The following is a 115,343-nucleotide window of genomic DNA, read 5'->3' as shown; positions in this document are numbered from 1 at the left end:
CTGAGAACCCTCTCATTCTGTCTATGGATGCAGAAGTGTTTCGACTGGCTCAAGGGACCCGGCGACATGCGCCGAGCTCCAGGATTCATTGCAATGCGGTTGGTATCATAGGGGAATAAGAGCTAGAATCGGAAGCCGACGCCGCCACCCCAGCCGTATTCGCTATGCCACTGGCCGATCAGCGAAAACCGCTTGTCCACCACGTATTCGAGGCCGGCGACGGTCTCCCAATCGGTGAGCGTGTCGTACTCGGCCCCACCGTAAATAGAGAGTCTGGCGGTGAGGGCGATGCTTTGGGAAAGGCCGACGCGGAACTCACCATCGGTATCCACCCAGGCCTGCGAGCGAATCAGGAAAGGCAGCAGATAGCGGACGCCGAGTACGCCCCGGTCTTGGGATTCACCGTCCGTCAAATTTGCTCCCGCGAAGACACTGGTGAAGCTGTTGAGATAACGGTCGTAGGCGAGATTGATCTCGTATCCGGTCTCGTCCACCTCGCCCCAACCCGCTTCCCAAGCGGCGCTCAGACCGTTCCGGTTGTTTTCGAATGCGACAAAGCCCTCGGTCATGTTGGAGAGTGCGGCGACTTCACCGAAGAAAAAAAGAGGGTCGTGCATCTTCGTCATATCCCATGCCCCGTGCCCGACCATCAGGTTTGGATTAGGCGGTGCGTCTTCGTAGTGGACGATCCGGCCCATGCCGACCTCTGCGTGATAGAGTACGTGGCAGTGCATCAGCCAGTCCCCCGGCTCGTCGGCCGCGAATTCGATGGTTCTGCTCGACATCGGGGGGACATCGACCGTGTGCTTGAGCGGAGAAAAAATACCTGCCGCGGTGAGCAGCCGGAAAAAGTGGCCGTGAAGATGCATGGGATGGTGCATCATGGTTTCGTTGATGAAGTTGAAGCGAACGCGCTCGCCTTTGCGGATATTTACCATGTCCGCTTCGGTGAAGGTCCTGCCATTAATGGTCCAGACGTAGCGGATCATGTCACCCTGGAGTCGGAATGTGTAGGAGCGCAGGGGGCGTCCAGGTGACAATGCGGTGGAGCTGATAGCTTTGAGGCTTTCATAAGGGCTACCCGGGCGTCCGTCCGAATCCATGGAGTGGCCCGGCATGGCATGCCCGATTTGTGAGTGGTCGGTGGAGGCAGCGGGCTTCATTTTGGAATGATCCATTCCTTCCATCGCCGGCGCAGCCTCGCCGCCGTGCATGGAATGGTCCATGGACTCCATCGCGTCACCATCCATCTTGCCACTCATCGGCATTTTCATGGTGCTGTGGTCCATGCCGGACATCCCTTCCATGCCGCCCATCATGGCGTGTCCTTTGTAAGGATTGGCGCGAGGCACGTCGGGCGCTTTGACCTGTTCGCCGGTGCCGATGAATATGCTGCTGGAGCCGGTGCCGTCTTGGGAGGTTGCTCGAAGTTCGTAGGCTCCGCCTTTTGGCACTTTCACCTGGAGGTCGTAGGTTTCGGCGATGGCCATCAAGAACCGTCCTTGGTTGACCGGCCGGACATCCATACCGTCCGCACCGATGATTCGTACTGGGCCGCCCGCGAATTCAATGAAGTAGTAGGTCATGGCCGAAGCATTGATGAGCCGAAGGCGGACCGTCTCCCCAGGCTGTGCCGATACGGCTGCGGACGGGCTGCCATTGATGAGGAAGCGGTCGTAAGCAATGTCCGAGAGATCCATGGGAGGCATCCGCGTCATGGAGCGTTTGAAATATTCGCCTAAGGAACCGTCCTTGATCGCTCCACTGACGCTTTGGGCTGTACCTTTTTTGATCTGCTGCCATTCGCGTCCCGCCCGAAGCTGGGTCAGTGCATCGAACGGCGTTTCATCGGTCCAGTCGGAGAGAACGGCGACGAAATCACGATTGGATGAAACCCTTTCACCGCCTTCCGGCGAAATCACGATGCCGCCGTAGATGCCGAGCTGCTCCTGAAGAACGCTGTGAGAGTGATACCAGTAGGTGCCGGACTGGCGGAGCGGAAAGCGGTATTCACGCGTCTCCCCTGGCTCGATCGGGGCCATGTTTACGTGTGGAACTCCGTCCTGGTCGTTTGGAACAAGAAGACCGTGCCAATGGATGGAGGTTTCCTCGCGGAGATCGTTTCGGACATTGATGATCGCGTAGTCACCTTCCACGAAGCGGAGGACGGGGCCGGGAATGCTGCCGTTGATCGCCATGGCCGGCTTGGTTTTTTTACCCAGATTCACCTCGATTTTCGAAAGGTTCAGATCGTATCGGACCGTTTTTGCGAGTGCTGGGAGACCGGCCAGCAGGAGGATAGAGTAAAGCAGGGTTTTCATGAGCGATGTGGGATGCGTGGCATTAGGAAGCCGCGGCGATCAGGGGTGATCATCGCCTGGCAGTTAGAAATTCCGTTGGAATGCAGGAAAAGATCACATCTTCATGTTGGCGTGATCCTCCTTACTCATGCCGGGCATGGTGCTGTCCTGTTGGTCGGCATTTGAGTTTCCGGTGGCACAGCTGTTTAAAAGGAGTGCGGTGGCGGCGAGTGTGAGAAGGAGGATGGTTTTCATTTTAATGGGGTGTTGGCGGTTATAGAGAAGTTTTGGCCTATCAGGTATATCACAGTTTGGCGAGATGTTTCGAAGGATCTACCTCGGGCTTAGCGACGCAGGGGCGGCAGCAGAATTTCACTTCATGCCCGTTTGCCGGGGGAATTACCCACTGTTGCTGGTTAATGTTCAAAGCTGGTGCAAACCCTTGAAAATTTCCCAAGAATTTTCCGAGTCACTGATAAATTGCTGTGCTGTTCATTTTCCTCACCCGTCGGGCCGGTCACGCCACCCAGCGCGTTGTATCGGATTTCTTCTCCCGCATCAGCGATCAATCCGGAAAGACTCAAAGTCGATAGATAGAGTGGCGCCGCAGCTATCGCCGGCGGAATGGCAAGCCGGTGTTGCTTCCAGTCCAGCACCCAAGCCCTTTCGCCTCTTGCTGGGGAAATGACCGCAGCAGGCGAATGGCACTCCATTCGATCCAATGAATCTGCGGTAACATCATGGGCATATTTCCTTGAGTTGTTCTTTCAGGATTTGTCGCGCCCGATAGATACGCGTTTCCACCGCCTTGCCGGTGCATCCCATTAGCACTCCGATCTCGGCGTAGCCCATACCTTCATAGATGAAAAGCGACATGGCTTCGCGCAGGTCCGGAGGAAGAGCTTGGAAAGCTTTAGACACCGCCGTCATTGTCTCCATTTTTTGCGCCGTCTCCCCGGGGCCAGCCCGGGGATCGACCAAATGGAGGGCGGGACCGTTGACTTCATCCGAAGACGCATCGAGCGAGACAGTGGGATGTCGCTTTCTCCATCTTGCGTGGTTCTTGGCGAGGTTTGAGGCGATCGCGAAAAGATAGGTGGAGAAATTTCCGTCCGCCCGATAGCGGTCTCTTGCCTGATAAAGCTTCACGAAGGTTTCCTGAGCAAGGTCCGCAGCGATTTCGCGTTGCCCGGTCATACGGTAAAGAAAGGCTGCAACGCGGCTGGCCCAACGCTCCATCAGCCGGTCCAGCGCCAGATCATCGCCCCCGGCAAGGCTTGCCATCAAATCGCAGTCAGGAATTTCCATCGGGGATCATTTCTACCTCTCGTGAAGATTCCCGGTCTCGCTGTGGGTGAAGTCGAGAGCGTAAGGCAGCACCTTTTCGAGATACCTTTCGGATTGGCGAGGATCCATCAACGCGGCCGTCCGATAGATGTGACCCAGCATCGTCTGCTGGCACTCAAGGTGAATCGCGGCATGCTCCCGGAGGGCGGCATCCAGTTCGGGGGTCATGCCACGCCCGGTCTTTGCGAGTTCTTCGATTTGCTCATGTGCTTGCGAGATCCGGTGGCACATTTCAACGCATTCCGGGCGGTAATCGACATGCAACTGGGCCACTTTTTTGAACTGTTCGTCCGTGAGCTTCAGCTCGCTGCGGACCCACCCGAGTTCGGGCATTTTATCGAGCAGTGCATCCCCACGGCTGGGCATCCGGTGATTCCTCATTAGGCAAAATGCCAGGACTCCGGCAGCCAGAATCGCCATGAGAACATATAGAGCCTTGGTTTTCATCGATGGGATTGAGCGAACGGACTGATGGAACGAGCGTAAGCCGTTTCCGTGCGGAAGTTATCGGGAATGCTCAGCGCGCCGAGCCATAATCCCAAGGCCACCATCGCGGCGAAGCCGGAAGCGGCTGCCCATGGTCTTGCGATCATGCTGATGATATTGTGATGCCACGGAGTTTCGAGTTTTGAGCGAATCGCTTCCGCGGATTCGATCCGGTTCCACACATCCGCATGGAATGATGGCGGCAAGGGAAAGTCTTCCCCAGCCGAGCGTAACAGGTCATCGAAATCGATATTTTTCATGGTCCGTTAGTTAAAATGCCGGAATCCCGGCCATAATATCAGGCCCGTTTTCCTTTGCCACAGGCGGCCCGCTGATCATTGCTGGCGATTTGGCAGGCGGTGTTGCAAGCCTTTACTTTCGTGGAGGTGATCCTGGTTGAGCGACCTTCCGCAGTTTGAACTTGGGACTTGGTGATGCAGCAGGCCTGGCTGACGCACGTCTTAGGAAGTGCCCGGGTTGCCGATTCCGCCACTTGGGTGGATGCGCCCTTGTCGATCCGCTGCGGAGCCAAATTCCCGTTTGCGCGCTGTGCGGAAGCGACGGGGATCATTGATGCCAAGGTCAGGACGGCGAGGAGAATGCTGAATGCTTTGGTTTTCACGACTTTGTTTGGTTGTCTTTTAAATGAGCGCTTTTCACCGCGCTCTACTTCGTATCACACCAACTTGGGCGAAAACCCTTGAAGAAATGGATTATTTTCGGCCGTCGTGAATTTCCTTAAAAAAATCGATTGACCCTGTATCTTGCTACAAGGTGTATGGGTATCCCATGAAAAGAGAAGTTGCTTCGACCTGGACTCGCGCCGCACTCGCCAAAAAGGCAGGGGTAGGACCGGAGACGTTGCGATTCTATGAGCAGAAAGGTCTTTTGCAGACTCCCCGTCGCAACGACTCGGGATACCGGATTTATAAGGACGAGGATCTTACGAGATTGCAGTTCATCCGGCGGTCCCAAGAGCTGGGATTCAGCTTGAACGACATTAAACAGCTCCTGCAACTCACCGGAAGCATCAAGACCTCGCGGCAGAAGGTGAGGACCTTCGCCGAGGCAAGACTCACCCTGATCCGTCAAAAAATCCGTGACTTGCGGTCGATGGAACGTGCCCTCGGAAGTCTTGTGACGCAGTGCGACGGGAAGGGCGCGCTGCAAGGATGCCCCATCGTGGAATTCCTCGATGGAGAAAATTTTGAAACCAAAGATAACACACACTGCCATGAATGATTGTTGCCATGACCCCAAGCCTGATCCAGAGAAGAAGAAAAGCTGCTGTACCGAACCACCCGCTGCCGAAAAGCCAGCTTCCTCTTGCTGTCACGATCATCATCACGGCGATGTGAAGCCGCCTGTGGGGGCGAAGTATTTCTGCCCAATGTGTCCGGGCGTGGAGTCAGACAGCCCCGGCGACTGCCCGAAATGCGGCATGGCGCTGGAGCGGAATCCGACTTGGAAGGCCCCTGCATCCCAGACGATCTACACGTGTCCGATGCACCCGGAAATCGAACAGGACCACCCGGGGAATTGCCCGAAGTGTGGGATGGCGCTCGAACCGAAGACGGTGTCGCCGGCCGATGAGAATCATGAGGTGGTCTCCTTGCAGCGAAAGCTCTGGCTGAGCGCGGCTCTTGCCTTTCCAGTTTTCCTTATGGCGATGGGTGAAATGCTGCCAGCGGTGCAAATGAGCCGATGGATGCCGGAACCGGTTTTCGGGTGGGTTCAACTCGTGTTGGCAACGCTCGTAGTCTTCGGCCCCGGCGGCTTTATTTTCGCCAAGGCATGGCGTTCGCTCCAGCACCAGAGCCTCAACATGTTCACTCTGATCGCACTCGGGGTCGGTACCGCATGGCTTTACAGCTCCGTCGCTGTTTTTGTGCCCGGACTCTTTCCGCATTCGCTGCGCCATGGCGGGCGTGTGCCGCTCTATTTCGAGGCTGCCGCCGTGATCACCGCACTGGTTATCCTAGGCCAATGGTTGGAGGCCAAGGCACGCAGCAAGACCGGCCAAGCGGTGCAAGCCCTGCTAGGCCTGGCCGCCAAGACGGCCCGCCGGGTGACAGACGGAAATGAGGAAGATGTCCCGCTGGATGACGTCCGGATCGGCGACGTGCTCCGCGTCCGTCCTGGCGAGAAAATCCCGGTCGATGGAGTGCTCACGGAAGGCGAGAGCATGGTGGATGAGTCGATGATTACCGGCGAACCGTTGCCCGTTTTCAAAAAGATGGAAGACCGCGTGGTGGGAGCGACGATCAATCAGACCGGTGCGTTCCTAATGCGTGCTGAGAAAGTGGGTTCGGAAACCTTGCTGTCCCAGATCGTCCAAATGGTCGCGGACGCCCAGCGCAGCCGTGCGCCCATTCAAAGGCTGGCCGATCAGGTTGCGGGATGGTTCGTGCCCGCCGTGGTTATGATTACGATCCTCACATTCGCGGGCTGGATGTTTTTGGGCCCCGAGCCGCGGCTTGCCTTCGCCATCGCTAACAGTGTGGCGGTTTTGATCATTGCCTGCCCTTGTGCTTTGGGGCTGGCGACGCCGATGTCTATCATGGTCGGCGTGGGCAAAGGCGCGCTAATGGGCGTTCTTGTTCGCGACGCCGCCGCACTGGAGTGCGCCGAGAAGGTGACGCATCTCATCACCGACAAGACCGGAACGCTCACCGAAGGAAGGCCGGTGGCGAAGCAGATTGTCCCCGTGGAGGCGGACAAGGAGGATCATATCTTGATACTTGCCGCTTCGCTGGAGCACCTCAGCGAGCACCCTCTCGCGCAAGCGGTGGTCAACCGGGCCAAAGAAAAAGGGCTTCCGCTTTCGCGCGTTGAATTCTTCGAGTCAGTCACCGGCGCGGGCATCATGGGACGAATCGAAGGCAAAGTCGTCCGGGTCGGAAAACGTGCGTGGTTGGAGACGGAAGGCATCGGCATCCCGCAGGACCTCGTTTCCTCCGCCGAGGCACTTCAAAAAAAAGCCCACACCGTCATCTGGATCGCGGAAGACCAGGTGATTGGCGGCTTTATTGCGGTGGCGGATCCGATCAAGGCCTCGACCCCCGAAGCCGTGGCGGCCCTGCATGCGATGGGCCTGCGCCTGGTGATGCTGACCGGCGACAATCGTCAGACCGCCGAAGCCGTCGGCCGCGAGCTGGGGATCGATGACATCCGCGCGGAACTCACGCCAGCGGACAAACAGCGCATTGCTCGCGAGCTGCGTGCCGGAGGAGCTGTGGTGGCGATGGCGGGCGACGGTATCAATGATGCCCCCGCTCTCGCTGAGGCGGATGTGGGTATCGCCATGGGCACCGGGACCGATGTCGCCATTCGCAGTGCCGGATTAACCTTGGTCAAAGGCGATCTCCGTGGAATCGGTCGTGCCTTGGAGCTCAGTCGCGAGGTGATGCGCAACATCCGGCAGAATCTCTTCTTTGCGTTCGTCTATAACGCGCTCGGGATACCGATTGCCGCCGGACTGCTCTACCCGCTGACGGGCTGGCTGCTCAATCCGATGGTAGCAGGAGCGGCGATGGCCCTTAGCAGCGTTTCGGTAATCGCGAACGCACTTCGTCTGAGGCATATCCGGGAGTGATGCGGGCGATTGTGGAGACTGAGATATAATTTTCAAGGGTTTCCGAGCAGGGCGGGTTATTACGGGAAACCGCCCATCCAAAGAGGCGGGAAAAACCAACAACCATTATCAAAATGAAACCGACATTAGCACTTGCATTCAGTCTGCTTGGATTCGTTCTCGCGAACCCGACGCTATCAGCAGCGGAACCCCAACACGAAGGAACCACCAAGGAAGGTCACGCGGATCACATGCTGGAAGGCTATGCGGCCGTATCGACCGCGCTTTATAAAGATGATCTGGCAGCGGCGAAGAAGGCGGCTGACGGCATGGTGAAGCACGACAAGGACAGCGCGATGGCCAAACATTGCCAATCCATCGTCGACAGCAAGAACATCGAGGAAGCTCGCACTCATTTCAAAGCGCTGAGCGATGCCGCCATCCCTGTTGCGAAGGAGAAAAAGATGATGCACGAAATGAACTGCCCGATGGCCTTCGGCGACAAAGGAGCCAACTGGCTTCAGAAGTCGGCTGATGAAGTCCAGAATCCCTACCTTGGTGCCAAGATGCCTCATTGTGGAAAAATGGTGATGTCGAAATAGCCACATCACCGAAAGACAATCCGCAAGGTATGATCAGCGGTCGGGGTAAACCCGACCACCTTTCAGGAGTAGTCCGTCCAAGCAAAACTCCGGTTCATTCGGCGGGCGCGACTCCAACGTGAAATCCGCCCTTGTTCATTCGGCCCTATCCCCGGTTTCCATGATTTCCACCCATCATTTTCCCACTCGTCTGTTGGCATTGAGTCTGATGTTTCTGATAGCGCTGATATTTGCATTCCGAGCACCTGCTGGCCAAGGGGGGGAGGTGGAGGTTGCGCAGCGCCACTCCGCATTCGGTGCAGGGGAATCGCTTGCAACGGATAAGTTGGAGGAGGAGCCTTCGGCAGTGACCGCTGAACCAGTGCTCCATCGGAGCATCAAATACGTCGGGAAATACCATCTAATGGTGCTTCATTTCCCGATAGCCTTCCTCCTCGCGGCGATGGTGGTGCACTGGTATGCACTCGTCACCGGCCGTGGCAGTGCCACTGTCGCCGTCCTTCTTTGGTTCGGAACCTTCGGTGCCATTGCCGCCGCGGCGTTGGGCTGGATGTACGCTTACGATTCCGTGTATTTCGGAGACGACGAACAAATCCTTCTTTGGCACCGATGGCTGGGAACTGGCACGGCAGTTGTATCTGTCGTGGTAGCCCTCGCGAGAAAGCGGCTGGGTCCGAAGGCGTTGGCTTTTGCGTTGACGATTTGCGCCGGGCTCGTTGCCGCCGCTGCGCACTTCGGTGCCAGCCTCGTTTATGGAGCCGACTTCCTCAAAAAATTCTAGCCAGCTGTCCGGAGTCTGGTTTCCGGCAGTTGAAATTTTTCGAATTATTCCAAGGGTTTTTGCCGGTGCCGGAGTATTACCACTGTTGTCGGTTGTTTGCCCGACCTCTCACAAAATCATTTTTGCCGTAGCAATGGCCATCAAGTCAATCATCGCGTTGTTCCTGGGACTGGTTATCCAGCTTTCCCAAGTCCAGCTTGGCCCGGCTGCGGAACCAGTGAAATCCTGCGACAACGGGCAGTTCATGAGTTGCTGTGACGGTCTCCAATCTTGCCCTTGTGCGAAGGAAAGCGACCCGGATCAAAAGCCAAGTCCGCTGATTCCTGCGGGAGTTGATCTGAAATGGCTCGTTTCAAAAGTATCGGAGCCGGCGAGCTTGGACTCGCCAACTAATCCTCAGTCGGAAACATTGGTCGTATTCGCTGCTTCTCAAACCGACACCCGTTGTGCGTTTGAAGGAGTGCCGCTTTCCGTGGCCTTCTGCCGATTTGTCATCTGAGTCCGCGTCCTGACAGGCGTACTACGCCCGTCCATCTGCGCCGCCCCAATTCGCGGTCGAGGACGGGCATTTGGAAATTCCTCCAATGACTCACATGACTTATGAAATCAATGATTCCCATTTTAACTGGTCTCTACCTGGCCGGGAGCCTGCTGCAAGCGCAGGAATCCAAACTCGTTAACGAGGTATTCCTCTCGTCGCTGCGCAAAGAGGCCGCGCAAAACCATCCTGCGGCAAATTCCGCAAAACTCCGCGCCACCGCTGCAGCCCGCGACATCCGGGGTGTCCGCCTATGGGAGGATCCGATGGTGGGGCTTTCCTTAATGGCCGCCGAAAAGATGATGCGTCAGGATGATGGCGACATCCGCATTGGTTTCGAACAGCCGTTGCCGAAGCCCGGAATGTTTGCCGCCAACCTCGCAAAAGCTGAAGCCATGCGGAGGGCTGAGCTGGAAAATTCCCGCTCTTCGTCGCTCGAAGTCGGCGCGGCTGCTGCGAGGGATGCCATCGAGTTGGCCCTCGCGGATGAATCCATCTCGCTTCAGACCACCCAGATCCAATGGCTCAATTCGATGACTCAGAACGCGCGTCAGATGGCTCAAAATCCCGACGCTACCAGTATCGACGCGCTACGCCTGGAAAGCGAACTCGCCCGTGAAAAACAGATTTTGGAAGCTGCCCGCCGCACCCGTGAGAGCGTTGCCCGGAGCCTCAACCTGAGACTCGGTCGGCCACTGGAATCGCCATGGCCCGCCCTGCGGCTCTCCGCCACGCCCCCACCGGTGCCGGTCGCCAGCGCGGAGATAGCACGCATTCCTTATGTCAATCCCAAAGTCCTTTCGATGAAGGAAATGGCGTCTGCGGCAAACGCCGAAACACGGATCGCAGACCGTGAACGTCTCCCTCAATTCTCCGTGGCAGTCGATACCGATCTCTACTCCGGTGGCGATTTCCGCAGCGCCTCGGTGGGCTTGAAAATGAGTCTGCCGTATTTCAACCGTGGTTCTTACACCGCCAAGATCGAAGCCTCGCAGCTTCGCGAGAAGGCCGCAGTCAGGGACATCGAGGCGACTCGGCTGGAAGTGGCGTCCGGTGTGCTCGCCGCCGCCACCGATGCCGCCAACGCCGCCGCCCAGGCACGCGCCTACTCAGGCGAGATCTACCAACGCGCCCTCTCTGCCACGCAGGCGGTCGAAGGTTCCTGGATCAGCTCCAAGTCCCCACTCACCGATCTGCTCGACTCCAACCGCATGCTCTTTTCCATCCGTCTCGAACAACGCCGCTTCGTCGCTATGCAACTTGCGGCGATCGAAGAACTCAACTTGCTCGTTCCCAACCGCCGCTAACACGATCATGAAAACATTCATCACTATTCTAATCACCGCGACGCTGGCGATCGGCGGGACTTGGCTGCTCAGGGGGCGCATGTCACCGAATCCAGCCACATCGTCCGGCACCGCCGAGCGCGAGCCGATCTTCTATCAAAGTGCCATGCACCCGTGGATCAAGAGCGACAAACCCGGGCGCTGCACCATTTGCGGCATGGAACTCACGCCGGTATATGCCGGTGAGAAGGGCTTCGATGCCACAGGCGGGGGGAACACCGTGGCTCTCACGCAGACACAAATCCAGGTTCTCCACGTCCAAACGGATGAGGCGAAGGTCCAGCCCTTGGTCCACACGCTTCAAGTCGCAGGGATGGTTGACGACGACGCAACGCGGCATCGCATCATTTCCGCCTATGTCGATGGCCGCGTGGACAAGTTGCATGTGAATTACATGGGAGCCGAAGTGGAGGGCGGCCAACCGCTTGTCGATTACTACAGCCCAAATCTACTTCAAGCCGAGCGGGAATACCGGCAGCTCACCGGTGATTTGAAGAAAAACACCGCACTTCGTCTCCGCCAGATGGGCCTCACTCGCGAACAGATCGAGGCCGTTGCTGACAAATCCGCCGACTCCCTGAATTCTCAGATTCTCTCCCCCATCGGTGGCACCGTCGTCGGTCAGAGTGTCTATGAAGGACAGTACGTGACCGCCGGTGAAAAGCTGTTTGAACTCGCTGATTTTTCAACCATGTGGTTTATGTTCCGCGCCTACGAACAGGATTTGCCGTGGATCAAGATCGGCCAAACCGTCACCGTCACGACTCCGTCGCTTCCGGGAAAATCTTTCGAGGGAAAGATCACTTTCATCGACCCGAACTTCGAGGAATCCACCCGGTCCACGAAAGTCCGCGTGGAGCTGCCCAATCCCAAGGTCGATGGCCGTCGCGAACTTTTGCACAAGCTCTACGCCGACGGAGCGGTGAAGGTGGATGCGCCTCCGGTGCTAACCGTTCCGCGTTCGTCGATCATCCAGACGGGTCCGGAAGCGGTGGTTTACATCGACCAGAATGGAGGTGCCTACGCCCAGACGCCCGTAAAACTCGGCCGCCGCGGCGACAAGCTCGTCGAAATTCTATCAGGATTGAAGGCTGGAGACAAGGTCGTCACCAACGGCAACCTCCTCATCGACGGCCAGGCGGAAATGAACCGCGCCTTCATGTCACCCGCCACCGAGCAGATGCCGGTAGTGATGACCGAAGCCCTGACCACCCCTCAACGAGAGGCTATTCAAAATTTCATCAAGGTTGCCGATGCCATGGCGGCGGCCCTTTCCGCCGACGATCTTGCCGCTTTCAACAAGGCCAGCGAACCCGCGATGAGCACGACCGCCAGTCTCACGGAATCTCTCGCCAATATATCCGGCACGAAAGAAAGCCTCGCAGCTTTAAGCAACGCGAGGCACTTCCACGGCTTTGTGGACCTGAAGCCGGCACGCGCGGCGTTCCACAAATTCATCATGGCCGCAACGTCCGTCCTGGAACCAATGCGCCATGCGACAGGTTTCCCGGAACTGCAAGTTTGGGAATGTCCGATGGTTGATCGGGCAGTCCCCGGAGCACCTAAAAAGGGGCGTTGGATTCAAACCAACGGCAGACCGGGAAACAACCCGTTCTTCGGCGCCGCGATGTCTGAATGCGGAAAGGAGATCAAGCCATGATTGAACGAATCATCGAATGGAGCCTGAAAAACAGGTTCCTCGTCGCCTGCGGGACCTTGCTGCTCATCGCGATGGGAGTCCGGGCGGTTTACCTGACACCCGTGGATGCCATTCCAGACCTTACGGAGAACCAGGTTTTGGTCTATGCTGACTGGGCAGGGCGCGGTCCGCAGGAAGTGGAGGACCAGGTGACCTATCCGCTTACCACCGGCTTGCAAGGTCTCAGCGGAGTGAAGGAAGTCCGCGCCACGTCCATGTTCGGGTTCTCGCTGAGCACGATCATTTTCGAAGAGGGAGTGGACACCTACTTCGCGCGAACCCGCGTGCTGGAGCGGTTGAACTTCCTCCAGAGCGCGATGCCGCAAGGCGTGACGCCACAACTCGGCCCCGACGCCTCGGGTCTCGGCTGGGTCTATCAGTATTATCTCCACGTCGATCCCGGGAAGGCGGAAAACGGCGGCTACGATCTTGCGAAGCTCCGCTCAGTGCAGGATTGGTACGTCCGCTATCAGCTCGCCAGCGTGCAGGGCGTGGCGGAAGTCGCCAGCATCGGCGGCTTTGTGAAGCAGTATCAGATCGAGCTTTCATCAACCAAGATGCGAGCCGCCAACGTCACGATGATGGAGGTCATGACCGCCGTCCAGAACGCCAACCTCAACGTCGGCGGAAAGGTTGTCGAGGAAAACGGCGCGGAATTCGTGTTGCGTGGCATCGGCCTCATCACCAGTCCCGAAGACCTGGAGCTAGTAACGGTCAAAGCCATGGAAGGCACCCCGATCTATCTGAAGGACATCGCGACCGTCCAGATCGGCGGTGACTTCCGGCGTGGCGCACTCGACATCAACGGCCACGAAGCGGTCGGCGGTACGGTGGTCATGCGCACCGGTGAGAACGCCAAGGCAGTCATCGAGCGGGTGAAGGAAAAGATCGCGCAGATCGCTCCGAGCCTGCCGCCCGGTATCACCATCAGGTCGTTCTATGATCGCAGTGAACTCATCGACAACACCATCGGCACCCTGAAGCACGCGTTGTTGGAGGAAATCATTTTGGTGACCCTGGCCCACATCATTTTCCTGTGGCACTTCCGGAGCATCCTCATCGTCACGCTGCCATTGCCGATCTCCATTCTGATCTCGTTCCTATTGATGAAGGAATTCGACATCACCAGCAACATCATGTCACTCACCGGCATCGCGATCGCCATTGGCGTGCTGGTGGACGCGGCCATCGTCGTGACCGAAAACGTTTTGCGCCATTGCGAAAAGGCGGAGGACGAAAAAGGCAGCGTCCTCACCCGTAGGGAAACGTGGGAAACCACGTTGGTTGCCTGCAAGCAAGTGGGTAGGCCCATTTTCTTTGCTATGGCGATCATCATCCTCGCATTTGTTCCAGTGTTCGCACTCACCGGACAGGAAGGAAAACTCTTCCATCCGTTGGCCTTCACCAAGACCTTCGCGATGATCGGTTCCACGCTGTTAGCCGTTACCCTGGTGCCGGTGCTCTGTTCGCTGCTCGTGCGCGGACCCTTCCATTCCGAGGACAAGAACATCGTGATGAAGTTCCTTCTCCGTCTCTATGAACCCACGCTGAACTGGGCGCTCAAGCACCGGGTAACAGTCGTTACCACTGCATTGCTGATTCTGACCGTTTCTCTGATTACCGCCTTCGGTCTTCCTAGGTCATGGGTGAAACGAATCCACGACAGGGGTTATGAGCGCACCGCCGATCTGGTCACTGGCTTCGGCAAGGAATTCATGCCGCCGCTCAACGAGGGCAGCCTGCTCTACATGCCGGTGATGATGCCCAAGACCGGTCTCAAGGAAATCCAGCGTGTCATGTCGTGGCAGGACAAGGTCATCAGCGAAGTTCCCGAAGTGGCCTCGGTAGCGGGTAAGCTCGGTCGTTTCGAAACCGCCACCGATCCAGCTCCCACCGAAATGTTGGAAACCACCATCATGCTCAAACCGGAATACATCCCGAACGGCAAATTCCGGGTGAAGCGCAACCCTGACTGGCGCGACGGCATGACCGTCGAGAAGCTCAAGGCGGAGCTAACTGAAAAAATGAAGGAGGTCCCGGGTTACGTTCCAGCTTTTCTCCAGCCCATCGAGAACCGCATCCTCATGCTCTATACGGGAATTCGCGCCCAAGTCGGTGTGAAAATCTACGGCGACAATCTCGACAAGATCCAACGCAAGGCCTTCGAGATCGAGAAACTTGTGAATGGCATCGACGGGGCCACCGGAGTTTCCGCCTCACGCGTGCAGGGAAAGCCCTACCTCAACATCAAGGTGGATCGCCAGGCAATGGCACGCTATGGCCTCAGCGCGAAGGACGTGCTGGACGCCGTCGAGATTTCCATCGGTGGGAAAAACGTCAGCACCACCATCGAAGGTCGGGAACGTTTCCCCATCCAGATCCGGGTCCAGCGCAGCGAGCGCGATGACATCGAGAAACTCAGCCGGATACTTGTCGCGGCGAAGCCCGGCATGAGCGCCGCGCCATCCGCACCTGCCGGTGGTATGGGAGGCATGGGCGGTGGCGGTGGGGCTGCGGCAGCCCCGGCCATGGCTACCGGCGGAGGGAGCGAGACGGTTCCCTACATACCGCTCGGGATGGTCGCCAAGATCACCCGCGAGATCGGGGCAAATGAGATCGCCTCTGAGAACGGCCTGCTTCGCTCCTATGTCCAAGCCAACGTGCAAGACCGCGATCTTGGCGGCTTCGTCGAGGAAATCGAGCGGAAGCTCAAGACCATCGACTTGGAAGGCATGACTTACAAAATGACCGGCGAGTTCGAGAACCAGCGTCGTTTCACCAAGACCATGGTGCTCGTCTTCCCGCTGGTGCTGATTGTGATATTCGTCCTTCTCTACTTCGTCTACCACAGTGCCTTGGAAGCGGCTCACGTGATGCTCGCCGTGCCCTTCGCCCTGAGCGGTGGCGTGCTCTTGCAGAAACTGCTAGGCTACAATTTCAATGGCGCGGTTTGGGTCGGCTACATCGCATTGTTCGGAACCGCCGTGCAAACGGGCGTCGTGATGGTCGTCTATCTGGAGGAAACAGTGAAAGCCCGCCTCGCGGAGAAGGGCGCGGCTTTCACCTACGAGGACCTCGTGCAAGCAGTGAAAGACGGTGCCCGGCTGCGCCTTCGGCCGAAGGTCATGACCGTCGCCACCATCGTTGCGAGCCTGATGCCGATCATGTGGAGCCATCGCCAGGGTGCGGAAATCATGAAGCCATTAGCCACGCCGGTCATCGGTGGTATGATTTCCAGCTTGCTCCATATCCTCATCGTTACCCCGGTGATTTTCCTCTGGTTGCGCGGACGTGAGTTAAAAAAAGGCACTCTCCACGCGTCACTCAATACCACAATCCATGAAAAGCCGTGACTTATTCCACATTGCATCCCTGGAGGGAAAGTAGTTCGCGCAATATTTTTTGACTTTCCTCCAGATTGGCTGCGTGGACGGACGAAAGGGCTCAATGTGGGTCACAAAGTCATTCACCTGAGGCATCATCAATGCCACCAGCCAAAGTCGGAAAAAGGCTGCGATCAAGGCGCGTGACGAAGCCGTGCATTGGCTGATGGACCAGAACGATGAGGGAAGTGATCTCGAAATGGTCTGCGACTTAGCCGGGATCGATTCTGCGACGCTGAGAAAGAAATTCTTACAGGCTCTTCGCAATCCTTCAGATTCGATTGACTTCCGCTGTCTGAAGAAATGCGGAATCAACAATGGGGGAACAGAATTTCGGAAGCGCTATTTCGCGAGGGCGCGCAAAAACGATCGACTCCGAAAAGAAAGAGCTAGCGAGGCGAAGACTTGCCATAGCCCGACTCGGGCAAGAAACATGAGCACGACTTTTAAGAGCAAAGTGACGGAGGGAATCCCGGCGCAAGTCGCCCGCCCGTTTAAATTTGCGAGGATCTCGCAGGCTGTAACCGGCGGCAGTTATCCGCTGAATATTTTCGGAATATCCTCTTGACCTCCGCCTCCTAGAGGCATGAAAAGGGTCTCAGTGCAACGGCTACTGGCAACGCTGCTTTTGGTATGTTTCGGGATCATGATTCCCGCAGCAGCCGGGCCCATTCGTGTCTGTTTCCTTGAGCACGGGGTTCACGAAGGCTTCACGTCTTACGGCGAAACCTCTAACCACAAGCTGAAATGTTGCCCGGATTGCGGCAAGGATGGTGAATCGTGCTGCATGGATGTCGAGGGGCTGCCCCACACCCCCGAAGCCTCGCAGCCGCGTCCTTTTCCACCCACCTTGTTCTTTGAACTTCCTTCTTTGATTGTGGCCCCAGTTTGCCCTATCGCGGAGATCGAGCCGGCATTTGTTCCGGGTGCACCAATTCGTGGCCCTGATAAGCCGGGGCTGCGACGAGCGTTGCTTGAAATCTGGAATATCTGAAAAAGGCCTGGAGCATCCTCATCGTTGAGGCATGCTCTTTTTTACGTCAAATTTTTGACGTATCGTGTCCGCAATTTTGCCGGATGTCCTTCTTTTTCAATTATTCCTGATCTTATTTCGTTCGTTGATGAACCTTCATAATCTCTCCGCGTCCCGATGCCTACGATTGCCGCTCTGGCATGGCATCCTCTCTATTTTTTCGCTGGCATCCGTTGCCTTTGCCGACCCGCAACCAGTCCCGATGACAATCGACGGACTCGTGAGCATCACCTTGGCTCGTAATCCCGAAATTCAGTTTTACCGCGCCGAAATCGATGTCGCGAAATCGTCTCAAAAGACAGCGGGACGCCTTGGCAATCCGGAACTGGACCTCAGCCTTGGCAGGAAGAGCGTTTCAGGAGGCGATGCCCGATCAGAGGGCCTTGCCTACTCCGTCGCTCTGATGCAACCCGTTGAATGGCCAGGCAGGCTGGGACTTCGCAAGGCGATTGCCAACCGCGACACCGCGCTTGCCGAACTGGGCCTTGATAGGTTCAGGGCATTTCTTGCCGCAAGAGTGAAATTCCTCGCTTACGCTTTGGCCACTCAGCAGGAAAATGCCTCGGCGGCGGCAGAGGTTTCGGATCGTTTCACCGCAGTTAAGGAGGTGATTGTCCAACGCGAACCAGGCGGCGTGGCTCCGATGCTGGAGGCGAAAATCATCGAAGCCTCCGAGGTATCCATCCAACGCCGGGCCGGTGAAGCGGCGGTTGAAATGCAAAAGGCTCTTCTGGAACTCAACCAACTGATGGGACGTCGTGCTGACTCGCCATTGCAGGTGAAACGCACCGAGTTTCCAGCGCCGAAGCAACAAGAACTGGTTTCTCTTCTCAACCAGGCGGCCCGGAACAACTTCGATCTCCGTGTGAGGCGTGCCGAACTAGAACAACAGGGTTTGAAAGTAGCCCTTTCGAAAAACGAGCAATATCCCACCTTCACCGTCGGGCCTAATTTTTCACAAGAGAAGGCGGGCGACCGGGAAACCGTGGTCGGCCTTTCCTTGTCGATGCCGCTTCCCGTTTGGGACAACGGCAAAGCGGCGGTCTCCTCAAGCGAGGCCCGGAAAATGCAAGCGGAAGCGTCATTGCAAACGACCTTCCGCGAGGTCGAGCGTGAATTGACCGAAGCCTGGATGCTGCTGGGCGCACAGCAAAAGAGGCTCGATGGTTGGAAACCTGGCGCTCTCCAATCATTTGCCGAAGCTGCCACACTCGCAGACCGCCATTATCGTTTGGGCGCGGTTCCGCTTACGACCTACCTCGAAATGCAGGAGAAATACCTGGAGGCGACCGAAGCGATCAACACCACACGGCTTGAAGTCCTTCGTGCCTCCATTGATCTCGAACAACTCGTTGGAGCGCCTGCTCTTGTTGCCAAATCAAAATAATCATACCATGAAAAATTACTCACTGATCCTCACCGTAGCCGCGATTGTTTCCACCGCGGCCCTCAATTCCTCATGCCAGAAGTCCGAAGCGGCAGCGACCGAGAAACCCGTCGAAAACGGAGCACAGTTCAAGGCGGGCGAAGGCCTGTCGCTGACCGATCAAATGCAAAGATCCATCGGCCTGAAGGTTGAGGATGTTGCGGAGGATAAAGTTGATTCGTCCACCTCCATCAAATTGACGGCAAATTCAAAAAATTCAGCGTCGGGCTGGATCACACCGGCACAGGCTGCGATTGCCGCCGAGGGAATGGAAATAGAGCTAAACACTTCGTCCGGTGAAATCCGGAAAGGAAAAATCTCCCGTGTACAGTCAATGCCACTCGCCTCACTGTCGGACCATGAAATCACCATTTCGACCGAAAGTGATTTGACGACGGGTGAAGCACTTGGCGCGCAGCTTCACAAGATTGGTGAATCTGAGGTCCCGGTGATTCCACCCAGCGCCCTTCTCAAAACAGCGGAAGGCACTTTCGTTTACACGGTCAACGGCAAGTTCTTCATTCGCACCCCCGTCAAAATCGGAGCAAGCAATGACCGTTCCATCGAGATCGTTGACGGTCTCTACGCGGGCGATCAAGTCGTCACCACACCGGTCAAATCGCTTTGGATGGCGGAGCTGCAAGTGCTCCGCGGTGGCAAGGCCTGCACCTGCGGACATTAAACGCACATGCTGAACCATTTGTTAGATTTTGTCATGCGCCAGCGCGTGGCAGTGCTCCTTGGCACCGTTGTCCTGCTGGCTGTGGGTGTATGGGCGATGATCCGGCTGCCGATTGACGCGGTGCCGGACATCACCAACCCGCAGGTGCAGATCAATACCGCTGTTCCCGCTCTCGCTCCGGAAGAGGTTGAGAAGCTGGTAAGCTTCCCGATTGAAAGTGAAATGGCCGGACTACCCGAAATGGTCGAACTCAGGTCATTGTCGAAATTCGGCCTCTCACAGGTGACGATGACTTTCAAGGATGGGGTGGATCTTTACCGGACACGGCAACTGGTGACCGAACGTCTGCAAGGTGTTTTGGACGATCTGCCCAAAGGCCTTTCGCCAAAGCTGGCTCCCATCGCAACCGGACTTGGGGAAATCTTCTACTACACTCTGGACTACAAACCGGACGCCCAGGACAAACCCGCCAGCCGGGATGAACAGCTGATGGCGCTTCGTCAGATCCAAGAATACACGGTGAAACCACTTTTGCGCGGCACGGTGGGTGTGGCGGAAGTGAACACCAGCGGTGGTTACGAACGGCAACTGGTGATCCAACCCGATCCCGCCAAGTTGGCGGCGTCCGGCCTTTCACTCAGCAACCTTGCCGAGATCGTAGAACAGAATACCAACAATGCCGGTGGCGGATATGTGGAAATCGGCGGAGAACAGTTGATCGTGCGTGCCCCCACACGGGTGACGTCCGCCGAGGAAATCGCCAAGCTCCCTCTTAAATTCGGAGCAGGTATCAAACCCATCCTTTTGAGTGACGTCGCCACCGTGGGAATCGGATCTTCATTCAGAACGGGAGCCAGCACCCACGAGGGCGATGAAGCACTCATTGGCGCGGCAATCATGCTCGCCGGAGAAAACACCCGCTTGGTTGCAGGATCGGTAAGGGCCAAACTCGAAGAAATTCAGGAGAAACTACCGCTGGGCGTGATGATCAAGCCTGTCTATGACCGCAGCGAACTCGTCAACCGCACGATCCACACCGTTGAGAGAAATCTCACGGAAGGTGCGATTCTCGTAATTGTCGTTCTATTCCTGTTGCTCGGTAACTTCCGTGCCGCGTTTATCGTCGCACTGGTCATCCCGCTATCAATGCTCTTTGCAATGACCGGCATGGTCCGCATGGGTGTCTCCGGCAACCTGATGAGCTTGGGAGCGGTCGATTTCGGCCTCATCATCGATGGCGCGGTCGTGATGGTGGAGAACATCGTCAGGCACTTGGGAGAGAAACAACACAGCCTCGGCAGGAAACTGACACCAGCGGAACGGACGCGTGAAGTTCTACGTTCGGCCAAAGAGGTGGCAAACCCGATGTTTTTCGGGGTATTGATCATCACGGTTGTCTACCTGCCGATTCTCGCTCTCCAAGGGATTGAAGGGAAAATGTTCAAACCGATGGCGATTGTTGTGATGCTGGCCCTTGCCGGTTCACTGGTTCTAGCCGTGACCCTGATGCCGGTGCTCTGTTCCTTTCTGCTCGGCGGCAATATCAAGGAAAAGGACAACTGGCTGGTGACGCTGGTGAAGCGAATCTACACACCACTTCTGAATTTCGGCCTGCGTTTCCGTTGGCTCGTGGTCCTGCCAATGGTGGCGCTATTCGGCTTTTCACTTTTCATCTTTTCAAAACTCGGATCGGAGTTCATTCCCCAACTCGATGAGGGTGACTTCACATTCCAACTGATCCGAAGCAGCAGTGCGGGGCTTACTTCGTCGGTTGATTTGCAGAAGCAATCGGAGGCCATTATCCGACGCGAGTTTCCGGAAGTCAGGGACGTTTTCTCACGAATCGGAACAGCCGAGGTCGCATCAGATCCGATGGGACCGAACGTCTCGGACACTTACGTGATGCTGCATCCGAAGGAAAAGTGGCCGCTCATTGATGGCAAAACCATCACGAAGGAGGAACTGGGGGAAATGATGCGTCGCCGGCTTCTCCAGCAAGTGCCGGGACAGAACATTCTCGTTTCGCAGCCCATTCAAATGCGCTTCAACGAAATCATGGCCGGATCGCGGGCGGATCTTCTCTGTAAAATTTATGGCCCCAGCTATGATGAGTTGGAGCGTCTCGCAGGTGAAGTAAGGCAGGTTCTCAATAGCATGCCCGGCGGTGCTGAAACCGAATTTGATGCGATCGGCAAAGTCCCGATGATCGAGATCCAGCCTGACCGCGAGGCGATGCAAAAATTCAACGTCCACGCAGACGATCTCAACAGGTTGATTGAAACCGCGCTGGCTGGTGGTGAAGTCGGAACGATGATCGAAGGCAATCAACGGACTCCTATTGTTGTGCGTCTCGCAGAAGATCGCCGCGAGGACATGGCAGCGATGGAAAGATTGCCGCTCCGCACCGAAGATGGATCGATGCTCGCCCTGGGGCAGGTTGCGAAGGTCAAGCTGGTGGAACAGGTAAATCAAATCGCTCGCGAAGATACCCAGCGACGGGTCTCGGTGCTGATCAATGTGCGCGGGCGTGATACGGCGGGCTTCGTCGCGGAAGCCTCCAAGCTGATTCACGAAAGGGTCAGATTCCCCGATGGCTACTACTTCGAATTCGGCGGCCAATTCAAGAACCTGATGGAGGCCAAGCAGCGGTTGATGATCGTCGTGCCCCTCGCCCTCGTTTTGATCTTCGTGCTGATCTTCCTGAGCTTCGGATCGCTGCGGCAGGCGGTTCTGATCTTCTTCTGCGTGCCGCTGGCAGTGACAGGCGGGATCTTCGCCCTCTGGCTGCGCGGGATGCCATTTACAATATCGGCGGCGGTCGGCTTCATCGCACTCAGCGGAATCGCCGTGCTCAATGGCATCATGCTGATTTCATTCATCAACCAGTTGCGCGAGGAAGGCAAAGGCCTTCGTGAGGCGGTGGTTGAAGGCACCCTGACACGCCTGCGACCCAAATTGATGACCGCGCTCGTTGCCTCGCTCGGATTCCTGCCGATGGCGATAGCCACTGGCGCGGGTGCCGAGGTCCAGCGGCCTATCGCAACCGTCGTCATCGGCGGAATCGTAACCTCCACTTTCCTCACCCTGCTTGTGGTGCCCTTGCTCTACGAGTGGCTGGAGAGAAAAACCAAACCTAGAAACCAAATACCAATCGAAGCATGAAAACACTGAAAACAATCCTCTCCGCCGCGTTGTTCCTCGCCTGTGCGGGCAGCGCTCTTGCGGACGCAGCAGTCAAGGCCGGTCCGCGCAAAGGCCGGGTCTTGGAACTCGAAAAACAGAATGCCGAATTCTTCGTTGAGAAGGACCGCACCGTCAGCATCGCGTTTTATGACGCCGACCTGAAGCCCCAGTCTCTTTCGGCACAAACGGTGACTGCCACCGCGGAAGCCCCGTCAGGCAAGGTGAAGGTGGAATTCGAGAAAAAAGGAGAATTGTTCGTATCAAGAACACCTCTTCCTGAAGGCGAGCATTACACGGTCGTCGTTCAGGTCAAAACCGCAGCCGATGCGAAGTCGAAGAATTTCCGCATCCCGCTTGATCTTTCGGTTTGTAAGAAATGCAGCAATGCTGAATACGCATGCATCTGTGACGAATGAACGTCCCAGTTTGACTTCCGATCACCTTCGCCGATTCTTTGATAGTGTCTTACGTTCTGGCATTCCTGTTGGCTTTTTCGATGTTTGTGACATCGATGCCAACTCGTGTGCCCGTGACTTCGGAGCCGGTCGGGAATTGTTGTCGGTTCGGAGATCGATCCTCGGAAAAGCAAGGATGCCCGCATTGCGACTGCAAAAAATCTCTTCCTTGTTGCCTGGCTCCTCCGCATCAGATGGCTTGTTTGTGGCTCAACGTCGCAAACGCGCTGCGAGGAAAACTTCCCCCTGAACGAATGGAGGAGTCGAAGGATTTTACCAGCTGGCGTCCGCGGCCATTGCTTCCCCCACCAAAGCCGTTTGAGATTTCTTTCGGCCGGGCCTTTCAATGCCCGGAAAACACCATCTTAATCTCATAGAATAAAAACAATGAAAACATTACTTCTCATCGCCTCCAGCATCATGGTTGCCGCAGCTTCGCCCATTACCACGGTAACGTCGAGTGCCGCGTGCTGCGGTTGCTGCACCACAGGCGTGTGCGGCTGTGACAATTGCAACTGCTGCGATTGCTCGGCCTGCCCATCCTGCAAATAGAGGGAATAACCCGCGCCCGTCGGCCTTGTGGTCGGCGGGCGTCTATAATCGGCAAGTTGGACGTATTTGACGGGGCTACGGTTGTTGGACGTCCGATCCAGCGTTGACCTTACTCAAAGTTGCCCGAAGACTCTCATTCAGATGAGAGTCCTTTCGAAATGCCAGCAGTCGTTTCACACTCATTAACGACAAAGCTATTTCAGTTCCAGTTGTATACATTGTTCCGCTGGAGGATCGATTTTAATGAGTTTCGAAAAATCGATGTCGAGACCCTTTCGTTCGATCAAATCGCATGTTTGAGGCCCTGTTCATTCGAAATTGCCAGCGCGTATCAATCCGGCCAATTTGCCTTGCCATGAGGCTGGCCGCCCCTTAAAAGCCGTCCGTGTTCGGTCTGCAAAGCCATTGGCTACGGTTGTCATTCGCCATTTTCGTGGCGATGGGAATCCTTGCGACCCAACGCTCGGCCGCGTCGGAGTTTCCATGCGGAGACGGGCCGGAGGAGGTTTGTATTGTTGATTTTGGAAGTCCCCTGCACGAGGGCACGAAAGAAACCCAGCAAGAAAACAGTCACAAGGCCCCTGAGAAACACTGCCCTTGTCCATGCCATCATGCGACCAGCCCGGCAGTGCTCTGCGCTTCGTTGGAAATACTGATTCCCTTGTCCACCTCCCATCATTGGGAGATGCCTCCTAGCACCGTCCTGACTGGTTTGACGTTAGGCTGTTTGGAGCGCCCGCCACGGAACTGAGTGGAATTTTGATCCGGTCTCTTTGACCGGCTGATGTCGTTGGGCGTTCCAACGATGATTTCGGATCGTAGATCCGTGCATTCAATTCAATCAAATCACTCATTATCATGTACTATCGTCGTCTTTTTTTCCTATCTCCTTTGCTGTCACTGGCAGCCTGCCAATCGGGAGTTCCCCTGTCCGGGAACCAGCCTTTACCTAAAATTGTTCGCCTTGAGGTTTCCTCGAAGGCACCCATGCCCAAACCGGGTGAGACACTCAGCTTCGGCCAGGCCGCGTGGCTCGCTCTCGAAAACAACCCGGGTCTCCAGCCTTTCAACCCCGCTCTCCGCGCCGCTGACGGTAAGATTCTTCAAGCCTCCTTACGGCCGAATCCCACTTTGGAAGGGCGAATGGAGAATATTCTCGGGAGCAATGGCGCCACCAGAGGCTTCGACGCAGCCGAGTCCACCGTCGCGATCAGCCAGTTGATCGAAAACGGCGGCAAGCTCGAAGCCCGGCGTGAGGTTGAAATCGCCGAGAAGGCTCTCGTTCGCTCGGATTACCAGATCGCCCGCAGGGAACTTTTCGCCGAAGTCAGCAAAGCATTCGCCCAGACTTTAGCCGCACAGGAAAAGGTGGCCCTTTACATGCAGTTGGTGGAACTCAACGAGTCCTTCATTCCGGAGATCGATAAGCGGATCGAAGCTGGCAAAGTCACGGCCGTTGAAAAGGTTCGGGCAAAAACCGCCGTGACCACTGCTCGGCTCGCGACCCAGCAAGCACAGCGTGAATTCCGCACGGCGGCGCTTCGGCTCGCTGCTACATGGGGTTCCACAACTGCCGGTTTCTCAAAAGTTTCCGGCACTCTCGGCGAGTTGCCGAGCCTCTCCGATCAGGCGTCGCTGGAACAGCGCCTCTATTCCCATCCCGCCTATCAGAAGGAATCCCGGGAGGTTTCAAAGTCCGTGGCGGAAAACCGTCTGGCCATCGCAAATGGCAAATCCGATGTGACAGTCCAAGGCGGCGTGAAGCATTTCTGGGAAGGCAATGACGAAGTCGCGCTTGTCGTCGGACTCTCCATCCCGATCCCGTTTAACAACTGGAACCAGGGCGAAATCGCCTCCACCAAAGCTGAAATCGAAGTCGCTCAGAAACAGCGTGATGCGAAAATGAATTCGTTGAGGGCCGAGCTGAACGCATCGGTGCAAACGTTGGCATCCGTTCGCCGTGAGGTGGAGACAATCAAATCCGAGCTGCTTCCCGGAGCACAGGAGGCCTTTGATGGCGTTCAGGACGGTTACTCGAAAGGCCGCTTCGGCTACTTGGATCTGATCGAGGCCCGTCGCAACCTCACCGAAGCTCGTGTCCAACTGCTGACAGCAAACGCCGCCTACCATGAATCGGCTGCGGAAATCGCCGGACTCACCGCTCCAATGCCCGGAGAAAGCGCATCCAAGTAATTCCCAATATTTTCACATCATGAACAAACTTCTCAAAATTCTCAACATCATCGCGCTTGTCGCAGTCGCCTTCTTCTTGGGCAGAATGATTCTCAACACGGAAAAACATGAAGCCGCCGCAGAAGAGCCCGCCGCCGAGGCTGGTGGCGAAGGCGCTGCTACGGATTTCGTTAAAATTACCGACGAAAAACTCGAACAGGCTAAAATCGAAACCGCCATTACCGGCCCCAGCGTTCTGGAACGCCAACGCACCTTGTTCGGGCAGTTCCGCGCGAACGAGGAAGGGCTCGCCCACCTCGCCCCACGGTTTCCCGGCGTGATCCATTCCGTGAGCAAGCGGCTGGGTGAAAAGGTCGAAAAGGGAGAGACTGTCGTGGTCATCGAGTCCAACGAGAGCCTTGAAACCTACGAGGTGAAATCCCTCATCAGCGGGACCGTGATCTTCCGTGACGCGCAACCTGGCGAAGCGGTCACTGAAGGACAACGTCTGCTGACGGTCGCCGACCTTTCCACCATGTGGGTGGATCTCAGCGCCTATCCGGAGGACTACCATATCCTGAAACTCGGCCAACCGGTCAAGATCACGGCCACCGCGCTGCACAAGCCGCTGGATGCGAAAATCGATTACATCTCACCGTTCGGCACCGAAGGAACCCAGACCATGCTCGCGAGGGCGACCGTGTCGAATGCTGACCAACATCTTCGTCCCGGTTTGTTCGCGGAAGGCAACATCCAGGTGGGCAAGGAAGATGTTCCGCTCGCTGTCAGCAATGCCGCACTCCAGACGTGGGATGGGCACGATGTCGTGTTCGTGAAGGAAGATGATGGCTTCAAGGCCATAACGGTGGAACTCGGACGTACTGACGGAACCTTCACGGAAATCCTGTCCGGCTTGAAGGCCGGGCAGACCTACGCGACCGCCAACAGCTTCCTGCTCAAGGCGGAGCTGGGCAAGTCCATGGCGGAGGAGGAGTGAGCGAATATCGGCTCTGTCATCCTCACTAACACTCAACTGCATTCCAAATGTTGACCAAACTTCTTGAAGCCTCACTGCGCCACCGCTGGCTGGTAATACTCGCCACCTTGGCGATTGCCGCGCTCGGTGTTTATAATTTCAACCGCCTGCCGATTGACGCGGTGCCTGACATCACCAATGTCCAGGTCCAGATCAATACGAGCGCACCGGGCTATTCCCCTTTCGAGACGGAACAGCGCATCACCTACCCTGTGGAAACCGCAATGGCGGGTATCCCCTTTCTGGAACAAACCCGCTCGCTCTCCCGTTACGGCCTCTCGCAGATCACCGTCTCCTTTGAAGAGGGAACCGACATCTACTGGGCTCGCCAACAGATCGCCGAACGCCTCACCCAGGTTTCCGGTCAGATGCCAGAAGGCATCGAGCCGGAAATGGGCCCTATTTCCACCGGTCTTGGTGAGATCTACATGTATTCCGTCGAGGCTGATCCCGATGCGAAGAAGCCCGACGGTACTCCTTACACACCGACGGACCTTCGGACCATCCATGACTGGGTCGTCAAGTTCCAGTTGCGGAACGTCAAGGGCGTCAACGAGGTCAATGCCATCGGTGGATTTGTGAAACAGTTCCATGTCCAGCCCGATCCGGCGAAGCTTCACGCTTACGATCTATCACTCAATGATTTGGTGGGATCGCTCTCGCGCAACAACCAGAACACCGGCGCGGGCTTCATCGAGAAGAACGGCGAGCAGTTCATCGTCCGTTCACCCGGACAAGTGAGAACCCTGGATGATATTTCCAGCATCGTGGTGACCACTCGCGACGGCATCCCCGTCCGCATTGGCGACGTGGCGGAAGTTTCCCTCGGCAAGGAACTGCGCTCCGGCGCAGGCACGCTTGATGGCGAGGAAGTGGTTCTGGGTACCACCATGATGCTGATCGGCGAAAACAGCCGTACGGTTTCCCAACGCGTGGAATCCAAAATTGACGAAATCAACCGCAGCCTTCCCGACGGCGTCCATCTGAAGACCGTTTATACCCGGACCACGCTTGTGGATGCCACCATTGAAACCATCAAGAAGAACCTGGTTGAAGGAGCGCTCCTCGTGATCGTCATCCTTTGTCTGGCCCTCGGAAACATCCGCGCGGCACTGATCGCAGCGGCCGTTATTCCACTGGCCATGCTCTTCACGATCACCGGCATGGTGGAGAACAAGGTGAGCGGAAACCTCATGAGCCTTGGCGCGCTCGACTTCGGCATCATTGTCGATGGAGCCGTTATCATCGTGGAAAACTGCATCCGTTGTCTGGCGGAAGAGCAACACCGTCGCGGACGTCTGGCAACACTGATGGAGCGATTGCGGACCGTTCGTGATGCGACCAAAGAAGTCGTCGTTCCCAGCCTCTTCGGCAGCTTCATCATCATGGTCGTCTATCTGCCCATCGCCGCGCTGACAGGCGTGGAAGGAAAGATGTTCCACCCGATGGCGTTCACCGTGGTCGTCGCATTGCTCGGAGCGATGATTTTCTCCGTCACCTTCATTCCTGCGGCGGTCGCCATTTTCCTCGGCGGAAAGATTTCCGAAAAGGAAAACTTCGTCGTCCGAGGAGTGAAGAGACTTTATGAACCGTTGCTGAAGGCCGCGCTGGATCACCGGGTGTTCGTTCTCACCGCCGCCATGGCGATCCTCATCCTGTCCGGCTTGCTCGCCAGCCGCATGGGTTCGGAGTTCATTCCAAGCCTCGACGAAGGCGACGTTGCATTGCAGGCGTTGCGAATGCCTTCCACGGGGATCACCCAGTCGGTGGAAATGCAGAAACAGCTTGAAAAGGCACTCATCAAGATCCCTGAGGTCGCGCATGCGTTTGCTCGCACGGGTTCGGCTGAAATCGCCACCGACCCGATGCCACCGAGCATCTCGGACGGATACGTGATGCTCAAGCCCCAGTCCCAATGGCCCGACCCAACCATCGGCAAGGCTCAGGTGCTGGATAAAATCAACGAAGTCGCGACGTCCCAACTCGGAGCCAACTATGAAATCAGCCAGCCCATCGAGTTGCGTTTCAATGAATTGATCTCGGGTGTGCGCAGCGATCTGGGCGTTCTCATCTACGGCGACGACATGGATGTTCTGCTGGGCACCGGCAACAAGATCGCTGCGGTCGTCAATGGCGTCACCGGAGCCGCCGATGTCAAAGTGGAGCAAGTTACCGGATTGCCGATGCTCACTGTGAACATCGACCGTCAGGCGATCAGCCGTTACGGGTTGGACATCGCAGAGGTGCAGGAAGCCGTCGAAATCGCCATCGGCGGCAAGGAAGCGGGCACTGTTTACGAAGGAGACGTGCGCTCGCCTCTCATCGTGCGGCTCCCGGAAACGCTGCGAAAGGATCTTGATGCCATCCGACGTCTGCCGATTCCGATCAAGAAAACCGAACCCGATGAAGATAGCAAATCCCTGAACCCCGTCGGATCAGGTCCAGGATTCGTTACTCTCGGTTCCGTGGCAAAGCTGGAACTTGCCAACGGACCCAACCAGATCAGCCGTGAAAACGGCAAGCGCCGCATCGTGGTAACCTCAAACGTCCGGGGTCGTGACCTCGGCTCTTTCGTGACCGAGGTTCAACAGAAGATCGAGTCATCCAAAGTGGTTCCAGCCGGCTACTGGGTGGAGTATGGCGGGCAGTTCCAACAACTGCTCTCGGCCACCAAGAGGCTTCAGTTGGTGATTCCGATCACACTGTTCCTGATCCTGCTGTTGCTGTTCATGACCTTCGGCAGCGTGAAGGATGCCTTGCTTGTCTTCTCGGGGGTGCCGCTCGCCCTCACCGGAGGCATCGCCGCCCTGTGGATACGGGACATTCCGCTATCGATCTCGGCCGCGGTCGGATTCATCGCACTGTCCGGCGTGGCCGTGCTCAACGGACTCGTAATGATCAGCTTCATCAAGAGCCTCCGCAAGCAAGGCAAGGAGCTGTTGGATGCTGTCATCGAAGGCAGCGTCCTGCGTCTCCGACCGGTGCTGATGACTGCCGCCGTTGCTGCCTTAGGCTTCGTGCCCATGGCATTGGCTCACGGCCGTGGAGCGGAGGTTCAGAAGCCGCTGGCCTCCGTCGTCATCGGCGGGATCATCACCTCGACGATTCTAACGCTGTTCGTTCTGCCCGTGCTTTATGCGATCTTCCATCGCAAGAGCGTGGAGGAACGTGATCGCGAAATCGACTTCAACGCGCCTGTCGAAGACTGAAAATCGTTTGAACCGGCTCGCCTCGAACAAGGCGGGCCGGTTTACATCTAATACAATATATAATATGCTGAATGATTATATATAATGGAATAGAGTGCCGAAACCAAACCTCCAAATTTTATGAGCGAACACGACCATCAGGATCATAAGCAAGAGCCCGTCAAAAAGACCGGTTGCTCCAGTTGCGAACACAGCCACGATGAAAGCCCTTTGCCACAGGGCGCGCTGGTTGTGGCATCGGGGGTATTGACAGGCATCGGCCTCCTTTTGAACTGGCTCCATGTCGCTCCCGGGTGGCTCGCCACCGTAGCTTTTGCGGCCGCCACACTGGCTGGTGGCCTGCTCGTCTTTCCCGCTGCGTGGGGAGCATTGAAAAAATTCAAACTGGACATCAACGTCCTCATGGCCGTCGCGGTGACAGGTGCATGGATCATTGGCGAGGGAGCGGAGGCAGCCAGCGTCGTCTTCCTTTTTTCGCTTTCGGAACTGCTGGAATCCTGGGCATCCGGTCGGGCGCGCAAGGCGGTGGATTCCCTGCTCAAACTCTCGCCTCCCACCGCGTTGGTGAAAAACGCGGATGGCACCGAACAGGAAATTCCGGTTGCAGATGTTGCGGTGGATCGGGAGATCCTGATCCGCAGCGGCAGTCGCATCCCGCTGGATGGAGAGGTGGTTTCAGGAAACTCCAGTGTCAACCAAGCCCCTATCACCGGCGAGTCCCTGCCAGTGGAAAAGAAAGCCGGCGATCCTGTTTACGCGGGCACGGTGAATGCCGAAGGCTCTCTGACAGTCCGGGTCACCAAGCCCGCTGCGGAATCCACCCTCGCCCGGATCATCCAACTCGTCGGTGAGGCCGAGGAAAACAAACCTCCGACGCAACGTTTCGTCGATCGCTTCGCGGCGATTTACACTCCTGCCGTCTTCGTTGTCGCGATCCTGGTGGCTCTTATTCCGCCTCTTTTCTTCCAGCAGCCGTGGCAATTCTGGATCTATCGCTCGCTCGTTCTCCTCGTGATTTCCTGCCCCTGCGCTCTCGTCATCGCAACTCCGGTGAGCATCGTCTCAGGTCTCACCGCTCTGGCCCGCCGTGGAGTGTTGGTGAAGGGCGGCGTGCATCTGGAGTCTGTCGGGAAACTCCGAGCACTCGCCGTCGATAAGACCGGCACCATCACGCAAGGGAAGCCACAGGTCGTCGAAATCATACCCATTGGCGAGCTTTCCGAAGAAGAGGTTCTCCGCTCTTCCGCCGCGATCAATACCCACTCGGAGCATCCTCTTGCGTTCGCGATCGTCGAAACCGCCCGCTCACGGAACATCGAGTTCGCTCCTGCGGCAGACTATGTCTCCGTCACCGGGCAAGGTGCGCAAGCCACCGTTGACGGCCATCCTTACTTCATTGGAAACCATCGAATGGCCCACGAAGCGGGTGTCTGCACCCCCGAGGTTGAAAAAATACTCGCCACCATCGAGGCCAAGGGCCAGTCCCTCGCCGTCCTGGGACATTTGCCCCATGGGGAATGCAGGGGAAGAATTTTAGGCATCATCGCCATTGCCGATACCCTCCGCCCGGAAGTCGTGGAAGCACTCCGCCAAATCCACAAGGCGGGGATTCAAAAGGTCATCATGCTCAGCGGGGACAACCAACGCACCGCGTCCGCCATCGCCAAGCAGGCGGGTATCGATGAAGCCATCGGCGATCTCATGCCGGACCAAAAAGTGGATCACGTCCGCAAGCTGGTCAGCCAGTACACCCATGTCGGCATGATCGGCGATGGAGTGAATGATGCTCCGGCGCTCGCGGTCGCTACGGTCGGCTTCGCCATGGGAGCCATCGGCAGCGACACGGCCATCGAAACAGCGGACATCGCGCTGATGAAAGACGATCTGACGCGGGTGGCCGAAACGGTGATTCTCGGGCGACGCACTCTCGGCATCATCCGCTTCAACGTCATCTTTGCGCTAGCCATCAAGGCCGTGGTTCTGACCCTGGCCTTCGTGGGCATCGCCGGACTTTGGCTCGCCATTCTCGCCGACACAGGCGCAACCCTGTTGGTCATCTTGAACTCATTGCGTCTGTTGGCAGCCCCCAAGAAACCGTGAGCAGCCGTTGGAGAGATCCCCGTAGAAACGCCCCCCGGTTTCCAGAGGCGGGCGGCAGGAGTTGGCAGCGCCGCCGTCGGATACCTCTCTCCGCATGGACGCGGCGCGACAAGATGAGTCTGGCTGCGGGAGTATTGGTCTCCCTGCTCGCATTTTTCTCTCCGATCATGATCGCGGCTGTTGGCCAACGACAGCGGATCTCCCGACGGCTGGAATCATGGAGAACCGAATTAGGCTTGCGCGATTTTCAGATAAGAAAATTGCGGGAAATCGAATATGGCTTTCATGGATCAGGAAATCCCTTCTCGGAAAACGAGCCCAGCGCCGAGGAAATCGATATTCATGAGAAACAAATCGCCTCCGTGATGGGACCTGAATCAGGAAAGCGCTACCTCGACAAGGTCTCCCGGACAAGGCATTGAGTAAGCAACCGCGCAAACATCTAAATAAGTATCATTCACAATGCGATTCGACTTGCACATACGCTCTCATATGGTTGGCTGCGCCGTGTTGAAGAGCTATGTTACATGGGCGATGATTGTCGGCGTTTTCGTCGCGCTGTCGCTGCGTGCCATCGGCTTCGATCATTTGCACGACATCCGCTCGAACAGCTGCAGCACCATTGAAATGAGTGCCGACAGCCAGTTGGATGCGGATCTCCCCGATGACGATCAACAGGATGACAAGGGTTGTCCGCCTGATCACGAACATCATAACTGCTGTTCGTCAGGCCTGCCATTGAGCCTGGATAGCAGCTATATCTGCCGACTCGGAGTTCCCGGGTCATCCCTGTTGGGCGTCCGCCATGAAGGCGAAGTGCCGCCCGAAGGACCGTTTCTGGCGTCCGAAAAGCCGCCGTTAATTTGAGCGTACGTTAGTCACGCTCCGGTGTGTCCTTGAGTCACGCCGTAATCCCCCGCTTGGCACCACTTTGCCATTTCGGATCCCCTCGTTAGTCTGCTTTTCACGTACTGTGCCCATTTTTCAGCACGTACATTTATCTAAAACAACCATGTCCAAATTATCTATATTGGCCGTGCTGGCGCTTGCCTCCATGGTCCATCCACTCGGTGCGGAACCCGCCGTCGTCGTCACTCTCACGAGTATCGGTGACCGCATCCGCGCCCAAAATCCCGATCTTGCAGCCGCCCGCCTCCGCATCCAGGAGGCACTCGGCCGCATGAGCCAGTCCGGTCGCCTCGCGAATCCGGAAATCGAAACCGCAATCGACCACAACCCACGCTTCCGCGAGGGAAAAATCGAAATCGGAGTCTCCCAACGTTTTCCGATCACCGACCGGTTGCGCTTGGAAAAAAATGTGACCTTCACCGAGGTCAAAGCATCCGAAGCGGAGGTTCGTGAAGTCGAACGCCAACTCACCGGCCAGGCCCGTGAAGCGGTGGTCAAGATCCTCGCAAGCCGCCAACGCCGCACCTTGTTGCGCGAGCAATCGGATGTTTCCAAGCAGTTCGCCGATTTCCTTTCGGAGGCTGCGGGAAAAGGCGAAGGCTCGGCACTGGACGCAGGTCAGGCGAAACTCGAAGCCACCAGCTTGTCCACCGAAATCCGCCAGCTTGACGCCACTGAAATGGCGCTCGTAGGCGAGCTGAAACCGTTGCTGGGCATGCGCCCCGGCGAGGGCCTCAGCGTCGGAGGAACACTGCCTGATGCCAAGCTGCCGGGTACGGCCGCTGATCCGTCCCAGAGGCCGGATTTCCAAGCCGCCAAACTGGGTGCTCTTGCCGCCGCCCAAGGTGTCGAGCTTGAGCAGGCCAAGCGCTATGACGATGTCGAAGGCGGAATTTTCGCCGGAGTCGAACGTTCGGAGGACGCCCCGGCCGGCTACGAAAACGAAGCCATGGTCGGATTGCGTTTCAAGATCGCACTGCCGTTCTGGAATAAGAATGAAGGTGCGATCCAGGAAGCCCAAGCGAAAAAGGTTCGGAAGGAAAAGGAAGCCATCGCCCTCGGACGTGGCATCCGTCTGGAAGCCGAAGCCGCCCGGGCGGAGATGCAGGAATGGGCGAAGATGATCGCTGAGATCAACGATACCCTGCTCCCTCTCGCGGACGAGCAGAGCAAACTTGCGGAAGATGCCTACCGCAACGCTCAAGGCGAAATCCAGTCCGTCCTCCGTTCCCGCGAAAAGCGCCTGCAACTCTCCGCCTCGCGCCTTGATGCATTGCGGGAATTCCACCTTGCCCGCGTGCGTCATGAGACAGCACTCGCCAAACCATAACATTTCCCCATTTCATGAAACTTCATATATCTCTAATCAGTTCGCTTCTATTCTCCATCTGTAATATCCACGCCGCCGAGAGCTCGGATACCATCGTCCTTGATGAAACCGGAGTGAAGAACCTCCGTATCGAAACCGTCGAAGTCGAGGAAACCAACTTCGAGGAAACCGTCTTCGCCCTCGGTCGGATCGCGGAAATCCCCGAGCGACATGGCGTCCTCAGCAGCCGGATTTCTGGTCGGGTCATCGGCCTCGAAGCGCAGGAAGGCGACACCGTGGAAAAGGATCAGGTTCTCGTCCGCGTGGAAAGCCGTCAGCCGGGAAGTCCGCCACCGGTTATCGAACTGAGGTCACCCATCGGTGGCCTGGTCGTTGAGTCTCACATTCGCATCGGCGAGCCAGTTGAACCCGACAAGGAACTGCTGGATATTTCCGACCTGACCGAGGTGCTGGCCATCGCCCGTGTCCCGGAAAACCAGGCGGCCAAGCTCAAACCCGGCAGCAAGGCGCACATTCGCGTCTCCGCTCTCGGCGAACAGTCGCTGGAAGGTGAGATGATCCGTTTCGGAACCTCCGCCGACCGTGAGAGTGGAACCATCGATGCCATCTTCAAGGTGGCCAATCCAGGCCTGAAGATGCGTTCCGACATGCGCGCCGAGTTCTCCATTGTATTGAGCGAGCGCAAGAACGTCCTCGCCGCTCCACGGGCTGCCCTGCAGGGAGATACCAGCAAGCGTTTCGTTTACGTCAAACATTTTGGCCTGGCCAACGCCTTCATCAAAACCCCGGTCCAGATCGGTGAAATGAATGATCGCTTCGTTGAAATCGTCAGCGGGCTGCTTCCTGCGGATGAAGTCGTCACCCGTGGTGCCTATTCGCTCTCCTTCGCCGGTGGCGGTAGTGTCTCGCTCAAGGAAGCGCTCGACGCAGCCCACGGGCACGAACACGCGGCGGACGGCGGTGAACTCACACCCGAGAAGAAGGCTGAAATGGCTGCGGCGAAAAGCGGCGGCGGAGATGCGTCGGTCGCCGGTGGTGTCAGCAAGGTATGGATGTATGTCAGCGGAGGCCTGTTCCTCCTGCTGCTCGCGTCCTTGCTCACCAAAGCCCGCGCTTCTTCAAACCTCGAACCCAAGGCTCTCTGACCCATGCTGAACAAAATGATTCACTGGTCGCTCGCCAATCGAGCGATCATTATCGGCCTGTCCCTGATCCTGATGGTCATGGGACTGCGCACCGCCACCGAACTCCCGGTCGAGGTGCTGCCGGACCTCTCAAAACCCACCGTCATCATCCTCACCGAGTCCGGTGGTCTTTCGCCGGAAGAAGTGGAAATGCGTGTCACCCAGCCGATCGAAAGCGCGTTGATGGGAGTGGCCGGACTCACCCGGCTGCGGACCAACAGCGACGTCTCCCTTTCGCTCGTCTACGCCGAGTTCGGTTGGGATACGGATATCTACAAGGCCCGGATGCTGGTGCAGGAACGCCTGCAAGGGGCGCGCGAGCAACTGCCGGAAGGAGTGCAACCCTTCATGACACCTGTTGCCTCGCTGATGGGTGAAATCCTGTTGGTCGGCGTTCGCTCCACCATCAAGGAGGGTGAACCCGGCTACATGGCACCCAGCGATGTTCGCTCCATGGCGGACTGGACGATCAAGCGTCGCCTGCAAAGTATTTCGGGCATCGCCGAAATCCTCAACATGGGCGGCGGCGTCAAGCAGATCGAAATCCAGCCGGATCCTTATAAAATGCAGGCGAATGGCGTCAGCTTCGACGAGCTCGAAAAAGCCGCTGAAGAATCCGCCAGCACCACCACCGGCGGCTTCATCAATACCGGCACCACCGAGATCATGGTGCGAAACCTCGCCATGACAGTGCAACTCGGCGACATCGCCAGCACCATCGTCAAACATGTCAACGACAGGCCTATTTCCATCGGGGACGTCGCGAATGTGGTCTGGGGAATTGAACCGATGCGCGGTGATGCGACGGTCAGTCAAAGTCCGGAAAAGACACCAACTTACGGCGTGATCATGTCGATCACGAAAGCTCCGGGATTTGATACCCGCGCCTTGACCGGTGAAATCACCAAGGCCCTCGCTGAGTTACAGCCCTCCTTCCCGAAAGGCATGGAGACCACGCTGCTGTTCCAGCAGAAGGACTTCATCGACCATGCCATTGGCAACCTGACCGAAGCAATCCGCGACGGTGCGATCATGGTTACCATCGTTATCTTTGTGTTCCTTCTTAATTTCCGCACGACCTTCATCACCCTCATGGCGATGCCGCTTTCGTTCGGCATCACGATGCTGATCTTCAAATGGTCCGGCATCAGTGTGAACTCGATGACGCTCGGTGGCCTCGCCGTCGCCATCGGCATGGTGGTGGATGATGCCATCGTCGATGTGGAGAATGTCTATCGAAGACTCCGGGAAAACGCCGCACTGGAAAAACCTCACGCACGGCTCTCCGTGATCGCCCGTGCTTCCGGCGAGGTGAGAAACTCCATCCTCTACGCGACCATCCTCATCATTCTGGTCTTCCTGCCGCTGCTCGGTCTGACAGGAGTCGAGGGCAAATTGTTTGCGCCCATCGCGATTGCGACGATCATTTCCATGATCGCCTCGTTCATCGTCTCGCTCACGGCGATCCCGGTGCTCTGCTCGTTCCTGCTCAATCCCAAGGCGGGTCACGAACACAAGGACGGCATGGTCACCCGCGCCATGAAGTGGTTGTTGGAACATGTATGGCTCCGTTTTGGCCTCAGCCAGCCGTATCTGTTGCTTGCGGTGGCCTTGATCATCGTCGTAGCCGCGTTCTCGCTCTATCCTCAAATGGGCAAGGACTTCCTGCCCAAGTTCAAGGAAGAAACGGCACTCGTCGCCGTGACTTCCGCTCCCGGCACGTCGCTTGAGGAAATGAACAAAATTTCCGATGTCGTTGAGCAGCAGATCCTGTCCGTGCCGGAGGTCCGCAAAGTCGGACGCCGTCTCGGGCGGGCGGAACGGGGTGACCACGTGGTTCCTGTCTCCACCGCCGAATTCGACGTGGATTTCCGCGAGGCCGAAGGCGAAACGAAAGGCAAGGCACGTGACCGCACCGAAATCCTCGCGGACATCACCAAGCGTCTCAAAACGGTGCCGGGTGTGTTCGCTGTCGTCGGTGGTCCCCTGGCGGACCGCATCGGCCACATGCTCAGCGGCGTTTCCGCACCGGTCGCGGTGAAGATCTTCGGACCGGACCTGGAGGAACTGAAAAAAATCGGCGTCGAGATCCAGACGATTTGCAAAACCATTCCCGGTTTCGAAGATGCCAAGCTCGATGTCCAGTCCTCGATTCCCCAGCTCCGTATCGAAGCGGATCGTGATCGGGCCCGTGCCTACGGTATCGCACCGGGTCATCTTAATGAGCAGCTTTCCGCCCTCGTCGGAGGGAAGGAAGTTGGGGAATTGAGAGAGGGTCAGCGCTCGGTCAATCTCGTCACCCGCCTTCCCTTGGAATGGCGGAATTCGCCGGAGAAGATCTCGCAGATTCCCATTGAGATGGGCAACGGCCAGCGAGTGCCCCTGTCACTTGTCGCCGACGTGCGGGAAGCCAAAGGGCCGAACGTCATCTTCCGGGAAGACAGCCAGCGTCGATATGCGCTGGCGATCAAGCCGACAGTGCGTGACGTATCCACTCTGGTCGAGCGACTGAGGAAGGAAGTGACCGAAAAAGTGAAACTCCCGGAGGGCTACTTCATCAAGTTCGAAGGCGAGTTCCAGGCTCAGCAGGACGCCACCCAGCGCATCGCGCTGTTTACAGGCGTGATTCTTCTGGTTATCGGGTTCTTGTTATACGGCTACTTCAAGACGCCGTTCTTCGCGTTCCAAGTACTCTGCGACATTCCCCTGGCGATGGTCGGCGGACTGGTGTTCACGTATTTCAAGCTGAACAACATCAGCATCGCCACCCTCGTCGGCTTCATCGCCGTGGCGGGGGTCGCCGCACGGAACAGCATCATGCTCATTTCCCACTACCTGCACCTCATGCAGCACGAGGGAGAGAGCTTCACCAAGGAGATGGTCATCCGCGGCACCAAGGAACGCCTCGTTCCCGTCCTGATGACCGCGCTCGCCGCCGGCATCGGACTGATCCCGCTGGTGCTCGCCGCCGATCAACCGGGCAAGGAAATCCTCCATCCCGTCGCCGTCGTCATTGTCGGCGGTTTGATCACCAGCACCCTGCTGGGACTGGGCGTCACCCCCACGGTCTTCTTCACTTTCGGTCGCAAGGCCGCTGCGAAGTCGATCGAACTGGAGTCGGCCGCTTCCCATTGAATTTCCATTGCGGCGGAGCGTCGTACCAGCGCTCCGCCGCAACGGCATCTGTAAACACAAACCAAACATCGTCAGAAAAACAAATCGCATGAAAACCAAACTAGTAACTATCGCCGCCCTCGTCGTCAGCCTCGCCTTCGCCTCCGGGGCGGAAAAAATCAAAGCTCCCAATGGTGGTCGTATCATCGACAGCGTGGAGCCACATGTTGAGTTCCTTGTCACAAAGGAAAAAAAAGTGGAAGTTCGCTTCGTGGATGACTCCGGCAAGGTCGTGGCACCTGCCGCGCAAACCGTCACCGTCACCATGGGTGATCGCTCGGCTCCGACGAAACTCGCCTTCACGAAAGATGGCGACAAGCTCGTCTCCGACAAGACCATCCCTGACGGTGACGAACTGCCGGTCGTCGTTCAGATCAAGGTTACTCCGGATGCCAAGTCCACTACCGAGAAGTTCAACCTGAACCTTGCGAAGTGCCCTACCTGCTCGAATGCCGAGTATGCCTGTACCTGCGCCCATGGCGGAGAGGAAAAGGGTCACGACCATAAGGAAGGCGACGACCACAAGCATTGATGCCAACCCTATGCGCCGCCTCCCGTCATTCGGGGGGCGGCGTATTCCCCCGGATTTGCCATTCGATATTATGCATGTTGAAAATCACATTCCCCTTCACACGACGGCTGACAATACCGGCACGCTCCATAGCAAGGTCAGCCGCTGGACGCTCGCCGCAACCGTGATAGGCATGGCGATCTATTCGCTTGTGGAATACTTCATCGAGCCGCCATCAGCCTTGGGAGCATTTTTACTCCATCATGTTCTCCACGTGGCGGTCATCGGATTCGCCGTTTGGGTGGTTTCATTCCTGTTGATCCGTCGCTTGCTCATCGAGCCGACGGATCACATCTTCCTCCACCTTCGCCGTGTGGCTGCCGGGCGGTTGGAGTTCCTTGACTGCACCGTGAGCGTGAAGGAAGTCGGCCATGTCGTCGCGAGTGTGAACCATCTGGTGACCCGCCTGCGCCGCACACCCGAGCCAGATTCCGTTTCCCGCTCCTTGGATCATTTGCGGGGACTTCGTGAGGCCCTTAAAACTGTCTCCGCAACCGCGCAGGATGACTTGGTTCCGGTGATGCGTCTTGTCACGGCGCTGGAGGGTGATCTGCTCGATCTCCTTCAAGTCAACGAGGATGAGGTGCTCAGGAAGGCTAAGAAATAGGCCACGTGTTAAGAAAAAGAGCGCTCCTCCCTCTTGTCAGCCTGCTTCCGCTCACGATGTTACACCAAGGTTCCCCCGCTGAGATTAAGGTGCTCCGGTTCAAACGGAGTGACTCGCGAAGCTCGGTTTTCCAAAGCCGGCCCTCAGAGAAGGGTCGCGGCTAGGTTGATGCTGAATGCCAGGATGATGGTGTTGAAGGCGAAGGATAGAAGGCCATGAAGCAAGACAATGCGCCTCATGCCACGGGAGGTGACCTGCACGTCTGAAACCTGGAATGTCATGCCTATTACAAAAGAGAAATAAGCGAAATCCAGATAGTCCGGATATTCCTCTTCTGGGAATTGAAGTCCCACACCGGCATCGTCCGGCGATGAACCCTCGCATGGGCAATAAAAAACATGGGTGTAGTGGAGTGCCAACATGGTATGCACCAGACACCACGAGGAGACAATCGTTAGCGAGGCCAGTGCCACATGCCTGAGCACTTCGCCGCCTTGCAAATCTTTGGCGGCTCCGAGGAGCACACCCGCCCCCAGCAGACCCGCCAGGGATGCTAAAACCACACAAAAACAGATGGCTGTGCGGCTGGAATCCTGCAAATGGGCCTCACGGACACGAGCTTGAGGGTCTGTGAGCAACATCCCCAACCAAGCCAGAACCAAGCTGGAAATGGCGAAAGCGTCCCAAGTAACAATCAAACTCACAGACAATTTCAGAAAAGGAAGACTGAGGCCCAGCGCTGCCAAGCCAACGGCCAACGCTATCGCCAGTCGGTGATGGGCTTCCGCCTCGGCAAGGCGTTTGAGTCTGTTGGCACGGATGAAGGGTGGTGTGTGCATGTTCCAAACTTGGGTCGCTGACACTGAACACTGCGTTCACTCCGTCTAGGAATGGCGTAAGGTCGCGAGATAATACGCTAGCCGCCGCCCGATAATATAGACAAATAATCTGGTTTCATCGCTCGCCATTCGGGCAATGCCACGAGCGTCGAACACGGAACTACGAATTTTAAGGTTACGGAAGGCCGAAATTCGATGATGTCCTTAGAGGCCGTGCCAACCTCGGCACGCCATGTCGGCGGCAAGTGTTAGCAGCAAGGCACACGATATGTATGGAGCCTTGCGCATCAAATTGAGAAAGCTGTTGAATTTTTCTCCACATGCCGAACCCTCCACGCTGAGACCGATCCAACATTCATCATCCTCACTCAGAGGGTGGGAAATCCGATCAAATGATACACGCGATTCATGATTTGCGCGGGAACAAAGGTATCGACCAGCAATTTCAAGTTCAGAACGATGATGATGATGGTGGTGCTCCAGCCAAGGATTTTGATCCAAAGCGGATTGACGAACGTACCCATTTTTTCCTTTTCGCCCGTGAAGCGCATGAGCGGCCATACCGCGAATCCGAGCTGCATGCTGAGCACCACCTGACTGCCGATGAGCAGTTCGGTCGTTTTTCCTTCGCCAAAAATCGCGATGATAACCACCGCCGGAATCACCGCCAGACCGCGGGTGATGATGCGCCGCAACCAGGGACGGACGCGGATATTGATGAAACCCTCCATCACGATCTGCCCCGCCAACGTGCCGGTGAGCGTGGAGTTCTGGCCGGAGGCAAGCAGGGCTATGGCAAACAACGCGCTGGCACCGGCGACGCCAAGCACCGGAGTGAGAAGTTTGTAGGCGTCCTGGATGGCGGCCACGTCCTGGTGACCGGACCAGTGGAATGCCGAAGCGGCGAGGATGAGGATGCCGCCATTGATGAAGAGTGCGAACATCAGGGCGACCGTGGAATCGATGGTGCCGAACTTGATGGCCTCGCGTTTTCCGGCTGGAGTCCGATCAAATCTACGGGTCTGCACGATGGACGAATGCAGGTAGAGATTGTGCGGCATCACCGTCGCGCCGAGGATGCCGATGGAGATGTAGAGCATCTCGGGATTTTTCAGAATCTGCGCGCTCGGGAGAAACCATGCGCAATCCCTCCAAGATTCGACTTTGAAAAAATCAACTCCGCCGCGAAACAGCCTCCGATGGTGAGGATCAGGGTGATCACCAACGCCTGGACATGGCGGAAACCCTTTTGTTGCAAAAACAACACCGCCAGGACAACGGCGCAGGTAATGATGCAGCCCCACGCTAGCGGGATGCCGAACAAGAGCTGCAAGCCGATTGCCGAGCCCACCACTTCCGCCAGATCGCACGCGGCGATGGCCACTTCGCACAGGATCCAGAGAAACCACACGGTGGGCCTCGAATCGTGATCGTGGCAGCCCTTGAATACCTTGCCTACTTCCGCGTGGAGGGTGTCGTCTGCCGCCACAAGTGAAGCGACGGAACCGTTTTTCTCGAACGATGGGTTGAACTGAATAAGCGGCTCCGGCCAGAGCTAACGGGTCTTGAGCGTTTTCCTCGACCTTATCGCGGATGTCGAGGTCGTGGATGTCGATGAAGCTCGGATGTAATCCTCATAGCTGGCGAGAATTTTCGAGTGAAGAGAAAGGGCATCCATGAGCTGACCTTGGGTTAGAGAGCGTGGAGGGATGGCGCAAGACAGTTCTTCCAGCGTGGCAGAAATTATGATTCAGATCCGTTTATAATCAGATATTTCGATAAATTGAGAGCTGGCACGGTTGGAACTTCTGGTGAGTGCAAGTGGTGGCACTTGCTCCTTCGGTGCACCTGCGAAACAGACGGTGAGCATTCGGCGAACGCGGATTTCTCCAGAGGCGATGTTCACACCGACCTCGACAAAGTGTGAGCCGAAGGGGGACTACTGCTTTTCTTTGGTGAACTCGCCGTATTCCATGAGTTCCTCTGCGACCAGCCCGGAATTTCCGACAGCTTCGCCGAGCGGAACGTTTCGTTTGTTAGAGCGGAAATGACCGTCACTGAAAACTGCATCGGCAGCCGGGATGCACAACTTGGTGGCGAGGAACTCGCGCAGTTTGGTGCAGGCCGGCATACACGCCTGCGGTTGAGCTGTTGCCGCACAATTGACCACCGGAACCGGCGGATGCGGGGAAGCTGGAATCTCCGAGACGGACCAATACTTTTTCAATCGGCACTCCCATCCTTTCGGCGGCGGTCTGGGCGATGACCGTATAGAAGCCGGTGCCGATCTGGGTCATGTCGGTCTCCCCAGTAACGACGCTTTGTTTGTCTAGATGCACGCGGGCAACCGACTTTTGTGAGTAGGCTGTTGCGGAATGCCGAGACCACTTCGCCGATGAGCTAGTCCCCCTTGCGGGTTTCCCCGACTGGGCGATGCGCTTGTTCCAGCCGAACCGCTCGGCACCAAGACGCAGTCAGTCGATGACCCGTCATCTCAGAAAAATCATGACTAAGGTTTATAACATACGTATTATTAGATGTTTATTAGTTGGAAGGTCAAATTGAAAAGCTAACAGGGTTTTCTCGGCTCATTGTAACAGGTTAACGATTAGATATTTACGTTTCTTGGTAAGGCGATTTTGACGTGTTCCAACACTCATGTTAGACACAATCGCCCGTTTTGCTACTCTTGATCAGCATAACAAAATATATATAAGTTAGTTAGGTAAATTCGTTTATGCACAATTGCCCCAAAATCGACGCTCTGCAATCAAGCAAATACGTTGATTCGGAGCTGTTAGAGTGCGGGACTATCATTCGGCTATATACACGACAGTTTGATTATCAGTATGATCCAGACACCTAGAACACCCCCCCTATTTGGAATTTTCGCCACACGTGTTCCATTGGCTACACTTTCGTGTACCAATGGTACATCTGAGTGTTCCATCAAGAGGGGGGGGTACTGGCGTGGATTCGCGGAGAATAGGATTTCACCAACTGTTCCATTGAACAATCTGAATTTCCAGCCTAGCTTCCCACCATGGGCTCGTCGGCGGTCGAAACAATCAGACAACAACTTCGCGAAAAGTTCCCGCAGGCTCACGGCTTGCGGGCCGAGCCGCAGGTATCCTTATCCGGGACACAGCCCTTCCATGCGGCGGCTTTCCCGCTCGGAGCGATTTCGGAAGTGATCCCTGCCGGACCCGTCGCGGGAATCTTGTTGATGGTTGCCGGTCTTCTGGGGGAAGACGATGGGGCCGGTCTCCAGCCCGAGATGGTGTTGGTGGACGGAGCGGATGGTTTTGACCCGGATTCATTCGTGGATGCCGCCTGCTCGAAGTTGCTATGGGTGCGCTGTCGTTCCGCGCTGGAAATGATCAAGGCGGCCGATCTGCTGATTCACGACGGCAACCTGCCTTTCATCTTGCTGGATGCGACGGGGCTTGATCGTCGCGAGCTTGGTGACATCCCCGCGTCGGCATGGTGGCGCATGAAACAAACCGCCGAGAGGAATGGCAGCCGTGTGGTGATCATGGCTGCCGCGCCGCTGGTGCCGTGTGCGGGTTTGCGGCTGATGCTTTCCGCTGACTTGTCCCTCCGGCACTTCGATGCGGATCGGTCGGAGCTTCTGGATCGGCTGCGTCCGGTTTCCCAATCCCTCCGGCGTGCCACCTGACCGTGATGTTTGTTTCCCTCCATCTGCCGGATTTCACAGTGGTCGCCGCATTGCGGACGAACCCGGCGGCACGGGCTTTACCCTGCGTCGTGCTTGCCGGTCGGGGGGGCGGGTGAATCACTGGAAAAACTTCCCCTGCTCGCGATGAACCTGCTGGCGCGCGACACCGGGATCCAAGTCGGCTGGCCGCTCAACCGCGCTTTGATCCGTTGTCCTGATCTGGTGGTGATTCCCCGCGACCCGGCAGCGGAATGCGCGTTGCGGGATGAGCTCATCGAACTGGGCGAATCGCTGGGACCGGATCTTGAAGCCACGGCAAACGACACGGTGACCATCGACCTGTCCACGCGCCGCGCACCCCTTGGCGACGGACTTGCATGCCTTGAAGTGGCTGGCGCGGGAATCTGGCACGCCTGCGCCGCCACCGCGGATCTCGCCCATCTTGCTGCCAGGCACGAGGCGACACAGGGGCGGACCATCGGACCTGCCGATCTCGCAGCGCTGCCATTGGAAATACTCGGTTCGTTGACCGGCGATAAGAAAGCCATGGCGGTTCTTGAACTGTGGGGCATCCGGCGGCTAGGCGACTTGATGGCATTTCCACGTCAGGCATTGGCGGAGCGATTGGGGACTGAGACCGGACAGTGGCATGACATGCTTCATGGGAAATCCTCTCGGCTGCTGCGTATTCATCGTCCGCCGGAATCCTTCGCTCAGGAGTTTGATTGCGATGATTCCATCACTTCGTTGGAACCCTTGGTTTTCGCGTTGAAGCGGATGCTGCACACGCTGGCGGGGCGTCTGGCATCGCGGCACTTGGCGGCCAGCTTGTTGCGGCTGCGGCTGAATTTGGAAACCGGTGAGGCCCTCGAAAGACAGGTGCGCCTGCCTGAGCCGCAATCCCAGGTGGAGGGCATGCTTTCGCCGCTTCAGATGTGGTTGGAGTCACTGCGGCTTACCGCACCAGTCGGCAGCATGCATCTGGATGTGGAAGCGACTTTCGGTGCCTCCGCCCAGCGCGAATGGTTCGGAAGACAGATGCCTCAGCCGGAGCGGTTCACAGAGACGCTGGCGAAGTTGGATGCATTGTTGGGAGCAGGTCGGGTCGGCATCCCGGATCGCGGGAAATCCTTCGCGGCGGATTGTTTCAGGATGTTGCCGGCACTGGACTCTGGCCGGACCGTTTCCCGCGAAACCACCCGCACCGAATGCCCGGTGCCGTTGCATCGGTTCAGACCGCCTCGCAAGATCGCGGTGGCACACGAGATGCGGGACCGCAAGCCTTGGCCACTGGCCGTCCTCAATGGTCCGCATCCAGGGGAAATCATCGACCGACGCGGGCCATTCCCGGTCTCCGGTGAGTGGTGGCGTCCTGACGAGTCGTGGCAACGGCTGGAGTGGGACATCCAACTGGCGAGCCGACATCTCTTGCGGCTGGTCTTTCAATCTCCGGACGAGTGGGAATTGCACGGGATTTATCGATGAGCGCGGTCTTTACAGAACTGCATGCGTGCTCGGCTTTTTCGTTCCTGCTCGGCGCGAGTCAACCGGAGGCGATGGTCCGCAGGGCTGCTGAGCTAGGCTACGACTCGCTCGCCATCACGGATCATGCGGGGTTCTATGCCTCGGCGCGGGCACACCATGCGGCGAAGGAATGCGGCATCCGGGCCATCGTGGGATGCGTGCTGGATCTGCCGGATGGCTCCCGCTTCCCGGTGCTGTGCGCGACCCGTGACGGATACCGGATGATGAGCCGGCATCTGACGGATCGGAATCTAGCGCCGGAGGTGGCCCAATCCTTGCGCCCCACGGACGGGCACTTGATCGCACTGACAGGGGATCGCAGCGGTCCGGTCTGCCAGCGTTTGCTGAAAAACGACAAACCGGGAGCGTTGTCGGCGGCTCAGCTCATGGTGGAGATGTTCGGACGGCAGAATCTCTACGTGGAACTCATCCGCCAGGGACTGCGTGACGACGGTCGTCTGAACCGCCATCTCGTGGATCTGGCCCGACACCTGAAACTCCCGGTCCTCGCCAGCAACGCGCCCCTGCACGCGCGGCGTGGTGACCGGTGTCTGGCGGATGCGTTTACCTGTCTGCGCCACCACGTGCCGCTGGATGAGGCGGGCAAGCTGCTGGCGCGGAACTCCGAGCGACATCTGAAGTCTCCGCGCCAGATGGCGGCGTTGTTTGCGGATTTGCCGGAAGCGATTGTCAACTCCCGCCGGTTGGCGGAGCGCATCGGATTTACCCTTGAGAACCTCGACTATCGGTTCCCGGATTTCCCGGACGGCAGAGGCAATCCGCTTTCAATGACAGAGCAGACGACCTTGCTGCGGCGGCAAGCGTACGCCGGGGCGTCGCGGCGCTATGGGGTTTGCAATGAAGACGTCCGCAAGCAACTAGAGCACGAACTGGCCATGATCCACCGGCTGGGGTTTTCCGGATATTTCCTCATCGTAAATGATCTCGTCGAGTTTGCCCGCGGCAGGGGGATCTTGTGCCAAGGACGGGGATCGGCCGCGAACTCCGTGGTATGTTACGCGCTGGGAATCACCGCTGTGGACCCCGTCGGCGGAAAACTCTTGTTCGAGCGGTTCCTCTCGGAAAACCGGAAAAGCTGGCCGGACATCGACATCGATTTCCCATCGGGCGAGCGACGGGAGGAGGTCATCCAGCACGTCTTTAAAAAATACGGCCAGCGTGGAGCGGCGATGACGGCCAACGTGATCACCTATCGGGGCAAGCTGGCGTTCCGTGAAATGAGCAAGGTGTTGGGATTTCCTCCATCCGTGGCGGAAAGATTTTCCGGCACCCCTTCCGCATTCAAAGGGGAAGGCTCGAAGAGCCGCAGCAAGGAGGAGCGCGAGGATGAATTCGAGGAACGCATCTCCAGCATTCTGCCGCCGTCGCATCCCCGGCTGGCGGCACTTGCGCATCTCTACCATGCGGCGCTCGGAATGCCTCGTCACCTGGGGCAACATCCCGGTGGCATCATCGTTTGCGACCACGGGCTGGATTCAAGCGTGCCGCTGCAACCCGCCACCATGGTCGGGCGGAACATCGTGCAGTGGGACAAGGACGACTGTGAGGATATGGGCATCGTGAAGATCGACCTGCTCGGATTGGGCATGCTCGCGGCCATCGAGCACGCATTGGAGATCCGCACCCGCCGTGGCAAGCCGGTGGACCTGGCACAGATTCCAAAAGATGATCCCGCCGTGTTCGACCTGCTCTGCCGCGCGGACACCATCGGCACCTTCCAAGTCGAGAGCCGGGCACAGATGGCGACACTACCGATCATGCGACCCGCGACATTCTATGACCTCGCCATCGAAGTGGCGATCATCCGCCCGGGCCCGATCGTCGGCGATCTGGTGCATCCCTATCTCAACCGTCGCAACGGGCGGGAAGCAATCGACTACATCCAACCCGCTTGTAAGGAGACGCTGGAGCGCACACTGGGCGTCCCGCTGTTTCAAGAGCAGGTGCTGCGCATCGCGATGGATGTGGCGGGATTCACAGGAGGCGAGGCCGACGAACTGCGGAAGGCGATGGCCTTCAAACGGGACGACAGCCGCATGGAGCAGGTGACCGCCAAGCTCAGGCTGCGGATGGGTGAACGAGGGATCGATCCTTACGTTCAGGAAAAGGTGGTCGACTCCATCGGCTCATTCGCTCTTTACGGATTTCCCGAGAGCCACGCCATTTCCTTCGCCCTGATTGCCTACTCTTCATGTTGGCTGAAAGTGCATCACCCGGCGGAGTTCTACACGGGTCTCATCAACAACCAGCCCATGGGGTTCTACTCGGTGAACACCCTGATCCAGGATGCGAAACGGCACGGTATCCGCCTGCTGCCCGTATCGTGCGTGTGGAGCGAAGAGGTCACCGAGGTGTTGGATGACTCGACGCTGCGGCTCGGGCTTCTGCGATTAAAAGGACTCGGCTCCACCACCGCAGCGAGAATCGTCGCGGAACGGGAAGTGCGGCCTTTTGCGTCGCTGGAGGACTTCCTGTCGCGTGCCCGCCCTACGGCGAAGGAGAAGCGGTTGCTGGCGCAAGGGGGCGCGCTGAATGACCTTCCCTTGGTGGAGCATCGGAGGGAGGCCTTGTGGCAGGTCGAACTGCCCCTGTTCGATGATCTTCTTTCCACCGGAAATCAAACCCATCTCGGCATCATGCCACCCATGGAAATGGGCGAGCGCCTTTCCGCTGACTATGCGACACAGGGTGCTTCAATTGGACCTCATCCGATGCGTCTGTGGCGCGAACGCTCAGGCACCCGGCAATTTCAGCGGGCCAAGGATTTGCAGAACCTCCCATCGGGTTTTCCCGTCAAGGTGGCTGGCATGGCCATTTGCCGGCAACGGCCCGGGACAGCGAAGGGGCACTGCTTCATTTCCCTTGAGGATGAAACCGGAATCGCAAACCTTTTCATCAAGAAGGAGACGTTCCACACCTTCCGGCTCGTAATCACGAGCGAACCCTTCCTTTGCGCGGTAGGCCGGCTCCAGCGCTCCGAGGGGGACCTGCCCACCGTTTACGTCACCAGCATTTCCCCGTTAGCTGACGTGGACCGGGAGCACGCAACTAAGTCGCATGATTTTCACTGAGAGGCGCGAAGCGACGGCTCATCAAGACTCTGATTATTAAATTACTAGCGCAAGAATAGGGTCACTCGGCGTCAGCTCTTGTGACAGGGTATTTCAACAGAATCTTGGTAATCTCGTCCATGAGCCCGGTATCTCCGCGGTTTAATCCTTCAAGGACTGCTTCCTCAACCAGTTTTAACCAGCTGGCTGCTATTCGATTTTGTATAGGGTATGAGGCCACCTTGCTGAAATTTTCAGCCGCCTCTTGATGATTCCGGGTGATCTCAGCTTCGATCTTGGACATCACATCAGCATGGCTCAAAGGCATCCCGGACTCTGCAAGAATTGTCGCGCCCGTTTCGTGGCTAGCCGAGAGCCACTTTTCTGAGACGCCCGTCATCTTAACAATATCATTTTTAAGATTTTGCGTCATTTCAAGCGTCCCAATTTCGACACGGCAGACCAAACTCTCCGAACGTCCCAGCAGCTCCGCTAACCCACGCTGGGTGGCAAACTCTTTTAAGGATGGATGCCCTTTCATGAATCGCCTGAGAAGTTTCAGAGGGTGTTGGAGTTGCATGCCGAATCTTCGGAAATTCTCATCAGCTGATCAACCAAATAGTTCAACAATATCTAAAATTAAAGTAGTAAAGTTATAAAATGCGCTTGCTGTGCGGAAATGGAGAGCTTACCCATCTGGCAGCCCATGCACAAGCTCGCCACAAGCCGTCAGACGGAAGTTCGAAAGACGAACTTGCGACCCCTTGAGCACATGCGGCAAGAGCCCGCAGAAACAGAGGAAGTGCACCCAACCCAAACAGAGGATGGAGTGCTCCAAGCGAACATCATCGGCGCAGATAATCCGATGGGTTGGGGATTCAATCGGTTCCCAGCCAGCAAAGGCAACAAGGCATAAGTAACAAACGACACATGCCTCCACTCTCATTACTCCAAACCTTATTGGTAAGCTCCGCAAGATGCGAGAGTTGGAGACGCACGACCAGTGCGGAGAAGCTCGAACAAGCAATGCTGACACACCCTGAGCTTATGCTGGATGTGCAACAGAGAATATACGAACGCCGGGGGATCCGGACCGCGTGTTGCTACGACGCCGCGCACATCCCCGGAGTCATGCGAAAGCGCACCATCAAAAGCGGCAGCAGAAAGTCGCGGGATGTTTACAGTCCCATGGACGAGGACTACTGTCAGGCGCAGTATTACCAGATGGGGATCATCACTCCGATCGCAGAATCGGTGGCCCACCAGGACACACATGGGTTCAGGCTGGGCAGAGGGGTCGAGACGGCCATCCAAGCAGTCTGCGCGGCCCAAGGAAAACACGCGGACGCCGTCATCATCCAAGTGGACGTGAAAGACTGCTTCAACACCATACCGCTTGGCGTGGCAGAGGAGTTTTTCACACCGGCAACGTGGGCCTATGTGAAAGCGGTCCACAGCCGCTATCAAGAATACACGCGGAGTGGCGCAGTGGGAATACCTCAGGGGCATCCCATCGCAGCAGGGACGACAAACATCGTCATCAGCAAGCTCCTGCACGGGGTGCGGGCGCGATACGAAGGTGTCGTCGACATCATAGTATACGGTGACGACATCACACTGACGGGACCTCGCGCATCCACGCGGGGGGCCCGGGAGGAAATAAGGAGAACCCTCCAGCAGCAAGGGATGGCGCTGAACCCAGCAAAGTCCCGCGAGACACGCACGTTGCGCAACGAACCGATCCAACTGCTCGGATATGAGCTGCAGTGGCTCAGCTACGACGGAGCACCCGTCATCCGACCAAAACAGTCCGCATACGACCGACTGACCGAGGGAATCGCAACCGCGATCGACTTGGAACACGCCCAGCAAATCCACCAAGGGTGGATAAACGCATATCGCCTGAGCAATGATCCTCGCCACGGCGAGCGCGTCGAGTGGGCGACAAACGAAGGCGAGCACCTCAGGGCAGCACGCCAGAACACGACTTACGGCCCCGGCAACGGGGGAACGCTTCGGACCGCCGAAGACAGAACAAAATTACGCAGATAGTAAGGCGCGACGGAGCGCCACCCCGGGCCAGCAGAGTGCAGAAACTCTGCTGACAGGGCCCACTTTACTCAAATTTTTAAAGGGTGCCGAGGATTCGGCACCCTAAGCCTTTCGCTTCTCCATCTGGAGGGGCGTGAACGAAAAAATAAACACAACGATGAATAACCAAACACAGCATTATCCTCATTACCCTGTCCCTGCGTCCCCATTTCCAGGAGGGGCGTCGATCCCTCCCGCGGTGCCTCAAGGTCCGCCATTGTATGCGCCTGCGAATCTGCCCCCTCCGGCTGACGCGTCGTGGCCAGCACCACAAATTCCCATTCCCGTGATGCCTCACGAGGCAACCGTCATCCCAAAACCGTTCCCTCGCACAGACAGTACGCGTGATGTTCGCTTAGTAGAACGTTCCGAGATCCGCACCAGACCCAACGCCTGTTTGAGACAGGAGTTGAATTTTGAACGTGTCTCCCTTCTGGAGAAACGCGTTTCTAAAAAACATGCCCAGCTGCTGCCTATCGTCGTCTGGAAAGCTCCAAATGGAGACTTGGTTTTGATTGACGGGTGGGCGAGAGTTGCCGTTGCAGATCGTTTGAAATTGAAGCTGCTCCCAGCCGTAGTAATCAACCGACCTCTGGAAGATGCCTTGGTGTATGGACTCCGCATGAATATTCCGCACAACGGAAGTTTAAGGCCGAGCAATGATTCACTCTATGCACTGGGAATTCTTGCGACCGCACTTGGACGTCCCGTTACTCCCGAAGAAGCTGAAAGTGTAGGGCTGACATACTGCCTGAACGAACCAATCGATGCAAAGTCCCTGACTTGGTTGCGCTGCCCTCAGTTTCCACCGGCTCCCTCAGCTCCGGATGAGACGATTTCCAAGCCCAAAAAAACCCATGCCTCAAGCGACGGAAAATCGTCGCGCGGCAAGTTTCCAACAACTAAAGGCTGATAAAAGCAAGGATTTGATTGAATCCGCGAATGAAATCCGCATGTTGGCCCCGGCGAATATGAAATCTGACGCTTCCATCATGGTGGGGAATCCTCCCCAGCCCGAACGGGTTTCAGATCACGTATTCGTCGTGAATGATGAAAAAGAAGCCGAAGGTGATGGCTTCGCGAACGACGGCACCAGAAATGCCAAGCCTTCGCGAGCGTCTCCGCTCCTCACGCTCTCTTTTGCTGGCCAGTCAACAGGCATCAGCAACTGCAACGATGGTCCGAGTCAAAAACAACGACTGAGCAGATGTAGGTGACGCCTACATCCATCCGATACTCGAAAACCACTAACCGCCTCGGGACTAAAACCCCCGAGGCGTTTTGTCGCTGCGATATGCTCACCGCGCTGCAATCACGTAAGTGCTACCAGAAATCAAGTCGGCCTACTTTCTTTCAAGTAGGGGTGACGCCGCCAATGTCCCGGGGGAGGCAACTTGATGCCGAGCTTTACACAATGCTTCCGGAGGGCCACGTCTGACACGCCGATGTCCGCTGCGGCGTGTATCAAGGGCATCTGCCAGATCAACGTTTCCAGCGAAGGTTTTGCAGGCCAAGCTGTCGACTGTTGGCTCGGCAATCTCACGTCAGGTTGGCTCGCAAGCAGTCTTTCGGGAGTCAAATTCCAGAAATCGGCAAGAGTTTTCTCATCCTCGATGGTATTACGATAGTGACGGTCCATCATCTGGACTGAAGTGCCACAGGCGAAGGCTGTTCGTGCCTCGTCTTTGTCACGCTCGGACTGAAAAGAGATCGACGTGTGGCGAATGATGTTTTGGATCCACTTGGTCGCTCCGGTGGCCTTTTTCAACGCCTTCATCTTGTAATCCCAACCTGCGGGAAGTCCGAGAAAAGGATGGATTTTCAGCCATGCCTCAAGCACAGGTGGGATTGGTACAGTACGTTTCAATTTGCGCCGCATTTTCCCGCCTGTCACACGAACAGCCTTTCCACTTATGTCTTCAGGCTTGAGATCTGCGAGCTCGCTGGGACGAAGACCGATAAACAGCCCGAGGGCAGTGGGCGCCGCCGCAACTCCGTCCTCGTAACGGACGGCGGCATAGAGCAGGCGCTTCACCTCCTCCAACGAAAGCACTGCAATCTGGGTCATATCCTTTGGCAGTCGGTCAAGCCGTTTGCAAGGATCTTCCGGGCAGTAATGGTGACGCACGGCCCAGTTGAAAAAAACCGAAAACGCCTGGCGGTATGTCCGTGTCGAATTGACATTCTTGAAGCGCGCCAAAAGTTTTTCAATGTCCGAGACCGTGTAAGAATGTAACGGCTTGTTCGGATCAGGTTTCAACAGGAGCTTGAGGGATGAAGAGTAGTGCTGCCGGGTTCTATCCGACACCGTATGGCGGCCGTTGATAAACTCGTCGTAAGCATTCAGGACCGTCGTCGCTTTGATTTCCGCCCGATAATGAGTTTCGGTAAAGGCGAGAGCTCCGTCCAGGCTGATGCCTTTCCCGTCTGCCCTCGCTTCGAGGTGGACGTAGTGGGAAACAATCTGCGAGAGACTCCTGCCTCCTGCGCTCAGGATCGCGGATTCCGCATCTGCCAGCTCTTGAGCAGTGAGGCGGGTTCGTTGCACGCGTGGTGCTTCCACATGCCCCTCTCTTGCAGCCTCCAAATCGGCGAGTACCTGCTTTGCTTCGTATTCATCCTTGAAGTTTCTCCTGACCTTCGACCCGTCGGGATTTTTACCTGTGACCCGATATGAAACGGATCCAGATTTATTCCGATAAGTGACTACCTTGAAATTTCGGATCTTTTTCGGCCTTCCCATGAATTGTTTTGGACAACTATTCGTGCAACCGTCAAGAGATACTTATCTTTATGTAATTGAAATATATGATCATCAGTGAATTATAAATTCTGTATGACTGATTTGTAATCAGTAGGTCGTCGGTTCGAGTCCGACACTCGGCTCCATTTGGAATTCAATCGATTAAGGGTCCCATCTCTTCGATTTCCTCAGTCTCAGGAGCTATTCCGACTCCGCACCAATGTTGGGAGGGCGCGATTTTTTAAGGCTTCAGGCAGGTTTCTGGTCTGCGTTGAAAAGATCTTGGTTCATCCGCATTTGGCGATGATTCGCAGCCTGCGTTCCATCCATGTTCAGAAATCCGTCATGCCATTTCCGCTAGGGTTGGCTCGGGGAACATGTCCGGCAAGCGCGCTCTTCAAGGCGGAGTGGTAAGCCTTGCGGGACAGTTCGTAGCCACCGAATTGGCTGAGGTGACTGGTCATCCATTGGGTGTCCAGAAGCACGGTTCCATTCTCACGCAAGGTCCGGACCAACGCGACGAGAGCGATCTTCGAGGCATCGGTCTTGCGGGAGAACATGCTTTCTCCAAAAAAGACTCCGGGCAGCGAAACACCGTAAAGGCCGCCCTGCAATCCGTCGGCATCCCAGCACTCGACGGAGTGCGCGAATCCCAGTTGATGGAGACGGCAATAGCTTTCGAGGATGGTTTCATCGATCCATGTTTCCTCGCGTTCGGCGCAGCCCAGCATGACTTCCCGAAAGGCGGAGTTCCACCTTATGTCGAAGGGTTCGCGCCTGAGCGTTTTCGCCAGGCCATGCGGGATATGGAAGCGGTCATCCAGCGGGATGAGTCCGCGTTTTTCCGGGGAAAACCATTGGATTTCCCCCTCATGCGCCATGGGGAAAATGCCTTGGGCATACGCTTCGAGCAGGATCTCCGGCGGAATGATTTTCATGGCGATGGTCGTCGGACTTGCCGGATGGTGTTTCCCCAAAATCCGGACTCGTCCGGTTCAAGCTCCGCCTGTCCGGGGTGGCGGCAAACCTCCTCAGCCGCTGATGATGGTGGCGAAGGCGTTGTGATCGTGGATGCTTTCATGGTTCACCGCCTTCACCTTGAAGGAAGCGACGCGGCTGTCCGCACGCAGGAGCGCCGCCGCGTTCCTGACGACGTCTTCGACGAAGACGGGATTGTCATAGGCCTGCATGGTCACGTGGCGCTCGTCGGTGCGTTTGAGCAGCGCGTAAACCGGTGCGGAACCGGATTTCTCCGCGACCTCGATGAGGTCCTCGATCAGGATGAGCTCCCAGCCGCCGTCCTTCGCCTTGGGCCGGACTTCGAGGGTGACGTAGCCGCGTTGGTTGTGAGCGCCGTATTCGCTGATCTCCTTGCTGCACGGGCAGAGCGTGGTGACGGGCACCGTGACGCAGAGCACGAAGTCATCGACGGTTCCATTGGAGGTTCCCTGGAACACGACATCGCAGCCGACCTTGGCCGGGGCTCCGGAGACGGGTGCTTTTTTCGTGACGAAATAAGTGAAGGCGACCTCGATGTGCGCCTCCTCGGCATCGAGACGTTTTTTCAGATCGTGCAGGATTTCCGGCAGGGTGCGCATGGTCACCTCGCCCTCGTGTTTGCTGAGGACTTCAAGGAAACGGCTCATGTGGGTGCCCTTGAAATGGTGCGGCAGATGCACGGACATCGCGATCTTCGCAACCGTCGGGAATGGTTTGCCATCCTGGTCGAGGACCTGGATGGGATAGCGGAGATCTGAGACGCCGACTTGGTCGATGGCGAGGCCACGGGTATCGGGAGTGGCCTGAATGTCGGGCAAGGTGGATTTCTTGGACATGTATTTAGAGAGAATTGGAGTATTCCGCCCAGGAGGAGGAGGTTTCCCACACACGGACGCGGACAAGCCGTACGCCGGGGGCGAGCAGGTAGCGGGTATCCGTGCGGGCGGCATACGCGGCAAGCGCTTTTTCCGTGTGATCGAAAATTGTGCGGGCCATCAGCTCGGTGGTCGGATCCTGGTTTTCAAAACCGATGACGCGGTCTCCGTAGCGGCTTTTGAATTCTTCGTAGGCCGGGTCCGCCGTGTTCATGCACAGCGCGTGGTCGAAGGTGTCCAGCCAGTCTCCGACAGCCTCCTTGATGATCTTGAAATCGCAGACCATCTGGTGGGAATCGAGTTCATCCGCCTCGATGACGAACTCCACCTTGCGGGTGTGGCCATGCGGAAAACGGCATTTGTCGGGATGCCGCGTGAGCATGTGGCCGTTTTCCACTTCGAGGGATTTGCAGATTCTGTAGGGCATTGGGAAGAAGTTGATGGTTGGGAGTTGATCGTTGATGGCAAGAGGAAGAATCTGTGGAGTGAATTTTCTCACTCTTTCCATCGACTCTCAACCATCCACCATCAACTTGGGCAGTTCCGGCGTTTGCTCATAAACGGTCGGATCGGCAAGCCCTGCAAGGATGAACGCCTCGCGTCTCTCGACGCAGGTGCCGCAGGTGCCGCAGTGGATCTGGTGGCCTTTGTAGCAGGACCATGTTTCGGAGAAATCGATTCCCAGTTCGACGCCACGCCTTGCGATGCCGGTCTTGTCAGTGTCGATGAAGGGTCGGAGGAGCCGGATTTCCGCGTAGGTCCCCTGCTCCATCGCGGTGGCCATGGCCTGCATGAATGGCTCGCGGCAGTCGGGATAGATGGCGTGATCCCCCGAATGCGCGGCGATCACGAGTCCGTCGGCCTCCACGCTTTCCGCATAACCGGCGGCGATGGCGAGCATGATGCCGTTGCGGAACGGAACGACGGTTTGCTTCATGTTCGCCTCGGCGTAATGCCCGTCCGGGATTTCTCCTCCGGATTGGAGCAACGTCGATTTGAACAAGGTGTTCATGAAATCCAATGGAATGACGTGGTGCGCGACTCCGTTCCGGTCCGCGTGCAGTTTCGCGAACGGAATTTCCTTCGCGTTGTGCTTCGAGCCGTAGTCGAAGGACAGGGCGGCGACGACCTCGTGCGTTTCCAGGGCCTCATAAAAGGCGGCGACCGAATCCATCCCGCCACTGAGCAGTACGCAGACTTTCATGCGTCACATTCCGGGTAAACCGCTTCCGTCGTGAGCTGGATGCCTCCGCGGGGAGCGAATTCGCCCCGCACGACGAGCTCCTTCGGTTGGAGCGCCGCCACGAGATCGTCGAGGATGCGGTTGACGATTTCCTCGTTGAACGCGGGTTGGTTGCGGAACGAGGCGAGATAGAATTTCAGCGACTTGGTTTCCACGATGGTATCACCCGGCACGTAGCGGATCTCCAGATGCGCGCTGTCCGGTTGACCGGTAACGGGGCATAATGAGGAGAATTCCGACGTCTTGAGCGTGATCCAATACCGGCGGCCGGGCCGCTGGTTGGGAAAAATTTCCAATTTCGCCTCGTCCGGACTGGCGGGCAGGCGGGACTCGGCTTTTCCAAGCAGGGACAAATTCTGAAGATCTTCGCGACCGGGCATGGCCGGATTCTGAAACGCCGTGCGAAAAGGTCGATTTTTATTTTCGCACGAAGGATTCCACCATCACGTCAATTCGTCACCTTCATCCGGAAAAACCGGTTTTCGGGAGCTGCGATGAGCAGGCGGTAAACGTAGAATGTCGCGTCATTGGTGACTCTCCCGTTTCCCACGTTTTTTCGTCCGTCCCCGAAATTCTGGATCACCCCGGTGGTGGAGAGCATCCTCACCGAGGGGCTTTGGAAGTCATTGTCATTCGCCACGAAGAGGAAGTAATCGTCCGTCCGGGACGTGGACAGATCCGGGACAAGCGACATGCCTTCCAATTTTTCCTGAAGGGTGAACAGATCCGGCGCGGAGTTCGTCGTGTTGATGCCGAATTTCGCGTGATCCGCCGGATTGAGGATATTCACCACGTCCTTCGACGCCGCGGCCCTGATTCCCGCACGCAACACTCCACCGGGACTGACCGCCGCGCCTTCGGTGTCATACTGCCCGAGAATATTGGTCGCCGAGCCGAAATCGACAAGTTGCACGGACTTGTAGACTCCGGGATCCGTGGAATCGCTTCCGAGGCCATTCCCATCCTGCGGCAGCATGAGGAATTGCGCGGGTCCTATTGCCACGATCTCGGATTGGTTCGCCGTGCGGTTGATACCAGAGCCGTTTCCGTTGGAATCGTAGCGGGGAAGCTTCACCACATACTCGCCGATCAACTGGGGAGCATCCACCAACATGCCGCTGATGTCGTAAACAAAAAGCCGGGTATTGTTGCGGGTCTGGGCGTCCGCATGGATGTCCTGCACGAGTCCGCTCTGGAGCAGCGCGAAGAGGCGCGTGCCATCCGGAGTGACGGCGATGCCCTCGATCCCCTGGTTTTCACGGCGACCGGTGGTGGGGGTGTTTTCAGAATCGAAATTCAGCGTGCCGGCCGGCCGGTGCGGACGTGCAGCCTCCGGCAGTCGGGTGATGCCGGTGATCTTCCGGGTGGAGTCGAATCTCGCGATGCAGGCTCCGTATTCGTCCGAGACGAAACCGGAACCATCCGGCAGCAGTTGCAATGCCTCGGCATCGAAACTCAGCAGGCTGAGCTGGTTTCCGCCCGGCCCGTTCGCCGTCGTAACCGTCCCCACCGCCTGACCGAACAAGGTACCCACTCCGGTCGGATTCAGCCCCGTGGTGAATTTCGTCACGGCACCATCCTGGTAGGTGAATTTCGTGGAACCTTTATAAACAGGCACCACCTGTCGCAGGGCCACAGGACCGGCGCCATAATACGGGGCAAAGGTGAATGCCAGCTTGTGGACCCGCGCGGCGTAATTGGAGAATGTGCTGCCGACATTGAAACCCCGGTCCGGAAGCATGTTCAGAACCCCCGAAAATTTTCCCTGTCCACTGTCGTAGCTCCAGCCCGTGATGCAGAGTCCGGACGATCCTCCCAGCGTCTCTCCGAATTGATCCAGCGTGGCGGCGGAGATCCTTCCCACGCCGACCATCCCCAGATTCTCCACCCTTATTCCACCAAGCGCGGCTCCCGCGGTATCCTGCAGATTTGGCGTGAGATGGTCGGCGGATTGGCCGGCAGGCGATGGCGCGGTGCCGGAAAGGGTGTGGATGATGCTGGTTGTTTCACTATCGGACGATGCGCTGGTGAAATCAAGATCCAAGCCCGGAACGGCGGTTTCCCAATTCACGAGATCACCGGATGTTTCGAAAACTCCGGCGACCTCCGAAATGCCGGCACGTGTGGAATGCCTGAGTCTCATGCCGGTGGAGCTCCTCACCAGACGTGGCAGGTTACGGGTATTCTCACCACTTTCCGGATTGGTGGCGAAGTAATATTCCAGGCCATCCGCCAGACCGTCCTCATCACCATCCTGGCCGAACGCGCCAATGGTGATGGATAAGGTTTTCACCTTTGAATCGCTGCCATTCTCCGCCGTCGCGGTGACGCTGACCGTATGATTTCCGCCCCGGGCATATCGGTGTGTGACCACCGCTCCCGAGCCGCCGTCTCCATAACCGTCCCCGAAATCCCATTGGTAGGAAACATCGCCCGTCGCATTTCCGACAGTCGCCGTGAAAGTCACCGTTTCACCGAAGCGCACGCTGGTTTGATCCACGGTGAAGTCCACCACGGGCGGAGATCCCGCCGAACCGATCAACCCCGGCGATCCCAGGTCATCCCCGATCGCCGCCTTGAACGTGCTGAAATTCACCCCCGTCGCGAAAGTGTAACGAGGACTGGCGGTGCCATATGTCGGGTCCCAGATCAGCGCCTGCGTATCGTCCCCCCCTCCAGCCGATGGCCCGGCATGACCACCGCCAGCCAGCGAACCGTTGGACCTCGTGAATCCAGCAGCCGAATACCTGAAATTGAAGATTTCCACACCGGATGCGTTGAACAAGGTGATGGCGTCACCCGGTCCCAGTCCGGGAGCGCCGGTCGTTCCGAAAATCTGTACGTTCGATCCCAGCCCCCACCAGTTGCGGAAGGCCGCGGCGGTGGCACGGGTGAAGATGACCGACTCGCCGGGTGAGATAAGCGTTCCCGCTGGAACGGGCACCGCAGCGGAAAAACTCCGGGCTTCGTCCGTCCATCGATAATTCGCCAGGGAAATCGTCGAACCGCCGAAATTGGTCAGCTCCCAGTAGTCGTTCGCCCCTGATGCAGTCGCCGTCGACGACTGCTGCGACTGGATCTCCGTGACCAACAACTGTCCGCGCAGCGGCATTTGCGAAACAAACACCGCCGATACGGCGATAAGGACGAAACGGGTTTTAAACACGGGGGAACCCGAAGCTGACCTCGAAAAAGCATGGACACAATCCCTTATTGTTCCGCGCACCGTCTGTACCAGACATCAGAAAACGGCGATTTCTGGAAATCATTCGGGATTCCTGACCAGCAGCTTCCCAAAATCCTCCTCGGACGCCTTCAGGATGATCTCGAAGCTGGCGCCATGCTCCCCGCCAGATCAATCTCATTGAGACTGAGAACACGGGCGTTTCCCCGGAATTTTCCCACTTCCAAATCCTTGCCCACCCCGCCCGACTGAATTACACCAGCCGCTCGCATGACTCACCTCGAAGTAATCGCCCGGGAAACCGGAATCTCTCTTTCCTCCGTCACCGCCACCTCCAAGCTCATCGCCGAGGGAGGCACCGTTCCTTTCATTTCCCGCTACCGGAAGGAGCAGACCGGATCGCTCGACGAGGTCCAGATCACCACCATCCGGGACCGCATGCTTCAGCTCGCCGAGCTTGATTCCCGCCGCACCGCAGTGCTGAAATCCCTTGAGGAACGGTCACTGCTCACACCCGAGCTGAAGAAAAAGCTGGAAGCCGCGCTCACGGTGAACGCCGTGGAGGACATCTTCGCCCCCTACCGCCCCAAGCGCCAGACCCGCGCTACCAAGGCCATCGAACGCGGTCTCACCCCGCTCGCCGATTTCATTTTCGAAAACCAGTCCGCCGATCCCGAGGAGGAGGCTGCCAAGTTCCTCAACCCGGAAATGGAAGTGCCGACCATCGTGGAAGCCCTTGCCGGTGCCCGCGACATCATCGCCGAGCGTGTGGCGGATGACGCCCCGCTGCGTGGCCGCGTCCGGAAGATCTACGAAGAAGACGCCACCGTTTCCTCCAAGATCATGTATGGAAAGGACGAGGAGGCGGACGCGCAGAAGTTCCGCGACTACTTCGAGTGGAGCGAGCCGTTCCACTCCATTCCGTCCCACCGCATGCTCGCCATCCGCCGGGGCGAAAAGGAAGGTTTCCTGCTCATGCGCGTGGAGGTCCCGCTTGACCGCGTCACCGGCACAGCCCTGCCGGATTGGGTGAAATCCACCGGCCCGGCCGGCAAGCACGTCGCCCAAGCCGTGGAGGACGGGTGCAAGCGCCTGCTCATGCCCTCCATGGAAACCGAGGCCCGTCTCCTTGCGAAAAAACGCGCCGACGAGACCGCCATCAGCGTCTTCGCTGACAACTTCCGCGAGCTCCTCCTTGCCTCGCCACTGGGAGAAAAACGTCTGCTCGCCATCGACCCCGGCTTCAGAACCGGCTGCAAGACCGTCGTGCTGGACCGCTCCGGCAAGCTCCTCCACCACACCGTGCTCCACGCCACCGCAGGATCGAACACCCAGCTCTACGATGCCGCCGTCGAGGTCACCACGCTCATCAAGAAGCACGACATCGAGGCGATCGCCATCGGCAACGGCACGGCCTCCCGCGAAACAGAAGCCTTCATCAAGAAACTCAAGCTCCCCTCCTCCATCCCCGTCGTGATGGTGAATGAGAGCGGTGCCTCGATCTACTCCGCCTCGGACGTCGCCCGGGAGGAATTCCCGAACGAAGACGTCACCGTGCGCGGAGCAGTCAGCATCGGCCGCCGCCTCATGGACCCGCTCGCCGAACTGGTGAAGATTGACGCGAAAGCCATCGGCGTCGGCCAATACCAGCACGATGTCGACCAACGCGCGCTCAAGGCCAGCCTCGACGACACCGTCGTCAGCGCGGTGAACTCCGTTGGTGTGGAGCTGAACACCGCCTCCAAGCAGCTTCTTTCCTACGTCTCGGGCCTGAACGCCTCGCTCGCGGAAAACATCGTCGCCTTCCGCAATGAGAACGGGGCCTTCACTTCCCGCGAGCAGTTAAAGAAGGTCCCGCGCCTCGGGGAAAAAGCCTTCGAGCAAGCCGCCGGGTTCCTCCGCGTCCGTGGAGGCAATCACCCGCTCGATTCTTCCGCCGTCCACCCCGAGCGTTACCCTCTCGTGGAAAAAATGGCCTCCGATGCCGGCTGCAAGGTCGAGGATTTGCTCGGCAACGAGGCCGCCCGCAAGAAGATCGATCTCCAAAAATATGTCGATGACCAGGTCGGCCTGCCGACGCTCAAGGACATCGTCGCCGAACTCGCCAAACCGGGCCGCGACCCGCGGAAACAATTCGAACTCTTCTCCTTCGTCGAAGGCGTCGAGAAGCCGTCCGACCTCCAGATCGGCATGAAGCTCCCCGGCATCGTCACGAACGTCACCGCCTTCGGCGCCTTTGTCGATGTCGGCGTCCACCAGGACGGCCTCGTCCACGTTTCCCAACTGGCGGACCACTTCATCCGCGATGCGTCGGAGGTCGTGAAGGTCGGCCAGAAGGTCCAGGTCACCGTCGTGGAGGTAGACCTCAAGCGCAACCGCATCGCCCTCTCCATGAAGTCCAAGGTGGACCTCGACAACCGCCGCAGCACTGGCGAGGACCGCGACGCCCGCCCGAACAACAACAGCGGCAACCGGGGACACCGTCCCCAGGGTGGAGGACGCAACCCTGACTTCCGCCCGAACTCCGCACCGAACAACGACTGGTTTTCGCAAGCGCTCAGCCAGGCAAAGAAGAAGTAATCTGGAAGCGGCGTCTCATCATCGCCCCCGCCAGCCATGGTGCGGGGTGATGACCGTCACGGCAGTGGAGGGTTCGTTCAAAAATGGTCACCGGTGGGCCGGCTGCGCGCCTGCTTCCAAGACACTCGATGTTCACCAGAAAACCATGCGCATCCCGGCGATGGCGGCAAATATCACGATCATCCATTCGAAGACAATCTGAGGCACGTGCCGCAGGATCCACTTCCCTCCGAGAATTCCCACCGCCACGGCAGGCAGGAGCTTGAGATTGTCCTGCAGGCTCTCCGGAGTGATCAGCGCCAATCGCGCGTTCAGGGGGACCTTGAGCAGATTGATGAGGAGGAAGAATCTCGCACCTATGCCGATAAGCTCCATTTTCGGAGTTTTCCGCGCCATCAGATAAAGCTGGATCACCGGACCGGCGGCATTGGCCAGCATTGTTGCGAACCCACCCAGCACACCGGCTGCGGTGCCGAAGCCAACGGATTCCGCCAATCGTTCGAATGCCACCGGTTGCCAGCGGCGGAACGCCTGCAGCAACACCATCGTCAGCACGCAGCTTCCAATCACACGGCGTGCGGTTGCCTCGGAAATCTCTCCCAGCAGCCACCATCCGACCGCGATGCCTACAAGCGACGGAAGCAGCAGTTTCCAAACAGGCTTCCACGATCCATGTTTGAGAAACGCGGGATACGCCATGAGATCCGCGGCGATCAAAAGAGGCAGAGTAAGACCCACGGATGCTTTCGAACCGTAGATGTCGGCCAGCAGGACGATCGACACCATCGAAATGCCGCTGAACCCGGCCTTCGAAAGGCCGATGCACAGTGCCGCCAGCATCGCGAGCGCAAGGACACCAGGATCAGACAACATCTCCCCATGAAACATCGCGAATTTCCCCGGTCCGACAAGAAAATTGCCGGAAACCGGAAGAACTCGCCTCTCCGTTATTCCTTCTCGTCACTGCCGTAGGATCCATAAGATCCATAGCCATAACGGTAGGCGTTGCCATACTTGCTGGTTGCGTAGTTTCCGTAGGAGTAGTTCTGGCCGATCAAGCGCCGCTTCTCGGAGAAACCATTGAAAACAACGCCACTGGGCAGGTTATGATCGTGGTCCAACAAGGAAACCACCCTTCGCACCGCCGCCTTGGGAACATAGTCGCCACGCACCACCAGACAGAAGTTGTCCGCCAGCGGAGCGACGATACGGGTATCCGGAACCGCGAGCAGGGGAGCCGAATCAAGCACCACCAGATCGAAGTATTTCAAGGCTGTCTGGAGGAACTCCTCCAAAATGGAACTGTTGAGCAACTCGCCCGGATTTGGAGCGGTTTTACCAGCAAGCATCATGTAAAGATTTTCGGCTCCCGTCTCCGAGAACACGGCTTCCTCGAACTTCGCCTGGCCTGAAAGCACATCCGTGACCCCCTTGGTATGGCTGTCGCGTTTGAGCCCGAAGACCTTGTGAACCGCAGGCTTCCGCAGGTCGAGGTCGACCAACAATGTCCGCTTTCCCTGTTGCGCCGAGGCGAGGGCGAAGTTGCTGGAAACCATGGTCTTGCCTTCACCTGGAAGCGCGCTGGAGAACAGGCTGATGCGCCTCTTTTTCTCATCACCCAACAAGGATACCGACGCACGCAGGACGCGGAACATCTCAGCATAGGTGGTGGAGGTGAGGCCGTCGCGGAACAAGAGGAGAGGATGCCACAGCTTCCGCGCCTCATGGCCATCCGCCGTGTCAGGCTTGCGTTTGATGCTGGCGAGAACCTTGGTGATGTTGATTTCCGAAACAGCCGCCAGCACCGGCAGCCCCGTCTCACGCTCGACTTGGGCAACCGTGTGGACCTTGTTATCCAAACGGACGAAAAACATCGCGATCAACGTGCCCATCGCAAGACCACCGACCGAACCCAGCGCCAGGATTTTCGATGGAATCGGGGAGATGGGTCCACCGGGCAACGAGGCAAGGCTGCTGATATCCATCTCGGATTCGACGCCCTGCCTGTTGATGTCCGACTCCTGGATGCGTGTGAGAACGCTGTTGAAAACGCTGTTCTGGCTCTCAATTTCACGTTCGAGAACCGTGCCGCGCGCCAGCAGGAGCCTGCGGGCCGTCAGTAATTTCGCGGACTCATCCCCGGCAGCGTCCTGCCACTCCTTGTCGTGAGTGTTCCAGTATTCGCGATCGGCGGTCGAGTTGCGCGCGGAATCGAACTCGGCGAGGAAACGGGTTTTATGCGCGTTCAGTTCGGCATCCGCAGCCACCATCCGGGGATGTTTGGGCAGATAGCGCCGGGCCAGTTCGGCATTGTTCAATTCCTTTCCTTCCAGTTCCTTCAACGTGACAAGCGCACGCTGGTAGTTGGCGAGAGCGTTTTGGGCGGTCTGCAACCTGACCCGTGCGGACTCCGACTCGTCGGTAAGAATCTGCATCGAGGAACTTCCCTTGTCGCTCCGGGCTCCCGTGAGTTCCGCCTGATACTCCATGGCAATGGCGTCAGCGACCACCTTGGCAACCTGCGGGCGTTGATGGGTGACGGATATATCCAACAACCGGGTGCCCTTGCGGATTGAAATATTGGTCCACGATGAAATCGCGCCAGCAAGCGCCTCGGTGGTGGGAACGGTCTCGGTCTGGGAGTTTCCAGATGCTCCATCCTTCATCCAACCCGACGCCCATGCGGGAAGCCAATCCACCTTTTTCGGAATCAATCCGGGCATGGAAAGAATCTCGGGACGGGAGGCGACCTTTTGCATCAGCTCCGGTCTCCGGATCCGTTCCGCCACCGTGTTCATCGCCTCCAAGGAACGGAGGTCCATCTCATCCTCCTGACCACTGGATATGACGGCGGTGGTCTGCTGCTTGATCAACAGGGTCGAACGGGTCTGGTATATCTTGGGAGCCTTTGAAATATAATAGTAGCTTCCAAGAACGCCCAAAATGAGTCCCAGAGCAATCCAATGCCATCGCCCAATGAGGTCCTGCGCCAGTTGTTTCAGCTTTTCCTGACCGGCCTGACGCTCGAAGCCACCTCCTTCCATATCGTCGTCTTCGAAATCATCCATTTCAAGCGATTGGCGGCGGGAACGGTGTGAGGGAGGCATGAGTCAATAAGATGGGAAACGGGGGTTCAGAAAATACGCTCGGCCACGGTGACGACATCATCAGGCTGTAACAGGAACGGCTGGTCGCCACGCTGCGAAATCGCTTTGAAATCCAGCAGGATCACCTTGCCACTGCGATTGATCGTGACCTTTTTGGGATTCGCAAGATCCGTGAGGCCGCCGGCTTGGGCAATCGCCTTCACCAGGTCCAGACGGCCGCTCACCGGAAAGGCCAGAGGGCCGGGACGTCCCACTTGTCCCATGACGGTGACGGTTTTTCCAACGAAGGCACTTTGGTTGACGATGATACGATCACCGGAAGCAAGCCGGATCCGCCCTGTGGGTCCTTCGATCGAGCTCAGACTGAAGGTGCTGATCACCCCACCGGACGCACGCTGCAACTGGAGGTTGTTCGGGTCTGCGTTTTCCGTCAGTCCGCCTGCTGTCGCCATGGCGGAAGCAATATCGAGATTTCCCGACACCGGCATCGGTATCTGGCCCGGCACCTTCACGGCTCCGATCACCGAGACGAATTCCGTCGCATATTCGTCGACTGTCAGGGTGAGTTTGGGGTCGACGAGATAATCCTTGGCGTATAGGGCGCGGATCTTGGCAGCGGCCGCTGCCACGGTGAGGCCCCCGACATCCACCGAACCAATCAAGGGAAACGATGCCTGGCCTGTCTTGAGAATCTTGACCTGAAGCGAGAGGTCGGGCTCTTCATAAACCGCCAACCTGATCGTATCGTTGGGACGTAGCGTGTAGGTCGCTTCGTCAGCATGTGAGACAAGCGGGAACAGGGACACTGCTATAAAAGCAATAGACCATATGAAGCGGGTGAGACCCAATTGGATGGAACTGAAAATCATGATCGGGGGTGGTGAATTTTAAAAAATCGGATGCAATGCGTTCTACACCAACAGAAAATAACAACGGGGGGAGAGATACTTCCAGACAAGATGGCTTGCCAGCTTAAAAAAGGGGAGATTTCGTGAGAATCACATCCCAACGCGGTTGATCACAAACGGCCGAAGTCCGGCCCGGTCATGCGCTGACAATTCCGGAGTAAGCCATTCTTGTGCCGCGCATGGAAAAAACGCCGATTGATGAGACAATGGTCAGAAACTACGGGAGAGCCTTACCCCCACCTGAACGGCATCCCAAGTGTCCGCAAGGTTGCTGGATTGCTCGGAATAACGAAGGAACAGTTCCGCCGCGGTTGTTTCGGCAAAGATCAGCATCCCGATCTTTCCGTCCACACTGTAGTAATCGCGATCTTCTCCTTCCGATGTTGTTGTAACCTCGTCGGGAAGCTCCGCGCGATTTGCCGAGTATGAAACGCCCAATCCCAGTTCGGCACGTCGGATCTTGCGGGTGTAGCCGAGTCGCAGGGACGTGACTTCCGTGAAAGCTCCGGCATTCGAGGGGTCCGCCTCGGTATCCTGAACGATCGCCAGACTCATATCCCAGAGTTTCGACGCCTTATACTTCAATCCGAGGGCGGCGGCGAAGGAAGGATCACCCGATTTGCCATCATAGCTGGTGAAATCCACTCCCATTTGCGAATCCAAGGACACTTTCGTGCTCAGCTTGTAGTCCACCTTGATGGTCGGTCCGATGGTATTGCGGTCGACTTGTGAACTGCCCGAGCGGAAGGTATATCGCAAGCCCGGGCCCCATTCGGTAAGTGGGGAATATCTCCATAGTGCGGAAACTCCCAAGTCGAGCGCTTCCGTATCACCAAACTCATCTCCAATGGTGGTCGAATAGCTCTGGTTGATTTTCCCCTCCACCGTGGTTTTCGAGCTCAGCTTGTATCTCGTGGTCAAGCCAATCCCGTAATCAACCTCTTCGACGACCGCCGAATTGTAATTGCGGTTGCTTCCCTCATCGTAGCTCACCTTCGCATCCAGAGAGGCGCTGATTCTGCCACCCTCATACTGGACCACCGCTCCCGCACTTTGGTCGTAACCGCTGGAATCTGTCTGTTCGACGTATTGCCTGAGATATCCACGATAATTGGCCCCAAAAGTCCAGTCTGTCGACTTGGAGAGGTATTTCACGTTTCCACCGAGACCGAGAATGAAGTCATCCCGTTCGGATTCGCCAGGCGCAGCCGCCCGTTGATCGATATTGGAATCATACATCGCCGACAGCGAGGCAGTCAGTTTCACACCATCCAACAGGGTTCCACCCAAGCCATCATGCAGTCCCGATCCATTGCCAATGGTATCTGGAGATCCGGCAAAACCGGAAACGATCGAGGATTCTGCCTGTGTCCACATCGGGGACAACGCCATAACGAATAGCGACGAGCCAACCGCTTTGCTATTGGAAATGAAAAACTTGGACTTGTTCATGAGTGGGTAGTGCCGGAATTGTAAATACCTGACCATCTGCGACATACGATTTCCAATATGCCAGCGCAGTAACAATGAAGCCGCTTCAGGATGAACCGGAAGCGGCTTCAAGTAAACCTAATTATCGATCAAGCGCGGCGACGGCGGCTCGACACGAACGCAAGCCCGGCAAGTCCTGCGAGCAAGGCGGAGGATGGCTCCGGCACAACGCTGAGATTATCGATCAGCATTTCGTTGTCACCGCCACCTGCTTCGGTGCTGGTCCAGTCAAATCCAAAGCTGGTGATCGTCAGAACGGGATCCAAGTCCACGGTTTGATTACGAGCGAAGAGATTGGTTCCGTCATTGAGAACAAGATCCACGGCGGTCTGATAGCCGTGCTTGGAGAACGCCAGATCCAACGAGTAAGTTCCGAGTTCCTCAACTTCAAGGAAGAAAGATCCTCCAAGCGCACCGTTCACATAGTAGGACATCGACCACTCAGCGGTTGGATTCACAGTTGGATCGACTTCCAGGGGAGTGAACACCACCGAGAAGATGTTGGCCGCTCCGCTGTAAACCGAATAAGCGAACGTGTCACGAAGAGCGACATAATTCGCATCGGGATCAGGATCACCCACCACGAAGGTGCTGTCTGTGAAAGAGAAGTCGAACTTGGTGGTGGTCCGGCCCAGCTCTTCGCCATAGGAATGATTCAAACCGACAGTGGTTTGATCAGAAAGGTCCAAAGTACCACCGATCGCGATGGCGGTCGTGGTGCCTGTACCGTTGTTCCAAGCGACAGTGTGACTGAGGAAGGTTGTCGAAGAAGTGGAGGACCAACCATCTTGCCCGGCGATTTCCACGGACGGGGTAGATGTAAGGGTATTGAAATCACTACGGTACACCGCAGCGTTGGCGCTTGCGATCAAGGCAAGCAGGAGTGGGGAAAATTTGAGTAATTTCATAGCAAGGGGATATTTGAATTGGCAACAAAGCAACACCAAGGAATCAAGTCGTGCTCGTGGCAGGCTTTTCCTCCGTGGTGACCGTGGTCCCTTGGGAAATCTTATCTTCCTTATTTGGTGGCTTGGGACGACCAGCTTGGGCTGGGGTGGCAAGCGCCACAATGAACGTGACGGCAGCGAAAAACGCGACTGTTTTGAGGAATGGAGAAGTCATAACGTTGTTATTGGAGTTATTTCTTAACGGTTTGTCAACACTAAAATCTGTTAGGACCGAAATCAATCGAAGCCAACAGACAACTGGCAGGGCGGAGCAAATGCCATGCCAAAACAGACTACGAGTCAAGATCAATCCGTGAAATCATTCACAGGCATCTGTTTCGCTGCCTCCGCCGGAGATTTTGTAAGCATTTCCAAAAAGTCTGATGTGGTAAAATAAGCCAAATTCCACACAAACCTGAACTTTATCCGCCGGATCGCGAAAAATTTGCAGTCACGAGTGATCGCCTACGGAGGAACCAAGCCTTCCAAATTTGGCTTTCCCTTCGCGAAAATACGGATTTTTTCATGTGTCCGCCATTCCGACCACGGGGTACCCGGGTGGAGTTTGTCCAAGTTCCTGGCCCGTTCGAGCGCTTCCGCCCAGAGAACCCGGGTGCGGTTCGGATCCCGGGCGCGGTTCGGATCGATTCCAGACCAAGCCTCCGCCTGGATCAGCGGCGCATTCACCCAACTGGGGTCGAGAGCCCGTTCCAGAGCGAAGCAGCGATCGATGAATGCCTCTTTTTCAGTAAGGCCCAACCCGATCATTCCCTGCATGTTGAGAATCTTGCGGTCCATCGGAGCCACCTTGCGGGCATCCTCAAGGACCAGCAGCGCGCGTTCCAATAGATCATCTTCGAATGCCGGTTGATAGTCCTGTCCGGCGGAATGGGCGGCCTTTAGCAATACAAGATCCTTGGCATGCAGTTCAGCCGCTTCTTTTTTCGCAAGCGCCGCCCGGGTGTGGCTGGGCGGAGGACCACCCAACCATTCCGCCCTCGCCAGCAACAAGGCGACTCCTGCGATCACGACCGCAGCTCCGCGGAACCCCCAACGGCGCATCGGTGATTCAGCGAACCTTTTGGAATCGGGAACATGCAATGCCAGCGTGAATAGGAAGGCGGAACTCCATGCAAGAGGAATGCGATGGCCCGGGACGTCCAAAAAGCCATGCAAGGGAACCAGCAACGCAGCGACAAGACACGCGGCCCGCAGCGAACGATCCCTGCCTCCGAGCACTCCTGCCAACGCCCTCCAGGAAGCCAACACCACCAGTGCGGACAAGGCGAGCGTCGCCGGTATTCCTGTCTCCGCGGCCATCCACAGCCAGTCGCTCTCGGGATGAAGTGCCTGAGCATGATTTTCCACCGCCGTTCTCTTCCGATACTGCGGGAAAACCTTGTCGAATTGGCCAGCCCCCACTCCGGTCCACTTGAAGTCACGGATCAGGTCGAACGTATCAAGTGTGGTGAGAATCCGAAAATCCATTTTCGACCCCGATTGATCCGACTCCTTGCCTTCCACCGAATCCGGCTTATCCATTGACAACGAAATGGTTCCGCCTTTTCCAACCGTCTGTGCGAGACGTTGTTTGACAGCGGAATCCGCGATAAAAAAGAAACCGACCGCCGCCAGGGCGAGGAGACCCAGCAACCGCATCCCATGCTTCCCCATGTATTTTTTCCCCAACATGGAAACCCAGGCCAGACTCCCGATAACCGCCAGCAGGACGCCGCCGCGGCTGATCGACCATCCCGCGACGGCCCAAAAGCAGACACCGCATGCGACCAACGCCACCCCCATCCCGGCATAACGCTTGTCCCGCAAGGCCTGCATGAGACATCCGAGACCACAGACACAGCCCATGGCCAGATAGGTCGCCGTGTGATTGCGATTCGGGAAAAAGCCAAACACCTCGTCCGGATTTCCGCCGTTGTATCTGATTTTGGACAGGATGGCATAAACCGCCACTCCGCAGGTGAACGACAGGGTCAGAACCCGGAGTTGTTTCGCCGAGGCCCGGTGACCCGCCAGCCACAGACCGGTCAGCAGGGTGATGCCAAACAAAAGAAGAGTCTCCGCCGCATGACGTGACTGGATCACCACGTGCTTGCCGGAATCCAGACCGAGGCTCTCCAATTTTCCACGCCACCCGGGGGAGGTGAACCAGGAGGCGGGCAGGAACGCCGCCATTCCTCCGAGAATGAATAGTCCGCCGCACACCCACCAAATCCGGGGCAGGCTGACCACCGGAGGAAACAGGAACATCAATACCGCAGCCCCACCCAACAGCACTGCATGGTAGCCTGCCCATGGTCCTCCGACCATGATCGTCCCGAACAACAGCAGAAGCCAGAACCCGCCGAAGAGGTATGGACTGGATTCCACCGGGGTCGAGACCGGGGTTGAGGAATGGCCGGCCGCCTCTCTCTTGGTTCCTCTTTTTTCCCGGGACTCGCTCATCGCCTGATCAAAATGAAAAACCACGTATTGTCAACATACTCCGTTGTCCACCCCCCATCAGTTCCCGATCTCCCTGAGGGAGAAACGCAGTCTCTCCAGCAACTCCCTCGTTTCAGGGCTGATGCGGTTGATCCAGAGCCGCACATTCTCATCGTCCGCCATGCTTGAAACCGTGGCCTTGGTGACCCGGTGAAGGTCCAGAAAGCGATGCGCCTCATCAGGTGTCGCGAGATGGAAAAGGCCCGCATAGAACCATGGCTTGGGATCATCCAGAGGTTCGCGCCGGTCGCACATGGCACGGGCGGCCTCGCAGGAAATTTCCAACCGGGGATCCCGGGTGTCCGCCAGATGGTTGATCCATGCCTCGGCCTGGTCGTTCAGATTGTTATGAACGATCCACGACCGATTGATCCGTTTCGCCCACTCGACAGGACTCATGTGGCCGTGGTGTCTCATCGGCGCTTACTCGTGCTTGAGCCAGTCTCCGTCCCTCAGGCGCTGGGATTCGTCGGTGATTCCCAACCATTCCCACACCCACGCGTCGATCGGCCGGCTGTCGCGCCCGATGACAACAGTCCGGGACCGGCGGTATTCGCTCCCCTCGATTTCTCCCGCGGACAACCCTTCAAAAACATCCAAGGCGGCGAGTTGCTCCGGACCAACCGAGTAAACCTCCCCCTGGATCTCGTCCCCCGCCCCATCCAGCACCAGTCCCGGATACCAATCGATCCGGTACATGCGTCCGGTGATGGTCCCGGAGGCGATGAACTCCGCGCCGGCCATTCGGAAATGGTTGGATCCCCCCCGGCGCAGGGTGCCGTAAACGAAAACGAGCTGCGGATCCGACATGTGGCGTGATCTTGTTACTTGTCCGGCCGGTAGGCAATCTCGTTGTCGAGCACCTGCCGCAGATCATCGAGACCGGTCTCCGCATCCGCGGAAATGGGGATGATGTCCACCTTGGGAAACCGGGACCGGAAAACCTCCAGATTTTCCGCCGCACCTTCCAGATCCATCTTGTTCGCGATGATCTTCCACGGGAACCGCGCGAGCTCGTCGTCATACTCCTTGATCTCGCGGCGGAGGATTTCCAGATCCGAAACCGGGTCACGCCCTTCGCTGCCCGCCATGTCGATGACAAAAAGCAGGACGCGGCAGCGCGTGATGTGGCGCAGGAACTCGTGACCCAGGCCACGATTCTCGTGCGCTCCCTCGATCAGCCCGGGAATATCCGCAACCGTGCAGCGGCGGAAACCGGGAAATTCAACCACACCGACGACTGGCTGGAGAGTGGTGAACGGGTAGGAGGCGACCTTTGGCTTGGCGTGGGAAAGCTTGCCGAGAAGCGTGGATTTCCCCGCATTCGGGAAACCGACCAGACCCGCATCGGCGATGCGGCGGAGTTCAAGGTAGAAAACGGATTGGTCTCCGGGAGTGCCCAAGGTGTGCTCGACAGGGGTCCGGTTCGTGGCGGTCTTGAAATTCCAGTTTCCCTGACCCGGTTCCCCCCCCTTGCAAAGGAGGAACTCTTGGCCGATCTCGGTCAGATCCGCGATCGGCTCCAGATCGATGCCTTCGTCGCTGCGCTCGAAATCGACGGCTTCCTGGATCGTCACCGCGTTGCTGCGGTAAACCACGGTACCGGGAGGAACCTTGCCGATCACGCGCTTGCCGCTTTTCCCTGTTTTCCTTCCGCCCGCGCCGTTTTTTCCGTCTTCGGCGACCAGCTTGGGATCATAATGATACGCGCGGAGATTGTCCACCGAGTTGTCGACGACCAGCACGATGTCTCCACCCATGCCGCCGTCACCACCATCCGGCCCGCCGCGCGGGACAAATTTCTCACGGCGCCATGAGACGACGCCGTTTCCGCCGTCTCCGGCCTTCGCGAAAATGCGGATGTGATCAATGAACATGGGAGCACCCTTGCCAGCACCGGGCACGCTGGTCAACGGGAATGGTGTCCGGCCCGTATTTTACCCGGCTCCGGAATACGGGGACGGACCTTCCGAGCCCCTCGGATGCCTCGTCCGGCATCGATTCCATGAGTTTTAATGGTCCCGGGGTCCGGGAATGACGGATGGCTCTTGGGCGAAGTCCGCCGGTTTGATCAAAGGATGATCCAAAAACGCCCGTCTTCATGAATCGAATGAATGCGAAATCACCTTAGATTGCCGGGACCGGCCTAACAAGTGCTGGTCATTCAACCGGACATCGCCCTGTGAATGGTCCTGGTTTTTGTTGGATTGGTTGCTGAAAAAAGCCCGGCGGACTCGTCATCCGCCGGGCCATTTCGGAGTGAGCGATGAGCATCCGGCGCGCCCGATTCCGTATGGCTTTTCTTACGGTTCCTCGATTCCGCCTTCGATGACCTCGTCATCCCCCACCGGAAGCGCGCGTATGGCGGAGGGTTGTTCCGGCAGTTCCGTGACCTTCGGTCCATCAAGCAGGTCTTCCGGCTCATCCATCGGCTCCACCGCTTTCGGCTCTTCCACGGGAAGGGCCTTGAGGGGAGTGGTCGCAGGTTGTGCGGGCAACGTGACGCCTTCCGGAGCGTCAGGATTTTCCGGGTCGATGGCGGAAGCGCCTTCACCTGTCTCCGTGGTTTCCTCCACGACGATCAGGGCCTTTTTCGGCGGAGCGATGATGTCCTTGATGTCGTCCTTGATGCCTTCGAAAAACTCCTTCACCATCGGCGCCGCCATGCGTCCGCCCGAGACGACCTCACCAGGGCGTCCTTCGTAAAGAACCGCGAAGGAATAACGCGGATTGTCCGCCGGGAGGAAACCGGCGAACCATGCCAGACGTTGGTCAAGCGAAGGCTTCCATTGGGCGGTCCCGGTTTTCCCGCAAAGGGTGGTGTAGCTGAGGGCGGCGCTCCGACCGGTGCCGCCGGGGCCATTGACGACATCGCTCATGCCCTGGCGGACGATTTCCATGGCTTTCGAGTCCGCACCGATATAATCCTTCCGCTCGGGCAGGGATGCTTGGATCACCCGCCCGCGGGCGTCCTGCGTTTGGCGGATGAGCTGGAGCTTGGGCAGGATTTCACCATTCCCGATTCCGGCCATGGCCTGGGCGACCTGCAGCGGCGATGCGAGAAGACTGCCTTGGCCGATGGCGAGGTTGGCTGTATCGCCGTCCAAGATGCGGCGTTTTTCGTTCTTCAGCATCCACGCATCATCCGGCACAAGGCCGGGAGTCTCGCCGATGAGCGGAAGCCCGGTCCTCTGGCCCATGCCGAGCCGGCGGGAAAGGCCCAGGAAAGGAGTGGGCCCCACATCGATGCCCACCTGATAGAACCAGGTGTTGCAGGACCGGGCGAGCGCGCGCTTCACATTGATCGAGCCTTCCGGTGTTTTGGACCAGTTTTTCATCTCCGTCCGTCCGATGAAGAGGGATGCCGGACTGTAAATGGTGGTATCCTCGTTGATGGTGCCGTTGTTCAGCGCCGCGATCGCGACGATCGGCTTGAAGGACGACGCCGGCGGGTAGGCGGACTGGAACGCACGGCCGAAAAGCGGTTGGGCCGGATCGTTCTCGAGCACCTTGAAATCCTCGTCATTGATCCGCGGGATGAAATTGTTTAGGTTGAACGACGGTCGGGAAGCCATCACCAGCACCTCGCCGGTGATCACATCGAGAACGACGAAGGCACCGCGGCGGCATCCTTCCCGCAGTGTTTTTTCCGCGAGTTTCTGCCACTTCAGGTCCAGCGTGGTGACGACCGTGCCGCCGGGCCTGGGGCGCTTGACCTGTTCTTCCAGCAATTTGTTACCGTTCTCGTCGAAAAGCAGGCGCTTCATCCCCGGCTCACCGGTCAGCTGGGCATCGTAGAGTTTCTCCAGCCCGGCCCGCCCTTCCGTCTCCTCCCAGAGAGGTTCGTTGAAATTGATGGGGCCCGTGGGCAGTTTTCCAACGCCACCCGAATAGCCGATGATGTGGGACGCCAGCTCACCTTCCGGATAGAAACGAACGTAGATCGGTTGCAGGATGAGGCCCGCGCTGAGTTTCCCCTCGATCTTCCGCGCCTCCTTGTCATCGATCTGGCCGCTGACCATCAGTGGCAGCCAACGGCGGTTGACGTAGTGGTCGTAGATTTCATCGTCGGACTTCACTGTCGCGGTCTTGACCAACGGTTGGAGTGAATCCAGACGGGTCCGGGCCCAGTTGACGACGAAGTCCCGGTCCGCATTCTCAAACTGCTTGAACTGGAGCGCGACCTGATAAGCCACGCGGTTCTGGGCGATGGGAGCACCTTCCCGATCCACGATCTGCCCGCGTGGTGCGGGGATTTTCAAGGTAATGGTCCGGGCGTCCTTGCGCGTCATGATCGCACCGTCCGACGCGGAGCGGGTGGCGGGCGGTTCCAGCGGAACGGAATTCGCAGCGACCTCGGAAAGACGTGGTTCTTGGGCGCAGACCGGCAATGCCGCGAGACACGAGATCAGGGAGAGCCGGCGAAGGGACTTCGTTTTCACCATGGGGATCAGGGAGACTAATGGCGATTTTGCGGCAAGGCAACGCTCAATCCCAGCCCGCCTCCTCCCAATCCGCCGGAGATTTCCCGATGCTGTTCACGATCTCGGTGGGAACGAAAATGAACTCGTCCTGCCGTTTCTGTGATGGATCCATGCGGAAAACGACCGTCTTCCGCTCGCTCCGGGCGGAGGACCGCACGGTGAGGTCCACGGAAATTTCCAGCGCCCCATCCTCGCGCGGTTTCACGACAAGCAGGCCGGGAATCTGATAAACCGCCCGGGTTGGCCCCGTGGAGCCCTTCACCCTCTTGAAATCCTCCCTCTTCCCGAGATGGGCCGCGGGATACCACTCATCCCGTTTGGTTTTCGAGGTTCTCGTCCGAATGCGGTGGACGATGATGGATTCCTGTTCGCCGATTTTTCCCGTCGCTTCCAACCGCCAGTTGAAAGGCCCGTCGAAGGTCGTCACTGCGGCGGAAACGATCATCGCGCTCACGGCATAACTACCGCCTTCCGTGCCTTGGGGGTTCACCTGCATGCGGATGTCCGCACCGTTCACCCGCACGGCGGAGGAACTGGCCGTGTAGGTGTGTTTTTTCGCGCTCAGCGTCACGCAACCGCTGAGACACGGAATGCAGGCGAGGAAAACCACGGCACTTGTCGCCGCCCTTGAGCCGTGCATGATTGCGCCGATGAGCGATTGGAATTTCATGTCACTGCTGATAATGATCGGGCTTTTCCTGCTTTGGAAGCTGGAACTTGCCGCGACCCTGTTGAACCTCAAGGCATTCCCTTCCGAGGTTCCGAAAGTGCTCGAGGGGCTGATGGATCAGGAGAAACTCGACCAAGCGCGCAACTACCTGCGGGTGAACGCGCGTTTCAACATCTTGCAATCCACCGTCTCACTCGCGGTGTTGCTTGCGTTCTGGACGTTGGGCGGCTTTGCCTGGCTGGACACACTGGCGAGGTCTTTCACCAGTTCGACGGTGGTGGCCGGGCTGATTTTCCTCACGCTGCTGATGCTCGGCCAGAGCCTCACCTCGCTGCCTTTCGAAATCTATGACACCTTCGTCATCGAGCAGAAATTCGGGTTCAACCGCTCGACCCCCGCCACTTTCATCATGGATCGCCTGAAAGGACTGCTTCTGGGTGCGATCATCGGCCTGCCTCTTGCCGCCGCGGTGCTCTGGATCTTCGGAAACGTGGCGCACGCCTGGTTGTGGGCATGGGCATTCGTGACGGTGTTTCAACTCATCCTCACCTACCTGGCCCCAACCTACATCATGCCGCTCTTCAACAAATTCACCCCCATGCCGGAGGGTGAGTTGAAGCAGGAAATCGAAGAACTCGGCGTGAAATGCGGGTTCCCCCTCAGCGGCGTGTTCATCATGGACGGCTCCAAACGCTCGACCAAGGCCAACGCCTTCTTCACCGGCCTCGGAAAACAAAAGAAAATCGCGCTTTTCGACACCCTGGTGGACAAGAGCAGCAAGCCGGAACTGCTGGGAGTGCTCGCCCACGAGATCGGCCACTTCCGCTGCGGCCACATCAAACAGCGCCTCGCGGTCGGCATCATCCAGATGGCCGTCATCTTCTTCCTGCTCGGTCTCGCCACCGATCCCGGCGGAAAATTCTCCCGTCTTCTCTTCGACGCGTTCGGAGTGAAGGAGATCTCCCCCCATGTCGGCCTCGTGCTTTTCAGCATCCTCCTGGAACCCGTCAGCAAGCTCCTCGGCGTCCTCGCCAACGCTTGGTCCCGCAAGCACGAATTCGAAGCCGACGCCTACGCCGCCAAGGTCACCGGCGACAAAATCTCCCTCGGCGAAGCCCTCAAGAAAATGACCGCCGACCACCTTTCCCACCCCTCCCCCGCCCCGCTCCGTGTTTGGCTCGACTACTCACATCCCCCGCTGGCGCGGAGGCTGGAGGCGTTGGCTGGGAAGTAACTAGCATTCAATTGTGATTTGGAACAACAAATGATGTCCCCCCAAGATCTCATTAAGCAGATGGGGATCAATCTCCACAAATCACATTTGAAACCGCTCAATTTCAGTAAATCTGGCAGTAGTTGGATTCGAGGGAATACGTGGTTGAACGTGATCAATCTCCAACTTTCTCAGTGGAATTCAGCCGAAGAAGCAAAGTTCACGATCAATTTGGGCATTTCAATTCCGGAACTTCATTCTGCTTTGGAAAGCTTACCGTTCAAAGGATCCGTGAAAGAATATGACTGCGACATCCGCTTGAGAATCGGGCGATTGTTACCAAAACAAACTGACTTTTGGTGGGCGGTGACCATGGGCACCCAACCTGCCGAACTCACCAAGGAGGTGTTTGCTTATATCGAACAGTATGCGTTGCCATGGTTTGATCGCCTGACAGATTACAATTCTCTCGCCGCAGAATTCATGGAAGAAAAGTCCCCATTCAAGGCTGCGCTCGCTTTCAATCTTGCCGGGGATTCGTCTTCGGCGGAGAGAGCTCTGACCGAGGCACTGAAGACTTCCAATATACACTCTCTGCCAAAACTGAAACGGATCGCGACGAAACAAGGGATACAAATAATACAGTAGCATCACTCGAACGAACGTGAGGACTACCTCACATTCCCATCCTTGATGATCAGCGTCCGGTCCCCGACCTTCGCCAGTTCCTGGTCATGCGTCACGACCACCAGCGTGACATGGTGTTCCTCCGCGAGATCCATCAGGATGGACATGATTTCCGCGCTGTTTTTTGAATCGAGGTTTCCGGTCGGTTCGTCGGCGAAGAGGACTTTCGGCTCGTTCACGATGGCGCGGGCGATGGCGACGCGTTGTTGCTCTCCGCCGGAGAGTTCGGCGGGGAGGTGGTCCATTCGGTCGCGCAGGCCGACGCGTTCCAAGGCTTTGAGCGCGAGTTCGGTGCTGTCCTTGCCGGAGATGGCTCCGGGGACGGCGACGTTTTCCAGCGCGGTGAGTTCCGGCAGGAGGTGGTAGTTCTGGAAAATGTAGCCGATGCGCTGGTTGCGGAACTGCGCCTGTTCGCGGCGGCCGAGTTTGTAGAGGTCCGTGCCATCGATGTGGACGCTGCCTTGCTCCGGGTGCTCCAGGCCGGCGAGGGTGTAGAGCAGCGTGGTCTTCCCCGCACCGCTGGGTCCGCAAAGGAAAACCTTCTCGCCCTTGTGGATCCGGAGGTCGATCCCGTGCAGCACCTCGATGGACTTGCGTCCGATGCGGTAGCTGCGGTGCAGGTCGCGGGTTTCGATCATCACGTCGTTCATGCCGCAGCTTTGGCCATCATCCGGGGCCGCGCAAGCGTGGGGATGCGATCTGGACAAATTTGCTCTTGTATTAAAATTGCATTTAATTTGAATTGTCCCCGCGTGGCAGTATTCCGCTCATTACGATGGTTCCAGGCCTTCACGGCGGTTGTCGTGGCGCTGCAGCTCATCGTCGCGCAGGCGATGGCGGCGAACCCCTCGCTGCATGACCACTGCCACGGGCACTCTCACGAACCGGACCACACCTGTCTGGTCACCCTCATCCAGTGCGGCGGCTACGATTGCAGCCTGCCGGACATCGTGCCGGTGACCATCTCCACGGCGACGCCGGACGTTCCGGTCTCCCTGCCATTGTCTGGGGAAATCGTGCCGAGCCATCTGCTCACCAGCGTGATCGCTGACGCACCGCCACGGGGGCCGTAGCTTGGGTGGAAACCATCGGTTTTCGTCATCCTAACCGCTCCCGAAATTAGAAACTGACTTATCCGTCCCTGGCGCTGCCCGGAGTTCGCGCTTCAGCGTGCTCTTCCTAATGGCGGTCCGGCGTTGTGAAAAGCGGAGATGGTCTTTCGGACAGCGGCCAGGGGCTTGTGAAATAGCAAGCTGAAGCTTGGACTCCGGACAGCCCTCCGTTGACCCGCAAATCGGAAGATCATTCCCGACGAAGCCCGGCCGCGGAGCGCCTTGCTCCAGCTCCCTTTCCGCCTCACTCCGGTCCCACCTTTTCCCCAGTGGCCCGCATCCGGCGGAAACCGATCCCAGCAGAAACAGCACACACGATGCCTTGGCGGCGCGTGTTGTCGTGCCGTCATTTTCCCGCGCCGCCGCCATTCATTCACATTCATGAAACCATTTTCACGTTCCCTCATCTCATGGCTCGGTCTCCTGGCCGCCGCCGTCCAGTCCACCACCGCCCAGGAAACTTCCGAAGCCGTCGCGCTCGATGCGGTGGTCGTCACCGCGAACCGATCGGACCTGACACTTTTCCAACAGGTCCAGCCCACCAACCTGCTCATCGGGAAAGACCTGCAATACAAGCTCCAGCCGACGCTCGGCGAAACGCTGGACCGCGAGCCCGGCGTCAGCTCCACCTCCTTCGGCCCGGGTGCCAGCCGCCCCGTCGTTCGTGGACTGGGAGACGACCGCGTGCGCATCCTGCAGAACGGCACCTCGGTGCTGGACGTCTCCAACGTCAGCCCGGACCATGCCGTGGCGGTGGACCCGCTGACCATCCGTTCCGTGGAAGTCGTGCGGGGGCCGGCCACCCTGCTCTACGGGCCGAACACCATCGGCGGCGTCGTCAATGTCATTGATGACCGCATCCCGCAGGAACGTTTTTCCGGGACCTATCCATCCGGAAAATTCGCCACGAGCGTGGGTTCCGCCGACGATCTGTTCTCCCAATCCGGCGCGATCACCTGGGGCAGCGGTCCGCTGGTTTTCCACCTGGATGGGTTCAACCGGGAAACCGACGACATCGAGATCCCCGGCTACGCCCGTTCCGCCGCCCTCCGCAAGGCGGATCCCCTGCCCGCCGGTGAGGAGGAGGCCCATGGCACCCTGCCGAACAGCGCCACCCATTCCAAGGGCGCGGGCCTCGGCGGTTCCTACATCTGGGACAGTGGTTTCCTCGGTTTCTCCTATTCCGGCGTGGATTCCACCTACGGGACCGTCGCCGAACCGGATGTCACCATCGGTCTGAGCCAGCGCCGCTGGGACATGCGCGGCGCGGTTTACACCCCCGCCCCATGGATCAAGGAAATCAATTTCAAGCTCGGCTACTCGGATTATGACCACACCGAGTTCGAGGGCAGCGAGGTGGGGACGAAGTTCCTGATCGAGGGCTATGATGGCCGGATCGAACTGCTGCACGAAAAGATCGGCGTATTGGAAGGCGCGTTTGGTTTCGAATCGCAATACAACGAATTCTCGGCGCTCGGAGAGGAGGCCTTCCTGCCACAGGTGGACAATTCGGTGAATTCCGTGTTTGTCTTCGAGGAAATCCCGGTGGACCAGCTCCGCTTTCAATTCGGCGCACGCTATGACCACCAGAGCAGCGAAACGAAGGCGGACGCCAGCTTCGGCCCCGGCCTGAGCCGGGATTTCGACGGATTCAGCACCTCCGGCGGCATTGTCTGGCAGCCGGTGGAAGACTATGCCGTCGCACTCTCCCTCGCCTACACCCAGCGGCCGCCGACCTATGTGGAGCTCTTCGCGGACGGTCCGCACGTCGCCACCGGCACTTTTGAAGTGGGCGATGCCGATCTGGACACCGAGGACTCCCTCTCCCTCGATCTATCCGTGAGAAAACGCTCCGGCCGCGTGACAGGCAGCGTCAGCGGCTTCTACTACCGCTTCACGGACTTCGTCAGCGCGCAACCCACCGGCGGTGTGGACCCTGACGAGGGTCTGCCGATTTATGCCTACCAGGCCCTGCCCGCGGATTTCTGGGGCGGTGAGGTCGAGACGACCTTCCACCTGCTGGAACCCGTCACCGCACCGCCGGTCGCGGACGCCAAAGGCGGAGTGCTGGAGCCCGCCACCGTTTCCGCCCACCGGCTGGACCTCATCCTGCGTGCGGACTATGTGAATGCCGAGAACCGGGATACCGGGGAACCCATCCCGCGCATCCCTCCTTTCCGCACCAGTCTCGCCCTTGACTATGGAAACGGTCCGTTTTCCGCGCGCCTCGAAGGCCAGTACGCCGCGTCCCAACATCGCCACGCGGACTACGAACTGCCCACGGACAGCTATTTCCTCGTCAATGCGGGGGTCGGCTACAACGTGAAATTCGGCGACGTGCGGACCAATTTCTACGTGAAGGGCGTGAACCTGACCGACGAGGAAGCCCGCCAGAGCACCTCCTTCCTCAAGGACATCGCCCCCATCGCGGGCCGCGGAGTCGTCGCGGGGATCACCGCGGAGTTCTGAAGCATGGGAAAACGCCCGATGGACCGGGCACATAGATTCGCCCGGTCCATCTTTCCCATTGCAAACCCAGCCAACCTTTGTTCCCTTATCCCCGTCATGGCCAATCCGACAAACGTGCTCTCCAGCGGAATCGAAATCATCGGTTCCATCCGCTTCTCCAACGACATGATCATCGACGGAAAGATCGATGGCGAAATCTCCTCGGACAAAGGCCGTGTCACCATCGGTGAGAACGCCATCATCAAGGGCGACGTGACCGCCGGAGAGGTCAAGGTTTACGGCAAGGTCGAAGGCAAGATCACCTCCCAACGCTGCGAACTCAAGGACAAGTCCCGCATCAACGGCGACATCAAGTCCAAGGTCTTCTCGATGGAGGAAGGTGCCCAGCTTTCCGGCCGCACCGATATCGGAGGCTGATTTCCCTGCTTCATATCCATTTTCAAAGCCCCGCAGTGATGCGGGGCTTTTTTTATGACATGGTGATGAAAGAATGAATCGCCCGAACCTGCGCGGGAAAACCAAGGATGACGCGCCCCCCGAGGCAACGCTGAATACAGGGTTCCGGAATGCCGCTTTCCAATCCGTCGCTGCCGCCGGCCGGCATGCACCCAATCGATCCGGGTCTCCGTCCCCGGCGGCTCCGCCGCTTGGAAAGAAGCTCAGGAGCCCCCTGAGAATAATTATCAAGATTTTGATTGTGAGAGCTCCACGGAAAGAAGATACACAAAAGCCAGCCTATAAACCCAACTCATAAACATGGCATGCAACCGTCCCCTCGGACCGTATTTAAGTCGTGAAAAACACGGCAAAACCCCACGATACCCCGCACTCTTAGGGATTCTCCTGACGGCTCTCCCCCTCCAGGCGTTCCCTCCCGCTCCGTTCCATACCATCTATGGTGACGTGCGGGACGACCAGGGCGCCCTCATCCCCGCTGACGGGGCTGCGGTGGTGATGTCCCAAGGCGGAGTTCAGAAAATGCGGGAACAGCTTACCGCCGGAAATGGCGCGGACTTCAATTACCAGCTCCGCATGCGCATCGACATGGGGCGGAACCTGACCTCCAGCTACAGTTCCCTGGTCGTTTCCACCGCATCCGCCTACACCCTGTCCGTCGATATCGGCGGCGTCAGCTACCAACCTCTCGAAATCACGGCGGGAACGCCCACGGTGGGAGGACCTGCTTCTCGGATCCGTCTGGACCTCACCCTCGGAGTGGATTCCGACGGCGATGGTCTGCCCGACGCTTGGGAGGAATCCCAGCTATACCAGGCCGGGTATCTTCCAGGGCCGGATGGCTGGGATCTCTCGCTGCTGGATCGCAACGGAGACCTCGACAAGGACGGATTGAGCAACGCCACGGAATACATCGCCGGGACCTACGCGGGCGACGCGAATTCGACGATCAGCCTGGCGATCAAGGAAAAGGCCGGTGAGGACGTGAGGCTGGAAACCTATGCCATCTACGGAAAGTCCTACACCATCGAATCCTCCATGGATCTCAAGACATGGACCGCGACATCGTTCTCCACCACCAATCCCGCGACCGATGCCTCGGCGTCGTTCAAGAGCGCTCTCGTTTCGACGACCACCGGGATCACCAGCCTCTACGTCAAGGCGGCGGCAACCAACACCTATTATCGCCTCAGAATCCGATGAAATTCCTCACCAGGGTGATCCCCTTCCTCCTGCTGCTCACCGGCAGCGCCCATTCGCAATGGGTCACGAAATCCTACTCCCTCGCCTCCGGTTGGAACGGTGTCTGGCTCGCGGGTGACGCTTCATACGTGACAGTATCGGAACTGTTCGCCAGCAATCCCGCCGTTACTGAAATCTGGCGCTGGAATCCGAATCCGGACGGTACCCAGTTCACCCAGACCCCTTCCGAACCCACCACCAACAGCGACGAGTGGACCATCTGGAAACGCGACGGCAGCGAAACGGGTCTCTCTCGGATGGTCGGAAACTCCGCCTACCTGTTCCGTTGTTCCAGTGCGGTATCCGTTCCCATCAAACAACTCGTACAGCCCCCTCTGGCGACGTGGCTCATCTCCGGCGGGAATTTCCTCGGCTTCCCTTCCGGGACCACCAGCGCGCCGAAGATGAGCAACTACTTCGCGTCCTACCCTTCCGCCAACACCACGGTGCTCTCGACACCGTCCAAGATCTACAAATACATCGGCGGCGAACTCAGCACGTCCAATCCCATGCAGGTTGCACCGGGAAGCGAGACCATGGATCCGAACAAGGCCTACTGGTTCAATGTCGCCACCATCGGGAACTTCACCGCCCCCGTGGAGTATGAGGTCGCCAGTTCGGCAGGCCTCGCGTTCGGCCGCACGGTGTCGACGACCAGCGTCGGCATCACCAACCGCTCGACGAGCGCGCTGACGCTGACATTCACTCTCGGCGCATCCGAGACAGCTCCGACAAACCAGACCCCCATCGCCGGCGCCGTGCCGCTCACCGTGCGGACTTACGTGAGTTCCTCGAACTCCTACACCGAGTCCGACATGGGAACCAGCTACACGGTGAACGTGCCGGCCTCCGGTCGTGCCACAGTGGACTTCGGGATCAACCGTTCCTCCATGACGGGCACCCCGGATTCCTTCTACGCCTCCATCCTTCGCATCAGGGATTCGGCTAACCTTTCCGACGTCAGCCTTCCCGTCAGCGCGCAACCCGCTTCGCCAGCCGGCCTGTGGGTGGTGAATACGAGCGTGAACAAGGTGTCCCCGACGGCGAATGGGGGCGGCTCCTCGACCTCCCAACCGTTCCCCCTTCTTTTCCTCACCCACATGGATTCCTCCGGAACCTGTCGCTTGCTGACGCAGGCCTACGTGGGGAGGCTCGCCAGCGCGGGAAATCCCGTGGGGATCAGCACCAACGAGGGGAAGATTCTGGGTTATGCGGAGTCGGACCTGAAGCCGGTGCGCTACTTCGCCTGCCAGATGCCGACATCCATCACCTCTCTCACCGGAACCGGATCTTTCACGACCGGCGGCTCGGTTTCATGGACGATTCCCATCGCCCACAACGAGCCGACGAACCCCTTCGTCCACACCTATCACCCGGACCATGACAACAGGGACCCCAAGGGCGGCGCTCTCGCGGCGGGACAGGAAAGCTACAACATCAACCGCACCTGCACCTTCACCTTCACGGACAGCCCTCCGGACGGCCGTTACGTGGCCGGCTGGGGAAACACCGTGCTCGGTGGAACCTATGAGGAATCCATCACCGGCCTGCACAGGAAAACCCTGCGGGTGGGCGGCACCTTCGAGATGCGGCGCGTCTCGGAAGTCGCGACCATCGATCTGACAACTCCCTGAATCCATTCCTTTTCATCCTCCATTTCAAAAACCAGAAAACCCTTCATTCCTTCCCATGAAAGCCAAACTCACCAGCCTGTTCCTGTTGCTTGCCGCACCACTGCTCCACGCGCAGGCCACTCCGTCCCTCATGAGTTACCAAGGACGCGTCACCGATGTCAGCGGCGTCCTCATCGGCAACACCGCCCCCGTAAACCGGGCCGTGACTTTCAAGCTTTATTCGACCTCCAGCGGCGGTACCCCCCTCTACGCCGAAACCCAGTCGGTGACCATTTCAGGCGGGGAGTTCAGCGTGCTGATCGGCAATGGCACCGGCATCTCCACCTTGCCCGGCCCGTCCTCACCGGCTGCCACGCCTTACAAGACCCTTTCAGACATCCTCAACTCGACCAGCTACACGAGCCTCTACCTCGGCGTCACCGTGGATGATGGGACGGCCGCCGCGGATCTTGAGATTTCCCCGCGCCAGCAGCTCGTGAGCGGTGCTTTCTCCCTGAGATCGAAGGTCGCGGAAACCGTTGCCGGATCCGCCATCACCACGGCGATGGTCGGTGACCAGCAGGTGACCACGAACAAGATCGCCGCCGGGGCGGTGGACAGCAGCCGCATCACGGACCTGTCGATCGATTCCGCCGACATCAAGAACAACACCATCACCGCCACGAAGCTGGACACCACCACCATCGGCAACTGGACGCCGACCGGTACGAACGTCTACCGGAACAACAACGTCGGCATCGGCGAGGCGAATCCCGGCTTCCCCCTGACCTTCTCCTCCGTCATCGGAGACAAGATCTCGCTCTTCGGCAATTCCGGAGCGCACTATGGCTTCGGCATCCAGGGCAGCCTCCTGCAGATCCACACCTCCGCCTCCGGCGCGGATGTTGCGTTCGGCTACGGAACATCCGCCGCCATGACGGAAACCATGCGTGTCAAGGGCAACGGAAATGTCGGCATCGGCACCTCGACTCCCGGGGAGCGGCTGACGGTCGTCGGCACCGCGTCCGCCGACAGGATCGTCTCCAACGGCATGGTGAGAGCCCGTGGCGGAAGTTACGGGGCGAACGGCATCAACTCCGGGTTCTCGTTCGATGGGAACGGCGACGCCGATGGCGGCATGTTCTCCGGTGCGGACGGAACCCTTCAGTTTTACACCAACGGAGCCGAAAAGGTGCGCGTCGATCCGGGCGGGAACGTCGGAATCCAGACCACCTCGCCGGGAGCCATGCTGAGCGTGGGCGGAACCACCGGAGGCAGCGCCGCAAGCACGCTCCTGAACGTGTATGGAGGTTCGCTCGGGGCCGCCCAGAACAGCGAGATCAAGCTGGCCAGCTTCGGATGCAACACCAGCAATTCCTCCAGCCTCACCATTTCCGGTTTCCGCCGCGTGGCGAATGGAAGCTGGGAGAACTCCGCCTTCATCATGGGAATGAACGTGGATGCCTCGGTAAGGGCGGGTGGATGGACGTGCTTTACCAACAACGGTCTCGGTGTCTACACCACCGACACCAGCCAGGGAACACTCAGTGTCGCGGGTTCGCTGACCTCCATCGGATCGCGAAACAACTCCATCGGCTACGCCCAGATGTATTACTCCGCCGACAGGGGAGGGATCGCGTTCAATGTTTACAACACCTCGCAGAACGGCACGACGACCTGGAGAGGATTCTCCTTCGATGGCGACAGCAACCTCGACTACTTCTCGGACCGCACGCTCAAGAAGGACATCATCGATGCGGAACCCATGCTGGACCGCCTCATGCAGGTGCCGTTCCGCAGGTTCCATTGGAAGGACAACACGGCACCGGACCAGAAGCATGAGTTTGGTGTCATCGCGCAGGAGGTGGAACCTCTGTTTCCTGACATCGTCGGAAAGGGCGGTGATGGCATGCTCACGGTCGGCTACGGCACCTTCGCCACCATCGCGTGCAAGGCGGTGCAGGAACTCAAGGTCGAGAAGGATGACGAGTTGTCGGACGTCCGGCAACAGCTCGACGAGAAGGACCGGAAAATCTCCGATCTGGAGGAGCGGCTCGCCGCCCTGGAGAAGCTGATCCGGGAGAAGTGAGCCGCCGCCGGAAAAACCCACTCCAACCTTCAACCTTATGAAATGGATTTCACGCGATCCAGGTGCCGGACGCCCTCCATGGATGATGCTCGCCTGCCTTCTGCTTGGCATGGCGGGGGTGTCGTCCGTGCACGCCCAGTATGAGATCAAGAGCGGGGTCTACAACCGCCTGAGCAACCGGGTGCCTGCGACCAACACGGCGCACATTCCTCCGGTGGGGCCCTCTGGCACGCCGAGCGGGGATCCCGTCATCACCCCGCAGTATTCGAACGTGGTCGAATCCTCCGGCGGCTCCGCGCGCGGGACCACCGGTTATCCCACCAGCATCCCTGCGAATTCCAGCGCTCCCACCGGTTTGACGCTGACGCACTCCAGTTTCGGAACCACCTTCGCCTCGGGCGTGCCTCGCTATCTTTTCGGAGACCAGATCACGCCTCCCACCACCATCGTTTCCGCCGCGGGCACCAGCTATACGGTGGACGCCTCCTATTGGCGCGCGCAGCCGGTGATCGCCGGTGAGGTGCTGGCCAACCCGGATGGGAATGTCTCGCCCGTGGATTTCAAGACCGGAGATGCGGCGGCCATCCCCGCGCTTCCGGAAGGAGTGCTGGCATCCTATTACTACAGCCCGCACGCGAAGCGCGTGTTCGCCAACACCCCTGGCCCGGTGGAGATCACCTGGCGCTCGGCGGTGCCGGACTCGGCCAAGACGGGAAGCAACAGCTACGTTTATTACAAGGAACGCTTCACCGTCTCCTCGGCAACCAGCACTCCCGTCCGCACGATGTATTGGACGGAAAAAAGCTTCACCGCTCCGGTCATCCAGATCCCGACCGGACGGATCACCACCGTCAATCCGGTCTACAGCAACATCTTCCCGGCCACCGTGGCCAAGGAATACGTGGTGGCGGGAGTGTCGACATCCGACCCGAACGCCGAGTCCTCCGAGATCCTGCGGACGCTCTGGTATGAAAACACGGCAGGCAGCGGCACGCTCCACGCCTACAACCTCACGGGCCGCATCTTCGTCGAATACCTCGGTGCTCTGAACAGCCAGGACGGCACCTACGAATTCCTCGGTGCGGACGTTGTCAGCGTGGAGCAGTCGCTGCGCGCCACCACGCGGGACATCATCCTCGGACAGGAAATCCGCCCGCCTCGTCCGGACGACGATCCCACCCTGACCGCCACGCCGGTTTCCAACTCCGGCTCGGTGAACCAGATCAGCTACTACGGTTCCAGTGTGAGGGCCGATGGCACGCTCGCCTATTACGCGGAGCGCGAAAACACGGTGGAGGACAATGTCACCTTCTATTGGATGTCCCCTCTGGACGCCGCCATCCCGAACACTCCGGAGGTAGCTCCGGGGCTGGTCATCAGCTGGCCGAAGTATCTTTCCAAATACACCCAGCGCTGGCCGGCCACCACCGCCGATGAATATGAGCAGTACGCGTATTATGCGGTCAACAACGGCGGCAGCACCCTCGCCACCGGCACCGGTCTCCAGTTTGGCGACGGCATGATTCCCCAGGTCATTTATCAGGATTCTCCCGACGGAGAGGCGACCATCGACAACGCCAGCCAGCGCCTGATCATCAACCTCGGCACCACCGCGGACCAGCAGAACCGCACGCTCCTGAAATTCACCGGCAGCAATGGAGGCGTCTGGTACGTGCCGCTTCTGACCCAGTCGGAGAACAATGCGAACTACATCGAGAGTGACGGTTCCGGAGCGCTCACCGGCACCGTCTATGTCGGCGAGCGCGTCACACCGCCATCCTCCGCATTCTCAGTGGCGGGCTACGTCACCAGGGGAACCTCCTACTCGCCACAGGCTTACATCAATCCGTTCCTCAACGGAGTGGCGGCCGCGGAAGCGGGAGCGATCATTCCGGTCAATACGTTGGCCGGCGAGAACAACGCCCTCAACGTGTGGTGGTTCAAGGAAGTGAAGCCTCCGACCTCGGAGTTCTCGTCTTTCTACACCCCCGCGAAGATCGGCCGCTACACCGTGGCCTACCGGACCACCAACCAGATCACCTCGGAGGATTTCGAGTCCAATGCGACCGGCTGGAGCACCGCGACGCGTTCCACCAACACCGTCATGGGAGGTTTCCTCGGTCCCTTCGGCAACTACACGAACAACGGCACCACCAACATCGCGGTGACCTCGCGGAACTACAGCATGGGGAGCAACTACCAGAATGGTGCGAACCTGTCGTTCAAATTCCACCGCCTGGAGACATGGGAGAACGAGTATTTCAAGACCTTCATCAACGACGTCCAGATCATCAACGAGCCGTTCGGCATGACGGAGGTGACCACCACGCGCCAGGGCACCGTGCTTTCCAACGGGGTGAACTACGCATGGACCATCATCCCCATCGCGGGCTCCTATAAGGATTTCTACGGCACGCTTTCGACGAAGGACCAGTCCTTCCTCGTCAACATCACCGCCACCCCGACCAGCGTCGCGGCGGCGGAATCGATCTCCTCGATGAAGATCGGCTTCGGATCGAACCTCAACAGCGCGGCGGGCGACGAGTGCTTCGCCGTCGATGACGTGTTGCTCCAGGTCACGCTGCCACGGATCGTGATGGCCTCAAGGCTCGGCGCCGGCTCGCTACCCTCCGCCGTCGCCGCCGGAAGCATCTACCGCCAGAGCGATCCCACAAAAACCGGATACAACCCGAACGAGGAACACGCCCTGTTGATCGGCTCCACCGCCTACGCCCTTCGGGATGACCTGAACATCGTCTCCGGAACGTCCTTCTCATCCCTGCCCCGCGTGCTGATCCAATACACCGACCCCACGGACAAGCGTCCGGCGATGTCGGTCTTCGAGGTGATGCGCGAGGACGGTCTTTACAAGCTTTCCTATCCGGTGACCGCCGGGACACGCATGGACGCCATCATGCCCGCTCCGCTGGGTGTCCTGCCATTGCCGGCCGACCCGGTCACGGGGGCGGTCAAGAACGTCGAGGTGGACCCGGGTTCATCCTATCATGAGACTTCCGCCGTGGCGGGGCTGGACAGCGCCTACTACAGCTTCACCTACAAGGACCGCAAGGGCTACGACTGGGTCCATCGCGGACCGATGGCGGGCGGTTCTCCGGCGCTCGGCATGCATTTCTACTACAACATGCAGACCTCGTTCGATTTTCCGGCGGGGCTCCATGTCTCCACACCCGCCGCCGGCACACCCCTGCCCTATCTGAGGCCGAAGAATACGGATGGCTCGTTCCTGGGCGACCCCGTGACGGGCGATCCGGTGACCGTCCTCTACTATCCCGCATGGCCGCTCAACCCGCCGACGCTCAGCCTTGCGGAAACGCTCGCGCTTTCCAAAAACGGCCTGCCCGCCGTGCGTGGCCAGACCAGCGCGCGCGTGCTCTACCAGCAATCCGTCGCCACCGGCGGCAGCGGCAGGTCCAGCGTCATTCTTCACGACCCGACGCGGGCGAAAACCGTCCTGCTCAACAGCAGCCAGGTCCAGCTCGCCGCGCTTCCCGGATCGCTCAAGACCACCTCCCAGAATGGCAAGACCTACTTCCAGCTCGCGCCACCGCACCTGCAACAGCGGATCTATCTCAATCCGCTGCTCGGTGACATCGGCGGTCTGGAATTGGTCGGCGAGTTTGTCGATTCGATCGCCGGTGAGGATTACCTGAACCTCAACACCCTCAGCCCGGCGGATGTCGCCGCCCTCAAGGGACTCGTCCTTTCCACGGATGCGGACCGGCAGAAATGGAACAACGCCATCGACGCCCTCACCACCCGTGTCGAGACCTTCAAGGAAGACCCCGCAAAACCCGGCACCTACATCGTGGGCTCGGGCGTGGATGTCAACGGCACGACGCTCTCGGAAATCTCATCCTCCGACACGGCGGTGGACAGCTACGCGCTGAGCGCCACCGGCAAGGGCTCCGGTTATGTCACGCTGTTGTTCAGCGACGGCAAGGCCTTCACTCCGCCCGGCAACGGTGTGGACATGAAGGTCATCAAGGTGCTGGACACCCTCTACAAAGGTGACCTGAAAAAGATCCTGCCCGCGAACCCGCTGGACGAACAGGTGACGCTGCGCCACAGCGGCGACTTCGCCGCGCATCCGGAGAATTACGACTTCGAGTGGTATTACTACCCGTCGCAAGGCGGCGCCGCTCCCCAGACCTACGTGCATTCCACCGCACGCGTCATCGGCACCACCGGTTCGCCCGCGACGAACACATGGGCGATTTATCCGAATCCACCGACGGATCCCCTTCCGGACACCCTCATCACCTATCCCGCCACCCCTGCGGAAACACTGCCGAAAACCTATTCGGTCAACGGCGGCACCTACACCCCTGAGCGCCCCGGACTCCTGTTCAAGAATGTGACAGGGTTGAACTTCGACGCAGTGCCCGAGCAGGTCGTGTTCAGCGCCAAGCTCCATTCCCTCGACGGATTCATTGTCTATGTGAACGGACATCCCGCGCTGGCCTACCAACTGCCGCAGGGCATGGCGGTTCCCGGCGGTCTGACACCGCAGGCGTCCCGCACCGGATTGACGACGGATGGTTTGGACTACCAGTTTGAAATCGCTCCCTCGTTTTTCAATACGGGCGGCAACCGGATCGAGGTTGCTGTATACTCTTCCTACGGTGCGAACAGCCCCGCCAACACCATCGACTTCCGGGTCGACATACCCACGAAGGTCGAGCAGGTGTCATCGAGGTGGATTCTCGCTTCGAACACGCCGCTCACCAACACCGTGATGATCGGCGGCTCGGCGAACTCCATCGCGGGCAACACGCTGCTGGTCTTCAGCGACAACTATTTCACCATGCGCTACAAGCCGAAGGCCGGCGTGAACATGGTCGGCTCCACCTCCCTCTACAGCGAGTGGATGGAGCCGGTGCTCGTGGAAAGCTGGGTCAAGCGCGTGCTGGACGGCATCAATCCGTTCAACCAGCGCAACACCGATCTCTACAACAACCCGGTCAGCACGGACGTCAGCATCCTCACCCAGGCAGGCAAACGCTGGGAGGGGGACGTCGCGCTGAATATCGACAACATCAACGATTTCGGCCTCATCGAGATTTATGAAACCGTGCTGAACCGGGTGAAGGCCCAGAGCATCGACGCCGGGGTGAACGATGCCTCGGTGAACCAGACGCTCCAGCTCGCCGCCGGTTACCTCAGCGATCTCTACATGACCCTCGGCAACGAGGCATGGGACGACGCGCAGAACCCGACGCTGATGATCGACGACCAGTTGGAATCATCAGAAGTCAGCTCCGCCCGCTTCTCCTTCGAAGGCCAGGTGGCCAAGATGATGGACGAGACACTCGGCCTCCTGCGCGGCCGGGATGACTTCGGCTCGCAGACGACCGTGTCTCCGGCCTACAACCGCCTTTACTGGAACTATATCAACGGAATTACCTCCGGCGAGCCGATCTATGCGACGAACTATGCGATCAAGGAAAAGGCCGGCAGCGCGAATGCGGACGGCGTGATCGACGCCAGCGACGCGCAGGCGATGTTCCCGCAGGGCCATGGCGACGCCTACGGCCACTACCTCACCGCGCTGACCGGTTACTACAAGCTCCTGACAAGCCCCAACTTCGACTGGCTGCCCAAGGCGGAAACCGTTTCCATCCTCGGCCAGACCGTGGAGGTGGACTATCAGGACGAGCGGAAGTTCGCGACCGCCGCCGCCGCCCTCGCCCGCACCGGCGCGGAGATCCTCGACTTCACCGCCCGCAACGATCATACGGATGGCGAGGAGCACGGCTGGTCTCATTTCCACGAGGCCAGGACGAACACCGGCACCGGAGTCACCCGTCACTGGGGCGTGGACGAATGGTCCTCGCGTGCCTTCCAAGGAACCTACCTCAACTGGGTCAGCGCGAACGCGATGCTTCCGGACCTCGATACCGTGAACGAAGGCATCGAGAAAATCGACCGCACCACCGTGCCGGAACTCAATGAAATGGTGACCACCGGCAGTGAGATCCTCAGCCTGATCGCGAACCTCCAGGCCCATCTGAATCCTCTCGGACTGGCGAACGATTCCATGGCCTTCGACATTTCCCCATCCGAGGTCGCGGCGGGTAAATCCCACTTCGAGCAGATCTACGACCGCGCCATCAAGGCGTCCGTGAATGCCAAGAACGCGTTCCAGCAGGCCGGGAAAATGAACCGCCAGCTCCGCCTGCAGAACACCTCGCTGGACGAATACAACACCGCCGTGGAAAAACAGGAGGACGCTTACGAATACCAGCTCATCCAGCTTTACGGCACCGCCTACGCCGGGGACATCGGGGCCGGCAAGCTCTACGCGCAGGGATATACCGGACCGGACCTCTACCACTCGTATTTCATCGACCGGCCCTCGCCCATCGTGAACACCGACAGCACGGTCACCATGACCTTCCGCGAGCCGGTCAACACCGATCCGTTCCGGGACTGGTCCCTCGACCCGCCGAACACCCGCCTCAATGCGGACTATGTGAGCCGCAGCTACACCATTTCCAAGTTCAGCCTCGGCCAGTTCTCGGACACGGTGGCCAGCGGCCTCGGCAGGCGCGGACAGACGGGGGACATCCAGGCCGCCCTGCTGGATTGTTACGAGGCCCAGGTGAACCTGCGGGATTCCGCCAGCACGTTCAACACCCTCATGAACCGCTTCAACCGCGACTACCAGTTGTACAGCGAGTTCAACACCGAGTTTGAAACGGCGGATGCGCAGGCTTCGGAAAAATCCTCCAAGGCGGGCACCGTCAGGAACGCCGCCTTCTCCCTGACGACGGCGGCCAGCGCGGCTTCGCTCTATTTCGACTACATCGGAGCGCTCGCGGCCGCGGCCGCGGAAGCGGTGCCGACGAGTGTCGGTCTGGCTACCGACGCGATGGCTCCCGCCCGTGGCGCCATCCGGATTTCCGGTGAGACGGCCGCGCTGGTATCCGGCCTCATCGGGCTGACATCGGACACCGGTGCCGCGCTGCTTGAGATGCAGGCGGCGAACCTCGATGGCGAGGCGTCCAGCATCATGGATGAATACAACCGCACCTCGGCGAACAAACAGCACATCGTCGAGCTTGAACGCCTCTACGACGAGGTGCTCGCCACCGGTTTCGAAATGACCCGCCGTCTCACCCAGTTGCAGCGGGCGAACGAAAAGGTATCCCGCCTCTACGCGAATGCCGCCAACATCCTCACCGAGCGCGAATCGTTCCGCCAGCGCGCGGCCTCGGTGATCCAGGGATACCGCACCCGTGACGTCGTCTATCGCGACATGCGCAACGAGGAACTTTCCCAATACAAGGGGCTTTTCGATCTCGCGCAAACCTTCACCTACCTCGCGGCGAAAGCCTACGATTATGAAACCGGCCTGCTCAGCACCAGCCAGGGAGAGGACGTCGTGAACCAGATCATCGGCACTTATTCGGTCGGTGACTTCCAGGATGACCGGCCCGTCCAGTCAAGTTCCGGCGATGTCGGACTGGCGGGAATCCTGGGCCAGCTCAGTGACGAATGGTCCGTCGTGAAAGGACGCCTCGGCATCAACAACCCGGATCGCAACGGCACCGTATTCTCGCTGCGCCAGGAGCTTTTCCGCATCCGCACGGACCAGCCGACGGCCGATGACGATCTTCTTTGGAAGCAGGTCATCCAGCAGCACATCATGAGCAACGTGCTCAATGATCCGGACGTGGCGATCTACTGCAACAACATCCGCAAGACCAGCGGCGCATCGGTCCCGGGCATCGTGATTCCATTCTCCACGACCATCGAACAGGGATTAAACTTCTTCGGCTGGCCGCTCGCCGCCGGAGACCACGTCTACACCCAGTCGAACTTCGCCACGAAGATCGCCTCGGCCGGACTGGTTTTCAAGGGCTACATCGGCATGGACGCCTATGCGACAGGTGTCATGGGAGCGGGCGGTCCCGCCAGCTCCAACCCGAACGCCCTCAGCGCCACGCCGTATGCCTACCTGATCCCGGCCGGAATGGATACCATGCGCTCGCCGCCGTTGGGTGACACGAACATCATCCGCTCCTGGACGATCAAGGACCAGGCCATTCCCCTGCCTAAAAACCTGGGTGCGAACCTGTTCTCCGACAGCCAGTTTTTCACCCCGGGTGGCAGCCTCAACGAGGCGATGTGGATCCCCCGCAAGCACGGGGCCTTCCGCGCCGTCGATGACCCGGCCTACTTCTACAGCTCGGTCCCGGCGGAGTTCACCAACTCACGGCTCATCGGTCGCAGCGTCTGGAACACCCAGTGGAAAATCGTCATCCCGGCCTATTCGCTGCTCAACGACGAGCAGACCGGCCTCGACCGCTTCGCCCAAAGTGTGAAGGACATCCAGCTCTTCCTCCGCAGTTATTCCAACTCCGGAAATTGATGGAGCGGAGGACGATCATCATCACGGCCGTCGTCATCCTCATCGTGACGACGGCCGTCATTCTGAGGAAAAGCCTGGAACCCACGCCCCAGCCAAAACCGGCACCCACCGTCTCGAAGGAAGACGACGGCACGAAACTCGTCACAACCACCGACCCGGCGCTCGTGTTTCAGAAGGCCTTCTGGCGGCGGCCGGCGGCGGATGACAGAATCCTCCATGCGGAGCGACGGGAGTGGTCCTCGCAGGACGGCGTGAAGAAGTGGCAATGGTACATCGCCGTAAGTCCCGGGCCACAACTGCTGGCATGGCTTAAAACCAACCCGTTTTCCCTGAGCGACGTCCGATCCGCGGGCAGGTTCGAGAACCGGCCCGGATGGTTTCCCGAAGAAACCCATGGCTATCAGATCCAGCGGAACGCGGAAGGCCGGTTCACGGTCATGCTGTCGACCGACGGCAGACACCTTTACGCCACCGATTCCGGACAGGGGTTCACCGCTCCGGAAATCGCGCCCTGATTGTTGCCGACTCCACGGGACTTTGCGGACAATTGTCGGTGTCCTCCCTTATGTGATTATGCCGGCTGAACCTGTGCGGACTCCACTTCCATGCCTTGAATCAGCCCATCCACAAGACTGAACCGGTGGCCCACCTCTTCGTCGGCCAGGACGGCTCCCGAAAGGTCGCGCACGAACTGGCGCACCACGACGAGAATCCGTCCATCTTCTTCCTGGTGGAACGCAACCGGTTCGACGCGCGGATCGATCTCGCTCCACTGCTCCGTCCAATAGGCGCGGACCTCTTCCGGCCCCCGGACGAAACCTCCCTTGAAGGCCTTCGGCCAGGCAACGTCCGGAGTCATCAGCGCGAGAGCGGCGTCGATGTCCCGGCTGTTGAAAGCAGTGTATGCCGCCCGTAGCAGCTCGATTTCCGGTGTTGATGGATTTGACATGGGTATGTGGGTGGCTTGTTTGAAACGTCAGGATGGAGTTCAGACCTCATCCGTCAAATGTCTGATGAGGTTTTCTACCGCACGGACGCCGGGGATGGCCAGAAATCCGTGGTCCGTTGACTTATTGTCACCATCTCCACCCATCTCCCAGGTTCGTTCAAAAATCAGATCACCTGAACCGTCCGCATTTCCAACCAACCGCATGCCCATCAAACAATCGGGTCCGAAAGAACGCACGTTCAAGGACCCTTGGAGTTGGTCGATAGGATCATGGCCCGCCGGTCGGTGATCGCATGGAACTCCGCAGGCCGATTCCGCTTCCGTTTCCCCGTGATCTCCACTAATCCATTTTCCAGCATCATATGAACCTCGGCCGCTTTTACCCACTCAATGGCCTGCCCCAGCAGCGGCAGCTCTGGTCATGGATTTCCTTCGATGTCGCGAACCAGTCGTTCACCCTCATCATCAACACCCTGCTGTTTTCGGTCTTTTTTTTCCAGGTCGTCGTCCAGGATGAGGCCATCGACGACCGGGTCTGGGCTCTGACCTATGGCAGCAGCATGCTGCTCACCGCCCTGTTGTCCCCTCTCGCCGGAGCGGTGGCGGATGAAAGGTCTTACAAGAAGCTCTGCCTGATCGGTTCGGGTGTCATCTGCGGGGTCTTCACCTGCGGACTCGGATTCATCCAGCCCGGGCAGCTTTGGCTGGCGGTGCTGCTCTACATCCCGGCGAACTTCGCCTTTTCCATCGGGGAGAATTTCCTCGCCAGCTTCCTTCCCAGCCTTGCGAGGCAGCACGAGGTCGGACGTGTGAGCGGTTTCTCGTGGGCCTGCGCCTATGCCGCGGCGCTGTTTCTCCTGATCGTCACGGCCGGTGCCATGATCGCGCTGAAATGGGAATCTCCGGATGCGTGGCGTCCGTTTTTCATTTTCGCCGGACTTTGGTTTCTCGCCTTCATCATTCCCACCGCCTTGTGGCTCAAGGAGCCGCAGGTCGCGAACACCGGTCATCCGGGAAAGAACCTCATCACCGCCGGATTTGTCCGCCTCGCGGAAACCGTCAAGGACACGGCCCGCTACAAGGATCTGGCCCTTCTTCTCATCGCCTCGCTCTTCTACGGCACCGGCATGAGTGTGGTCGTCTTCTTTGCCAGCATCCTGGCAAAACAGTATGGCTTCCAGCAGGTGGATCTCGTCATTTTTGTCGCGGTCATCACCGTCTCCGGAATCATCGGCACCATCGTCCCCACGCTTTACCAGGACAAGCTGGGACATCGCCGGTCGGTCCTCATCTTCCTCGTCGTTTGGCTCGTAACGGCCCTCGGCTTCGCAGGATACGCCTACCTCAACGAATCGCATGCCGGGAACTACCCCACCTGGCCGTTGTGGGTGATCGGGAATCTGCTGGGTTTCGGCCTTGGATCGCTCGGGTCGGCCAACCGTGCGTTTGTCAGCTACCTGGCTCCACCGAACCGGGAGGCGGAAACCTTTGGAATCTGGGGCCTCATGTGGAAACTCTCCGCCATCATGACCTTCCCGTTCGCTTGGGTGAAAGACACCATGGGCACGCCCGAGGCCCTGCTCGTATTGGCGGGATTCATCCTCGCCGGGCTGGTTCTGACGCTTTTCATCAACGAAAAGCGTGGCCACGACGCAGCACGGGAACACTGAATGCTTATTTTCTGAGAAAAAGGGTTTCCACGAGTCCTTTCATGGATTCCATTAAGAAAAAACCTCTTCCCACCACCCATGGACTATCACGACCCCACCGAGCAAGCCTATCACGAAGCCGCCACGCCTCCGAAGCGTTCGATCTGGCAGAAGCTCGGGGCCGGCTCCCTCTCGATTTCCATCATTTCCCACGGGATTCTCGTCCTCATCGGCCTGATCATCGTGGTGAAAATCATTCCACCGGAAGAGGAAAAACCGGTGGATTTCCTGCCGAAGTCCGGTGGTGGAGGCTCTCCAGCGGCCCAGAGCCAGGCCCAGAAACACCGTGTCCAGATGACCCAGCCGAACCTGGCCCGTGTCGCTGCGGCAGGTGCGGTCAGCAACATCACCCTGCCTGAGCCGGAGGAACTCACGCAGATGACCTCCCTCGGTGCCCTCAGCAGCGGCAGCATGTCCAAGGGACTCGGTGGCAACGGATCCGGCGGGGGCAAAGGCGACGGAAACGGCCTCGGGATCGGCAGCGGCATGGCTCCCGGACTCAGCGCCGGCACTGGCAACAAGAACCCGTTCGGCATGGTCAGCGCCGAACGCGGCGCGCTCACCGGCACCTTCTACGACCTCAAGCAAACCAGAAGCGGCAAACCCACCGAGATGACGGACGTGAAAATGCGCGAACTTCTCAAGGAAATCACCAAGCGCGGCTTCAGGGACAGCGTTTTCAACGACTACTTCAAGGCCCCGCGCCAGCTTTACCAGACCAAGCTTCTCATCCCGCAGATGCCTGCCGATGGAGCACCCGCTGCCTTCGAGGTGGAAAAGGAAGTGCAGCCCCGGATGTGGGTTGTGGTCTATCGCGGAGCGGTCAAGGCCCCCAAGAGCGGGAAATTCCGTTTCGTCGGCGAATGTGACGACTTCCTCGTCGTCCGCTTCAACAGTCGTCCGGTCTTCGACTACGGCTACACCATGGCGGGAACCGGAACCCACGTGAACGGTCGTGCTGACGAATTCGACGGCACCAAGGAGAATCGCGAGCTTGAGAACGAGGTGAAGAAAAACACCCCCATGAAGTTCCCTATCCCCTTCTACAAGTACGACGCGACCCCCGCCCACAACCGGAACATCGGAGGACTCGCCGTCGGTCCCGAATTCAATGTCGAAGAAGGAAAGACCTACCCCATCGACATCATGATCGGAGAAATCCCCGGTGGTTACTTCTCCGTGGCACTCATGATCGAGGAAGTCGGCGCGACCTACGAAAAGGACCCCGCTGGATTCCCCATCCTGCCCCTCTTCCGCCTCGACACCGTGCCTCCCGCCGACATGAAGGGCGAATCTCCTCCAATTTCCCAAGAGGGTCCAGTCTGGAAGTTTGTCCCGGGCGCGGCGCAGAAGGACATCTGAGGGACGTCTCAAAAGGGACGGTATTGGTCATTTCGTTGTCCCCTACTTGGGGACGTGACAGCTGCCCATCGATCATCCATCCTGATGACAGGTGCGGGGACTGACCGCACCCGCCCGATGCGGACATATGAAAAAACCGATCTCTTATTTTTTAAGAAATCGGATTTTCATGCGTAACCTTGCGGCCGTTCGTTAGCAAAAACCCTTCATCCCATGGAAACCCAAAACGACATCGAGTTCGGAACACTCGAAATCACTCCTCCGCCGAAACGTTCGATCTGGCAAAGACTCGGGGCGGGCTCCCTTTCCATCTCCATCATTTTCCACGGCATCCTCGTCCTGATCGGCTTGATCTTCGTGGTGAAAATCATCCCGCCGGAGGAAGAAAAACCGGTTGATTTCCTGCCGAAGTCCGGCGGTGGCGGTTCGCCCGCCGCCCAGAGCCAGGCACAGAAACACCGCGTCCAGATGACCCAGCCGAATCTCGCCCGCGTTGCAGCGGCCGGAGCGGTGAGCAACATCACACTGCCGGAACCGGAGGAAGTGACACAGATGACCTCGCTCGGCGCTCTCAGCAGCGGCAGCATGTCCAAGGGGCTCGGTGGCAATGGTTCGGGCGGAGGCAAGGGCGACGGAAACGGCCTCGGCATCGGAAGCGGCATGGCTCCGGGACTCAGCAATGGAACCGGCAACAAGAATCCCTTCGGAATGATCACCGCCGAACGGGGTGCTCTCGTCGGCACCTTCTATGATTTCAAGCAGACCAAGAGCGGCAAACCAAATGAGATGACCGTCGACAAGGTGCGTGAGATCCTCCAGGAGATCACCCGCCGGGGTCTGAAGGAAAGCGCCTTCAACGACTACTTCCGCGCGCCCCGCCAGCTCTATCAAACCAAGTTCCTCGTGCCGACCATGCCTGCCGAGGGTGCGCCCGCCGCCTTCGAGGTGGAGAAAGAGGTTCAGCCGAAAATGTGGGCAGTGGTCTATCGCGGTGCGGTCCAGGCTCCCAAAACCGGAAAATTCCGCTTCGTCGGCGCGGGAGACGATGTGCTCGTCGTCCGCTTCAACAGCCGTCCGGTCTTCGACTTCGGTTATACCATCGCCGGAATCGGCAGAAACCTCCCGAAGGAAATCGCCGAAACTTCAGAGAGCAGCGAAATCGAGAAAAACCTGAAAAAGGAAACTCCGATGAAGCTTCCTCTCACACTTTATAAATATGAAAACACTCCGACCCTGAACAGGGACATCGGTGGTGTCGCCGTGGGACCGGAATTCTCGGTCGAGGAGGGAAAAACCTACCCGGTGGAGATCCTTATCAGCGAGATTCCCGGAGGCCTCTTTTCCATGGCCCTCATGATCGAGGAGGTCGGCGTGACCTACGAGAAAGATCCCGCCGGATTCCCCATCCTGCCGCTTTTCCGTATCGACGGCACGCCACCCGCCGATCTGAAAGGCCAGGCACCACCGATCTCGAAGGATGGTCCGATCTGGAAATTCGTCACCGGCGCGACCAAACGCGAAATCTGACCCCCTGCCTACGGCTCCGGCTTGCCGAGTGCCAGCAGGAGCATCGCTGGCACGGGCAGCGGCTTGCCCACCAGCAGGTCCTCCAGGAGATTCTGCAGCCAGATCCGTGAAACGGAAATTTCCTCCACTTCCAATAGATATTCCTCCGCCTCCGCCTTGATCCGGTAGCGTCCGATGTGGATCGCCACCGGCTCCAGCTCCCCCTCCAGCAGGATCTCGGCGGATATCGTCCTGTCCCGGCTGCTGAGGTGGAATTCAGTGAGTTTTCCATACCGTTCCAAGCGCGAGGCCAGCAGGCTCTTCGCCGCGACCGAGGTCAGACTGTCTTTGATTCCTCCGAACATCCTGCCACAGTCTGACACCGGATCATCCGGTTTTCAAATACGCTTCTCAGCATCCAGCCGGTGCTGTCTCGCCTGCAGGATCTCCCTCCGGCTTATCAATCCGCGCAAACGCGGCGGATCTTCCTCATCCACTACCGGGAGTCTGCCCACGGAGCGCAGGATCATCCTGTCCGCGGCCTCGGAAAGAGAGGCCGTCGCATGAATGGTGATTACCTCGGTCACCCCCGCTTCCAGCACGGTCGACTGCGGAACCTCGTTCACCGCCGCGAGGATATCCGCACGACTGACAACCCCCAGCAACACTTTCCCATCATCGACAATAGGGAACAATCTTGCGGCGTTCCACAATGGATCGGTGCTGACGATACGCTCGGCCAAAGCCGATACCATCATGTCGGGAGGCACGGTTTTCGGCTCGGCCAGCATCACCTCCCCGACATGCAGTCCGTGCAGGACATCAGGCTCGTAATCGACCGGCACCCTCACTCCCTTCCGGGCGAGCTTTTCCGTCATCATCGACTCATGCATGCAGATCCGCGAAACCAGGACCGCCAGCGCGCACCCCAGCAACAACGGCCCGCCCGCCCATGTCGCATGGGTCGCTTCCAATCCGAATGCCACGGATGTCAGGAAGGCACGCGAAACGCCGGCGAATACCGAAACCATCCCCACCAGCACCAACAATCCCACCGGCACCTGCTCAAGACCCGGTATGATGTGCAACGACAGGGCGACCATCCCACCCACCGCCCCGCCCAGCGTCATGACCGGAGCAACGGTCCCGCCGGAAGTTCCGCTTCCCAAACAAATCGACCAGGAAAGGAATTTGAACACGAAAAGAGTCGCCATCGCGGTGAGGGTCGGACTTCCCGCCAACAAGGATTCCAGATTCGCATAGCCGGGTCCCAACGTCCGGACGTCCAGCCAGCCACAAATCCCCACCGCCACCCCGCCCAGAGCCGGCCACCACATCCAGTGGATCGGCAGCTTTTCGAAAAGATGTTCGATTCCATGCAATGCGTGGGTGATGCCCACCGCAACCAGTCCCGAAATCAACCCTACCATTGCCGAGCTGCCCGCAAGCATCGGCCCCGGAGCATTCACCACTTCCAGCGGCAACATCGGATAAGCTTCTCCGAAACAAACCCGCACCGCCATCGCCGCGCCCGCCGCCAGCGCCACAGGAATCATGCTCCTGCTGCGGAACTCGAACAACAACAGCTCGATACACAGCAGCACTCCGGCCACCGGTGTGCCGAAGGCCGCTGTCATCCCCGCCGCCGCACCGGAGGCGAGCAGGATCTTCCGTTCCACCGTACTGCTCGGAATCCATTGGCCGAACAGCGAACCAATGGCTCCCCCTGTCGCGATCACCGGACCTTCGGCTCCGAAGGGTCCGCCCGTTCCGATTGAAATCGCGCTCGCCAGCGGCTTCAGAAACGCCACCCGCAAGGGGATGCGGCTCTGCTTCATCATCACCCCCTGCATCGCCTCCGGAATTCCATGCCCCCGCACATCCGGGCTGCCGAACCTGGCGATCAACCCGATGAGAAGGCCGCCCACCACCGGAACCAACATCCCCCACATTCCCAATGTCGCATATCCGGGCACCGCATGATGGGAGGAAAAGTGGCCGTGATAGGAAACGTTCGTGATCAAAGCGATCAGCTCCAACAATCCCACCCCTCCAAAAGCCACCACCAGGCCGACCACACACGCGAGCAACGGAAGCCGCAGTCCCGATCCGGATCCTTTCACGCATCCCCCTCCCGCTCCATGCTTTGGAACAGCGCCATGATCTCCGGTGAAAGCTGCCGCAGCTCGTTCCGGTGGACATGGGTCAGATACTCCAGCCGGTTCCCCCCTTCCTCCGTCAGCCTCAGGATGACCGAACGCCGGTCCGCGGGTGATGTTTCCCGGACCACGAGTCCCGCGACTTCCAGACGCTTCGCAAGCTCCACCGCCGAGTGATGGCGGATCCTCAGCCGCTCAGCCAGCCGCCCGATGTTCGCCTGTGCTCCGGGACTCGCACGGATCACCAGCAACGCCTGATGCTGCTGCGGTGTCAGTCCCTCAGCGGCCGCTGCCTTTTCGCTGAATTCCAAAAAGCACCGCAGCGCGTAGCGGAAATCCGCCAGCCGTGTGTAGTCCTCGTGAGTCAAAATTTGCTTGCCCGCTGACATCCGGGCCTGATTTATATCGTCTCACGATACATTTCAAGCACCGCCTCCGTCCATTTTCGCTCCCTGTATGAGTTATTTGAAATCCTTGCTCGGCATCGAGCTCAGCGCCGTCAGTTGGCGGGAAAAAATCGTCTCCATGCTCGGAGGGCTCATCTCGATCATCGTGCTGACGTTCATCACCGAACGCGTGCTCAGCCTGAGCGGGGCGACCGCCGTCATCGCTTCCATGGGAGCCAGTGCGGTGCTGCTCTTCGCCGTGCCACACGGCCAGCTTTCCCAGCCCTGGCCGGTGCTGGCCGGACATGTCTTCTCCGCGTTGATCGGCGTCATCTGCGCAAGGTTCATCCGCGGACCGGAACTGGCCGCCGCGTTCGCGGTCTGCCTCTCGATCGGCATGATGCACCACATGAAGTGCATCCACCCGCCCGGCGGCGCCACCGCGCTCACCGCGGTGCTTGGTGGAAATGCCATCCACGACATGGGCTTCCGCTTCGTGCTGTTCCCGGTGCTGGTGAACTGCCTCATCATGGTCGGCGTCGCCGTCCTGTTCAACATCTTCTTCGGCTGGAGGCGCTACCCGGCCTATCTAAGCCATCCGGCGACTCCACCACCGCCGGAAACCCCGAGCCATGAGGAAATCATCACCGCCCTCAAATCGATCGACTCTTTCGTGGACGTGAATGAGGACGACCTCATCCGGATCAGCCGGTTGCTTGCCAATCGCCAAGAAAAGTCCGATCCTTCGCCATGAACTTCGACCGCATCGCCCCCTTCTACCGGGCGATGGAATTTCTGACAGCGGGCGGAAAGCTCCAGAAATGCCGCACCGCGTTTCTCGATGAAATTCCGATTCCCCAGCGGGTCCTGATCGCAGGTGAAGGGCATGGAAGATTCCTGCCGGAGTGCGCGGCGAAATTTCCCGATGCCCGGATCACCGTTCTGGATTCCAGCGGGAAAATGCTCGATATCGCCCGTCGCCGGACCAACTCACCGCAGGTTGAATTCGTTCTGGCGGACATTCTGGACTGGGATGGCCCGGCAGGCGGCTATGACCTCATCGTAACGAACTTCTTCCTCGACTGCTTCTCGGCGGACACTCTGCCGACGGTCATCTCACGCTTGGGAGATCTTGCCACTCCGCGGGCGCACTGGCTGCTGGCTGATTTCCAAATCGCTTCCGGAAAGATGCCCGCCCTTCGCTGCAGGGCAATCCTTGCCTTGCTCTATGCGTTTTTCCACTTCGTCTGCCAATTGCAGGCAAGCAAATTGGTCCCTCCGGACGGATTGCTGAGCGGGAATGGATTCATCCGCCACCGCATCCGGGAAAGCGACTGGGGACTGTTGAAGAGCGAGTGGTGGCACAGAACCAGCCGTGAAATCGAATCCAAATGCCAAGGTGAGGTCCACTGACGGATCAAATCTCCGCTCCGACGAGCGAAAATAACACCCGACTTGTCCGGAAGATCGACGGCTCTCGCTCCAATCCACACAACATTTTTATTTTCAATAATAAATAAGATTTCAACCGATCGACATCAAACTGTCTGACAAGGTTTGCAGGCCTCCATCGCCATCGAAATCATCGCCGGAATCATGAAATCCCGTATCTGCCGCACCGTTACGCAATGACGTTATATGGCCGATTTTGATTGAGTTACGACGACTTCAGGGCAAATTTGCTGTGTCTCCCAACCCCCACCCCCTAAAATCATGCGCATCCCACACAACTCAATTCTCACCGCCGCGCTCGGACTCATCGCCGTCGGCGGCATTTCCTCCGCCATCGCAGCACCTTCCTTCTACTGGCGCGGTGGCAATGGCAACTGGAACAACAATGCAAATTGGGCGGACCTGACCCAATGGCAGAACACCGCATACAACCCGGGGAACTACGGAGTGGTTGCCTTCAATGCTCCAGGTTCCACCGCCACTTCACAGACCATCACTTTTGATCTTCCATCTTGGAGCACGTTCGATGGCATGGAGTTCAACACTGCGGCTTCCACCTCCATCATCGGCGGATCCTCAAGCAATGAGATGAGGCTTTACAAGAGCATCACCGTCAATTCCGGCGCTGGTGCGGTCAACATCGGTTCCACGGTCAACGGCCAGCAGCTCAACCTCAAGCTCAACAGCGAGGCGAACACCTGGACGAACAATTCTTCCAACGGCCTCAACGTCCAGAACAATCTGGCGATCGGCAACCACAGCATGCTCACGGTCAATGGTTCGGGTAACACCACCGTCCAAGGTGTCGTTTCCCAGTCCCAGGCGAACAACGTGACCACCCCGAACGATCACTCGAATGGTCTTACCAAAACCGGCACCGGCACATTGACGCTGAATGGGAACAACACCTATGTCGGCGTTACAAACGTCACTGGTGGCACCCTCGCCGTGAACGGTGACTCCAGCGCCGCCACCGGCATCGTCAAGGTCAGCGGTGCGGGCACGGCCCTCGTCGGGAACGGCACCGTCGGCGGAAACACCACTCTCTCCAACGGAGCGACCCATTCGGCAGGTGGAATCGGCACTGTCGGCCTTCAAACCTTCGACAAGGCGGGAGCGGCCACAACGAATCTCACCTACGGCAGCGGCTCGATCTTCTCCTGGACTCTCGACACCGCCCTGACCCAAACCCGCGGCGTCGGTTACGATGCCGTGAATGTGACCGGAACCCTCGCAGGTTCCGCGGACTCGCTCTTCAAGGTCGACATCGGAAGCGGTTCGTTCGAAGACACCTTCTGGGACACCGCAAGGTCATGGAATGACATCTTCATGGGTGCGAATGGCGCGATCGCCGACTGGACCAGCATCTTCGGTGGCGGATTGGCTGCGATCAACACCAACGGCCAAGGTTCCTTCAGCTTCAGCGGCAACTCGCTCTCCTGGAACCCTGTGTATTCACCGGTTCCAGAGCCTACCGGTGCCCTCGCCGGCCTGTTGCTCGTCGCCGGAATCCTGCGCCGCCGCCGCACCGCATAATTCCTGACGCCCCGCGTCTCTTCTTCATCGCCAAGGGAGCTTCCGCCCCTTGGCGATTTTTTATTTGAGGCGATCCGCCACCTTTCTCAAACAGACCGATGATGGAGATTTCACTGGAAAAACCACATCAGCCTAGCATGGTCCGCGCATGGGGATGACTCGGTTTCAAAAACTGGCCACAGGAGCCTTGGTTTCCGTTCTGGTGCTGATGTTCGTCGGGGCGATTGTGAGGGTCACGGGGGCTGGCATGGGCTGTCCGGACTGGCCGACCTGCTGGGGCTGCCTCATTCCTCCGACCAAGGTGGAGGACGTGGATTTCTCCAAACTGCCGATCGAACGGTTCAAGAAGAAGGCCGCCAACATGGGGCGGGATCCGGACAGTATTTCGGTGGAGTCACTGCGACAGGAATTCAACCCACGGCATGTGTGGACCGAGTTCATCAACCGGATGTCAAGCATGCCGGTAGGGTTTTTCTCGCTCGCGACATTCATCGCCGCGTTCTGGCAAAGGCAGAAGAGGCCGCTGGTTTTCTGGATGGCCTTCACTTCGCTGGCGGTGGTGCTGATCAACGCCTGGATGGGTGCGCGGGTCGTCTACAGCGGCCTCGCGCCAGGAGTTCTGACCGCGCATCTCGCCCTGGCCATGAGCCTGCTGGGAACCCTCTGCTACTGTGCGTGGAGGGGAACGGATGATCCATGGCGGATCGGGATGAATACGGATGCCCTGGGGAAATCCAGGATCGCCGTGACAGTGCTGCTGGCAGTGATCCTGACGGAAGGAATCCTCGGTTCCCAGATCCGCGAAATGACGGACGAGCTGGCGAAATCCCACTCGAACGCCCCGCGATCGAGTTGGATCGCCGAATTGGAGCATTCGTGGGTTTATCTGTTTCACCGCAGCTTCTCCTGGGTGGTGCTTGTCGCCACCCTCTGGGCGTGGGCGCTGGCGAAGCGCCACCGGGTCGGTGGGGCGGGCAAGGTGGAGCGCACGGTGCTGGGGATTGTGATCGCCCAGATGGTGCTGGGACTGGTGATGGCGCAGGTCCACATCTATTCGTGGGTTCAGGTGCTTCACGTGGGACTCTCCGCCATTCTGCTTACCTTCGTGTGGCTTTGGAGATTCGGCTTGAGTGCCGGCCACCACCGGATCCCGTGAGTGTTGGCGGTCTCCCGCGAACGCATCCGCCGGCCTTCATCAAAATTTCACACCTTGGGGATTCCCAAACGCCGCGTCTGCGCTAGCGTTGCCATCAATCCATGGAAAATGCCACCGAAACGGAAGTCGCCGATGCAGCCAAACACCTGCGCTCGCTGTCCAGCGGGCTGAACCAGATCCTCTTCGGCCAGGAGGAATTGGTCGATCTCGTGATCACCGGCGTGCTGGCACGGGGGCACATCCTGCTGGAAGGCTTGCCGGGACTTGGCAAGACGGAGCTGGTCAAGGGACTGTCCAAGCTGCTCAGGCTCGGCACGAAGCGGGTACAGTTCACCCCAGATCTCCTGCCCGGCGACATCACCGGAAATCCGGTGCTCCAGGAAGTCGATGGGCGGCGCGAGTTCGTATTCCAACCGGGACCGCTGTTCACCAACATCGTGCTTGCGGATGAGATCAACCGCGCCTCGCCGAAAACCCAGTCAGCCTTGTTGGAGGCCATGCAGGAACGGCGGGTGACGGTCTTGGGAAAAACCCATGACCTGCCAAAGCCGTTTTTCGTGCTGGCCACCCAGAACCCGATCGAACTGGAAGGCACCTATCCATTGCCCGAGGCGCAGCTCGACCGCTTCCTCTTCAAACTGGAGGTCACCCGCAATGATGTGGCAACCCTTCAACGGATCGTCTCCCAGCGGGAGCTCGGCACGGATCCGCATGTGGATCCGGTGATGACCGAGGAGACGCTTGTCCACCTGCTGGAGCTTGTTAGAAAAATCTATCTGCCCGACGTGGTGGCGAACTACATCGCCCGCCTCGTGGACGCCAGCCATCCCGGACAATCGTCCGCCTCGCGCGGCATCCGCTATGGGGCGAGCCCGCGGGCGGCGCTCGCGCTCGCGTCCGGAGCCAAGGCCCGCGCCCTGATGCAGGAGCGGACGAACGCGAGCTTCGAAGACGTGAAAGCCATCGCCACCGCCGTGCTGCGACACCGTATCGTGCTCGATTACAACGCGCGGGTGGAAGGCCACACGACCAATGACATCGTGCGCGCCCTGTTGGAGGAAGTTCCGTTCCAAGCGGCGGCGACTCCGAAAAACCTGCGGTCCGCCTGAGTCTTTTTTCACGAAAAGGCCGCACCTCCCCCACCCTGCTCCATCGCCACCCATCCAGACGATCATGCTCAGATTTCTCCTGTTCCTCGCTCTCGCATTCCAAGCTTCCGCACAAGACACGATGATCCGCGAGGTGTTCGACACCGGCACGGACACCCATGTCGAAGTGCTGGCCCTCTTCACCAAGCCCTCTCCAGGCGGTTATTTCCCCGTGCGGGTGAAGATTGCCAACAATCTGAAATCGGACCGTTCGATCCGGCTGGATTTCACCAGCAGCCAGAACTATGATGACCGGCTGCAGACGAAGTCCTCGTTCGACTTCAGCGCGGGGGCCGGGAAAACCGTCGTCCGCGACATTGTGGTACCGTTGAGCCCACCGAATGGCTATTACGCCAACAATCAGATCGAGGTGCGGATGAGCGGCTCTCTGGGCGATGCCGAAAACTCGATTTATGCGGAACTCGGCCCCGACCAGCCCGCCGTCCTGCTGAGCGAGGCGCTTTTCACTCCGAACGCATCCGCGCTTGATGCGGAGATCCTGAAAAAGATCGGCTCGTCGCATCGCGGGAGCAGCGAGTTCTCATCGAAGTTCGATCCCAAGCAACTGCCCGATGACTGGCTCGCCTTTTCGGGCTACGACAGCGTCATCATGACCGATGGGGATTGGACGAAGGTTCCGCCGGGCGCCAAAAACGCCATTCTCGCATGGGTCCGTCTGGGGGGACAGCTCATCGTCTATTCAAATTCACCTGTCGTACGGGCATCGCTCGGACTACCTGCTGAAACAGGCTACGGTTCCCTCCTGCTGGAAACCGTCTCCTCCGGATTTCCGAAGCTCGACGAGACCGAGGTCATCGAGCATGTCACAGACAACCTCGTGAAGCCGCGGCAGACCTCGCTGCGCAACGATTTCCGCGGTTCATGGCCGCTGCAGATTCATTTCGGTTCGCAGGCTTTCCGCTACGGACTCTTCATCGTTGTGTTGGTGATCTTCGGCATCCTCGTCGGCCCGGTGAACCTGTTTGTCTTCGCCAAGTCGGGCCAACGTCACAGGCTCTTCATCACCACCCCTCTCATTTCATTGGGAGCCAGCCTGGTCCTCATCATCCTCATCATCGCCCAAGACGGTTTCGGCGGCCGTGGCATGCGCCGGGTGCTGATGGAAGTGCGTCCGGACGGAGACCTGAACGCCGCCTATGTCCATCAGGAGCAGTTCTGCCGGACGGGTGTGATGACGGGTTCCCGTTTCACACTGGAAACCCCTGTGGCGATCCAGCCGGTCGCGATCGCCGGCAGCCGCTGGGCCCGCTTCACGGATGGCCCGGGAGCGAAGGGAAACCTCAATCTCCAGCCTGCCGACGGAAAGATTCTCGCGTCCGGCGATTGGTTCCAAAGCCGCTCCGAGCACGGACACACCCTGTCCGCTGTCGTATCCACCCGCGGCCGCATCGAAACGGCCGGCAGCCCCGGCAGCTACCTCTCAACGTTCGATTTCCCCCTCGAGACCCTCTATTTCATGGATGCCGGCAAACAATGGCACCGGGCGGAAAACATCACCACCGGCAAGCGGTTCACCATGACGCCCGTGGACGAAACCATGGTCCTTCCGGCTCTTACCAAAGAGGCGAACGCGTTCTCCCACCGGAACAACCAGTTCCTCGAACTTGCGAAAAACCGTCCCGGCCATTTCGTAGCCATCACCTCGCAGGCCCCGGGCATCGCCACGAATCCGGGCATCCGCTGGACCGAAACCCGTTCCGTCATCACGGGACCGGTTGTCGTCCCCTGACATCCGTACCGGAATACGAACACGGAAAACCAGAAACCTCTCTCAATGTCCGCTCTCAAGATCAACAATCTCTATCGCTACTTCGGCAATCTCCAGGCCGTCAACGGCGTCACGTTCGAGATTCCACACGGCTCGGTATGTGGCTTCGTCGGAGCCAATGGCGCCGGAAAAACCACGACCATGCGCATCCTCGCGACCCTGGACTATCCCACCCTCGGAACCGCCGAGGTATGCGGCATCAATGTGGTCCACCATCCGTCGGAAGTGAGGAGACTCATCGGCTGGATGCCGGACCACTTCGGGAACTACGAACACATGACCGTGCTCGAGTATCTGGACTTCTACGCCCGCGCCCTCGGCTACAAGGGAAAGGAACGCCGCCAACGCATCCAGGAGGTGATGGATTTCACCGACCTCGTTCCTCTCGCGGACCGCTTCTCCAACAAGCTGTCGAAAGGCATGACCCAGCGTCTCGGCCTGGGCCGCGCCCTGCTGCACGACCCTCAGGTGCTCATCATGGACGAGCCCGCGGCCGGACTGGATCCGAAGGCCCGCATCGAGCTGAAGCATCTCATCCGCGTCCTGGCCAAGGAGGGGAAGACAATCTTCATCTCCTCCCACATCCTTTCGGAACTGGGCGAGATGTGCGATTCCCTGCTGTTCATCAACAACGGCCGCATCGTCCACCACGGAGACGCTGAAACGCTGCGCCAGGGATCGGACGTCATGGGCGGAGTGCTCTATGACGTACAGGTGGATGGCAGGCCGGACGCCATTTCCGACTGGTGCGTGCTCCAGCAGAATGTGGAATTCCTCGAAGCCCGCAAACTGGGAGGACGCATCCGCATCGATACCGAAGATCCCGCGAAGGCTGCCGACGTGCTTGCCCGCATGGTCAAGGACGGCCTTCGGATCACCGAGTTCCACCGTGAACAACGGAACCTCGAGGACGCCTTCATCGATATCCTGGGCCGCCTCGACGCGGGCCAACCGGCGGTCGCCCCGCCACCGCTGCCGGTGGTCGAAGGCAGGGAAGACAAGGCGTGAGTTTCCATCGCAACGAGCTCCGAACCTCATCGAACAATTTCCCCAATTTCCAACTTCCAACACCCGACTTCCTTCCATGCCCGTCTCCCACCTGACTGATTTTTCCGACCGGCTGTCGCCCATGCTGGTGAAGGAGCTGCGCCAGGGAATGCGCGCCCGCAGCTTCACGATGCTGTTTCTCACCTTCCAACTGTTGCTCGCCTTCATCCTGCTCATCGCCGGATCCCTCGCCGGCTCGGAGGACGCCGGGTCCATCGTCTCCGGCGTGATCTTCACGATGTTCGTCTTCGCGACCCTTTTCATCCAACCCATGCGGGGAAACACCGCCCTCTCCGGCGAAATTTCCGGCAACACGATCGAAATGATGGTGCTCACCCGCCTGAGCGCGTCACGCATCGTCTTGGGAAAATGGATCGCCCTCGTCAGCCAGTCCGCTTTGATCCTGATCACCATCATCCCCTACCTGATCCTGCGTTATTTCTACGGGGGCATGGTGTTGTTGGGTGAGATGGTCTTTCTCCTGCTGATTTTCCTGACATCCATGGCCCTCAGCGCGGTGACGGTCGGACTGTCGGGGAACTCGGCCAAGTTGCTCCGCGTGCTGCCGGTCATCGGATTCATTTTCATGATCCAGGCCGTCACGGGCCTGTTCTTCAGGGGCGGCGGCTTCAGCGAGTTCGTGAACTTCTGCACGCTGTCCGACTGGCCGAGCCGGGCCGCCATCCTGGGATATATCGTGTTCATCTCCTACATCAGCTGGTGCGCGCTTTCATACGGCACCTCGGTCATCGCACCCATCGCCGAAAACCATTCAACGGTGCGGCGTCTCGTCGCTCTCGTACTGGCGCTTGCCGCCGTGGCTGTCGGCAGCCATGATGACGTCAGTCCGATGGCCATGCCCGTCATCTTCGGAATCATCCTCGCTCCCGCCGTCGTCACCGCACTGACGGAAAAATCCACGCTGCTCCCACCCGTATGCGCTCCGTTTCTCAGACGGGGACTGCCCGGACAGATTGCCAGCATATTCCTGCTGCCGGGATGGCCCACCGGAATTTTCTACACGGCGCTGCTTCTCGCGATCAGCGTGTGCGGGATGGTTGTCGCCACGAGGGCGAATCCCGGATCATTCTACCCTATCGAGGCCCACATCGTCTCCCTCTCCATCCTGGGCGCTATTTTGCTTCCTGCCCTGCTCGCCTCGAACTTCAGCAGACAGGAAACCAAACGTTTCAACAACTTCATCATCTTCCTGCTCCTGTCGGGCATCATGTCGATCGGACTGATGATCATCACCAACACCAACCACAGCGAAAAGTATCTATGGTACTTCATCTGGAATCCGCTGGTTTTCATGCCCATGCTTGCCGAAAGCCAGTTCGCGAAAAGCCAGTTGCTGGACGCCGTTGTCATTGTTGATGCCGTGCTTCTCGCCCTCCTGCTGGTCACGGGAGTCGTCGCCTTCCGCCGCTACCGGGACGTTTTCCGGGATGCCAGGGAGGAGATCGCGAAGCAACGGACACCGCCTCCCTCGCCATGAATCTGACAACCCTCCAGTCCTGTCATTCCACCGCGCTCGCCGCCGCCGGACGCCTGCGCCTGCCATTGCGCTCGCGGGTGTGGAAATGCCAGTCGGGTGAATTCACGGGCGGTGGCACGGGATCGTCGATGGACTTCCAGGACCACCGGGCCTATTCGCCCGGCGACGATCCGCGGCACATCAACTGGCAGGCATACGCGCGCACCGGCAGCTACACCATGAAACTCTTCCGTGAGGAGGTGAGACCCGTGGTGGATCTCATCCTTGATGCTTCCGAGTCCATGTTCTTCGATGAAACGAAGGCGCGCCGCGTCGCCGAGATTTTTTATCTGGTCGCGGAAAGCTCCCAGGCGGCGGGGGCATCCCTCGCGCTTCACGCCGTCCGGGGCGACATCACCCGGACGCTCGATCCATCCACCCTGCGCTCCCACCAATGGCTGGAAACGGCACGAGCCCTCCCCGCCGGCGCCCCCGCCGCCGCGCCCGATCTCTCAAGGCTGCCGCTGCGTGCGAATGCGATCCGCGTATTCCTGTCCGACCTGCTTTTCCCCGCCGATCCGGATCCGTTGCTCCGCCACCTCGGGCAACGTCATGGATCCGTCGTCATCTTTTCCCCCTTCCTCGAATCCGAAGCACGCCCGGTCTGGTCCGGAAACTACGAATTCATCGACACCGAGAGAAAGTCCCATCACCCGCACCGCATCGAACCCGCCACCCTGCGCCGTTATCAGGAAGCCTATGTGAACCATTTCGCAGCATGGAAACAGCAGGCCCGCCACCACCAGACCGCCTTCGCCCGCATCCCGGTGGAGGAAGACCTCGCCACCGCGCTCTTCCGCGAGGCCGTGCCCGCCGGAGCGCTGGAGGCCGCCAGATGAGGTGTTAGATCATGGAATAATCCAGGCAGATTCCAATTTCATGGCACGAACCGTTCGTGCCTCCATGGACAGAGCCAAACGGCATCGACGACCTCCCGCCATACAACATCCCTTTCATACCCCTGATATGACAACTCACCGACTGCTGACAACGCTCAGCCTGCTCATCACCTTTTTGTTAAGCATTTCCTTCCAAAATCTCCACGCTGCGGCAGGAGATCTCGACCACCCCGATGTGAGCATCAACGGCACGATATTGACCACGGTGCTGCAGCCGGATGGAAAGATACTTGTCGGTGGTTCATTCACCTCCGCGCAGGGGGTGACTAGAAACCGCATCGCCAGGATCAATCCTGACGGAACGTTGGACAACGGCTTCAATCCGAATGCGAACAGCACCGTAGAAAGCATCGTGGTCCAGGCGGACGGAAAGATCATCATTGGAGGCTTCTTCACCAGTCTGCAGCCGGATGCCGGTGTCCCAAGCGTCACCCGGAACCGCATTGCCCGTCTCAATCCCGACGGCACGCTGGATACCGGTTTCAACCCCAATGCGAATGCCGAGGTCCTGAGCATGGCCGAGCAAACGGACGGCAAGATCGTGATCGTCGGACGGTTCACCTCGCTCCAGCCAAACGGAGCCACATCCGTAAGTGACCGCAACCGGATCGCACGGTTGAACGCGGACGGCACTCTCGACACCGCATTCAATGCTCCGATATATGGCAATGGCGGCGCTTACAGTCTGGCGATACAGGCGGACGGAAAAATCCTCGTCGTGGGCAGCTTCAGTTCCGTGGCCGGTGCCGGCCGCGGCAACATCGCGCGGTTGAATGCCAATGGTACCATCGATGCCACCTTCAATCCCAATGCGAG

88 protein-coding genes and 1 pseudogene (1 of these 89 running past the window's edge) are annotated in these 115,343 nt (G+C 58.5%); 54 read left to right on the top strand and 35 right to left on the bottom strand.

Annotation, left to right across the window (positions count from 1 at the left end; translation table 11 throughout):
* Positions 1-122: 122 nt before the first annotated feature.
* The 7 genes from JIN84_RS17380 to JIN84_RS17350 all read right to left on the bottom strand — a co-directional run bounded on the left by JIN84_RS17380 (position 123) and on the right by JIN84_RS17350 (position 4,755).
* Positions 123-2,321, bottom strand: coding sequence for a multicopper oxidase domain-containing protein (locus tag JIN84_RS17380; protein ID WP_200352339.1), 2,199 nt, complete (start codon positions 2,319-2,321; stop codon positions 123-125).
* 93 nt (positions 2,322-2,414) lie between these two features.
* Positions 2,415-2,555, bottom strand: a complete 141-nt coding sequence (locus JIN84_RS17375; RefSeq protein ID WP_200352338.1) for a hypothetical protein — start codon at positions 2,553-2,555, stop codon at positions 2,415-2,417.
* Between the two features lie 161 nt (positions 2,556-2,716).
* Positions 2,717-3,013 (bottom strand): hypothetical protein, encoded by a 297-nt coding sequence (locus tag JIN84_RS17370; protein WP_200352337.1) that lies wholly within the window; start codon positions 3,011-3,013, stop codon positions 2,717-2,719.
* A 25-nt stretch (positions 3,014-3,038) separates the two neighbouring features.
* Positions 3,039-3,608, bottom strand: a complete 570-nt coding sequence (locus JIN84_RS17365; protein WP_200352336.1) for an RNA polymerase sigma factor — start codon at positions 3,606-3,608, stop codon at positions 3,039-3,041.
* Positions 3,609-3,620: 12 nt separating this feature from the next.
* Positions 3,621-4,067 (bottom strand): periplasmic heavy metal sensor, encoded by a 447-nt coding sequence (locus tag JIN84_RS17360; RefSeq protein ID WP_425602307.1) that lies wholly within the window; start codon positions 4,065-4,067, stop codon positions 3,621-3,623.
* A gap of 23 nt (positions 4,068-4,090) precedes the next feature.
* Positions 4,091-4,393 carry a hypothetical protein gene (locus tag JIN84_RS17355; RefSeq protein WP_200352334.1) on the bottom strand — a complete coding sequence of 101 codons (303 nt, stop codon included), beginning with the start codon at positions 4,391-4,393 and terminating at the stop codon, positions 4,091-4,093.
* Between the two features lie 38 nt (positions 4,394-4,431).
* Positions 4,432-4,755: a hypothetical protein gene (locus JIN84_RS17350; RefSeq protein ID WP_200352333.1), complete on the bottom strand. Its 324-nt coding sequence runs from the start codon at positions 4,753-4,755 to the stop codon at positions 4,432-4,434.
* A gap of 167 nt (positions 4,756-4,922) precedes the next feature.
* Here JIN84_RS17350 and JIN84_RS17345 point away from each other — a divergent pair, with 167 nt between their 5' ends.
* From JIN84_RS17345 to JIN84_RS17230, 24 genes are all read left to right on the top strand, one after another.
* On the top strand, positions 4,923-5,375 hold the full coding sequence (locus tag JIN84_RS17345; RefSeq protein WP_200352332.1) for a MerR family transcriptional regulator: 453 nt from the start codon (positions 4,923-4,925) through the stop codon (positions 5,373-5,375).
* Complete coding sequence (locus JIN84_RS17340; RefSeq protein ID WP_200352331.1) at positions 5,329-7,728, top strand: copper-transporting P-type ATPase; 2,400 nt, start codon at positions 5,329-5,331, stop codon at positions 7,726-7,728. Before JIN84_RS17345 ends, JIN84_RS17340 begins: the two co-directional genes overlap by 47 nt.
* Before the next feature lie 113 nt (positions 7,729-7,841).
* Positions 7,842-8,309 carry a DUF3347 domain-containing protein gene (locus JIN84_RS17335; protein WP_200352330.1) on the top strand — a complete coding sequence of 156 codons (468 nt, stop codon included), beginning with the start codon at positions 7,842-7,844 and terminating at the stop codon, positions 8,307-8,309.
* Between the two features lie 160 nt (positions 8,310-8,469).
* Positions 8,470-9,090 carry a DUF2231 domain-containing protein gene (locus JIN84_RS17330; RefSeq protein ID WP_200352329.1) on the top strand — a complete coding sequence of 207 codons (621 nt, stop codon included), beginning with the start codon at positions 8,470-8,472 and terminating at the stop codon, positions 9,088-9,090.
* Positions 9,062-9,589 carry a hypothetical protein gene (locus tag JIN84_RS17325; protein WP_200352328.1) on the top strand — a complete coding sequence of 176 codons (528 nt, stop codon included), beginning with the start codon at positions 9,062-9,064 and terminating at the stop codon, positions 9,587-9,589. The genes JIN84_RS17330 and JIN84_RS17325 overlap by 29 nt, the downstream gene beginning before the upstream one ends.
* 110 nt (positions 9,590-9,699) lie before the next feature.
* On the top strand, positions 9,700-10,935 hold the full coding sequence (locus tag JIN84_RS17320) for a TolC family protein (RefSeq protein ID WP_200352327.1): 1,236 nt from the start codon (positions 9,700-9,702) through the stop codon (positions 10,933-10,935).
* A gap of 7 nt (positions 10,936-10,942) precedes the next feature.
* Complete coding sequence (locus tag JIN84_RS17315) at positions 10,943-12,634, top strand: efflux RND transporter periplasmic adaptor subunit (RefSeq protein WP_200352326.1); 1,692 nt, start codon at positions 10,943-10,945, stop codon at positions 12,632-12,634.
* Entirely contained in the window at positions 12,610-16,026 is a 3,417-nt protein-coding gene (locus JIN84_RS17310; RefSeq protein ID WP_425602305.1) for an efflux RND transporter permease subunit, read from the top strand. The genes JIN84_RS17315 and JIN84_RS17310 overlap by 25 nt, the downstream gene beginning before the upstream one ends.
* Before the next feature lie 676 nt (positions 16,027-16,702).
* Positions 16,703-17,050, top strand: coding sequence for a hypothetical protein (locus tag JIN84_RS17305; RefSeq protein WP_200352324.1), 348 nt, complete (start codon positions 16,703-16,705; stop codon positions 17,048-17,050).
* A 64-nt stretch (positions 17,051-17,114) separates the two neighbouring features.
* On the top strand, positions 17,115-18,476 hold the full coding sequence (locus tag JIN84_RS17300; RefSeq protein WP_200352323.1) for a TolC family protein: 1,362 nt from the start codon (positions 17,115-17,117) through the stop codon (positions 18,474-18,476).
* A gap of 7 nt (positions 18,477-18,483) precedes the next feature.
* Positions 18,484-19,197: a permuted SH3 domain-containing protein gene (locus JIN84_RS17295; RefSeq protein WP_200352322.1), complete on the top strand. Its 714-nt coding sequence runs from the start codon at positions 18,484-18,486 to the stop codon at positions 19,195-19,197.
* Between the two features lie 6 nt (positions 19,198-19,203).
* Positions 19,204-22,359: an efflux RND transporter permease subunit gene (locus tag JIN84_RS17290; RefSeq protein ID WP_200352321.1), complete on the top strand. Its 3,156-nt coding sequence runs from the start codon at positions 19,204-19,206 to the stop codon at positions 22,357-22,359.
* Complete coding sequence (locus JIN84_RS17285; RefSeq protein ID WP_200352320.1) at positions 22,356-22,796, top strand: hypothetical protein; 441 nt, start codon at positions 22,356-22,358, stop codon at positions 22,794-22,796. Before JIN84_RS17290 ends, JIN84_RS17285 begins: the two co-directional genes overlap by 4 nt.
* 1,578 nt (positions 22,797-24,374) lie before the next feature.
* Positions 24,375-25,580: a TolC family protein gene (locus JIN84_RS17280; RefSeq protein WP_200352319.1), complete on the top strand. Its 1,206-nt coding sequence runs from the start codon at positions 24,375-24,377 to the stop codon at positions 25,578-25,580.
* Positions 25,581-25,599: 19 nt separating this feature from the next.
* Positions 25,600-26,556, top strand: a complete 957-nt coding sequence (locus JIN84_RS17275) for an efflux RND transporter periplasmic adaptor subunit (protein WP_200352318.1) — start codon at positions 25,600-25,602, stop codon at positions 26,554-26,556.
* A 47-nt stretch (positions 26,557-26,603) separates the two neighbouring features.
* Positions 26,604-29,804 carry an efflux RND transporter permease subunit gene (locus tag JIN84_RS17270; RefSeq protein ID WP_200352317.1) on the top strand — a complete coding sequence of 1,067 codons (3,201 nt, stop codon included), beginning with the start codon at positions 26,604-26,606 and terminating at the stop codon, positions 29,802-29,804.
* A gap of 120 nt (positions 29,805-29,924) precedes the next feature.
* On the top strand, positions 29,925-31,904 hold the full coding sequence (locus JIN84_RS17265) for a heavy metal translocating P-type ATPase (RefSeq protein ID WP_200352316.1): 1,980 nt from the start codon (positions 29,925-29,927) through the stop codon (positions 31,902-31,904).
* A gap of 167 nt (positions 31,905-32,071) precedes the next feature.
* Positions 32,072-32,326: a hypothetical protein gene (locus JIN84_RS17260; protein WP_200352315.1), complete on the top strand. Its 255-nt coding sequence runs from the start codon at positions 32,072-32,074 to the stop codon at positions 32,324-32,326.
* 40 nt (positions 32,327-32,366) lie between these two features.
* Complete coding sequence (locus tag JIN84_RS17255) at positions 32,367-32,771, top strand: hypothetical protein (RefSeq protein WP_200352314.1); 405 nt, start codon at positions 32,367-32,369, stop codon at positions 32,769-32,771.
* Between the two features lie 145 nt (positions 32,772-32,916).
* Positions 32,917-34,143: a TolC family protein gene (locus JIN84_RS17250; RefSeq protein WP_200352313.1), complete on the top strand. Its 1,227-nt coding sequence runs from the start codon at positions 32,917-32,919 to the stop codon at positions 34,141-34,143.
* A 14-nt stretch (positions 34,144-34,157) separates the two neighbouring features.
* Positions 34,158-35,288, top strand: a complete 1,131-nt coding sequence (locus JIN84_RS17245; protein WP_200352312.1) for an efflux RND transporter periplasmic adaptor subunit — start codon at positions 34,158-34,160, stop codon at positions 35,286-35,288.
* A 3-nt stretch (positions 35,289-35,291) separates the two neighbouring features.
* Positions 35,292-38,462 carry an efflux RND transporter permease subunit gene (locus tag JIN84_RS17240; RefSeq protein WP_200352311.1) on the top strand — a complete coding sequence of 1,057 codons (3,171 nt, stop codon included), beginning with the start codon at positions 35,292-35,294 and terminating at the stop codon, positions 38,460-38,462.
* An 88-nt stretch (positions 38,463-38,550) separates the two neighbouring features.
* Entirely contained in the window at positions 38,551-39,033 is a 483-nt protein-coding gene (locus JIN84_RS17235; protein ID WP_200352310.1) for a hypothetical protein, read from the top strand.
* Positions 39,034-39,103: 70 nt separating this feature from the next.
* Positions 39,104-39,679, top strand: coding sequence for a methyl-accepting chemotaxis protein (locus JIN84_RS17230; RefSeq protein WP_200352309.1), 576 nt, complete (start codon positions 39,104-39,106; stop codon positions 39,677-39,679).
* 143 nt (positions 39,680-39,822) lie between these two features.
* Here JIN84_RS17230 and JIN84_RS17225 read toward each other — a convergent pair whose 3' ends face one another.
* The 4 genes and pseudogenes from JIN84_RS17225 to JIN84_RS23490 all read right to left on the bottom strand — a co-directional run bounded on the left by JIN84_RS17225 (position 39,823) and on the right by JIN84_RS23490 (position 42,953).
* Entirely contained in the window at positions 39,823-40,518 is a 696-nt protein-coding gene (locus tag JIN84_RS17225; protein WP_200352308.1) for a DUF1345 domain-containing protein, read from the bottom strand.
* Between the two features lie 368 nt (positions 40,519-40,886).
* Positions 40,887-41,962 (bottom strand): annotated as a pseudogene (locus JIN84_RS17220) (Nramp family divalent metal transporter); the annotation flags it as partial.
* Positions 41,963-42,457: 495 nt separating this feature from the next.
* Positions 42,458-42,649 (bottom strand): hypothetical protein, encoded by a 192-nt coding sequence (locus tag JIN84_RS17215; RefSeq protein ID WP_200352307.1) that lies wholly within the window; start codon positions 42,647-42,649, stop codon positions 42,458-42,460.
* The gene (locus JIN84_RS23490) at positions 42,573-42,953 is read right to left on the bottom strand and encodes a molybdopterin cofactor-binding domain-containing protein (RefSeq protein WP_345779551.1); all 381 of its coding nucleotides are present in this window, start codon (positions 42,951-42,953) and stop codon (positions 42,573-42,575) included. Before JIN84_RS23490 ends, JIN84_RS17215 begins: the two co-directional genes overlap by 77 nt.
* Positions 42,954-43,708: 755 nt before the next feature.
* On the opposite strand from JIN84_RS23490, the gene JIN84_RS17205 reads away from it, so the two are divergent.
* The 3 genes from JIN84_RS17205 (at position 43,709) to JIN84_RS17195 (ending at position 48,813) form a co-directional block, all read left to right on the top strand.
* Positions 43,709-44,197, top strand: a complete 489-nt coding sequence (locus tag JIN84_RS17205; RefSeq protein ID WP_200352306.1) for a hypothetical protein — start codon at positions 43,709-43,711, stop codon at positions 44,195-44,197.
* 144 nt (positions 44,198-44,341) lie between these two features.
* Positions 44,342-45,682 carry a Y-family DNA polymerase gene (locus JIN84_RS17200; protein ID WP_200352305.1) on the top strand — a complete coding sequence of 447 codons (1,341 nt, stop codon included), beginning with the start codon at positions 44,342-44,344 and terminating at the stop codon, positions 45,680-45,682.
* The gene (locus JIN84_RS17195) at positions 45,679-48,813 is read left to right on the top strand and encodes a DNA polymerase III subunit alpha (protein ID WP_200352304.1); all 3,135 of its coding nucleotides are present in this window, start codon (positions 45,679-45,681) and stop codon (positions 48,811-48,813) included. The genes JIN84_RS17200 and JIN84_RS17195 overlap by 4 nt, the downstream gene beginning before the upstream one ends.
* A 61-nt stretch (positions 48,814-48,874) precedes the next feature.
* On the opposite strand, the gene JIN84_RS17190 is transcribed toward JIN84_RS17195, so the two are convergent.
* The gene (locus JIN84_RS17190) at positions 48,875-49,333 is read right to left on the bottom strand and encodes a hypothetical protein (RefSeq protein WP_200352303.1); all 459 of its coding nucleotides are present in this window, start codon (positions 49,331-49,333) and stop codon (positions 48,875-48,877) included.
* Positions 49,334-49,923: 590 nt separating this feature from the next.
* Between JIN84_RS17190 and JIN84_RS17185 the strand changes: the two genes are divergently transcribed.
* The 3 genes from JIN84_RS17185 (at position 49,924) to JIN84_RS17175 (ending at position 52,100) form a co-directional block, all read left to right on the top strand.
* The gene (locus JIN84_RS17185; RefSeq protein ID WP_200352302.1) at positions 49,924-50,844 is read left to right on the top strand and encodes a reverse transcriptase domain-containing protein; all 921 of its coding nucleotides are present in this window, start codon (positions 49,924-49,926) and stop codon (positions 50,842-50,844) included.
* Positions 50,845-51,172: 328 nt separating this feature from the next.
* Positions 51,173-51,796: a ParB N-terminal domain-containing protein gene (locus JIN84_RS17180; RefSeq protein ID WP_200352301.1), complete on the top strand. Its 624-nt coding sequence runs from the start codon at positions 51,173-51,175 to the stop codon at positions 51,794-51,796.
* The gene (locus tag JIN84_RS17175) at positions 51,741-52,100 is read left to right on the top strand and encodes a hypothetical protein (protein WP_200352300.1); all 360 of its coding nucleotides are present in this window, start codon (positions 51,741-51,743) and stop codon (positions 52,098-52,100) included. The genes JIN84_RS17180 and JIN84_RS17175 overlap by 56 nt, the downstream gene beginning before the upstream one ends.
* Before the next feature lie 116 nt (positions 52,101-52,216).
* Here the strand turns inward: JIN84_RS17175 and JIN84_RS17170 are convergent, their stop codons facing one another.
* From JIN84_RS17170 to JIN84_RS17140, 7 genes are all read right to left on the bottom strand, one after another.
* Positions 52,217-53,626, bottom strand: coding sequence for a tyrosine-type recombinase/integrase (locus JIN84_RS17170; RefSeq protein WP_200352299.1), 1,410 nt, complete (start codon positions 53,624-53,626; stop codon positions 52,217-52,219).
* 332 nt (positions 53,627-53,958) lie between these two features.
* On the bottom strand, positions 53,959-54,564 hold the full coding sequence (gene aat / locus JIN84_RS17165; RefSeq protein WP_200352298.1) for a leucyl/phenylalanyl-tRNA--protein transferase: 606 nt from the start codon (positions 54,562-54,564) through the stop codon (positions 53,959-53,961).
* Between the two features lie 93 nt (positions 54,565-54,657).
* Positions 54,658-55,461, bottom strand: coding sequence for a GTP cyclohydrolase FolE2 (gene folE2, locus JIN84_RS17160; RefSeq protein WP_200352297.1), 804 nt, complete (start codon positions 55,459-55,461; stop codon positions 54,658-54,660).
* A gap of 4 nt (positions 55,462-55,465) precedes the next feature.
* Positions 55,466-55,927, bottom strand: coding sequence for a 6-pyruvoyl trahydropterin synthase family protein (locus tag JIN84_RS17155; RefSeq protein ID WP_200352296.1), 462 nt, complete (start codon positions 55,925-55,927; stop codon positions 55,466-55,468).
* Between the two features lie 87 nt (positions 55,928-56,014).
* Positions 56,015-56,704: a 7-cyano-7-deazaguanine synthase QueC gene (queC, locus tag JIN84_RS17150; RefSeq protein WP_200352295.1), complete on the bottom strand. Its 690-nt coding sequence runs from the start codon at positions 56,702-56,704 to the stop codon at positions 56,015-56,017.
* A complete protein-coding gene (queF, locus tag JIN84_RS17145; protein ID WP_200352294.1) occupies positions 56,701-57,123 on the bottom strand; it encodes a preQ(1) synthase in 423 nt (140 codons plus the stop codon). The genes queC and queF overlap by 4 nt, the downstream gene beginning before the upstream one ends.
* Before the next feature lie 68 nt (positions 57,124-57,191).
* Positions 57,192-59,909, bottom strand: a complete 2,718-nt coding sequence (locus tag JIN84_RS17140) for an esterase-like activity of phytase family protein (protein ID WP_200352293.1) — start codon at positions 59,907-59,909, stop codon at positions 57,192-57,194.
* A 288-nt stretch (positions 59,910-60,197) separates the two neighbouring features.
* Here JIN84_RS17140 and JIN84_RS17135 point away from each other — a divergent pair, with 288 nt between their 5' ends.
* Complete coding sequence (locus JIN84_RS17135; RefSeq protein WP_200352292.1) at positions 60,198-62,507, top strand: Tex family protein; 2,310 nt, start codon at positions 60,198-60,200, stop codon at positions 62,505-62,507.
* Positions 62,508-62,639: 132 nt separating this feature from the next.
* Here the strand turns inward: JIN84_RS17135 and JIN84_RS17130 are convergent, their stop codons facing one another.
* The 11 genes from JIN84_RS17130 to JIN84_RS17080 all read right to left on the bottom strand — a co-directional run bounded on the left by JIN84_RS17130 (position 62,640) and on the right by JIN84_RS17080 (position 76,616).
* Complete coding sequence (locus JIN84_RS17130) at positions 62,640-63,380, bottom strand: sulfite exporter TauE/SafE family protein (RefSeq protein WP_200352291.1); 741 nt, start codon at positions 63,378-63,380, stop codon at positions 62,640-62,642.
* A gap of 74 nt (positions 63,381-63,454) precedes the next feature.
* Positions 63,455-65,614, bottom strand: coding sequence for a polysaccharide biosynthesis tyrosine autokinase (locus tag JIN84_RS17125; RefSeq protein ID WP_200352290.1), 2,160 nt, complete (start codon positions 65,612-65,614; stop codon positions 63,455-63,457).
* Between the two features lie 26 nt (positions 65,615-65,640).
* Positions 65,641-66,483, bottom strand: a complete 843-nt coding sequence (locus tag JIN84_RS17120; RefSeq protein WP_200352289.1) for a polysaccharide biosynthesis/export family protein — start codon at positions 66,481-66,483, stop codon at positions 65,641-65,643.
* Positions 66,484-66,732: 249 nt separating this feature from the next.
* Positions 66,733-68,085, bottom strand: coding sequence for a hypothetical protein (locus JIN84_RS17115; protein WP_200352288.1), 1,353 nt, complete (start codon positions 68,083-68,085; stop codon positions 66,733-66,735).
* Between the two features lie 17 nt (positions 68,086-68,102).
* Positions 68,103-68,921 (bottom strand): PEP-CTERM sorting domain-containing protein, encoded by an 819-nt coding sequence (locus tag JIN84_RS17110; RefSeq protein ID WP_200352287.1) that lies wholly within the window; start codon positions 68,919-68,921, stop codon positions 68,103-68,105.
* A 504-nt stretch (positions 68,922-69,425) separates the two neighbouring features.
* The gene (locus JIN84_RS17105; protein WP_200352286.1) at positions 69,426-71,348 is read right to left on the bottom strand and encodes an O-antigen ligase family protein; all 1,923 of its coding nucleotides are present in this window, start codon (positions 71,346-71,348) and stop codon (positions 69,426-69,428) included.
* Positions 71,349-71,480: 132 nt separating this feature from the next.
* Positions 71,481-71,861 (bottom strand): hypothetical protein, encoded by a 381-nt coding sequence (locus JIN84_RS17100; protein ID WP_200352285.1) that lies wholly within the window; start codon positions 71,859-71,861, stop codon positions 71,481-71,483.
* 24 nt (positions 71,862-71,885) lie between these two features.
* The gene (locus JIN84_RS17095) at positions 71,886-72,272 is read right to left on the bottom strand and encodes a gamma-glutamylcyclotransferase family protein (RefSeq protein WP_200352284.1); all 387 of its coding nucleotides are present in this window, start codon (positions 72,270-72,272) and stop codon (positions 71,886-71,888) included.
* 14 nt (positions 72,273-72,286) lie between these two features.
* On the bottom strand, positions 72,287-73,339 hold the full coding sequence (obgE, locus tag JIN84_RS17090) for a GTPase ObgE (RefSeq protein ID WP_200352283.1): 1,053 nt from the start codon (positions 73,337-73,339) through the stop codon (positions 72,287-72,289).
* Between the two features lie 426 nt (positions 73,340-73,765).
* Complete coding sequence (locus tag JIN84_RS17085; RefSeq protein ID WP_200352282.1) at positions 73,766-75,907, bottom strand: peptidoglycan D,D-transpeptidase FtsI family protein; 2,142 nt, start codon at positions 75,905-75,907, stop codon at positions 73,766-73,768.
* 43 nt (positions 75,908-75,950) lie between these two features.
* A complete protein-coding gene (locus JIN84_RS17080) occupies positions 75,951-76,616 on the bottom strand; it encodes a hypothetical protein (RefSeq protein ID WP_200352281.1) in 666 nt (221 codons plus the stop codon).
* On the opposite strand from JIN84_RS17080, the gene JIN84_RS17075 reads away from it, so the two are divergent.
* Both JIN84_RS17075 and JIN84_RS17070 read left to right on the top strand, forming a co-directional pair.
* Positions 76,615-77,850 (top strand): M48 family metallopeptidase, encoded by a 1,236-nt coding sequence (locus JIN84_RS17075; protein WP_200352280.1) that lies wholly within the window; start codon positions 76,615-76,617, stop codon positions 77,848-77,850. The genes JIN84_RS17080 and JIN84_RS17075 overlap by 2 nt on opposite strands.
* Positions 77,851-77,937: 87 nt before the next feature.
* Entirely contained in the window at positions 77,938-78,477 is a 540-nt protein-coding gene (locus JIN84_RS17070; protein WP_200352279.1) for a DUF4304 domain-containing protein, read from the top strand.
* Positions 78,478-78,500: 23 nt separating this feature from the next.
* On the opposite strand, the gene JIN84_RS17065 is transcribed toward JIN84_RS17070, so the two are convergent.
* On the bottom strand, positions 78,501-79,166 hold the full coding sequence (locus JIN84_RS17065; RefSeq protein WP_234043551.1) for an ABC transporter ATP-binding protein: 666 nt from the start codon (positions 79,164-79,166) through the stop codon (positions 78,501-78,503).
* A 102-nt stretch (positions 79,167-79,268) separates the two neighbouring features.
* Between JIN84_RS17065 and JIN84_RS17060 the strand changes: the two genes are divergently transcribed.
* From JIN84_RS17060 to JIN84_RS17025, 8 genes are all read left to right on the top strand, one after another.
* Complete coding sequence (locus JIN84_RS17060) at positions 79,269-79,589, top strand: hypothetical protein (protein WP_200352278.1); 321 nt, start codon at positions 79,269-79,271, stop codon at positions 79,587-79,589.
* 420 nt (positions 79,590-80,009) lie between these two features.
* Positions 80,010-82,097, top strand: a complete 2,088-nt coding sequence (locus tag JIN84_RS17055; protein WP_200352277.1) for a TonB-dependent receptor — start codon at positions 80,010-80,012, stop codon at positions 82,095-82,097.
* A gap of 96 nt (positions 82,098-82,193) precedes the next feature.
* Positions 82,194-82,514, top strand: coding sequence for a bactofilin family protein (locus JIN84_RS17050; protein ID WP_200352276.1), 321 nt, complete (start codon positions 82,194-82,196; stop codon positions 82,512-82,514).
* Between the two features lie 339 nt (positions 82,515-82,853).
* On the top strand, positions 82,854-83,756 hold the full coding sequence (locus JIN84_RS17045) for a hypothetical protein (protein WP_200352275.1): 903 nt from the start codon (positions 82,854-82,856) through the stop codon (positions 83,754-83,756).
* Positions 83,753-85,429 carry a hypothetical protein gene (locus JIN84_RS17040; protein WP_200352274.1) on the top strand — a complete coding sequence of 559 codons (1,677 nt, stop codon included), beginning with the start codon at positions 83,753-83,755 and terminating at the stop codon, positions 85,427-85,429. Before JIN84_RS17045 ends, JIN84_RS17040 begins: the two co-directional genes overlap by 4 nt.
* A gap of 55 nt (positions 85,430-85,484) precedes the next feature.
* Positions 85,485-87,497 (top strand): tail fiber domain-containing protein, encoded by a 2,013-nt coding sequence (locus tag JIN84_RS17035; RefSeq protein WP_200352273.1) that lies wholly within the window; start codon positions 85,485-85,487, stop codon positions 87,495-87,497.
* 37 nt (positions 87,498-87,534) lie between these two features.
* On the top strand, positions 87,535-95,892 hold the full coding sequence (locus JIN84_RS17030) for a hypothetical protein (protein ID WP_200352272.1): 8,358 nt from the start codon (positions 87,535-87,537) through the stop codon (positions 95,890-95,892).
* The gene (locus tag JIN84_RS17025; RefSeq protein WP_200352271.1) at positions 95,892-96,407 is read left to right on the top strand and encodes a hypothetical protein; all 516 of its coding nucleotides are present in this window, start codon (positions 95,892-95,894) and stop codon (positions 96,405-96,407) included. Before JIN84_RS17030 ends, JIN84_RS17025 begins: the two co-directional genes overlap by 1 nt.
* A 56-nt stretch (positions 96,408-96,463) precedes the next feature.
* Here the strand turns inward: JIN84_RS17025 and JIN84_RS17020 are convergent, their stop codons facing one another.
* A complete protein-coding gene (locus tag JIN84_RS17020) occupies positions 96,464-96,841 on the bottom strand; it encodes a nuclear transport factor 2 family protein (RefSeq protein ID WP_200352270.1) in 378 nt (125 codons plus the stop codon).
* 362 nt (positions 96,842-97,203) lie between these two features.
* Between JIN84_RS17020 and JIN84_RS17015 the strand changes: the two genes are divergently transcribed.
* The 3 genes from JIN84_RS17015 (at position 97,204) to JIN84_RS17005 (ending at position 101,439) form a co-directional block, all read left to right on the top strand.
* Positions 97,204-98,511 carry an MFS transporter gene (locus tag JIN84_RS17015; RefSeq protein ID WP_200352269.1) on the top strand — a complete coding sequence of 436 codons (1,308 nt, stop codon included), beginning with the start codon at positions 97,204-97,206 and terminating at the stop codon, positions 98,509-98,511.
* Positions 98,512-98,589: 78 nt separating this feature from the next.
* Complete coding sequence (locus JIN84_RS17010) at positions 98,590-99,912, top strand: hypothetical protein (protein WP_200352268.1); 1,323 nt, start codon at positions 98,590-98,592, stop codon at positions 99,910-99,912.
* A gap of 213 nt (positions 99,913-100,125) precedes the next feature.
* Entirely contained in the window at positions 100,126-101,439 is a 1,314-nt protein-coding gene (locus JIN84_RS17005) for a hypothetical protein (protein WP_200352267.1), read from the top strand.
* 8 nt (positions 101,440-101,447) lie between these two features.
* Here JIN84_RS17005 and JIN84_RS17000 read toward each other — a convergent pair whose 3' ends face one another.
* The 3 genes from JIN84_RS17000 to JIN84_RS16990 are packed head-to-tail and all read right to left on the bottom strand — an operon-like array spanning position 101,448 to position 103,966.
* The gene (locus JIN84_RS17000; protein ID WP_200352266.1) at positions 101,448-101,801 is read right to left on the bottom strand and encodes a hypothetical protein; all 354 of its coding nucleotides are present in this window, start codon (positions 101,799-101,801) and stop codon (positions 101,448-101,450) included.
* 15 nt (positions 101,802-101,816) lie between these two features.
* A complete protein-coding gene (locus JIN84_RS16995; RefSeq protein ID WP_200352265.1) occupies positions 101,817-103,541 on the bottom strand; it encodes a chloride channel protein in 1,725 nt (574 codons plus the stop codon).
* Positions 103,538-103,966: a MarR family winged helix-turn-helix transcriptional regulator gene (locus JIN84_RS16990; protein WP_200352264.1), complete on the bottom strand. Its 429-nt coding sequence runs from the start codon at positions 103,964-103,966 to the stop codon at positions 103,538-103,540. The genes JIN84_RS16995 and JIN84_RS16990 overlap by 4 nt, the downstream gene beginning before the upstream one ends.
* A gap of 67 nt (positions 103,967-104,033) precedes the next feature.
* On the opposite strand from JIN84_RS16990, the gene JIN84_RS16985 reads away from it, so the two are divergent.
* From JIN84_RS16985 to JIN84_RS16940, 10 genes are all read left to right on the top strand, one after another.
* A complete protein-coding gene (locus JIN84_RS16985) occupies positions 104,034-104,717 on the top strand; it encodes an HPP family protein (RefSeq protein WP_200352263.1) in 684 nt (227 codons plus the stop codon).
* On the top strand, positions 104,714-105,376 hold the full coding sequence (locus JIN84_RS16980) for a class I SAM-dependent methyltransferase (RefSeq protein ID WP_200352262.1): 663 nt from the start codon (positions 104,714-104,716) through the stop codon (positions 105,374-105,376). Before JIN84_RS16985 ends, JIN84_RS16980 begins: the two co-directional genes overlap by 4 nt.
* Before the next feature lie 300 nt (positions 105,377-105,676).
* Positions 105,677-106,951 carry an autotransporter-associated beta strand repeat-containing protein gene (locus tag JIN84_RS16975; RefSeq protein WP_200352261.1) on the top strand — a complete coding sequence of 425 codons (1,275 nt, stop codon included), beginning with the start codon at positions 105,677-105,679 and terminating at the stop codon, positions 106,949-106,951.
* Positions 106,952-107,105: 154 nt separating this feature from the next.
* Positions 107,106-108,107, top strand: a complete 1,002-nt coding sequence (locus JIN84_RS16970) for a COX15/CtaA family protein (RefSeq protein WP_200352260.1) — start codon at positions 107,106-107,108, stop codon at positions 108,105-108,107.
* Between the two features lie 101 nt (positions 108,108-108,208).
* A complete protein-coding gene (locus tag JIN84_RS16965) occupies positions 108,209-109,216 on the top strand; it encodes an AAA family ATPase (protein ID WP_200352259.1) in 1,008 nt (335 codons plus the stop codon).
* A 64-nt stretch (positions 109,217-109,280) separates the two neighbouring features.
* On the top strand, positions 109,281-111,005 hold the full coding sequence (locus tag JIN84_RS16960; protein WP_200352258.1) for a hypothetical protein: 1,725 nt from the start codon (positions 109,281-109,283) through the stop codon (positions 111,003-111,005).
* A 45-nt stretch (positions 111,006-111,050) separates the two neighbouring features.
* On the top strand, positions 111,051-112,052 hold the full coding sequence (locus tag JIN84_RS16955; RefSeq protein WP_200352257.1) for an ABC transporter ATP-binding protein: 1,002 nt from the start codon (positions 111,051-111,053) through the stop codon (positions 112,050-112,052).
* A 76-nt stretch (positions 112,053-112,128) separates the two neighbouring features.
* Entirely contained in the window at positions 112,129-113,589 is a 1,461-nt protein-coding gene (locus JIN84_RS16950) for a hypothetical protein (protein ID WP_200352256.1), read from the top strand.
* The gene (locus JIN84_RS16945) at positions 113,586-114,467 is read left to right on the top strand and encodes a DUF58 domain-containing protein (protein ID WP_200352255.1); all 882 of its coding nucleotides are present in this window, start codon (positions 113,586-113,588) and stop codon (positions 114,465-114,467) included. Before JIN84_RS16950 ends, JIN84_RS16945 begins: the two co-directional genes overlap by 4 nt.
* Before the next feature lie 127 nt (positions 114,468-114,594).
* A protein-coding gene (locus JIN84_RS16940; protein ID WP_200352254.1) for a choice-of-anchor D domain-containing protein crosses the window boundary here: on the top strand, positions 114,595-115,343 show its 5' portion. Its footprint extends 5,314 nt past the window's final position; the window shows 749 of its 6,063 coding nt (coding positions 1-749); it begins with the start codon at positions 114,595-114,597; its stop codon lies beyond the right edge, outside the window.

The sequence above is a fragment of the Luteolibacter yonseiensis genome, from assembly GCF_016595465.1.
In the GTDB taxonomy this organism is placed as follows: Bacteria; Verrucomicrobiota; Verrucomicrobiia; order Verrucomicrobiales; family Akkermansiaceae; genus Luteolibacter; species Luteolibacter yonseiensis.
Note: the sequence above shows the minus strand (reverse complement) of the source record. Positions and strands in the feature narration are given on the sequence as shown.

What these genes read in the sequence shown, in the direction of transcription:
- JIN84_RS17380 (WP_200352339.1), bottom strand. Translation starts at nt 2,321, where the DNA reads ATGAAAACCCTGCTTTACTCTATCCTCCTGCTGGCCGGTCTCCCAGCA.
- JIN84_RS17375 (WP_200352338.1), bottom strand. Translation starts at nt 2,555, where the DNA reads ATGAAAACCATCCTCCTTCTCACACTCGCCGCCACCGCACTCCTTTTA.
- JIN84_RS17370 (WP_200352337.1), bottom strand. Translation starts at nt 3,013, where the DNA reads ATGGAGTGCCATTCGCCTGCTGCGGTCATTTCCCCAGCAAGAGGCGAA.
- JIN84_RS17365 (WP_200352336.1), bottom strand. Translation starts at nt 3,608, where the DNA reads ATGGAAATTCCTGACTGCGATTTGATGGCAAGCCTTGCCGGGGGCGAT.
- JIN84_RS17360 (WP_425602307.1), bottom strand. Translation starts at nt 4,067, where the DNA reads ATGGCGATTCTGGCTGCCGGAGTCCTGGCATTTTGCCTAATGAGGAAT.
- JIN84_RS17355 (WP_200352334.1), bottom strand. Translation starts at nt 4,393, where the DNA reads ATGAAAAATATCGATTTCGATGACCTGTTACGCTCGGCTGGGGAAGAC.
- JIN84_RS17345 (WP_200352332.1), top strand. Translation starts at nt 4,923, where the DNA reads ATGAAAAGAGAAGTTGCTTCGACCTGGACTCGCGCCGCACTCGCCAAA.
- JIN84_RS17340 (WP_200352331.1), top strand. Translation starts at nt 5,329, where the DNA reads ATGGAGAAAATTTTGAAACCAAAGATAACACACACTGCCATGAATGAT.
- JIN84_RS17335 (WP_200352330.1), top strand. Translation starts at nt 7,842, where the DNA reads ATGAAACCGACATTAGCACTTGCATTCAGTCTGCTTGGATTCGTTCTC.
- JIN84_RS17330 (WP_200352329.1), top strand. Translation starts at nt 8,470, where the DNA reads ATGATTTCCACCCATCATTTTCCCACTCGTCTGTTGGCATTGAGTCTG.
- JIN84_RS17325 (WP_200352328.1), top strand. Translation starts at nt 9,062, where the DNA reads ATGGAGCCGACTTCCTCAAAAAATTCTAGCCAGCTGTCCGGAGTCTGG.
- JIN84_RS17320 (WP_200352327.1), top strand. Translation starts at nt 9,700, where the DNA reads ATGATTCCCATTTTAACTGGTCTCTACCTGGCCGGGAGCCTGCTGCAA.
- JIN84_RS17315 (WP_200352326.1), top strand. Translation starts at nt 10,943, where the DNA reads ATGAAAACATTCATCACTATTCTAATCACCGCGACGCTGGCGATCGGC.
- JIN84_RS17310 (WP_425602305.1), top strand. Translation starts at nt 12,610, where the DNA reads ATGCGGAAAGGAGATCAAGCCATGATTGAACGAATCATCGAATGGAGC.
- JIN84_RS17305 (WP_200352324.1), top strand. Translation starts at nt 16,703, where the DNA reads ATGATTCCCGCAGCAGCCGGGCCCATTCGTGTCTGTTTCCTTGAGCAC.
- JIN84_RS17295 (WP_200352322.1), top strand. Translation starts at nt 18,484, where the DNA reads ATGAAAAATTACTCACTGATCCTCACCGTAGCCGCGATTGTTTCCACC.
- JIN84_RS17290 (WP_200352321.1), top strand. Translation starts at nt 19,204, where the DNA reads ATGCTGAACCATTTGTTAGATTTTGTCATGCGCCAGCGCGTGGCAGTG.
- JIN84_RS17285 (WP_200352320.1), top strand. Translation starts at nt 22,356, where the DNA reads ATGAAAACACTGAAAACAATCCTCTCCGCCGCGTTGTTCCTCGCCTGT.
- JIN84_RS17280 (WP_200352319.1), top strand. Translation starts at nt 24,375, where the DNA reads ATGCCCAAACCGGGTGAGACACTCAGCTTCGGCCAGGCCGCGTGGCTC.
- JIN84_RS17275 (WP_200352318.1), top strand. Translation starts at nt 25,600, where the DNA reads ATGAACAAACTTCTCAAAATTCTCAACATCATCGCGCTTGTCGCAGTC.
- JIN84_RS17270 (WP_200352317.1), top strand. Translation starts at nt 26,604, where the DNA reads ATGTTGACCAAACTTCTTGAAGCCTCACTGCGCCACCGCTGGCTGGTA.
- JIN84_RS17265 (WP_200352316.1), top strand. Translation starts at nt 29,925, where the DNA reads ATGAGCGAACACGACCATCAGGATCATAAGCAAGAGCCCGTCAAAAAG.
- JIN84_RS17260 (WP_200352315.1), top strand. Translation starts at nt 32,072, where the DNA reads ATGATCGCGGCTGTTGGCCAACGACAGCGGATCTCCCGACGGCTGGAA.
- JIN84_RS17255 (WP_200352314.1), top strand. Translation starts at nt 32,367, where the DNA reads ATGCGATTCGACTTGCACATACGCTCTCATATGGTTGGCTGCGCCGTG.
- JIN84_RS17250 (WP_200352313.1), top strand. Translation starts at nt 32,917, where the DNA reads ATGTCCAAATTATCTATATTGGCCGTGCTGGCGCTTGCCTCCATGGTC.
- JIN84_RS17245 (WP_200352312.1), top strand. Translation starts at nt 34,158, where the DNA reads ATGAAACTTCATATATCTCTAATCAGTTCGCTTCTATTCTCCATCTGT.
- JIN84_RS17240 (WP_200352311.1), top strand. Translation starts at nt 35,292, where the DNA reads ATGCTGAACAAAATGATTCACTGGTCGCTCGCCAATCGAGCGATCATT.
- JIN84_RS17235 (WP_200352310.1), top strand. Translation starts at nt 38,551, where the DNA reads ATGAAAACCAAACTAGTAACTATCGCCGCCCTCGTCGTCAGCCTCGCC.
- JIN84_RS17230 (WP_200352309.1), top strand. Translation starts at nt 39,104, where the DNA reads ATGCATGTTGAAAATCACATTCCCCTTCACACGACGGCTGACAATACC.
- JIN84_RS17225 (WP_200352308.1), bottom strand. Translation starts at nt 40,518, where the DNA reads ATGCACACACCACCCTTCATCCGTGCCAACAGACTCAAACGCCTTGCC.
- JIN84_RS17215 (WP_200352307.1), bottom strand. Translation starts at nt 42,649, where the DNA reads ATGCCGGCCTGCACCAAACTGCGCGAGTTCCTCGCCACCAAGTTGTGC.
- JIN84_RS17200 (WP_200352305.1), top strand. Translation starts at nt 44,342, where the DNA reads ATGAACCTGCTGGCGCGCGACACCGGGATCCAAGTCGGCTGGCCGCTC.
- JIN84_RS17195 (WP_200352304.1), top strand. Translation starts at nt 45,679, where the DNA reads ATGAGCGCGGTCTTTACAGAACTGCATGCGTGCTCGGCTTTTTCGTTC.
- JIN84_RS17190 (WP_200352303.1), bottom strand. Translation starts at nt 49,333, where the DNA reads ATGAAAGGGCATCCATCCTTAAAAGAGTTTGCCACCCAGCGTGGGTTA.
- JIN84_RS17185 (WP_200352302.1), top strand. Translation starts at nt 49,924, where the DNA reads ATGCGAAAGCGCACCATCAAAAGCGGCAGCAGAAAGTCGCGGGATGTT.
- JIN84_RS17180 (WP_200352301.1), top strand. Translation starts at nt 51,173, where the DNA reads ATGCCTCACGAGGCAACCGTCATCCCAAAACCGTTCCCTCGCACAGAC.
- JIN84_RS17175 (WP_200352300.1), top strand. Translation starts at nt 51,741, where the DNA reads ATGCCTCAAGCGACGGAAAATCGTCGCGCGGCAAGTTTCCAACAACTA.
- JIN84_RS17170 (WP_200352299.1), bottom strand. Translation starts at nt 53,626, where the DNA reads ATGGGAAGGCCGAAAAAGATCCGAAATTTCAAGGTAGTCACTTATCGG.
- aat (WP_200352298.1), bottom strand. Translation starts at nt 54,564, where the DNA reads ATGAAAATCATTCCGCCGGAGATCCTGCTCGAAGCGTATGCCCAAGGC.
- folE2 (WP_200352297.1), bottom strand. Translation starts at nt 55,461, where the DNA reads ATGTCCAAGAAATCCACCTTGCCCGACATTCAGGCCACTCCCGATACC.
- JIN84_RS17155 (WP_200352296.1), bottom strand. Translation starts at nt 55,927, where the DNA reads ATGCCCTACAGAATCTGCAAATCCCTCGAAGTGGAAAACGGCCACATG.
- queC (WP_200352295.1), bottom strand. Translation starts at nt 56,704, where the DNA reads ATGAAAGTCTGCGTACTGCTCAGTGGCGGGATGGATTCGGTCGCCGCC.
- queF (WP_200352294.1), bottom strand. Translation starts at nt 57,123, where the DNA reads ATGCCCGGTCGCGAAGATCTTCAGAATTTGTCCCTGCTTGGAAAAGCC.
- JIN84_RS17135 (WP_200352292.1), top strand. Translation starts at nt 60,198, where the DNA reads ATGACTCACCTCGAAGTAATCGCCCGGGAAACCGGAATCTCTCTTTCC.
- JIN84_RS17130 (WP_200352291.1), bottom strand. Translation starts at nt 63,380, where the DNA reads ATGTTGTCTGATCCTGGTGTCCTTGCGCTCGCGATGCTGGCGGCACTG.
- JIN84_RS17125 (WP_200352290.1), bottom strand. Translation starts at nt 65,614, where the DNA reads ATGCCTCCCTCACACCGTTCCCGCCGCCAATCGCTTGAAATGGATGAT.
- JIN84_RS17120 (WP_200352289.1), bottom strand. Translation starts at nt 66,483, where the DNA reads ATGATTTTCAGTTCCATCCAATTGGGTCTCACCCGCTTCATATGGTCT.
- JIN84_RS17110 (WP_200352287.1), bottom strand. Translation starts at nt 68,921, where the DNA reads ATGAAATTACTCAAATTTTCCCCACTCCTGCTTGCCTTGATCGCAAGC.
- JIN84_RS17100 (WP_200352285.1), bottom strand. Translation starts at nt 71,861, where the DNA reads ATGAGTCCTGTCGAGTGGGCGAAACGGATCAATCGGTCGTGGATCGTT.
- JIN84_RS17095 (WP_200352284.1), bottom strand. Translation starts at nt 72,272, where the DNA reads ATGTCGGATCCGCAGCTCGTTTTCGTTTACGGCACCCTGCGCCGGGGG.
- obgE (WP_200352283.1), bottom strand. Translation starts at nt 73,339, where the DNA reads ATGTTCATTGATCACATCCGCATTTTCGCGAAGGCCGGAGACGGCGGA.
- JIN84_RS17085 (WP_200352282.1), bottom strand. Translation starts at nt 75,907, where the DNA reads ATGGTGAAAACGAAGTCCCTTCGCCGGCTCTCCCTGATCTCGTGTCTC.
- JIN84_RS17075 (WP_200352280.1), top strand. Translation starts at nt 76,615, where the DNA reads ATGTCACTGCTGATAATGATCGGGCTTTTCCTGCTTTGGAAGCTGGAA.
- JIN84_RS17080 (WP_200352281.1), bottom strand. Translation starts at nt 76,616, where the DNA reads ATGAAATTCCAATCGCTCATCGGCGCAATCATGCACGGCTCAAGGGCG.
- JIN84_RS17065 (WP_234043551.1), bottom strand. Translation starts at nt 79,166, where the DNA reads ATGAACGACGTGATGATCGAAACCCGCGACCTGCACCGCAGCTACCGC.
- JIN84_RS17055 (WP_200352277.1), top strand. Translation starts at nt 80,010, where the DNA reads ATGAAACCATTTTCACGTTCCCTCATCTCATGGCTCGGTCTCCTGGCC.
- JIN84_RS17050 (WP_200352276.1), top strand. Translation starts at nt 82,194, where the DNA reads ATGGCCAATCCGACAAACGTGCTCTCCAGCGGAATCGAAATCATCGGT.
- JIN84_RS17045 (WP_200352275.1), top strand. Translation starts at nt 82,854, where the DNA reads ATGGCATGCAACCGTCCCCTCGGACCGTATTTAAGTCGTGAAAAACAC.
- JIN84_RS17040 (WP_200352274.1), top strand. Translation starts at nt 83,753, where the DNA reads ATGAAATTCCTCACCAGGGTGATCCCCTTCCTCCTGCTGCTCACCGGC.
- JIN84_RS17035 (WP_200352273.1), top strand. Translation starts at nt 85,485, where the DNA reads ATGAAAGCCAAACTCACCAGCCTGTTCCTGTTGCTTGCCGCACCACTG.
- JIN84_RS17030 (WP_200352272.1), top strand. Translation starts at nt 87,535, where the DNA reads ATGAAATGGATTTCACGCGATCCAGGTGCCGGACGCCCTCCATGGATG.
- JIN84_RS17025 (WP_200352271.1), top strand. Translation starts at nt 95,892, where the DNA reads ATGGAGCGGAGGACGATCATCATCACGGCCGTCGTCATCCTCATCGTG.
- JIN84_RS17020 (WP_200352270.1), bottom strand. Translation starts at nt 96,841, where the DNA reads ATGTCAAATCCATCAACACCGGAAATCGAGCTGCTACGGGCGGCATAC.
- JIN84_RS17015 (WP_200352269.1), top strand. Translation starts at nt 97,204, where the DNA reads ATGAACCTCGGCCGCTTTTACCCACTCAATGGCCTGCCCCAGCAGCGG.
- JIN84_RS17010 (WP_200352268.1), top strand. Translation starts at nt 98,590, where the DNA reads ATGGACTATCACGACCCCACCGAGCAAGCCTATCACGAAGCCGCCACG.
- JIN84_RS17005 (WP_200352267.1), top strand. Translation starts at nt 100,126, where the DNA reads ATGGAAACCCAAAACGACATCGAGTTCGGAACACTCGAAATCACTCCT.
- JIN84_RS16990 (WP_200352264.1), bottom strand. Translation starts at nt 103,966, where the DNA reads ATGTCAGCGGGCAAGCAAATTTTGACTCACGAGGACTACACACGGCTG.
- JIN84_RS16985 (WP_200352263.1), top strand. Translation starts at nt 104,034, where the DNA reads ATGAGTTATTTGAAATCCTTGCTCGGCATCGAGCTCAGCGCCGTCAGT.
- JIN84_RS16980 (WP_200352262.1), top strand. Translation starts at nt 104,714, where the DNA reads ATGAACTTCGACCGCATCGCCCCCTTCTACCGGGCGATGGAATTTCTG.
- JIN84_RS16975 (WP_200352261.1), top strand. Translation starts at nt 105,677, where the DNA reads ATGCGCATCCCACACAACTCAATTCTCACCGCCGCGCTCGGACTCATC.
- JIN84_RS16970 (WP_200352260.1), top strand. Translation starts at nt 107,106, where the DNA reads ATGACTCGGTTTCAAAAACTGGCCACAGGAGCCTTGGTTTCCGTTCTG.
- JIN84_RS16965 (WP_200352259.1), top strand. Translation starts at nt 108,209, where the DNA reads ATGGAAAATGCCACCGAAACGGAAGTCGCCGATGCAGCCAAACACCTG.
- JIN84_RS16960 (WP_200352258.1), top strand. Translation starts at nt 109,281, where the DNA reads ATGCTCAGATTTCTCCTGTTCCTCGCTCTCGCATTCCAAGCTTCCGCA.
- JIN84_RS16955 (WP_200352257.1), top strand. Translation starts at nt 111,051, where the DNA reads ATGTCCGCTCTCAAGATCAACAATCTCTATCGCTACTTCGGCAATCTC.
- JIN84_RS16950 (WP_200352256.1), top strand. Translation starts at nt 112,129, where the DNA reads ATGCCCGTCTCCCACCTGACTGATTTTTCCGACCGGCTGTCGCCCATG.
- JIN84_RS16945 (WP_200352255.1), top strand. Translation starts at nt 113,586, where the DNA reads ATGAATCTGACAACCCTCCAGTCCTGTCATTCCACCGCGCTCGCCGCC.